We start from the raw sequence: 111,956 nt of genomic DNA, 5'->3' as shown, positions 1-111,956 counted from the left end.
TGCCGGTGTCCGGGCCCTACCCCGAGCACCGCGATCCGGGCTAGGGGTGAAGGGCCGGGACACGGGAAACCTCGGTGCCGTCCTCCCCTCTCCATAACCCTCGCCCGGAAACGGCAGAGGGGATGCCCACTCCAGCCAAGAACTGCCGGATGATCCTATGGAATCTTCACGGCCAGGCGCGCCAGCGGGCTGCCCCTGCGCGCGTCCGTGCTTTAAGCTTGCCGCTTTCCGTTGCCGCCCGTAGCCGTCATGCGTCTTTCCCGTTTCTTCGTCGACTCGTCCCTGTCCCTCGGCCAGCATGAACTGCCGGAAGCCCAGGCCCACTACATCGGCCGGGTACTGCGCCTCGCCGCCGGTGCCGCCGTGCAGCTGTTCGACGGCACCGGCCAGGAATTCCGCGGCGAGCTGCTCGAGGTGGGCAAGAAGAGCGTGCGCGTCGAGCTGCGCGAGCAGTTCGCCGGCCTCGCCGAATCACCGCTGCGCATCCACCTCGGCCAGGGCCTGTCGCGCGGCGAGCGCATGGACTGGGCGATCCAGAAGGCCACCGAACTGGGCGTGGCCGAGATCACCCCGATCGTCAGCGAGCGCTGCGAGGTCCGCCTGAAGGACGAGCGCGCCGACAAGCGCCTGGCCCACTGGCGCCAGGTGGCAGTCAGCGCCTGCGAGCAGTGCGGCCGCTCGGTGCTGCCGCTGATCCACCCACCACTGCTGCTCGAGGACTGGCTGGAGAGGGTCGAGGCCGAGCTGAAGCTGGTCCTGCACCCGGTGGCCGAACCACTGGAACGCCATGCCCGGCCGGCGAGCCTGGCCTTCCTGATCGGCCCCGAGGGCGGCCTTGCCGACGCCGAGGTAGAACAGGCCAAAGGCCGAGGCTTCCAGGCTGCGCGCCTCGGCCCGCGAGTGCTGCGTACCGAGACCGCGCCGGTGGTGGCGCTCAGCGTGGCGCAGCAGCTCTGGGGCGATTTCTGAGCGGTGCGCACCGCCCGGCGGTCAGATCAGCCCGGCGTCGGCGAGCTTCTGTTCCAGACCGACCAGGTCGGGGATCTTCGCCAGAGTGTCGCCGAGGCGCACCGCCGCCAGCTCCAGGGGCGCCAACGGCGCCTCGGCGCGCGGCAACTGCTCGTCCACCTTCAGCGAGCGCGGAATGCTCTGCACCAGCAGGGCGAGGAACTTCACCTGCGGGCGGCCGCCCAGGGCGTTGAGCACCGCCACCCGGGCGCCGGAGCACACCTGCGGTGCGCCGTCCGAGGCCGCCTCGAAGGACAGCAGCGGCAGGCTCAGGTCGCGCCAGGCGATCTGCCCGAGAAACCAGGCCGGCATCCCCGGAGTCACCTGCGGCGCACGGTAGGCGATCATCTCGGCCACCACCACGTTGGGCAGCAGCAGGGTGCGGTCGGCCAGTTGCAGAAGCAGCCCGGTGAGGCTGGTGACGCTGTTCGGGGTGGCGACGGCTTGGCTCATGGAAACTCCGCTTGCGATGATCTTCAGGTGTACTGCTCGGCCAGCTGGCGGACCAGCGCCTCGGCGAGCGCCCGCGGGTCACCGCTGAAGGCGCTGTAGCCGCCCTCGCGCAGGCTGTCCGGCATGCTCGGGCAGGCGCAGCTGTCGGCGCTCTGGGTCCAGATCGGCGCGCCCTGGCGACGCACGTAGGCCGCCGCCGCGCTGCCGTCGCTGCCCATGCCACTGAACACGATGACCCCGCACTGGGCGCCGAACTGCTGGGCCAGGTTGAGCATCATCTGGTCGATGGACGGGCTGTAGGGCTCCGGCCAGCCGCGCTCGGCGAGGCGCATGCTGCCGTCGGCGGCGAACGTCAGCTCGCGCTGAATGGGCACCACCACTACCTCGCCGCAGCGCACCGGGTCTCCCGGGCGCACCAGATTGACGTGCCACTGGCTGTGCCGGCCGACCGCCTGGGGCAGCGCGGCCTCGAAACTGGCATCGATGTGCTGGGCGTAGAGGAAGCCGATCGGCAGGCCGCCGGGCAGGGCGTCGAGGAACGCCTTGACCGCCGCCGGGCCGCCCAGGGAAGCGGCCAGCAGCCAGACCTGGCGCGCCGGCTCGCCAGCCTGCAGCGGCGTCGCGGCCAGCGCCTGGGGCAGCTCCAGACGCGACGGGCGCTGGCCCTCCACCAGCAGCGCCTCGAGGCTCGGCCCGACCGCCTGCGAGGGGTCGCCGACCAGGCGCTTGAGCTTGGCCACCAGGCTGCGCTCCCAGCGCGGGTAGTGCTCGGAATGCCGCTCCGGGGCATGTCCCTCGCCGAACAGCACCGGGGTGTCGACCCGCTCCAGGAGCCGCTCGACCAGCGGCGAGTCCTCCGACTGCGCCAGGTCCACCAGCCAGAGATCGGCCGCGCAGGCGTCCAGCGCCGCGTCGTCGAGGCGCGCCGGGTCGCTGTTGAGGACCACCTCGTAGCCGTTGCCGAGCAGTGCCTGCTGCAGCACGTGGCGCTGCAGCGAGGTGTCGGCGAGGACCGCGATGCGTCCGGTCTTGGCAGTCATGACCGGCTATCCGCAGCACGCCCGGCCAGCCGGGCGATGGTTTCCAGCAGCACCGACTCCTGGTACGGCTTGCCCAGGTACTGGTTGACGCCGATGTTCATGGCCCGCTCGCGGTGTTTCTCGCCGGTACGCGAGGTGATCATGATGATCGGCAGGTCCTTGAGCCGCTCGTCGTGGCGTACCAGAGTGGCCACCTCGAAGCCGTCCATGCGCGGCATCTCGATGTCCAGCAGCATGACATCGGGCTTCTGCTCCTGCAGCTGGGCGATGGCATCCACGCCGTCCTTGGCGGTCAGCACGTTCATGCCGTTGCGCTCCAGCAGACGGCTGGTGACCTTGCGCACGGTCACCGAGTCGTCGACCACCATGACCAGCGGCGGGCGTTCCAGCTCCTGGCCCTCCGCAGACTGCTCCAGCAAGTGGGTGCGGCGCGGCTGGGCGAGGATCTGCTGGGCATGGCGGGCGCGGATGGTAGCCAGCAGATCGAGAATCACCACCACGCGGCCGTCGCCGAGGATGGTCGCGCCGGAAATCCCCTGCACCCCGGCGAACTGCGGGCCGAGGCTCTTCACCACGATCTCGCGAGAGCCGGCCAGGGCATCCACCTGCACCGCCACCGCGTGCTCGCTGGAACGCACCAGGATCACCGGCAGCGGCAGGCTCTGGCCGACCAGCTTGGGCTGCTGGCCGTTGTTCAGGAGATCGCCCAGGTAGCGCAGCTCGTAGCTCTGTCCGGCGTACTCGAAGCGCGGCGCGCCCGGCTGGTAGTAGGCTTCCAGCTCGTAGGGCGAGACCCGCACGATGCCCTCGATGGTGTTCAGCGGGATGGCATAGAGGTCCTCGCCGGAGAGCACCATGAGCGCGCGGTTGACCGACACGGTGAACGGCAGGCGGATGGTGAAGCGGGTGCCGACGCCAGGCTGCGAGTCGATGCTCATCGAGCCGCCGAGCTGCTTGACCTCGGAGTGCACCACGTCCATGCCGACGCCGCGCCCGGAGATCTGGGTGACCTTCTCGGCGGTGGAGAAGCCGGCCTCGAGGATGAACTGCAGCACCTCATGGTCACTGAGCTCGCTGTCGGCGCTCATCAGACCACGCTCGACGGCCTTGCGACGCACCGCCTCGAGGTTGACGCCGGCGCCGTCGTCGCTCAGGGTCAGGACGATGTCGCCCCCCTCGCGGCCCAGATCGAGACGGATGGTACCCTGCTCCGGCTTGCCGCTGGCGCGGCGTACCTCGGCCGGCTCGATGCCGTGGTCCACGGCGTTGCGCAGCATGTGCTCGAGGGGCGCGACGATGCGCTCCAGCACGGTGCGGTCCATCTCGCCGTCGGCGTTGCCGACCTGGAACTCCACCTGCTTGCCGAGCTCACCGGCCACCTGGCGGACGATGCGGCGCAGGCGCGGCACCAGACGGTCGAAGGGCACCATGCGGGTGCGCATCAGGCCTTCCTGCAGCTCGGTGTTGACCCGCGCCTGCTGCAGCAACAGGGTCTCGGCGTCGCGGTTGCGCGCCGCCAGGGTTTCCTTGAGGTCGAGCAGGTCGGAGGCCGACTCGAAGAGCGCGCGGGACAGCTGCTGCAGCTGCGAGTAGCGGTCCATCTCCAGCGGGTCGAAGTCCTCGTAGCCGGCGCGTTCCGCTTCGGACTGGTAGCGGCTGAGGATCTGCGCCTGGGTCTCGGTGTCGAGGCGGCGCAGCTGATCGCGCACGCGGTCGATGGTGGCTTCCATCTCGCTGAGGGTGAAAGCGAAGTCGCTCACCTGCTGTTCGACGCGACCGCGGAAGATCGAGGTCTCGCCGGCCAGGTTGACCAGCCCCTCGAGCAGGTCCGCCGGCACCTTGACCATCTCCTGCGGGGCGCGCCGGCCGGCGGCCTCCTGGGCAGCCTCCTGGGCACGACGCACGAAGGGCAGCACCCGGGGCTCGGCGACCGCCTGCGGCGCGCTGCTGGGCGCGGCGACTATGGGCGTCTGCAGGCTGGGCAGCGCCTGCGGCTCGACCGGAGCTTCCGGCAGCGGGGCGGCCGGCGTGTCTTCGCCGAGGTTGTCCTGCAGGCGCTGGCGCAGCTCGGCGAGGCTCTTGTGCAGCCCCTCGAAGCCGGACTGCACGTCGAGCAGCAGGCTTTCCGGCCAGGGCGCGCCCTGCTGGTGGGCCTCGCTCAGGTGCTGCTCGAGGTCGTGGGTCAGGTCGCCTAGGCGTCTCTGGCCGGCCAGCCGTGCCCCGCCCTTCAGGGTGTGCAGGATGCGCAGCATGTCTTCGACGGGCTCGGCGCTGTCAGGCTGCTGTTCCCAGCGGGCGATAGCGCTCTCCATCTCCTCCAACAGGTCGTCGGCCTCCTCGAGGAAGATGTCGAGGATGTCGGCGTCGGCCTCCTCGGCCACCGGCTCGGCAGCCTTGAGGCTCACGCTGGCAGGCACGCTGAGCTGCTCGTCCGGGTTGGCGCGGAAGCGGCGGATGGCGGCGATCAGGGGGTCGCCGTCCGGCAGTGCGCGCTGGTCGCGCAGGGCCTCGAGCATCTCCGCCAGGCGGTCGTGGCAGGCCTGCAGCAGGTCGAAGAGCCCCGGGCTGGCGCGCAGGCGGCCGTTGCCGAGGTCTTCGTAGAGGAATTCCAGTTCGTGGGCGAGGTCGCCGATCTCACGGATCTCGGCCATACGCGCGCCGCCCTTGAGGGTGTGCAGGTCGCGCTGCAGGGCCTCGACCTCCAGGGTGTTGTCGCTGTCGGCCATCCAGCGCTGCAGGGCGACGCCGGCGCTGTCGAGGATGTCGAAGCCTTCCTCAAGGAAGATGGCGACCAGCTCGGGATCGCGGTCGTCCGCCGCCTCGGCAGCGCCGCCCGGTACCTCGACCGGGGCTTCCTCAAGAGCCGCGATCGCGGCCGGCGCCTCGACCAGCGGTTCCGCGTCAGGCAGTGCTTCGACCGCTACCACCTCGCTTTCAGCCTCCACCCCAGGCTCAGACTCAACGGCAGACTGTTCCGTCGCGTCCGGCTCGGCAAGTTCCTCGGCCACTGGCGCCTCGTCCGGCCGTTCGGCAGCCTCCACCCCCTCGGCTTCGGCTTCGGCTTCGGCTTCGGCTTCGGCTTCGGCTTCGGCTTCGGCTTCGGCTTCGGCTTCAGGATGCGCGGGGGTGTCCGCGGCCGGCAACTCCAGCGAACCGTTCTGGCGGAAGGCGCGGATGGTCGCCAGCAGGTCCTCCGCTGCCGTCAGCGCCCTGCCGTTCTGCAGCTGCTCGAGGAACAGCGCCAGGCGGTCATGGCACTGCTGGAGCAGGCCGACCAGCGCCGGAGAATGGCTGTAGCGGCGGTCCAGCAGGCCTTCGTAGAGGGATTCCAGCTCGTGGGCGAGGTCGCCGATGGCGCCGATCCGGGCCATGCGCGCACCGCCCTTGAGGGTGTGCAGATCACGCTGCAGGGCGGACAGCGCCGAGTGGTTGTCCGGCTCGTTCAGCCAACGCTCCAGGGCCTGGCCGGCGCTTTCCAGGATGTCCACCGCCTCCTCGAGGAAGATCTCGACCATTTCCTGGTCCAGACCATCGTCCAGGCGCGCATCGGTCGAGTCGTCCGCCGCGGGCAGCGCTTCGTGGTCGACCTCGCCCTGCGGCTGCCGAGCTTCGGCGAGTGCGGCGTCCAGCTCACGGACCTCCAGGCCGCCGTCGGCGGCCTGGCTGAGCAGCGCCAGGGCGTTCGAGTCGAGAGCCTCGTCGAGCAGCGCGCGCAGGGCGGCGACCCGCGCCGGCTGGGCGTCGACCTGCAGGCCGGCGGCCACCTGGTCCATCATTCCGATCAGCGCCTCGTGGGCCTGCTCGGCCTCGGCGAAGAAGCGCTCGCTGACCGGCAGGCGGCCCTCCTCGACCGCCCCGTAGAGGTCCAGCAGGGCCTCGCAGAGCTCGTCGATCTGCGGCAGCTCGGCCATGGCCGCGCCACGCCCGAGGGTGGTCAGCTCCTCAAGCAGGTCGCTCAGCTCCTGGCGCTCGCTCGGATGCTCGCGCCAGCGACGCAACAGGTCCTCGGCCTCCAGCAGAATGTCCATGCCCTCGGCGAGGAAGATGCCGATCAGTTGCGGGTCGCGACCGCCATGCTGGGCTTCCTGGTTCCGCTCCCCGGCCAGTTCCAGGCGCTCCTGGTGCAGGCGCTGGATGCGTTCGAGCAGCTCCACGGCACCGGCAATCGGCGCTAGCGGCTGGCTTTCCAATTGCCCCAGGCCGCAGCGGAACTGGCGTTCGGCCTCGCCGAGCAACTCTGCCTCGGCAAGATCGACCTGCAGCAGATTGGCCTTGAATTCTTTTACCATCCGTTCCAGCGGCGCGGCGATCTCGGCGATCGGCAGGATGCCGGCCATGTAGGCGCTGCCCTTGAGGGTATGCAGGGCACGCTGCAGCTCGTCGCTGACCGGCTGCGGCAGCTCCTTCGCACACTCGGCGAGGAACGCGCCCAGGGTGTTCAGATGGGTTTCCGCCTCGTTGCGGAAGATCTCCAGCAGTTGCGGGTCGAGCTCCTCGTCCTGACGGTCGTCGTCCGCGGCGACCGGCGCTTCTGTCGGGGCACTGGTCACCGACTCGGCGGCCAGGGTTTCCGGTCTGGGGCGCGCCTCGCCCCTAGCCAGGGCATAGGCGCTGACGGCCAGTTGGTCGACGTCGTCGCGCTGGCGCTGCACCCCGGCGGCGAACTCGTCGCGCAGCTTGGGCATCAGGGAGACCACTTCACCGACCAGCTCGACCACCGCGTCGCTGCCGGGGATGCTGTTGTCCAGCACGCGGTTGAGCAGGTTCTCCACCGCCCAGGCCAGCTCGCCGATGATCAGCGCACGGACCATGCGCCCGCTGCCCTTCAGGGTATGAAAGGCTCGGCGCACCTCGGTGAGCGCCTCGCGGTCGTCGCGCTGGGCCTGCCAGCGCGGCAGGTATTCACCTAGGGTGTCGAGCACCTCACCGACCTCCTCGATGAACACCTCCACCAACTCCTCGTCCACCGGCTCCTCGTCGGCCGGTGGCGGCAGCAGGCTGAGCGGCACGTCCTGGGCCGGCGGGTTGATCGCCTGCACCGGCTTGGCCATCACCTCGGCTATGGTCAGCGGCTTGGCCTCTTCCGCCGCGGGTTCCGGCTCGGGCTCGGCTGGCGCGCTGGGCAGCTCCACTTCAGGCAGCTCCAGGGACTCGACGTCCACCGCGGCCCAGTCCATCGCGGCGTCGGCGTTCATCGCCTCGAGGCCGACGTCGAGCGGCTCCAGGTCGTCGAAGGTCGCCGCCTCGCCGGCCGATGGCGCGGCTGTATCGCCCAGCTCCCAGTCCAGGTCGAACGCTGACTCGTCCCGCGCGGGTTCGGCCGACAGCACCTCCGGCTGCAGCTCTTCGAGGGGCTCGAGGCTCTCGAAGGCGGTCGGGCTCGGCTCGTCCGACGGCTCGGCGGGCAGCTCCCAGGGGGCGTCCCCGGCCTGCTCGCCGCTGTTCAGACCCTCCAGGCTATCGCCGGCCACCGGCTGCCAGCCGTCCTCCAGGGCTTCCACCTGGGGTAGGAGGTCATCCGCCGGCAGGGACTCACCCTCCAGCGCCGGCAGTTCGTCCAGCGTCAGGCCGGATTCGATGCTGGCGAAGTCGCCCGCCAGCGGCTCTTCGGCCGGCAGCTCGAAGGTCCCCAGGGAGTCCTCCTCGGGCGCTTCGGGCGGCGACTCGAGAGTGGCGGCGTCCAGAGCCGGCTCGACTTCGAGCGCCTCGCCGGCGTCCTGCGGCCTGTTCTCGGTCTGCGTCGCCGCGGCTTCCGGCTCTGCCGGGCGATCGAGGATCGAGGGCGGCTCCTGCAGCGGATAGCCGAGACTGGCCAAGCTCTCCTCGGCCACGTCGAGGATCAGGTCGCCCTGGCTGGCCGGGTCCTCGGCGAGGCGCTCGAGGTAGTACTCGACGCTGGTGATGGCATCGGCCAGGGTGTCCAGGCTCTGCCAGTTGGGAATGGCCTTGCGGGCCAGCAGCTGTTCCTGGATGTAGCGGTTGCAGGCATTGAGCAGCGCCGCGGCGCGCTCCAGGGGAATCATGGCCAGACCGCCCCGCACCTGGGTGAGCAGCTCCGGCACGCGTGCCAGGTGCTCGTGATTCCACTGCGAGGCGATGAACTCGATGATGGCGTCCTTGGCCTGTTCCAGGCCGGTGCGCGCCTCCTTGATGACCAACTGGTGGATCTGCGCCACGTCGGTGGTCGGCAGGCGGCTTTCCTCTCTGCCACTGTCTTCGCCAGGGCCGACCATGCCGGCCAGGGTCGCCTCGACGTAGAGCAATGCGCCGGCGATGTCCATCAGGGCGGCGTCGCTCGGGTCGCGCTGACCGAGGGACAGGCCGTGCACCGCGTCGATCTGGTCGAGGATCACCTTGCGCGGCTGGCCGAAGCCGAGCACCGCCAGGGTGTCGGCGATCTGCTTGAGCGGCGCCAGCAGGCCGTCCAGCTCGGCGACGTGGCGGCGGTCGCTGCGCACGAAGAGGTCGAGGCTGTCCTTGATTCGCACCAGTTCCTCGCACAGCGCGGTGACCACCGAGCGCATTGCGTCGCGGTCCGGGCCGGCCAGGCGGGCGCGCTCCTCGTCCACCACCTCGCTGGAGGGCAGCGCCTCGTCGAGGCGATACTGCTCCTTGAGGGCGCGGATGCGCGGCGACTGTGCCGAGGCCTTGGCGATGTAGAACAGCAGGTTCTTGATCAGTTCGTCCGGGGCCGGCTGGTTGATGCCCTCGGCCCCCTGCTCGACCAGACGCTTGAGCTCCTTATCGATCTGCCGCAGCAAGGTGCGCACCGAGGTGCCGTTGACCACGCTGCCGTTGGCCAGGCCTTCGACGATGCCCGAGGCGATACGCCACAGCGGCCCCAGCGGGGCCTCCTGGCAGAGCAGCTCGAGGCGGGCGAAGACCCGTGCCATGTACCCCAGGTTGGTGGCCAGGTCCTGGTTGCGGATCACCCCGACCAGGGCCATCTGCAGCATCTGCCGCAGCTTGCGCAGCAGTACCGGCAGCTCGGCGGTGCGCAGGCGGTTCAGGGCGTCGAGGGACAGCTGCGCTGGTGGCGGCGCGGACATGTCCGGGGTGAACAGGCTGGTTTCCGAGAGCAGCTTGTCGCCGCGCGCGGCACGCAGGTCGTTGAGCAGCGGCAGCACCACCAGCGGCAGGTCGCGGCGCGCGCTCTGCACCCGCTCCAGGTAGGCGGGCATCTGCAGGATGGCCTGCATCAGCACTTCCAGGGCCTCGCTCTGGTTGCTGACCTTGCCGTCCAGAAGGGCCTGGGCCAGGCGTTCCATTTCCTCGGCGAGCAGGGCCGCGCCGTAGAACTCCACCATCTGCAGAGTACCGTGGACCTGGTGCACGTAGGTCAGGCAGAAGCGCATGCGCGTCGAATCTTGAGGGTTCTCGACGAACGCCTCGAGAGCCTGCCGCGCCTGCTTCAGCGTTTCCGCGATCTCGCCTTTGACCCACTCGAGGGCGACATAATCGTGCCGATCACCCATAGCCACTCCGCTCATAACCTTGTGTTACCCCTTCCGGGTAAAAGCCAGGACCTGCTCGTCGGCCACCGGTTCCAGCTCCGGATGCTGCCAACCGACCACTTCCCCCACGCCGATCACCAGCAGGCCGCCCGGCGCCAGGCGCTCGGCCAGGCGGTTGAGGATCTCGCGGCGGCGCCAGCGGCGGAAGTAGATCAGCAGGTTCTGGCAAAAGATGACGTCCATGCCGGACAGCGGCGCCCTGGCCAGATCCAGCACGTTGAGGCGGGCGTAACAGAGCCGCGCCGCCAGGCCCGGCACCACCCTGTAGTGCTCGTCAGCCTGTACCTCGAAATAGCGCCGACGCAGCTCCGGCGCCACGTTCTTCAGGCGCCGCGCCGGGTAGACGCCGGCGCGCGCCTTGTTCAGCGCGCTCTGGCTGATGTCGGTGGCGGTCACCCCGAAGGGTACCTGGCCGTCCGTCGCGCGCAGCGCCTCGGCCGCGCAGATCGCCAAGGAGTAGGCCTCTTCGCCGCTGGAGCAGCCGACGCTCCACAGCGCCAGCGGCCGCTCGCCGAGCTGCGCCAGGCGCTCGGGCAGGTAGCGGGCCAGCAGCTCGAAGGAGGGCCGGTGACGGAAGAAACAGGTTTCCTGCACGGTCAGCCGGTCCAGTAGGGTCGACCACTCCACCGCACCACGCGGCCCGTCGGTGACCTGCCGGTAGTAGCTGGCGTAGTCCGCCACGCCCAGCTCGCGCATCCGCGCGCTCAGGTTGGCCTGCAGGAAGGACCTGCGCTGTTCGCCGATCACCATGCCGATACGGTCCTCGAGCAGCACGCGCCAGTCGTGGAACTCCGTATCCGACATGTCGGCCAATGGCTTCAAGGCCCAGACTGCCTGCATGCCCTGCCCCTCGCCTCCGCTCATGGCTGCCCCGCGGCGCCCCAGCGGGCCGCCGCACTCCTATGCTCAGGCCTGTTCCGTGCTGGGCAGGGTGAAGCCGGACACCGAGCGACGCATTTCGCTGGCCAACTTGGCCAGGTTGCCGATGCTCTTCGCGGTGGCGGTGGTACCGGCGGAAGTCTGCGAGGTGATCTCCTGAATCACGTTCATGGTGTTGGAGATGTGGCCGGCCGAGGAAGCCTGCTGCCGCGCGGCGTTGGAGATGTTCTGGATCAGCGCCGCGAGGGTCTTGGATACCTTCTCGATCTCCTCCAGGGCCACACCGGCGTCCTGGGCCAGGCGGGCACCGCGCACCACCTCGGCGGTGGTCTGCTCCATGGAGATCACCGCCTCGTTGGTGTCGGTCTGAATGGTCTTCACCAGGGCCTCGATCTGCTTGGTCGCCGCCGAGGAACGTTCGGCGAGACGCTGCACCTCGTCGGCCACCACCGCGAAGCCGCGGCCCGCGTCGCCGGCCATGGACGCCTGGATCGCCGCGTTGAGCGCGAGGATGTTGGTCTGGTCGGCGATGTCGTTGATCAGGCTCACGATGTCGCCGATCTCCTGCGAGGACTCACCGAGACGCTTGATGCGCTTCGCGGTGTCCTGGATCTGCTCGCGGATGTTGTCCATGCCGGTGATGGTGTTGTGCACCACCTCGTTGCCCTTGTTGGCGATGGCCACCGAGCGCTCCGCCACTGCGGAGGATTCCGCGGCGTTGGCCGACACCTGGTCGATGGACACGGCCATCTCGTTGATCGCCGCCGAAGCCCCGGCGATTTCCTGGGCCTGGTGCTCGGACGCCTCGGCCAGGTGCATCGCCGTGGCCTGGGTTTCCTGGGCCGCCGCGGCCACCTGCACGGCGGTCTGGTTGATGGTCGCCACCAGTTCGCGCAACTGGTCGATGGAGTAGTTGATGGAGTCGGCGATGGCGCCGGTGAAGTCCTCGGTCACGGTGGCGGTCACGGTGAGGTCACCGTCGGCGAGGTCGGCGATCTCGTCGAGCAGCCGCAGAATCGCGGCCTGGTTGCGCTCGTTCTTCTCGGCGGTCTCGGCCAGACGACGACGGGTGGCCTGCACCATGACCAGGGCGATGAGGATGATCGCGCCCAGGGCCAGGGCGCCGAACAGGTAGCCGGCCAGGGTATTCAGGTGGCGGCTGCCGGCCAGGCTCTCGAAGCTGGCAGCCAGTGCCGAGGTCTTCTCCAGCTCGCTCTGCGACACGTTGAAGATGGCGTTGGCCGATTCACGCACCTGGAAGAGTTCCGGCGAGGTCTCGAGGATCTCGTCCACCGAACCGGAAACGAACTCGAACAGCTCGGAGATCTCGCCGAGGCGCTCGAGGGCTTCGGCATCGGTCACCTTGGTGATGTTCATCGCCGCGTTGCCCTCGATCATCGCCTTGAGCACGCGACCGAACAGGTTGGCGTCACGGCCGAACATGTCGGCGGCCTGCACCGAGTCCTCGTCACCGGCAAGCACCTTGTTCACCGAGCCGAGAATACGCTCAGCGAGCAGCGACTGGCGCTGGGCCACGGACACCTGGCCGGCCGGCGCACCGCTCTGCAGCAGGATGTCGACCACTTCCTCGTACTCCACCTGCAGCTGCGGGATGGTTTCGGCGAGGGTCGCAGCCACCTGGTGCAGGGACAGCACGGTCTGCTCGCTGGCCAGGATGGCGTCGGCGTTCTTGCGCAGGGCATCCCAGTCCTGCTGCACCGCGTCCATTTCCGCGCGCAGCGCCTCCGGTGCGGCCGGCAGGCCGCTCGAGGCATCGCCGTTGACCAGAATGTTCCAGCGCGTCTCGAAGTCGTTGCGCACGTCCTTGAGTAGGGGGAAGGCCTCGGCCTTACCGGCCGCCGCCTCGGTAGCGTTCTTGGCGATACGCTGGGAGAGCACGCGCAGCTCGCCGGCGTGGCCCAGGTATTCCTTGTCGTAGTTCGACTGGGTGTTGAGGTAGGCGAAGTTGGCGAACAACAGCACGATGGAGACGATCAGGACGACGAACAGTACCCCGATCAGCGTGCTGCTGCGCACACCTGCCAATAGATTGCCTGCATTGAGTTTCTTCATTCTCTGGCCCCCGCCTGGACCTACAGCATTCAGTCCCATCTAATGCCAAAAGGCCGGTAACGTGCCGGCCCCACCAAAAAATCCGCGGCTAAACCGCCACGTCCAGAAAGCCCGGGTACTTCGCCAGCGCATGCGGACTGAACGCCAGCCAGGGCTTCTCGCGCTGGAAGACGCCGTAGATGAACGGCGCGATCGCGGCCTCCAAGGGCGGCAACTGCTCGGAGAAGCTGTCCACCAGGAAGTGCTGCATGCCGAACACCTCGTCCACCGTCAGCCCGGCGAATACGTCCTGGTGCTCGACCACCAGCACCCGCCGCTGCTTGCGCAGGGGAGACAGCTCGTGGCCGAAGAAGCCGCACAGGTCCATCACCGGCAACAGCCGGCCGCGCACGTTGGCGACCCCCTTGACCCAGCTCTTCACACCGGGCAGCTGGGTGTAGCGTGGCTCGTGCAGCACTTCGCCGACTTCCCCCATGGGCGCCACGAACAGGCGCTCCCCCATCCGGAAACCGATGCCGCTCCAGGTCTGCACCACCTCCTGCTGCGAGGGCAAACCGGCCGCCAGCTGGCGACAGCGCTGCTCGATCTCGACGAGGAGCTGAAAGGGGCTCTGTACATCCGTCATGCCGGATCCCGCTACTGCCTAGAGGAGGAGTGTGGCGTTGCGACCGGCATTCAGCCGGCCAGCACCGCGTTCAGGGTCTTCAGTAGCGTGGCCTCGTCCACCGGCTTGGTCAGGTAGTCGCGCGCCCCCTGGCGCTTGCCCCAGACCTTGTCGGTTTCCTGGTCCTTGGTGGTGACGATGATCACCGGGATGTGGCCGGTCTCGGTGTCCTTGGTCAGCTGCCGGGTGGCCTGGAAGCCGTTCAGCCCGGGCATGACGATGTCCATCAGCACCACGTCGGGCTTCTCCTGCCTCGCCAGGGCCACGCCGTCGGCGCCGTTCTCGGCCTTGAGTACCTGATGACCGTGCTTCTCGAGCATCTCGGTCAGCTTGTACATCTCGGTCGGCGAATCATCAACGATCAGAATTCGAGCCATGGTCATCCCCATACGACAAAAAAGTATCGGCGGCCGGGCACGGCCGACCGCCCATCAGGAAGCGTGCTCAACCGGGGCGAAATCCGGCACGTGGGCCTTGATCGCTCCGAGCAGTTCTTCCTTGCTGAAAGGCTTGGTGAGGTATTGGTCCGAGCCGACGATGCGCCCCTTGGCCTTGTCGAACAGGCCGTCCTTGGAGGACAGCATGATCACCGGCGTGGACTTGAAGGCGCTGTTGTTCTTGATCAGCGCGCAGGTCTGATAGCCGTCGAGTCGCGGCATCATGATGTCGACGAAGATGATGCTGGGATGGGTGTCGGCGATCTTGGCCAGGGCATCGAAGCCGTCAACCGCCGTGATGACGTCACAGCCCACTTTCTTGAGAAGCGTTTCCGCGGTGCGACGAATCGTCTTGGAGTCGTCGATCACCATCACCCTCAAACCATCGGAATGCTGTTCCATGTCTGCCCTACCATCGCCTCGGTGAATCTTGATTTTCGAGTTATACCAGTGCGCTTCAGGCCCTGTCACCGACGAGCTGCAACCCAATCGTCGGGCCTTTTTAACACAGTCTCCAGACGCAATCTATAAGCCACCGGAGCCCTCATTGTCCTTGACCCAGAGCAGAGTCGGCGCCACTCTGGCGCCCTTTCCTGCCCGCCCGGCCGACCTGCGCCGCCGTCTATTTCCGTAGTGGAGGATTCACCCCATGAGCGTTCGCCTTGGCATAGTCATGGACCCCATCGCGCGCATCTCCTACAAGAAGGACAGTTCCCTGGCCATGCTGCTCGCCGCCCAGTCGCGCAACTGGCCGCTGTTCTACATGGAACAGCAAGACCTGTACCAGGCGCCCGGTGGCGAAGCCCGCGCGCGAGTCCGCCCGCTCGAGGTGTTCGCCGACCCGCAGCGCTGGTTCGAGCTGGGCGAGGAACGCGACATCGCCCTGACCGAGCTAGACGTGATCCTGATGCGCAAGGATCCGCCGTTCGACCTGGAATTCATCTATTCCACCTACCTGCTGGAACAGGCCGAACAGGCCGGCGTGCTGGTGGTCAACCGCCCGCAGAGCCTGCGCGACTGCAACGAGAAGCTGTTCGCCACCCGCTTTCCGCACTGCATGCCGCCAACCCTGGTCAGCCGCAGGCCCGACATTCTGCGCGAGTTTGCCAAACAGCAGCGTGACATCATTCTCAAACCCCTGGACGGCATGGGCGGCTCGTCGATCTTCCGGCACCGCGAGAACGATCCCAACCTGTCGGTGATCCTCGAAACCCTGACCGCCCACGGCACTCAGCAGATCATGGCCCAGGCCTACCTGCCGGCGATCAAGGACGGCGACAAGCGCATCCTGATGATCGACGGCGAGCCGGTGCCCTACTGCCTGGCGCGCATCCCCGCGGAGGGCGAGAGCCGCGGCAACCTGGCCGCCGGCGGCCGTGGCGAGGCGCGGCCGCTCAGCGAGCGCGACCGCTGGATCGCTGCCCAGGTCGGCCCGACTCTGCGCGAGAAGGGCCTGCTGTTCGTCGGCCTGGACGTGATCGGCGACTACCTCACCGAGATCAACGTGACCAGCCCGACCTGCATCCGCGAAATCGACGCCGCCTACGACACCCGCATCGGCGAACGGCTGATGGAAGTGATCGCCCGCAAGCTGCAGGAGTCCGGGCGCATCGCGCAAGTTTGACGCAGGTTGCAGCTTGGCGCTTCCGGCTTGCAGCCTGCCGCATTGCATCGCAGACTGCGCGGCTATCCGAAGCGAGCCAGCCATCCCGAGATGAATGCAGCCGTCGACATGCCCAGCCTTTCCGCCGTGCCCGTGCGCCCGGCGGACCGGCTGGGCTTTGCCCTGTTCGTCGCCACGCTGCTGCACCTGGCGTTGATCCTCGGCGTCAGCTTCTCGCTGCCGGAGATGCCGGAGATCAGCAGAAGCCTGGAGATCACCCTGGCCACCTTCGCCAGCCAGGAGCAGCCCAAGGACGCCGACTTCCTCGCCCAGGCCAACCAGCAGGGCAGCGGCACCCTGGAACACAAGGCGGCACCCAAGACCACCGAGCAGGCGCCGTTTCAGGACAGCGAGATCCGCAAGGTGACCCCGCCGGCCACCCCCAGGCAGAGCGCCCCCCGGGAGACCCCGCAGGCCGCCGTGGCGACCCGCCAGCCGCAGCCGCAGAAGACCTCGGTCAAGCGCGAGCAGATGACCCCGGAGCCGCGCCCGCAGGCCACCCCGCACTTCGACAGCGCCGAGCTCTCCGCGCAGATCTCCAGCCTCGAGGCGGAGCTGGCCCAGGAGCGCCAGGCCTATGCCAAGCGGCCGCGCATCCACCGCCTGAACGCCGCCTCGACCATGCGCGACAAGGGCGCCTGGTACAAGGACGAGTGGCGCAAGAAGGTGGAGCGCATCGGCAACCTCAACTACCCGGACGAGGCGCGCCGCCAGCGCATCTACGGCAGCCTGCGCATGCTGGTGTCGATCAACCGCGACGGCAGCCTCTACGAAGTGCAGGTGCTGGAGTCCTCCGGCCAGCCGGTGCTCGACGAGGCGGCGCGGCGCATCGTCCACCTCGCAGCGCCCTTCGCCCCCTTCACCGGCGACCTGTCGGACATCGACCGCCTGGAGATCATCCGCACCTGGCGCTTCGAGCGCGGCGACCGGCTATCCAGCAACTAGCACCGGCCGGACGCGCCCTTACCCGGAGCTTGTCGCCGGCCCCCCGTGCCCCCAAACTAGCGCCATGAAGAACGCAGCCCCCAGCTACCTCAAGCACCATTTCCTGATCGCCATGCCGCACATGGCCGATCCGAACTTCGCACAGACCGTCACCTACATCATCGAGCACAACGAACAGGGTGCCATGGGGCTGGTGATCAATCGCCCGAACGGCCTGACCCTGGCCGACGTGCTCGAGCAGCTGCGCCCCGACGACGAACCGCCGGCGGCCTGCCGCGCCCTGCCGATCTTCGCCGGCGGCCCGGTGCAGACCGATCGTGGCTTCGTCCTGCACAGCCCCGGCCTGCAGTACCAGGCCACCCTGGACCTCGGCGAGCTGGCCCTGTCCACCTCCCAGGACGTGCTCTTCGCCATCGCCGACGGCCGCGGTCCGGAGCACCTCCTGATCGCCCTCGGCTACGCCGGCTGGGAAGCCGGGCAGTTGGAGGCCGAGCTGGTAGACAACGCCTGGCTGACCTGCCCGGCGGATCCGCGGATCCTCTTCGAGGTTCCTGTGGAGCAGCGCCTGACTGCCGCCGCCGCACGCCTCGGCATCAACCTCGGCCTGCTCACCTCGCAGGCCGGACACGCCTGATGGGCGAGCGTCCGCTACGCCTGCTGCTGGGCTTCGACTACGGCAGCAAGCAGATCGGCGTCGCGGTCGGCCAGGTGGTCACCGGCCAGGCCCGCGAACTATGCGTGCTCAAGGCGCAGAACGGGGTGCCTGACTGGCAGCGGGTCGAGGCGCTGATCCGCGAGTGGCAGCCAGATGCTCTGGTGGTCGGCCTGCCGCTGAACATGGACGGCACGCCCAGCGAGATGAGCGCCCGCGCGGAGAAGTTCGCCCGGCGCCTGCATGGCCGCTTCAACCTGCCGGTACACACCCACGACGAGCGCCTGACCACCTTCGAGGCCAAGGGTCAGCGACTCGCCCAGGGGCAGCGCGGCGGCTACCGCGAACGCCCGGTCGATGCCCTGGCCGCCGCCCTGTTGCTGCAGGGCTGGCTGGAACGCCACCTGCAATCCTGACCCATGACCATGGCCAGCCTCGCCCCAGATCCGAGCCCTGTGCCCAAGGAGTGTCCATGAACCTGCCCAATCCTGCCGACCTGCTGCCGCGGATGGCTGCCGACCTGCAAGCCCATCTCGCCCGCCACCACATCGACCAGCCGCGCTTCATCGGCATCCACACCGGCGGCGTGTGGGTCGCCCGGGCGCTGCTCGAGGCCCTCGGCCGCGACGACGAGCTGGGCCTGCTCGACGTGTCCTTCTACCGTGACGACTTCACTCGCACCGGCCTGCACCCGCAGGTCCGCCCCTCCGCCCTGCCCTTCGAGGTGGAGGACCAGCACCTGGTGCTGATCGACGACGTGCTGATGAGCGGACGCACCGTACGCGCCGCCCTCAACGAGCTGTTCGACTACGGCCGGCCGGCCAGCGTGACCCTGGTCTGCCTGCTCGATCTGGATGCCCGCGAGCTGCCGATCCGCCCCGACGTGGTCGGCGCCACCCTGTCACTGGCCCCCGACGAGCGGGTAAAATTGCTCGGCCCCGCGCCACTGCGCCTTGAGCGCCAGACCCTCGCCTCCGCCGCCAATTGAGAATCCCCGCGATGACGCCGAACGCCGCCAAGCGCCCGCTGCAACTCAACGAACAGGGCCAGCTTTGCCATTTCCTCAGTCTCGACGGCCTGCCCCGCGAACTGCTCACCGAGCTGCTCGACACCGCCGACTCCTTCCTCGAGGTCGGCGCCCGGGCCGTGAAGAAGGTCCCGCTGCTGCGCGGCAAGACCGTCTGCAACGTGTTCTTCGAGAACTCCACGCGCACCCGCACCACCTTCGAACTGGCCGCCAAGCGGCTGTCCGCCGACGTGATCACCCTCAACGTCTCCACCTCCTCGACCAGCAAGGGCGAGACCCTCACCGACACCCTGCGCAACCTCGAGGCGATGGCCGCCGACATGTTCGTGGTGCGCCACGCCGACTCCGGCGCCGCGCATTTCATCGCCGAACACGTGTGCCCCAACGTGGCGGTGATCAACGGCGGTGACGGGCGCCACGCGCACCCCACCCAAGGCATGCTGGACATGCTCACCATCCGCCGCCACAAGGGCGGCTTCGAGCAACTCTCGGTGGCCATCGTCGGCGACATCCTGCACTCCCGGGTGGCCCGCTCCGACATGCTGGCGCTGCGCACCCTGGGCTGCCGGGACATCCGCGTGATCGCGCCCAAGACCCTGCTGCCAGTGGGCGTCGAGCAGTACGGCGTGCGGGTCTTCACCGACATCAATGAAGGCCTCCGGGATGTCGACGTGGTGATCATGCTGCGCTTGCAGCGCGAGCGCATGCAGGGTGGTCTGCTGCCCAGCGAGGGCGAGTTCTTCCGCCTCTACGGCCTCACCGAGCAGCGCCTCCAGCTGGCCAAGCCGGATGCCCTGGTGATGCACCCGGGGCCGATCAACCGCGGCGTGGAAATCGAGTCGGCGGTGGCCGACGGCCCGCAGTCGGTGATCCTCAACCAGGTCACCTACGGCATCGCCGTGCGCATGGCGGTGCTGTCCATGGCGATGAGCGGCCAGGCCGCCCGCCGTCAACCGAATCAGGAATCCGAGGAGCTGAACTGATGCGTACCCACATCCTCGGCGCCCGGGTCATCGACCCGGCCAGCGGTCTCGACCAGGTCACCGACCTCTACCTGCAGGATGCCAAGATCGCCGCCATCGGCACGCCCCCCGCCGGCTTCGTCGCCGAGCGGCAGATCGATGCCCAGGGCCTGGTCGCCGCCCCCGGCCTGGTGGACCTCTCGGTGGCCCTGCGCGAGCCGGGCTACAGCCGCAAGGGCAACATCGCCAGCGAGACCCTGGCAGCGGTCGCCGGCGGCGTCACCAGCCTGTGCTGCCCGCCGCAGACCCGCCCAGTGCTGGACACCCCGGCGGTGGCCGAGCTGATCCTCGACCGTGCCCGCGAGGCCGGCCACGCCAAGGTGTTCCCCATCGGCGCGCTGAGCAAGGGCCTGGCCGGCGAGCAACTGGCCGAGCTGGTGGCCCTGCGCGACGCCGGCTGCGTGGCCTTCGGCAACGGCCTGGGCGGCTTCCACAACAACCGGGTGCTGCGCCGCGCCCTGGAATACGCGGCCACCTTCGACCTCACCGTGGTGTTCCATCCCCAGGACCGCGACCTGGCCGAAGGCGGCCTGGCCCACGAGGGCCCTACCGCCAGCCTGCTCGGCCTGGCCGGGATTCCGGAAAGCGCCGAGACCGTGGCCCTGGCCCGCGACCTGCTGCTGGTGGAGCAGACCGGGGTGCGCGCCCACTTCAGCCAGCTGACCAGCGCCCGCGGTGCGGAGATGATCGCCGCAGCCCAGGCCCGCGGCCTTCCGGTGACCGCCGACGTGGCCATGTACCAGTTGATCCTCACCGACGAGGCCCTGGAGGGCTTCTCCAGCCTCTACCACGTGCAGCCGCCGCTGCGCAGCGCCGCCGACCGCGAGGGCCTGCGCCAGGCAGTCAAGGCCGGGGTGATCGGCGCCATCGCCAGCCACCACCAGCCCCACGAGGCGGATGCCAAGGACGCCCCGTTCGGCGCCACCGAGCCGGGCATCAGCGGCGTCGAGCTGCTCCTGCCGCTGGCCATGACCCTGGTTCAGGACGGTCTGCTCGACCTGCCGACCCTGCTCGCCCGCCTCACCCAAGGTCCGGCCGAAGCCCTGCGCCTGCCCGCTGGCCGCCTGACCCCTGGAGTCCCGGCCGACCTGCTGCTGTTCGACCCGCAGGCCACCACCCTGGCCGGCGAAACCTGGTTCTCCAAGGGCGCCAACAGCCCCTTCATCGGTCACTGCCTGCCCGGCGCGGTGCGCTACACCCTGGTGGACGGGCACATCGTCTACCAAGCCGCCTGACGCCACGGCAGCCGGCGGGCGGGGACTGCCTCGCCCGCCACGCCGCCGGGCTTCAGATCCATGCCAGTGCCTGAGCCAGGTCGCCACGCAGGGCCTCCACCGCTTCAATCCCCGCCGACAGACACACCAGGCCGGCGCCGGGTGCTCGATCAGGCTCTCCACCCCGCCCAGGCTCTCGGCCAGGGCGAACCGCTCCACCGCCTCCAGGAAGCGCCGGGCGCCGGCCAGCGGGTCAGCTCCAGGGCGTTCTCGCAGTGCCGCTCTGCATGCGCACAGGGTCTTCACCCCGCGCAGGGTGAGGAAGGCGTCGAAGGGCCCGGTATCGAAGCGGGTGACCCGCACCGGCGGGGTGTTGCCGATCGGTTCGAGGACGGCAGGGCGAACGTCAGTGGGCATGGGGCCACCTCCCGGCGGGAGGTCCACAGGCACGGGGCTGCGAACGGAACCACTGCCCCTAGGCTAGGTCCACCGCTCGCCACCCCGCCCGTCTGGCCGGACGCTCAGCCCTGCCGGGCCCTGGCGTTGAGCGCCGAGACCTGCTCGTTGAGGGTCCAGAAGTCGTAGAGCACGCCGAGGAAGAAGAAGCCGCCGGTGAGCAGGTAAAGGATCCCGGAGAGCCACTTGCCCTGGTACATGCGGTGCACGCCGAAGACGCCGAGGAAGGTCAGCAGGATCCAGGCGACGTTGTAGTCGGTGGGCCCGGCGGTGAAGCGCAGATCCGCCTCGCGGTCCATGGCCGGGATCAGGAACAGGTCGACGATCCAGCCGATGAACAGCAGGCCGAGGGTGAAGAACCAGAGGGTGCCGGTCACCGGCTTGCCGTAGTAGAAGCGATGCGAACCGAGGAACCCGAATATCCACAGCAGATAGCCGATGGTCTTGCTGTGGGTGTCCTGACGCATGTCCATGCGCGCCTCCTTGGCAAGGGGATGAAGGATTGCCGGGGGCGGTGCAGACACCACCGACCGGGGCATGATGCGCGTCGTCAGCCCGCCCGGCAAGGGCGCGACGGAGCCGGATCAACCCGGCCGAGCACCTGCTGCCTTGCGGCGGGAAAGTCACAAGGACGGCCAAGAAACCGACAGATGGTCAAAAAACAACCAGAGAAATTGTTATAAAGTTGCACGCTTTCTGACCGACGAGCCCTGCCGAGATGCGACTCATCTGCCTGACATGGCTGGCCATCTGCCTTTCGCTGCCCCTCGCCGCGCAGGCGAGCAACCGCTACCAGCCGCTGCCGGCCGGCGCCACCGGCTTCACCGCCAAGTCCGCGGCGTCCAGCCGCGCCCCGGGGCTGCGCGCACCTTCCGCGGTGTACAGCAGCCAGGTGCTCAGCCGTGCGGTGAACGTGCTCGGCACTCCCTACCGCTGGGGTGGCACCACACCGCGCGGCTTCGACTGCAGCGGCCTGGTGCGCTACGCCTTCCGCGATCTCGACATGGTCGAGCTGCCGCGCACCTCCAGCGCCATGGCCCGCGCCGGCGGCAAGCGCATCCGCCGCAGTGAGCTGCAGCCAGGCGACCTGCTGTTCTTCAACATCCACAGCCGGCGCATCAACCACGTCGCCATCTACCTGGGCAACGACCGCTTCATCCATGCGCCACGCCGCGGCAAGCGGGTGACCATCGACAGCCTGGAGAAGCCCTACTGGAAGCGCCATTACGCGCTGGCCAAGCGAGTGCTGCCGGAGCACCTGGCGCGGCGCTGAGGCTACGCCGCCTGCGAACGAAAACGGCGCCCCCGGGCGCCGTTTCCTTCAGCGGAAGCGGCGACCGGGATCGTCGTCGCTGACCTCCAGGCTGAGGCCTTCGGCCATGCTCTTCAGGTGATCGCCGTCGGTCTCCGAGCCCAGCTTGATCATCAGGCGCAGGTCGTTGGCCGAGTCGGCGTAGAGCAGCGCGTCCTCGTAAGTGATCTCGCCCTGGATGTAGAGGTTGTACAGGGCCTGGTCGAAGGTCTGCATGCCATGCTCGGTGGAGCGCTTCATCAGGCCCTTCAGCTCGTGCACCTCACCCTTGCGGATCAGGTCGGCGGCCAGCGGGGTGTTGATCAGCACCTCGACCACTGCGCGACGGCCCTTGCCGTCCGGCGTCGGCACCAGCTGCTGGGCGACGATGGCCTTGAGGTTCAGCGACAGGTCCATCCACACCTGGTTGTGCCGGTCCGGCGGGAAGAAGTTGATGATGCGATCCAGCGCCTGGTTGGCGTTGTTGGCGTGCAGGGTGGCCAGACACAGGTGGCCGGTCTCGGCGAAGGCCACCGCGTAGTCCATGGTCTCGCGGGTACGGATCTCGCCGATGAGGATCACGTCCGGCGCCTGGCGCAGGGTGTTCTTCAGCGCCACCTCGAAGGACTCGGTGTCCAGGCCCACCTCGCGCTGGGTGACGATGCAGTTCTAGTGCTGGTGGATGTACTCGATCGGGTCCTCGATGGAGATGATGTGGCCACTGCTGTGCTTGTTGCGGTAGCCGATCATCGCCGCCAGCGAGGTGGATTTGCCGGTACCAGTCGCGCCGACGAACAGCACCAGGCCACGCTTGGTCATCGCCAGCTTCTTGATGATCTCCGGCAGCTTGAGCTCTTCGATGGTCGGGATGTTGGTCTCGATGCGGCGCAGCACCATGCCCACCAGGTTACGCTGGTAGAAGGCGCTGACGCGGAAGCGGCCGATGCCACGGGCGCTGATCGCGAAGTTGCACTCGTGGTACTTGGCGAAGTCCTGGCGCTGCTGCTCGTTCATCACCCCGAACACCGTCTCGCGGGTCTGCTCCGGCGACATCGGGGTCTTGGTGATCGGCATGATCTTGCCGTTGATCTTCATCGACGGCGGCACGCCGGCGGTGATGAACAGGTCGGAACCGCCTTTCTCCACCATCAGGCGGAGGAGCTTCTCGAAGTCCATGCTGTCGTCTCTCGATTGTCCAGGCGGGTGCCCTTAGAAGGATTCCGGGTTCTTGGCCTTCTCGCGGGCCACGTCGCGGGCCACCAGACCCTTGGCCACCAGGTTCTTCAGACACATGTCGAGGGTCTGCATGCCCAGCGAGCCGCCGGTCTGGATCGCCGAATACATCTGCGCCACCTTGTCCTCGCGGATCAGGTTACGGATCGCCGGCGTGCCGATCATGATCTCGTGGGCCGCCACCCGACCGCCGCCGATCTTCTTCAGCAGGGTCTGGGAAATCACCGCCTGCAGCGACTCGGAGAGCATGGAGCGGACCATGGACTTTTCCTCGGCGGGGAACACGTCCACCACGCGGTCGATGGTCTTGGCCGCGCTGGTGGTGTGCAGGGTGCCGAACACCAGGTGACCGGTTTCCGCGGCGGTGAGCGCCAGGCGGATGGTCTCCAGGTCGCGCATCTCGCCGACCAGGATGATGTCCGGGTCCTCACGCAGCGCCGAGCGCAGGGCCTCGGAGAAGCCGTGGGTGTCGCGGTGCACCTCACGCTGGTTGACCAGGCACTTCTTCGACTCGTGGACGAACTCGATGGGGTCCTCGATGGTGAGGATGTGGTGGTACTTGGTGTTGTTCAGGTAGTCGAGCATGGCCGCCAGGGTGGTCGACTTGCCCGAACCGGTGGGGCCGGTGACCAGCACCAGGCCGCGCGGCACGTCGGCGATCTTGCGGAACACCTCGCCCATGCCCAGCTCCTCCATGGTCAGCACCTTGGAGGGAATGGTACGGAACACCGCGCCGGCGCCGCGGTTCTGGTTGAAGGCGTTGACACGGAAGCGCGCCACGCCCGGCACCTCGAAGGAGAAGTCGGTTTCGAGGAATTCCTCGTAATCCTTGCGCTGCTTGTCGTTCATGATGTCGTAGATCAGCGCGTGCACCTGCTTGTGGTCCAGCGGCGGCAGGTTGATGCGCCGCACGTCGCCGTCGATGCGGATCATCGGCGGCAGACCGGCCGAGAGGTGCAAGTCGGAAGCGCCTTGCTTGGCACTGAAGGCAAGCAGCTCAGTGATGTCCATGGAACTCCCCAAATACGAGCAAGCAGGTAGAATGCCGCTGTCTCCGAGCGGCTGGCGCAGCTAATGTCCACGATAGTAGAGAATATTGCAAAGGTCCGTGATCGTATCCGTGAGGCGGCGCAAGCCGCGCAACGCCCGGTTTCGACCGTCGGTCTGCTGGCGGTGAGCAAGACCAAGCCGGCGTCGGCCATCCGCGAGGCCTACGCCGCCGGGGTGTGCGACTTCGGCGAGAACTACCTGCAGGAGGCCCTGGCCAAGCAGGCGGAACTCGCCGACCTGCCGCTGGTGTGGCATTTCATCGGGCCCATCCAGTCCAACAAGTGCAAGGCGATCGCCGAGCACTTCGCCTGGGTCCATTCGGTGGACCGCCTGAAGGTCGCCCGGCGCCTCTCCGAACTGCGCCCGGAACGGCTGCCGCCATTGAACGTCTGCCTGCAGGTCAACATCAGCGGCGAGGCCAGCAAGTCCGGCTGCGCCCCGGAGGAGGCCGGCGAACTGGCCGCGGCCGTCGCTGCCCTGCCGCGCCTCAAGCTGCGCGGCCTGATGGCCATTCCCGAACCCTGCGACGATCCAGAGCAACAGCGCGCGACCTTCGCCCGCCTGCGCAGCCTGGCCGAAGCACTGAACGCCAGCCGACAGCTCGCCCTCGACACCCTCTCCATGGGCATGAGCCACGACCTGGAGGCCGCCATCGCCGAAGGCGCCACCTGGGTGCGGATCGGCACCGCCCTGTTCGGCGCCCGCGACTACCCGGCGGCGCCCACTGCATAAGGAAAGTCACATGACACAACCGCGAATCGCCTTCATCGGCGCCGGCAACATGGCCTCCAGCCTGATCGGCGGCCTGCGCGCCCAGGGCCTACCGGCCGACGCCATCCGCGCCAGCGATCCTGGCGCCGAGCAGCGCGCCAGGGTGGCCGCCGAGCACGGCATCCAGGTCTTCGAGAACAATGCCGAGGCCGTGCAGGGCGCCGAGGTGGTGGTTCTGGCAGTCAAGCCGCAGGTCATGAAGGGAGTCTGCCAGGCCCTGGCGCCGAGCCTGTCCGATGGCCAGCTGATCGTCTCCATCGCCGCCGGCATCACCTGCGCCAGCCTGGAAAACTGGCTGGGCCCGCGCCCGCTGGTGCGCTGCATGCCCAACACCCCGGCGCTGCTGCGCGAAGGGGTCAGCGGCCTGTACGCCAACGCCCGGGTGAGCGCCGCGCAGAAGGCCCAGGCCGAGCAGTTGCTGTCCGCCGTGGGCCTGGCCCTGTGGCTGGAAGAGGAAAGGCTGATCGACGCGGTCACCGCCGTCTCCGGCAGCGGCCCGGCGTACTTCTTTCTGCTCATCGAGGCGATGACCGCTGCCGGCGAGAGGCTCGGCCTGCCCCGCGACACCGCCGCCCGCCTGACCCTGCAGACCGCCCTCGGCGCCGCGCGCATGGCGGTGTCCAGCGACGTCGACGCCGCCGAGCTGCGCCGCCGGGTGACCTCCCCGGCCGGCACCACCGAGGCGGCCATCAAGACCTTCCAGGCCGGTGGTTTCGAGGCGCTGGTCGAACAGGCCCTGGACGCCGCCGCCAAGCGCTCGGCGGAGCTGGCCGAGCAGCTGGGTCAATAAAGGAAAGGAGTTCCCATGTCCGGATTCGCCGAGGCCCTCAACTACATCATCCAGGCGCTGGGCAGCTTCTACCTGCTCATCGTCCTGCTGCGCTTCATCCTGCAACTGGTGCGGGCCGACTTCTACAACCCGCTCAGCCAGTTCGTGGTGCGCGCCACCCAGCCGCTGCTCAAGCCGCTGCGCCGGCTGATCCCTGGCTTCGCCGGGCTGGATTTCGCCTCCCTGGTGCTGGCCGTGCTGGTGCAGCTGTTGCTGATGGTGGCCACCCTGCTGCTGGCCGGCTTCAACCCGGTGGGCTACCTGCTGCAACTCTTGGTCTGGTCGGTGATCGGCGTCACCTCGCTGTTCCTCAAGGTGTTCTTCTTCGCCCTGATCATCAGCGTGATCCTCTCCTGGGTGGCCCCGGGCAGCTACAACCCGGCCGCGCAGCTGGTCAACCAGATCTGCGAGCCGCTCCTGGCGCCCTTTCGCCGCCTGCTGCCGAACCTCGGCGGCCTGGACATTTCGCCGATCTTCGCATTCATCGCCATCAACCTGGTGGACCGCTTCGTGATCGGCAACCTGGCTGCGGCCACCGGGCTGCCGCCGATGCTGCTGCCTTTCCTGTAAGGCGATGAGCTTCTACCGCTGGGACGGCGAGGATCTGCTCCTCGACTGCCACCTGCAGCCCAAGGCGAGCCGCGACGAGTTCGCCGGGCTGCACGGCGAGCGCCTGAAGATCCGCCTCACCGCCCCGCCGGTGGAGGGCAAGGCCAATGCCCACCTGCTGAAGTTCCTCGCCGAGGCCTTCGGCGTGGCGAAGAGCCAGGTGCGCCTGGAAAGCGGCGAACTGAACCGCCAGAAGCGGGTGCGCATCCAGGCGCCGAAGCACCTGCCGGCGGAACTGGGCATCGCCTCGCCCCGCTGATCCGGCCGTACGGGCCTCCGGGCGACGCGGCCATTTGACGCTCCGCGCCGCTGTCCCATAATGCGCCGATACGTCGCCCGTACCCGCATGCGCGCAGGATGCGCTGTCGCACAGAAGGAGAGAGCCCGGATGAGCATGGAGCGTCTCAGTCAGCAGGTCGAAGCCTACGTGGCCTGGAAGCGCGAGCTGATGCGCCAGATCACCCGCTACCGCAGCTGGCTGGTGCAGAACCGGCTGACCGGCGAATCCATCGAGGCGCGCCTGGACGCCGCCCTGCGCCTGCTGCGCAGCGACCACATCACCCTGGCCTTCGTCGGCGAGTTTTCCCGCGGCAAGACCGAGCTGATCAACAGCCTGTTCTTCTCGTCCTACGGCCAGCGCATGCTGCCCTCGCACGCAGGGCGCACCACCATGTGCCCCACCGAGCTGTTCTTCGACCCGCGCTCGGAACGCCCCTACATCCGCCTGCTGCCCATCGAGACGCGCCTCGCCGAGGCGAGCATCGCCCAGTTCAAGCGCGTCCCCGGGCGCTGGGTGAACATCCCCCTGGACCCGGACGACCCGGCCAACATGATCGAGGCCTTCACCCAAGTGGCGAAGACCAAGCCGATGCCGGTGGAGCAGGCGATCCAGCTCGGCTTCCACCCGGACATGCTGGAGTCCGCCGGCAAGCCCGGCCTGGTGCAGGTGCCAGCCTGGCGCCACGCGCTGATCCACTTCGACCACCCGCTGCTGCGCCAGGGCCTGCGCATCCTCGACACCCCCGGCCTAAACGCCCTGGGCAGCGAGCCGGAGCTGACCCTGTCGATGCTGCCCAGCAGTCAGGCGATCATCTTCCTGCTCGCCGCGGACGCCGGGGTCACCGCCAGCGACATGCACATCTGGCAGAACCACATCCGCCAGCTCGCCGAGGACCGCCAGACCAGCCTGTTCGCCGTGCTCAACAAGATCGACGTGCTCTGGGACGACCTGGCCGGCGAGAGCTTCGTGCAGAACGCCATCGCCCAGGTGCGCGACGCCACCGCCCGCCAGTTGGGCATCGCCAGTGCCGACGTGCTGCCGCTGTCGGCCAAGCAGGCGCTGCTCGCCAAGGTGCGCAACGACCGCCCGCTGCTCCAGCGCAGCCAGCTGGAGGCCCTGGAGGAGTTGCTCTGCGAGCGCATCGTGGCGCAGAAGGAGCGCCTCCTCGAGCGCCAGGTGGTCAACCAGGTGCTGGCCCTGCTGCAGAACAGCCAGCACGTGCTCAACCTGCGCCTGGAGAAGGTCCGCGAACAGCAGGGCCAACTGGCCAACCAGCAACAGGACAACGGCCAGCTGCTCTTCGAGCTGACCGCCAAGACCAAGCACGACCACAGCGAACACCACAAGCGCCTGCTCAACCTGAAGACCAACCAGCGCCTCCTACAGCGCCAGGGCGAGCTGCTCTGCTCGGCGGTGCGCAGCCAGCGCCTGGAGGAGCACCTGGAACGCCTGCGCAGCAACCTCAGCGGCAGCTGGACCACCTTCGGCATCCACCAGGCGATCCTCAGCTTCTTCAGCGCGGTAGAGCAGGACATGCACCACCTCGGCCTGGAGGCCGAGACCGCCAACCGGATGGTCGCCGCCATCTACCAGCGCCACAACGAGGAGAACCCGCTGCACGGCATAGACGCACCGCTGTTCAACCTCGCTCCCTACCAGCGCGAGCTGCGCCAGCTGCGCGAGAAGGGGGACCAGTTCCGCCTGCACCTGAAGACCCTGCTCACCGAGCAGCGCGTGCTGACCCGACGCTTCTTCGCCACCCTGGTCCAGGAGGTGGTGGCCCTGCACCAGCGCCTGCGCCAGGAGGCCGCGCAGTGGGCGCACGATGCACTGATGCCGCTGATGCAGCACACCCTGGAACACAAGCAGCTCCTGGAAAGCCACATGCTGCGCCTCAAGGCCCTGGCGCAGGACACCCAGCAGGCGCGCCTGCGCGGCGAGCGCCTGCAGCGCTACGCCCAGGAGCTGGAGCAGCAGCTGCAGCAGGCCGGCGAGATCCTCCGCGCGCTGCGCCGCCCGGCGCCGATCCACCGCCAGGGCAAGGTGGTCACCCTGCCCACCGCCAACCGCCAGCAGGGCGCGGAGTGATTCCCCCCGCTCTGCCGCGCCCGCCTTCCCCCTGCCCTCGCCCGGTCCGGCTCGCTTGCCGCCCGGGGTGACGCTCTTTAGACTGGCGTCCTTTCCCCGATTCCCCATCCGAGAGCAGGGTGATGCCCGCCGTCTTTCCCGAAGATTCCGTTGGCCTGGTCACACCCCAGGTCGCTCATTTCAGTGAACCCCTGGCGCTGGCCTGCGGCCGCAGCCTGGGCGACTACCAGCTGGTCTACGAAACCTATGGCGAGCTGAACGCCGCGCGCAGCAACGCGGTGCTGATCTGCCACGCACTGTCCGGCCACCACCACGCCGCCGGCTACCACAGCCCCGAGGACCGCAAGCCCGGCTGGTGGGACAGCTGCATCGGTCCCGGCAAGCCGATCGACACCCGCAAGTTCTTCGTGGTCAGCCTCAACAACCTGGGCGGCTGCAACGGTTCCACCGGGCCGTCGAGCCTCAACCCGGCCACCGGGGTACCCTACGGTTCCGACTTCCCGGTAATGACCGTGGAGGACTGGGTGCACAGCCAGGCGCGCCTCGCCGACCTGCTCGGCATCCGCCAGTGGGCGGCGGTGGTCGGCGGCAGCCTGGGCGGCATGCAGGCCCTGCAGTGGAGCATTTCCTACCCGGAACGCCTGCGCCACTGCCTGGCGATCGCCTCGGCGCCCAAGCTGTCGGCGCAGAACATCGCCTTCAACGAGGTGGCCCGCCAGGCGATCCTCACCGACTCGGACTTCCACGGCGGGCACTTCCACGAGCACGGGGTGATTCCCAAGCGCGGCCTGATGCTGGCGCGCATGGTCGGCCACATCACCTACCTGTCGGACGACGCCATGGGCCAGAAATTCGGCCGCGAGCTGAAGACCGACAAGCTCAACTACGACTTCCACAGCGTGGAATTCCAGGTGGAGAGCTACCTGCGCTACCAGGGCGAGGAGTTCTCCGGACGCTTCGACGCCAACACCTACCTGCTGATGACCAAGGCGCTCGACTACTTCGACCCGGCGGCGGCCCACGGCGGCGACCTGGCCAAGACCCTGGCGGTGGCCCAGGCCGACTTCTGCGTGATGTCCTTCACCACCGACTGGCGCTTCTCCCCGGCGCGCTCGCGGGAGATCGTCGACGCGCTGATCGCCGCGCGGAAGAACGTCAGCTACCTGGAAATCGACGCGCCGCAGGGCCACGACGCCTTCCTGATGCCGATCCCGCGCTACCTGCAGGCGTTTCGCAGCTACATGAACCGGATCGAGGTGTAACCACATGCGAGCGGATCTGGAGATCATCCAGGAATGGATTCCCGACGGCAGCCGGGTGCTCGACCTGGGCTGCGGCAACGGCGAGTTCCTCGCCTGGCTGCGCGACCACAAGCGGGTCAGCGGCTACGGCCTGGAGATCGACCCCGAGAAGATCGCCCAGTGCGTGGAGCGCGGCGTCAACGTCATCGAGCAGAACCTCGACGAGGGGCTCGGCAACTTCGCCAGCAACAGCTTCGACGTGGTGGTCATGACCCAGTCGCTGCAGGCCCTGCACTACCCGCACCTGGTGCTCGACGAGATGCTCCGGGTCGGTCGCACCTGCATCATCACCTTCCCCAACTTCGGCCACTGGCGCTGCCGCTGGTACCTGGCCACCAAGGGGCGCATGCCGGTGTCGGAGTTCCTGCCCTACACTTGGTACAACACCCCGAACATCCACTTCTGCACCTTCAAGGACTTCGAGGCGCTGTGCCGCGAGCGTCAGGTCCGGGTGCTCGACCGCCTGGCCGTCGACCAGCAGCACCGCGACGGTCTGGCCAGCCGCCTTTGGCCTAATCTGTTGGGAGAGATCGGGATCTACCGCGTCAGCGGACCTGGCGTCCAGGATCACCGCATCGCCGTCTGACCTGCCAAGGAGATACACCATGCGCCGCCTTCTGACGTTCCTCTGCGCCCTGTGCCTGGCCCTGCCGGCGCTGGCCGAGCGCAAGATCAGCTTCGGCGAGCTGGACGTGCACTACAGCGCCTTCAACTCCAGTTTCCTGCAACCGGAAATCGCCAACGCCGTGGGCCTGCCCCGCAGCAAGACCCGGGGCATCCTCAACGTCGCCGTGCTCAAGGCCGGCCAGGCGAGCCATGCCAAGGTCAGCGGACAGGTCACCGACCTGATCGGCAAGAGCCGCCCCCTGGATTTCCGCGAGGTCAACGAAGGGGGCGCCATCTACTACCTGGCGCAGTTCCCCATTGACCAGCAGGAGGTGCTGCGCTTCGCCATCCAGGTGCAGGCAGGCGAAGGCAGCGTGAACAGTTTCGAATTCACCCAGGAAGTCTTCCCCGACCCATGATGCCCTTTCCCGAACTCGTCCTCGCCAGCCACAACCCCGGAAAGCTCAAGGAACTCCAGGCCATGCTCGGCGACGCCGTGCGCGTCCGCTCGGTGGCCGAGTTCAGCAGCCACGAGCCGGAGGAGACCGGACTGAGCTTCATCGAGAACGCCATCCTCAAGGCCCGCCATGCCGCGCGGGTCTCCGGCCTGCCGGCGCTGGCCGACGACTCCGGCCTGGCGGTGGACGCCCTGGGCGGCGCCCCGGGCATCTATTCGGCGCGCTACGCCGATGGCCGGGGCGACGCCGCCAACAACGCCAAGCTGCTGGAGGCGCTCAAGGACGTCCCGGACGCCGAGCGCGGCGCCCAGTTCGTCTGCGCCCTGGCCCTGCTGCGACACGCCGAGGACCCTCTGCCGATCCTCTGCGAGGGCCTCTGGCACGGTCGCATCCTGCATGCCCCGCGGGGCGAGCACGGCTTCGGCTACGACCCGCTGTTCTGGGTGCCGGAGGCCAACTGCTCCAGCGCCGAACTACCGCCGGCCGAGAAAAACCGCCTGAGCCACCGCGCCCGCGCCATGGCGCAGCTGCGCCAGCGCTTGGGACTGGCGTGAGCCGCAGGCCCTCAGCCCCGCCCCCTCTCCCAGGGGGTGGGGGGCACGCGGCGAGCGCCTCGCCCGCCGGGCGAGGGGTTGGGGAGAGGGAAACGGCCTTCCAACTGCCCCCCCTGGCCCTCTACGTCCACATCCCCTGGTGCGTGCGCAAGTGCCCGTACTGCGACTTCAACTCCCACGCCGCCGGCGCCGAGCTGCCGGAAGAGGCCTACGTGGACGCCCTGCTCGCCGACTTGGAAGCGGATCTCGCGCAGGTCCACGGTCGTGAGCTGATCTCCATCTTCTTCGGCGGCGGCACCCCCAGCCTGTTCTCCGCCCGCGCCCTAGGCCGCCTGCTGGAGGGCGTGGAAAGGCGCGTACCCTTCGCCGCGGACATCGAGATCACCCTGGAGGCCAACCCCGGGACCTTCGAGCAGGCCAAGTTCCGCGACTATCGACAGCTCGGCATCAACCGCTTGTCGATCGGCATCCAGAGCTTCCAGGAGGCCCAGCTCAAGGCCCTCGGGCGCATCCACGACGGCGCCGAGGCAATCCGCGCGGCGGACATGGCGCGGGCCGCCGGCTTCGACAACTTCAATCTCGACCTCATGCACGGCCTGCCCGGGCAAAGCGTGGAAGACGCCCTGGCCGACCTGCGCACCGCCATCGCCCAGACCCCGACCCATCTTTCCTGGTACCAGCTGACCCTGGAGCCGAACACGGTGTTCTGGAACCAGCCGCCGGCCCTGCCCGAGGACGACGTGCTCTGGGACATCCAGGAGGCCGGCCAGGCGCTGCTCGCCGAGCAGGGCTACGCCCAGTACGAGATCTCCGCCTACGCCCGCGCCGGCCGGCGCGCCCGGCACAACCTCAACTACTGGACCTTCGGCGACTTCCTCGGCATCGGCGCCGGCGCCCATGCCAAGCTGAGCGCTCCGGACGGACGCATCCGGCGCACCTGGAAGACCCGCCTGCCGAAGGACTACCTGGCCCCCGGCAAGCGTTTCCAGGCCGGCGAGCGGCTGCTCGAGGCGGACGAGCTGCCCTTCGAGTTCCTGATGAACGCCCTGCGCCTCACCGAGGGGGTACCCGCCACGCTGTTCCCCGAGCGCACCGGCCTGCCACTCGGCCAGCTCGCCGCCGCACGCCACGAAGCCGAGCGCCGCGGCCTGCTGGACAGCGACCCGGAGCGTCTGGTGGCCACCCCGCGCGGTCAGCTGTTCCTCAACGATCTGCTGCAGCTGTTCCTCGCCTGAGGCCGGGCGTTTCGTCGAGCCGACCACATTCGCGCCACCCGGCGACTCGGCAGGGGCGTCCCGAGGCCTTAAACTCGCCCCTTTCGACTAGCGCCAAGGAACCGCATGGACCTGATACTCGACCTGATCGCCACCCTGTCCCGCTGGACGCGCGGCCATCTCCACGACATCTCCCTGGCCATCATGGCCACCCTGCTGGTGCTGTTCGGGCCGGGCATCAACGCCTGGGTGCAGCAGCGCATCGGCGGGCTGAACTTCGTGTTCCGCACCCTGCTGTTCGTGATCCTCTGCGCGGTGGGCTACGGGCTGGCGATCATCTTCCTCACCCCCTGGCTGGCCAAGGGCCTCAACTACTTCAACAACTACGCGCTGGCCCCGGTGCTGCTGCTGGTGTTCTTCCTGATCGGAGTGATCGCCGATCGCAACTAGCGCGCGCCGCTGCCCGATCCGGCCGCGGCGGCGCCTCGCCAGGACCAGCTCCGCGCCCAGGACTGCACCATGATTCGTCCCTACCTGCCCACGGACGGCGACGCCGTACTGGACATATGGCTGAAGGCCTCCATCCAGGCCCACGACTTCGTGCCGGCGAGCTTCTGGCGCGAACGATTGCCCGCCATGCGCGAACACTATCTGCCCCAGGCCGAGACCCTGGTGCTGGAGGAAAACGGGCGCGTGGTCGGTTTCGCGTCGCTGCATGGGCAGCGCCTGGCCGCGCTGTTCGTCAGCCCGAAGGCGCAGGCTCGCGGCCTGGGCCGCCTGCTGCTGGATGCGGCCAAGCGCCGCCGCGCCAGCCTCGAACTGAGCGTCTACCGCGCCAATGCCCGGGCGCTGGCCTTCTACCGGGCCGGCGGCTTCGTGACGGTCAACGAGACATGCGACCCGCACACCGGCCAGCCCGAACTGACGATGCGCTGGTCGCGCGGCTGAGGCCGGCTCAGTTGCCCTCGCGGCGCAGCGCCTGCGGGGTGAAGTCGCGCGGGCTGAGGGCCACCTGGAAGTCGTACATCGGCTCGTTGTTGTCCAGGCCATCGACGAAGTAGCGACCGCCGACGAAGTCGTAGATGGTCTCCAGGGTGCTACCGAACATGGGCACCTCGTAGTAGCTGATCGGATGGCTCTCCTGCAGACCGACCAGCTCGCCGCGCCTGTCGTAGAGGTCGACGAGGAGGATCTGCCAGCTGTCCTCGTCGAGGTAGAAGCGGCGCTTCGCGTAGGGGTGGCTGAAGCCGGTGCGCAGCTGCGCCTCCACCACCCAGACGCGGTGCAGCTCGTAGCGCAGCAGTTCGGGATTGACGTGCCTGGGCTGGAGGATCTCCGCATAGGGCAGGCCCTGGCGGTGCACCGCGTAGCTGTTGTAGGGCACCAGCATCTCGCGCTTGCCGAGCAACTGCCACTGGTAGCGGTCCGGGGCGCCGTTGTAGGTGTCCACCTGGTCGGCGAAGGCCATGCCGTTGGTGTCCGGCTGCGGGCTGTCGTAGGCGAGCATCGGCAGGCGGCGCACCCGCCGTTCGCCACGGTTGAAGCGCCAGGCCTTGCGGATCGCCAGCACCTGGTCGAGGGTCTCCTGCACCACCAGCGCCGAGCCGGCCACCCTGGCCGGCGCCACCACCCGGTACTTGTAGTAGAACAGGGTGTTGTCCAGACCCTGCGGGGTCATGCCCTCGCGACCGTAGACGAAGTAGATGTGGCGGTCCAGCTTGAGCAGGTTGTAGCTGCCGTTGGCGAGCACCGCGGCCTGGTTGGTGAGCATGTGGATCTGCTCGCCGCGGTAGCGCATCACGTGGTTCCAGATTGCCTCCTGGCCGTCCTGCGGCAGCGGGAAGGGAATCCCCGCCGCGGCGCCCTGCACGCCGTTGCCACCGGCGATCAACTCGGCATGCTCCGCGTTGTAGCGGGTCGCCGCGTAGATGCGCTGCGGCGCCGCCGCACTGCGGCGGGTCGGCAGCACCCGCAGGCGGTAGTCCGGCTGGCGCTCGAGCAGGCGCTGCAGGCCGGGGGCCAGCAGCTCGCGGTAGCGTTCCAGGTTGTCGCGATCGACCGTGTAGAGCACGGGGTCGGAGGCGTAGGGGTCGGGATGGTGCATGCCCGGCCGGTAGCCGGGGATCGGCCTGTCCAGGCCGCCCTCCCAGGCCGGGATGCTGCCGGCGGCGTTACCGGCGCGCTCGGCGCCCAGCGGGGTGAGATCGCGGCCGAGCCGCTCGGCCTGTTCAGGGCCGACCTTGGCATGCGCCGGCAGCATGGCCAGCGCCAGCAGCAGAAGGGTGAGCGATTTCAAGACGGATACTCCTTCGCAGCGACGCCCTGGCGTCGCTCCAGCCTCGTTGGTCATTGTGATTGTGTTGGCGTGCGCATCCGGCGCGCGGGCATGTTAGGTCCGCGTGCCGGCGCTGTCTCGCCTGCGAGGAGGGATTGCGAAGGATTCCGGACGACCGGTTGGTCAGTCGATGCGTTGGAACTTGAGGTCCCAGACGCCATGCCCGAGGCGCTCGCCGCGGCGCTCGAACTTGGTCACCGGGCGCTCCGCCGGGCGCGGCACGTAGCGGCCGTCGGCGGCCAGGTTGCGGTAGCCGGGGGCGGCACTCAGCACCTCGAGCATGTGCTCGGCGTAGGGCTCCCAGTCGGTGGCCATGTGCAGCACGCCGCCAACGCGGAGCTTCTGGCGCACCAGTTCGGCGAACGCCGGCTGAACGATGCGCCGCTTGTGGTGACGGGCCTTGTGCCAGGGATCGGGGAAGAACAGCAGGACGCGCTCCAGGCTGGCGTCGGGGACGCACTGGCGCAGAACGTCGATGGCGTCGCAGCTGTAGATGCGCACGTTGGTGAGACCCTGCTTGAGCAGGCCGTTGATCAGCGCGCCGACGCCCGGCTTGTGCACCTCGACGCCGATGAAATCCTGCTCGGGCGCCGCCGCGGCCATCTCCAGCAGCGACTGGCCCATGCCGAAGCCGATTTCCAGGGTGCGCGGCGCCTGGCGGCCGAACACCCTGTCGAAGTCCTGCAGGCCGGCATCCAGCTCCAGCCCGAAGCGCGGCCAGCCCTCGTCGAGGGCGCGCTGCTGGGCCTCGGTGATGCGCCCGGCGCGCATCACGTAGCTCTTGATGGTGCGCAGGCGGGGTTGCTGCTGTTCGGGAGTGATCTGGGTCTCGGTCATGGGACAACTCGGGCGGAAGGTGCGCGGGGGCGACGCACGCCACCCCCGCCTGGGAATGTGGAACTCAGCGGATCAGGCCTTCCAGCGGCGACGAGGCGCTGGCGTAGAGCTTCTTCGGCATGCGCCCGGCCAGGTAGGCGAGGCGCCCGGCCTCGATGGCGTGCTTCATGGCCCGGGCCATCAGCACCGGATCCTGGGCGTGGGCGATGGCGCTGTTCATCAGCACCGCGTCGCAGCCCAGCTCCATGGCGATGGTGGCGTCGGAGGCGGTGCCCACCCCGGCATCCACCAGCACCGGCACCGTGGCCTCCTCGAGGATGATGCGCAGGTTGTAGGGGTTGCAGATACCCAGGCCGGTGCCGATCAGGCCGGCCAGCGGCATTACCGCGACGCAGCCGATCTCCGCCAGGCGGCGGGCGATCACCGGGTCGTCGCTGGTGTAGACCATCACGTCGAAGCCTTCCTTGACCAGCACTTCGGCGGCCTTAAGGGTCTCGACCACGTTGGGGAACAGGGTCTTCTGGTCGGCCAGCACCTCCAGCTTGACCAGCTTGTGGCCGTCGAGCAGCTCGCGGGCCAGGCGGCAGGTGCGCACCGCGTCCTCGGCGGTGTAGCAGCCGGCGGTATTGGGCAGGATGGTGTATCGGTCCGGGGAGATCACGTCCAGCAGGTTCGGCTCGCCGGAGGTCTGGCCGATGTTGGTGCGGCGCACCGCGACGGTGACGATCTCCGCCCCCGAGGCCTCGATGGCCGCGCGGGTCTCGTCGAGATCCTTGTACTTGCCGGTGCCGACCAGCAGGCGCGACTGGTAGGTGCGGCCGGCCAGGGTGAAGGGCTTGTCGGTGCGAACTTGGCTCATCGGGAATCCTCTTGCTAGGCAGGTAGAGCGGATGGAGGTGGTGCGGAGCGGGCAGGCACCCCGCCCATCAGCCGCCGCCGATGGCGTGGACGATCTCGATCCGATCGCCCTCGCGCAGAAGGGTGCGGGCATGTTCGCTGCGCGGCACGATGTCCAGGTTCAGCTCCACCGCCACGCGCTTGCCGGTCAGGTCCAGGCGCGCGAGCAGGTCGGCCAGGCTGTCGCCTTCGGGCAGCTCGTAGGGTTCACCGTTCAGTTGAATACGCATGGCTGGCGATCACCGGAGGGAAGGGCCGGCATTCTAGCGCCATAGACGCCGGCGGACCAAGGCACGGGGCGCGGCAGCTGACGCACGGGTCAGCTTATCGCAGCAGATTCCAACCGGCGATCCCCAGGCTCAGCCAGCCGCCCAGGAAGGACACGCCGCCGAACGGGGTGATGGCGCCAAGCGCCCGGGTGCCGGTCAGCGCCAGCAGGTAGAGGCTACCGGAGAACAGCAGGATGCCCAGCACGAACAGCCCGCCGGCCGCCAGCAGCGCCCTGCCGGGCGCGTGCAGGCCGAGCAGCACCACGGCGAGCAGCGCCAGGGCGTGGACCATCTGGTAGTGCACCCCGGTCTGGAACACCGTCAGCAGCTCGGCGCTCAGTTGGCCCTTCAGGCCATGGGCGGCGAAGGCGCCGAGGGCCACCGCGGTGAAGCCGAAGAAGGCGGCCAGCAACATCAGGATACGCAGCATGCTCGATTCTCCTCGGGGAAGATGCCGGTCGGACGAAAAGCGCCCGCTATAATGGCCGCCTCCCGCTTCCAGGCCAAGGCGTCACATGCGCGCACTCCTGTTCCGCTTCTTCAAGCTCCTGCTCTGGGCGATGGCCGCCAGTGCCGCGCTGGTTCTGGTGCTGCGCTGGGTGCCGCCGCCGGGCAGCGCGCTGATGGTGGAGCGCAAGATCGCCTCCTGGATCGATGGCCGGCCGATCGACCTGCAGCGCCGCTGGCGGCCCTGGGCCGAGCTGCCGGACAGCCTGAAGATGGCGGTGATCGCCGGCGAGGACCAGAAGTTCGCCAGCCACTGGGGCTTCGACGTCGACGCCATCCGCCAGGCCATCGCCCACAACGAGCGCGGCGGCTCGCTGCGCGGCGCCAGCACCCTCAGCCAGCAGGTGGCCAAGAACCTCTTCCTGTGGTCCGGGCGCAGCTGGGCGCGCAAGGGCCTGGAGGCCTGGTTCACCCTGCTGATCGAGCTGTTCTGGCCGAAGCAACGGATCCTCGAGGTGTACCTGAACAGCGTCGAGTGGGGCGCCGGGGTGTTCGGCGCCGAGGCCGCCGCCCGCCACCACTTCGGCATCGGCGCGCCCTACCTGTCCAGCGTGCAGGCCAGCCAGCTCGCCGCGGTGCTGCCCAACCCGCACCGCTGGAGCGCCAGCCGCCCGGATTCCTACGTGCTGCGCCGCTCCGCGTGGATCCGCCAGCAGGTCCGCCAGCTCGGCGGCAGCGGCTACTTGGCGCGCCTCGACCCGAACAGGCCGGCCTGGCTGCGGGCCGCGCTACCCTAGGGCCGGAGCGGCGCCACCTGGAGCAGGTCGAGACGGCCGTCGGTGTAGAACAGGGTCAGCCCGGCCTGCGGGTAGAACCAGGCCTCGCCGCCTTCCGGCAGGCGGAAGCGCACCCGCGGCGCGCCCAGGCTGGCGCTCAGGCGCTCGGCGCGGACCTCCTGCTCGGGCTTGAGCAGCAGCCCGGCTAGGCGGTGTCCGCCCAGCTGGTCGAGCAACGCGTCGCTGAGTTCCTGCGGTTCGTCCTCGGCGCGGGCCCCCAAGGCATCGAGCAGGCTGGCGCGCTCGCGGTCGCTAAGCGCCAGCTCGGCTTCCAACCTCCAGCGCGCGGCTCCGTCCCGCCAGTCGGCGCGGTACAACAGGCGCGGCCCCGCCTCACCCCGCGGCGCCAGCCACAGGCGACCGGCCACCCGCTCGCGCAGGCGCCGCACCTCGAGCTCGCCGCCGGCCAAGGGGACGAACAGCGCCTGCTGCCAGTCGTCCAACCAAGGCAACGGCTCGGCCTGCCGCTGCGGCCACTGCCGCCACAGGCTCCAGACGCAGACGGCAAGCACGACGGCATAGATCAGCAGTCGGACGGGGCGCAGGGCGGACGACGGCATGGGGGTTCTCCACATAGCAAAAAGCCGCACCAAGGTGCGGCTTTTCCGGAGTGTCGGGCCACTTAGGCGACGATGCAGCCCTTGAGCTTGTTCATCGCGTTCTTCTCCAGCTGGCGAATGCGCTCGGCGGAGACGTTGTACTTGGCGGCCAGCTCGTGCAGGGTGGCCTTCTCCTCGGCCAGCCAGCGCTGGTAGAGGATGTCGCGGCTACGCTCGTCGAGCCCCTCCAGGGCTTCGTGCAGGCTGGCGCTGGAGCTGTCGCTCCAGTCGGAATCCTCCAGCTGGCGGGCCGGGTCGTAGCGATGGTCTTCCAGGTAGTAGGCCGGGGACTGGTAGGCGCTCTCGTCGTCGGCGTCGGCCGCCGGGTCGAAGGCCATGTCCTGACCGCTCAGGCGGCTTTCCATCTCGCGCACTTCATGGGGCTCGACGCCCAGGCTCTCGGCCACGGCGTTGACTTCGTCGTTGTTCAGCCAGGCCAGGCGCTTCTTCTGGCTGCGCAGGTTGAAGAACAGCTTGCGCTGCGCCTTGGTGGTGGCCACCTTGACGATGCGCCAGTTGCGCAGGATGAACTCGTGGATCTCGGCGCGGATCCAGTGAACCGCGAAGGACACCAGGCGCACGCCCATTTCCGGGTTGAAGCGCTTCACGGCCTTCATCAGGCCGACGTTACCTTCCTGTATCAGGTCGGCCTGGGCCAGGCCGTAGCCGGAGTAGCTCTTGGCGATGTGCACCACGAAGCGAAGGTGGGCGAGAACCAGTTTGCGGGCCGCTTCCAGATCCTGCCGGTAGTAGAGGTCTTCCGCCAGCTCGCGCTCCTCTTCGGCGCTCAGCAGCGGAATGCTGTTCACCGTATGCACGTAGGCTTCGAGGTTGGCCCCCGGCGCCAAGGCATAGACAGGTTGCAGAGAAGTGGTCATGCGAATCCTCCGATTCTTGAACTCTCGAGTTCAGTATGTCGACTAAGACCCGAAATCTGACTCAGAGTTCAAAAACAGCCAAAACGGGGCGGAGCAAGAACTTACTACTTCGGCGCCAGCTCGCTCAAGTGCCGCGCCACCGCCAGCCAGGCACCTATGTAACCAAGCAATACGGCGCCCAGCACCAGCGACAGGCCATCCGCCGTCGGCACCCCGGCCAGGGCGAAGTCGCTGCCGTACAGACCGGCCAGGCGCACCACCGCGCCGTTCAGCCAGTCCAGGCTGTAGGCCAGCACCGCCCAGGCCAGCAGGCCGGCGCCCAGGCCGTAGAGCGCGCCCATGTAGAGGAAGGGCCGGCGCACATAGCCGTCGGTGCCGCCGACCAGCTTGATCACCTCGATCTCGCTGCGGCGGTTCTCGATGTGCAGGCGGATGGTGTTGCCGATCACCAGCAGCAGGGCCAGCACCAGCAGCAGGGCCAGACCGAACACGAAACGGTCGCCGAGCTTGAGGATGGCGCCGAGGCGCTCGACCCACAGCAGGTCGAGCTGCACCTGGTCGACCTTGGGCAGCTCGGCCAGGCGCTGGCGAATCATCTCCAGGGCGACCTTGTCGATTTCCCTGGGGGTAACCAGCACGCTGCCGGGCAGCGGGTTCTCCGGCAGGTCCTTGAGCGCCTGGCCGAGACCGGACTGCGCCTGGAACTGCGCCAGAGCCTGCTCGCGGCTGATCCACTCGGCAGCGGCCACGTCCGGCATGCCGGCGATCTCCTCGCGCAGCCGCTCGCCGTCGGCGTCGCTGGCGTCCAGCTTGAGGTACACGGAGATCTGCGCGGCGCTCTGCCAGGAGCCACCGAGGCGCTCCAGGTTGTTGAGCAGCAGCGCCAGGCCCATGGGCAGGGCCAGGGCGATGGCGATCACCAGACAGGTGAAGAAGCTGCCGACCGGCTGACGGGCCAGCCGGCGCAGGCTGTCCACCAGGCTGGCGCGGTGGCTTTCCAGCCAGGCGTGGAACAGCTCCTGGAAGCTCGGCTCGTCGGACCGGCGCTGCGGCGCGGCCCGCTTCGGCGCTGCGCCGAGGCGTTCGGCGGTCTTCTGTGCCTGTTGCGGATTCTGCGTTGCGCCCATCAGGCTGCCTCCCCGTCGCCGATCAGGCGACCGCGTTGCAAGGTCAGCATGCGGTGCCGCATGCGGGCGATCAGCGCCAGGTCGTGGCTGGCGATCAACACGGTGGTACCGAGCCGGTTGATGTCCTCGAACACTCCCATGATCTCCGCGGCCAGGCGCGGGTCGAGGTTGCCGGTCGGCTCGTCGGCGAGCAGCAAGGCCGGGCGGTGCACCACGGCGCGGGCGATGCCGACGCGCTGCTGCTGGCCGGTGGACAGGTCGGCGGGATACTGCTCGGCCTTGTCGGCCAGGGACACCCGCTCCAGGGCGGCGCCGACCCGCTTGGCGATCTCCGCCTTGGGGAGGCCGAGGATCTGCAGCGGCAGGGCGACGTTGTCGAACACGCTGCGGTCGAACAGCAGCTGGTGGTTCTGGAACACCACGCCGATCTGCCGGCGCAGGAAGGGGATCTGCGCGGTGGTGATCTGCGCCAGGTCCTGGCCGGCGAGCAGCAGCTTGCCGGAGGTAGGCCGCTCCATCGCCAGCAGCAGGCGCAGCAGGGTGCTCTTGCCGGCACCGGAATGCCCGGTGACGAACAGGAACTCGCCGCGCCGCACGCGGAAACTCAGTTCATGCAGGCCCACATGGCCATTGGGGTAACGCTTGCCGACCTGCTCGAATCGAATCATGCACGCTCCCGCTCTGCGAAAAGGGCTTGAACGAAGGCTTCGGCCTCGAAGGTGCGCAGGTCGTCGATGCCCTCGCCGACCCCGATGTAGCGGATCGGCAGGCCGAACTGCTTGGCCAGGGCGAAGATCACCCCGCCCTTGGCGGTGCCGTCCAGCTTGGTCAGCGCCAGGCCGGTGAGGTTCACCGTCTGGTCGAACTGCCTGGCCTGGTTGATCGCGTTCTGTCCGGTGCCGGCGTCGAGCACCAGCAGCACCTCGTGGGGCGCCGTCTCGTCCAGCTTGCCGATCACCCGGCGGACCTTCTTCAGCTCCTCCATGAGGTTGTCCTTGGTGTGCAGACGCCCGGCGGTGTCGGCGATCAGCACGTCGATGCCGCGGGCCTTGGCGGCCTGCAGCGCGTCGAAGATCACCGAGGCGGAGTCGGCGCCGGTATGCTGGGCGATCACCGGAATGCCATTGCGCTCGCCCCACACCTGCAGCTGCTCCACGGCGGCGGCGCGGAAGGTGTCGCCGGCGGCGAGCATCACCTTCCTGCCTTCCTGCTGCAGCTTCTTGGCCAGCTTGCCGATGGTGGTGGTCTTGCCGGCGCCGTTCACGCCGACCACCAGGATCACGTAGGGCTGGTGCCCGGGATCGATCCGCAGCGGCTGCTCGACCGGCTTGAGCAGCGCGGTCAGCTCGTCCTGCAGGGCGCGGTAGAGGGCGCCGCTGTCGGCCAGTTCCTTGCGCGCCACGCGCTTGGTGAGGTTGCCGATGATCGCCGTGGTGGCCTCGACGCCGACGTCGGCGGTCAGCAGGCGGGTCTCCAGCTCGTCGAGCAGGTCGTCATCGATGGCCTTCTTGCCGAGGAACAGGCTGGCCATGCCCTCGCCGAGGTTGGCGCTGGTCTTCGCCAGGCCCTGCTTGAGGCGGGCGAAGAAACCCAGCTTGGGCTCGGACTTGGATGCTGAGGGAGCTTCCGGCTGGGGCGCGGCGGGCTCCGCCGCGGCCACGGGCACCGGAGCCTCGGGCTGCGCCGCTGGGGGCTCGAGCGGCTGCGGGGCAGCGGCCTCCCGGACGGGCTCGGCCGCTACGGGTTCTGCGGAGGCCTCGGGCTGCACCACGGGCGCTTCCGGCGCCGGGGCGCTCTCGGCCGGGGCGGCCGGCTGCGACTTGCGGCGCATCCAGCCGAACAGGCCTTTCTTCTCTCCGGGCGCTGCCGGGTTCTTCTTGTCGTCGTTGGAACCAAACATGTGGACGGCTATCTCAAGGGAGCGGCCGACCGGGGAGCCTGTGCGCAGTTTCGCGACAGTTCCGGGCATGGCCGCCGGGAAAACGAACCAGTATCCTAGCACCTCCTCGCCTGCCGGCGCTAAGCCCGCCGGGGCTCGTCTGACAAGGTCGTCCCATCCATGAAAATGACTGCCCGTCGCACGGCCGGACTGCTGTTCGCCTTGCTTTGTCTGCCCCTCGTCCTGCTCGCCGCCGAGCCCCAGGCCACCCACGAGTTCAGCCTGGACAACGGCCTCAAGGTCATCGTCCGCGAGGATCACCGTGCCCCGGTGGTGGTCTCCCAGGTCTGGTACAAGGTCGGCTCCAGCTACGAGACGCCCGGGCAGACCGGCCTGTCCCACGTGCTCGAGCACATGATGTTCAAGGGCAGCGCCAAGCTCGGCCCCGGCGAGGCCTCGCGCATCCTCCGCGAGCTGGGCGCCGAGGAGAACGCCTTCACCAGCGACGACTACACCGCCTATTACCAGGTGCTGGCCCGCGACCGCCTGGCCGTGGCCCTGGAGATGGAGGCCGACCGCATGGCCAGCCTGCGCCTGCCGCCCGAGGAGTTCGCCCGGGAAATCGAGGTGATCAAGGAGGAGCGCCGCCTGCGCGTCGACGACAAGCCCAACTCCCTGGCCTACGAGCGCTTCAAGGCGATCGCCTACCCGGCCAGCGGCTACGGCATCCCGACCATCGGCTGGATGGCCGACCTGGAGCGGCTGAGCGTCGAGGATCTGCGCCGCTGGTACGAGAACTGGTACGCCCCGAACAACGCCACCCTGGTGGTGGTCGGCGACGTCACCGCCGAGGAGGTGAAGGCCCTCGCCGAACGCTGGTTCGGCGCCATTCCGCGGCGCGCCCTGCCGCCGGCCAAGCTGCCCCTGGAACTCGCCGAGCCCGGCGAGCGGCGCCTGACCCTGCACCTGCGCACCCAACTGCCGAGCCTACTGATGGGCTTCAACGTGCCGGGCCTGGCCACCGCCAAGGAGGCCCGCGAGGCGCACGCCCTGCGGCTGATCGCCGCCCTGCTCGATGGCGGCTACAGCGCGCGCCTGCCCACCCGCCTGGAGCGCGGCGAAGAGCTGGTTTCCGGCGCCTCGGCTAGCTACGACGCCTTCAAGCGCGGCGACAGCCTGTTCATCCTGAGCGCCACCCCCAACGTGCAGACCGGCAAGACCCTGGAGCAGGTGGAAGCCGGCCTCTGGGCCCAGCTCGAGGAGCTCCAGCAGACTCCGCCGAGCCGCGAGGAGCTGGAACGGGTACGCGCCCAGGTGATCGCCGGGCTGGTCTACGAGCGCGACTCGATCAGCCAGCAGGCCAGCACCATCGGCCAGTTGGAGACCGTCGGCCTGTCCTGGCGGCTGATGGATGAGGAGCTGGCCGCCATCGAGGCGGTGACCCCCGCCGACATCCAGCAGGCCGCACGCCGCTATTTCAAGCGCGAGCGCCTGACCGTCGCCCACATCCTGCCCGAGGAGTCCCGTCATGAGTGAGCGTAAAGGCCTGCGCCAGGGGCTGGTCCTGTTGATCAGCCTGCTGCTGCTCGCCGCCCTGACCCTGCTGGCCAGCCGTCAGGCGGCGCAGCCCGGCAGCCCGGTCGCGGCGCATGACCAGGACAGCACCAAGGCCCGCCTGGAAAGCCTCGCCGGGCTCAACGGCCAGGCGCCCAACCGCCGCGCCCTGCAGATCCACAGTTGGACCACCGCCGAGGGCGCCCGGGTGCTGTTCGTCGAGGCCCGCCAGCTGCCGATGTTCGACCTGCGCCTGACCTTCGCCGCCGGCAGCAGCCGCGACGGCGACCAGCCCGGGCTGGCCATGCTGACCAACGCCATGCTCAACGAGGGGGTGCCCGGCAAGGACGTCACCGCCATCGCCGCCGGCTTCGAGAACCTCGGCGCCGAGTTCGGCAACGGCGCCTACCGCGACATGGCGGTGGTCAGCCTGCGCAGCCTGAGCGACCCGGCCAAGCGCGAGCCCGCCCTGGAGCTGTTCGCCCAGGTGGTCGGCCAGCCCAGCTTCCCCGAGGACGCCCTGGCGCGCATCAAGAACCAGACCCTCGCCGGCTTCGAATACCAGAAGCAGAATCCCGGCAAGCAGGCCAGCCTGGCGCTCTTCAAGCGCCTCTACGGCAGCCATCCCTATGCCCATCCCAGTGAGGGCGACGAGGCCTCCATCCCGCCGATCAGCACGGCCCAGCTGCGCGACTTCCACGCCCGCGCCTACGCCGCCGGCAACGCGGTGATCGCCCTGGTCGGCGACCTCTCGCGCAGCGAGGCCGAGGCCATCGCCGCCCAGGTTTCCGCGGCCCTGCCCAAGGGCCCGGCGCTGCCGCCGCTGCCACAGCCGGAAGCCCCGCAGCCGGGCCTGCAGCACATCGAATTCCCCTCCAAGCAGACCCACCTGCTGCTCGCCCAGTTGGGCATCGACCGCCGCGACCCCGACTACGCGGCGCTCAGCCTCGGCAACAGCATCCTCGGCGGCGGCGGCTTCGGCAGCCGGCTGATGGAGGAAGTCCGCGAGAAGCGCGGGCTGACCTACGGCATCTACTCCGGGTTCAGCCCCATGGCGGCGCGCGGGCCCTTCATGATCAACGTGCAGACCCGCGCCGAGCTGAGCGCCGGCACCCTGGAGCTGATCAAGCAGCTGCTCGCCGACTACCTGCGGGAAGGCCCGACCCAGCAGGAGCTGGACGACGCCAAGCGGGAGATGGCCGGCAGCTTCCCGCTGACCACCGCGAGCAACGCGGACATCGTCGGCCAACTGGCGGCCATCGGCTTCTACGACCTGCCGCTGACCTACCTGGAAGACTTCATGGCGGAGGTCCAGGCCCTCAGCGTCGAACAGGTCAAGGCAGCCATGGCCAGGCATCTGGACCCCGAGTCCTTGGTGATCGTCAGCGTCGGCCCCACGGTCGAACAGCAGCCGCTGCCGCCGCCCAGCGATGCCCCCGCGGAAGCGCCCCTCGGCGTACCGGAGCACTGATGGCCAGACGTCCCGCGAAACCGTCGCGCAGCCACGGTGGCCAGGGCCAGGTACGGATCATCGCCGGGCAGTGGCGCAGTCGACGCTTCCCGGTGCCTGAGGGCCCCGGCCTGCGCCCCACCCCGGACCGTGTCCGCGAAACCCTGTTCAACTGGCTGGCCCCCTACGTGGAAGGCGCCCGGGTGCTGGACCTCTTCGCCGGCAGCGGCGCCCTCTACCTGGAAGCGCTGTCCCGCGGCGCCGCCGAGGCCCTGGCCCTGGACAGCAACCCGGCGGCCATCGCCGCCCTGCGCCAGACCCTCCAGCTGCTCGGCTGCCGCCACGGCCAGCTGCACCAGGGCGACGCCCTAGGCTACCTGGCGAGCCAGCCGGCGCGGCCCTTCGATCTGGCGTTCCTCGACCCGCCGTTCCACCAGAACCTGCTGCTGCCAGCCTGCCAGCTGCTGGAACAACGTGGCTGGCTGGCGCCACGGGCGTGGATCTACTGCGAGAGCGAAAGCGCGCCCTCGAGCCTCGGCCTGCCGGGCAACTGGCGCCTGCACCGCGAAAAGCAGGCCGGCCAGGTGCACTACTCGCTGTGGCAGCGCGGCAGCGCGGCGGACGCCGCCGACCAGTAACGGCAGCGCCGGCGCGGCCTACACTGCTGGCTGTTACCGCTTGCCAAGCCGAACCATGAACAGCACTGCCGCCTTCCGTCCCGCCTGGTGGCTGCCCGGGCCGCACCTGCAGACCCTCTGGGCGCCCTTCTTCCGCCGCCCGCCGCAGCTGGAGCGGCGGCGCGAGCGCCTGTGGCTGGAAGACGGCGACTTCCTCGACCTCGACGGGTACGGCCCGCACGAGGCCGCGGCGCCCCTGGCGCTGATCCTCCACGGCCTGACCGGCTCCTCGCAGTCGCACTACGTGCTCGGCCTGCAACAGCGCCTGGCCGAACGCGGCTGGGCCAGCGTGGCGCTGAACTGGCGCGGCTGCTCGGGGGAGCCCAACCTGCTGCCGCGCGGCTACCATTCCGGGGTCAGCGAAGACCTGGCCGCGGTGATCGCCCACCTGCGCGCCTGCCGGCCGCTGGCGCCGCTCTACGCGGTGGGCTATTCCCTGGGTGGCAACGTGCTGCTCAAGTATCTCGGGGAAAGCGGCGCGGACTGCGGCCTGCGCGGCGCCGTGGCGGTCTCGGTGCCGTTCCGCCTGGACCAGTGCGCCGACCGCATCGGCATTGGCTTCTCGCGGGTCTACCAGCGCCACTTCATGGCCGAGATGGTCGCCTACGTGCGGCGCAAGCAGCAGCACTTCCGCCGGCTGCGCGCCGAAGAGCACCTGGCCGCCCTGGAGCGCCTCGGCCCGCTGCACGGGCTGCGCACCTTCTGGGACTTCGACGGGCGGATCACCGCCCCGCTGCACGGCTTCGCCGACGCCGCGGACTACTACCGGCGTGCCTCGAGCCGCTACTACCTGGGCGGCATCCGGGTGCCGACCCTGATCATCCAGGCCGCCGACGATCCCTTCGTGTTCCGCCACAGTCTGCCGGAGCCCGGGGAGCTGGCCGCGACCGTGCACTTCGAGCTGCACCCGCGCGGCGGCCACGTGGGCTTCATCGAGGGCTCGCCGCACCGCCCGGGGTTCTACCTGGAGCGGCGCATCCCCGCCTGGCTGGCGGCCTGCGTTCAGGCCGCCGGCGATTCCTCCGCCAGCACCCGTTCCAGCGGCACGTGCAGCCGGCGGTACAGCGCATCCACCGCGACACGCGCCGACGGCGCCAGATAGCCGCCCTCCAGGGCCAGCACCTGGTAGATGCCGCGGCGCATCAGGTCCTCGCTGAGGGCGCCGGGGTCGGCGCGGGTGGTGCTCAGGAAGCGCACCCAGGAGGTCATGATGATCCAGCTGTTGAGCACCAGGGCCTCGAGCTGCTCCTCGCTCATCAGCAGGATGCCGGCCGCCACGAAGCCCCGGTAGATGGCCGTGGCACCATGCATGCAGCGCCGCGCGAACAACCGGTAGCGCGCCGCCAGGGCCGGGTCGGCGTCCAGCAGGTGCTCCAGGTCGCGGTGCAGGAAGCGGTAGGCCCACATCTCGGCGAGCAGCGCCTCCAGGTAGAAGGTTTTGTCCTCGATGGCCATGGCGCGGCCCTCGGGCACCTGGAGGATGGCGTCGACCCGCGCCTCGTAGGCGGCGAACAGCTCGGCGATGATCGCTTGCTTGTTGCGGAAGTGGTAGTAGAGGTTGCCCGGCGAGATGCCCAGATGAGCGGCGATGTGGTTGGTGGTGACGTTGCGCTCCCCCTGGCGGTTGAACAGCTCCAGGCTGGCCTGGAGGATGCGCTCGCGGGTCTTGATGGCGGCCATGTCTCGGTTCACTGTGAAAGGCTGGCGGGCAAAGGTACAGGCAAACGGCTGCGGCATGTTACCCCGGGCCGCCCGACGCCCGGCGCCGGCCGTTACCCCGCGGGGCCTCCGGTACAGGCGCTCCAGCATTTCGTTGGGCTGCCTCCGGAGCGCCTGGGAGTGCATGCTGTTTGACACTTTAGAGTAATTGCTCCAAAAATCCGCGTACCACAACAATCAGACGGTCCGTCGAGGAGCCGCACCATGGTCGCCGAAATCTCCCACCTGCAGCAGACCCAGCAGCAGATCAGCGAGCTGGAGAGCCTGTTCCAGCAACAACGCGCGGCCTTCCGCGCCAACCCCATGCCCTCCGCCGAGCAGCGCATCCAGTGGCTGAAGTCGCTGCGCCAGCTGCTGCGCGACGAGCAGCAGACGCTGATCGAGGCGATCAACCGGGACTTCAGCAACCGCTCGGCCGACGAGACCCTGCTCGCCGAGCTGATGCCCTGCCTGCAGGGCATCCACTACGCCAGCAAGCGCATCAAGCGCTGGATGAAGCCCTCGCGCCGCGCGGTGGGTCTGGCCTTCCAGCCGGCCACGGCCAAGGTGGTCTACCAGCCCCTCGGCGTGGTGGGGGTGATAGTGCCCTGGAACTACCCGCTGTTCCTCTCCGTGGGCCCGCTGACCGGCGCCCTGGCGGCCGGCAACCGGGTGATGATCAAGATGAGCGAGTCGACCCCGACCACTTCCCAGCTGATCAAGGAGCTGCTGGCGCGGATCTTCCCCGAGGACCTGGTGTGCGTGGTGCTCGGCGAGGCGGACGTCGGCGTGGCCTTCTCCCGGCTGCCCTTCGACCACCTACTGTTCACCGGCGCCACCAGCATCGGCCGCCACGTGATGCGTGCCGCCGCCGAGAACCTCACCCCGGTGACCCTGGAGCTGGGCGGCAAGTCGCCGGCCATCGTCAGCGCCGACGTGCCCCTGGCCGACGCCGCCGAGCGCATCGCCTTCGGCAAGTGCCTGAACGCCGGACAGACCTGCGTGGCCCCGGACTACGTGCTGGTGCCGCGGCCACGCCTGGATGCCTTCGTCGAGGCCTACCGCCAGGCGGTGCTGCGCTTCTACCCACGCCTGGAGAACAACCCGGACTACACGGCGATCATCAACGAGCGCCAGCTGCAGCGCCTGCAGGGCTACCTGAGCGACGCCGAGAGCAAGGGCGCCACCCTGATCCCGCTCTACCCCCAGGGCCAGGGCCGGCGCCTGCCCCACACCCTGGTGCTCAACGCCCGCGACGACATGAAACTGATGCAGGAGGAGATCTTCGGCCCGCTGCTGCCGATCATCCCCTACGACCGCCTGGAGGACGCCTTCGCCTACGTCAACGAGCGCCCGCGGCCCCTGGCGCTCTACTACTTCGGCTACGACAAGGCCGAGCAGCAGCGCGTGCTGCACGAGACCCACTCCGGCGGCGTGTGCCTCAACGACACCCTGCTGCACGTCGCCCAAGACGACCTGCCGTTCGGCGGCATCGGCCCCTCGGGCATGGGCCACTACCACGGCCACGAGGGCTTCCTGACCTTCAGCAAGGCCAAGGGCGTGTACGTCAAGCAGCGCTTCAACGCCGCCCGGCCGATCTACCCGCCGTACGGCAAGCTGCTGCAGAAGCTGGTCTACAAGCTGTTCATCCGCTGAAGCGGCCCGCAACCTCAGGTGACCACAAGAATGACAGACACCACTCTCGACGACGCCGGCCTGTCCCGGCGCAGCCTGCTCAAGATCGGCCTGCTGGGCACGGCCTTCCTGGCCACCGCCGGGGTCGCCGCCAGTCTCAGCGGCTGCTCCTCCGACGGCCCAGCCGGCGGCATGCGCGTCCTGCGCCAATCCGACCTGCCGTTCCTGCGCGCCGTGCTGCCGGTGATGCTGGCCGGGGCGGTGGCCGCCGAGCGCATGCCCCAGGCAGTGGAGAGCTGCCTGGCGCGCCTCGACTACACCCTCGACCACCTGTCCCCGGAAATGCTCAAGCTGACCCGCCAGCTGTTCGACGTGCTGGCCCTGCCGGTCACCCGCGGGCCGCTCACCGGAGTCTGGGGCAGTTGGGAGAAGGCCAGCCGGGAGGACATCCTGGCCTTCCTGGCACGCTGGGAGAACAGCGTCCTGAACCTGCTGAAGATGGGCCACGCCTCGCTGCAGCAGTTGGTGATGATGGCCTGGTACGGCAGCCCGGAATCCTGGCAGCACTGCGGCTACCCCGGACCGCCGAGCATCTGAGCCGGCCAAGCCCATAACGACAACAAGAGAATCGAACCGAGATGCCTGTACCCGATCTGTTCGCCGAGGGCCTGGCCCGCGGCTGGAAGACCTACGACGGCTCGCGCCTGGAAGACGACCTGACCCTGGAAGCCGACGTCGCCATCGTCGGCACCGGCGCCGGCGGCGGCACTACCGCGGAGATTCTCAGCGCCGCCGGCCTCAAGGTGCTGCTGATCGAGGAAGGCCCGCTGAAGACCAGCCGCGACTTCAAGCTTCAGGAGCCCGAGGCCTACGCCAGCCTCTACCAGGAAGGCATCGGGCGGATGAGCAAGGACGGCGCCATCACCATCCTCCAAGGCCGCGCAGTGGGCGGCACCACCCTGGTGAACTGGACCTCCAGCTTCCGCACCCCGGCGCAGACCCTCGAGCACTGGGCCCGCGAGCACGCCGTGCAGGGCCATGGTGAAGCCGAGATGGCGCCCTGGTTCGCGAAAATGGAGGAACGCCTCGGCGTGGCCCCTTGGGCGCTACCGCCGAACCCCAACAACGGCGTGCTGCGCGCCGGCTGCGAGAAGCTCGGCCTGCACTGGAAGGTCATCCCGCGCAACGTGCGCGGCTGCTGGAACCTCGGCTACTGCGGGATGGGCTGCCCGACCAACGCCAAGCAGTCGATGCTGGTCACCACCATCCCGGCGACCCTCGAACGGGGCGGCGAGCTGCTCTACCTGGCGCGCGCCGAGCGCCTGCTGCTGGACGGCGAGCAGGTCAGCGGCCTCGAGTGCCTGGCCATGGACGCCCGCTGCGTGGCCCCCACCGGGCGACGCATCCGGGTCCGCGCACGGCACTACGTGCTGGCCGGCGGAGGCATCAACACCCCGGCGCTGCTGCTGCGCTCCGCCGCCCCGGACCCCCACGATCGGGTCGGCAAGCGCACCTTCCTGCACCCGGTGAACTTCTCCGCGGCGCAATTCGACACACCGATCAACCCCTTCTACGGCGCGCCGCAGTCGATCTACTCCGACCACTTCCAGTGGGACGACGGCGTCGCCGGACGGATGTCCTACAAACTCGAGGTGCCGCCGCTGCACCCAGCCCTGGCGGCCACCCTGCTCGGCCGCTTCGGCGAGGAGAACGCCCTGCGCATGGCCGAGCTACCGCGTACCAACGTGATGCTCGCCCTGCTGCGCGACGGTTTCCACCCGGACAGCCCGGGCGGCAGCGTGGAACTGCGCAGCGACGGCACGCCGGTGCTCGACTACCCGATGACCCCCTACGCCTGGGACGGCATCCGCCGGGCCTTCCACAGCATGGCGGAGATCCAGTTCGCCGCCGGCGCCAAGGCGGTGCTGCCGGTACACGCCGACGCCGGCTACGTGCGCAGCCTGGCCGAGGCCAGGGCGCTGATCGACAGCCTGTCCCTGGAGCTGTACCGCACCCGCCTGGGCAGCGCCCACGTGATGGGCGGCTGCGCCATGGGCGAGGATCCGCGTCAGGCGGTGGTGGACAGCCTCGGCCGCCATCACCAGCTGGAGAACCTGTCGATCCACGATGGCTCGCTGTTCCCCACCAGCATCGGCGCCAACCCGCAGCTCTCGGTGTACGCCTTCAGCGCCAAGCTGGCCAGCGCCCTGGCCGAGCGCCTCAAGGCCTGAATCCCCGCCCCATGCCGGCCGGGAGTGCGCTTGGCCGCCGCACCCCGGCTGCGCTACCATCCGACTCCCCCACGGACTCCGCCAGGACGTCACGATGAATCGAGTGCTTTACCCTGGAACCTTCGACCCGATCACCAGGGGTCATGGCGACCTGATCGAACGCGCCTCGCGGCTGTTCGACTCGGTGATCATTGCGGTGGCCGCCAGCCCGAGGAAGAACCCGCTGTTCCCGCTCGAGCAGCGCGTCGAGCTGGCCCGCGAGGTGACCAAGCACCTGCCCAACGTCGAGGTGGTCGGCTTCTCCACCCTGCTCGCGCACTTCGTCAAGGAGCAGAAGGCCAACGTGCTGCTGCGCGGCCTGCGCGCGGTCTCCGACTTCGAGTACGAGTTCCAGCTGGCCAACATGAATCGCCAGCTGGCCCCAGACGTGGAAAGCATGTTCCTCACCCCGTCCGAGAAGTATTCCTTCATCTCCTCCACCCTGGTGCGCGAGATCGCCTCCCTGGGCGGCGACATCTCCCAGTTCGTCCACCCGGTGGTGGCCGAGGCGCTGACCCGCCGCTTCCAGGGCTGACCCCGGGAACCAACCGGAGCGGCGCCGGGGTGCAAGGCGGGCGCCGATCCGGCACAATTCGCTCCCTGAGTGTCCCGATGCCACGCCCGGCCGGCCTGGCAGGAGTTATTCGATGTCCCTGAAAATCACCGACGACTGCATCAACTGCGACGTCTGCGAGCCCGAGTGCCCGAACGGCGCGATCTCCCAAGGCGAGGAGATCTACGTAATCGACCCCAACCTGTGCACCGAGTGCGTCGGCCACTACGACGAGCCGCAGTGCCAGCAGGTCTGCCCGGTGGACTGCATCCCCCTGGATGAGAACCACGTGGAGACCAAGGAACAGCTGATGGAGAAGTACCTGCGGATCTCCGGTCAGCTCTGAGCCCTCCGCCGCTGCGGGTCGCCCCGGGTCCCGCGGCCCCCTCTCCGCACCCGGCTCGCCCGGCGGGCCGCGCCGGTATCGGCCATACTGCAACGACTTCCCCGTTCCGGATCGACGATGAAACGCCTGTCGCTGCTGTTCCTCCTGCTGACCTTCAGCCTGGCCGGCTGGGCCGCCAACGGTCCCGGCAAGGCCGCGGTGGCCAGCGCTCATCCGGCGGCCAGCGTGGCCGGGCTGGAGGCGCTGAGCAGCGGCGGCAACGCCTTCGACGCCGCGGTGGCGATCAGCGCCGCCCTGGCGGTGGCCGAGCCCTATGGCTCAGGCCTCGGCGGCGGCGGTTTCTTCCTCCTCCGCCTGGCCGGCGAACCGGCCGAATACCGCTTCGTCGACGCCCGCGAGCGCGCCCCGCTGGCCGCCCATGCCGAACTCTACCGCCGCGCCGGCAAGGTCGACCCCAAGCTGTCCCTGGACGGCGCCCTGGCGGCAGCGATTCCCGGTCTGCCCGCAGCCCTAGAGCATCTCACCACGAACTACGGGCGGCTGAGCCTGGCCGACAACCTGGCCCCAGCGGTACGCCTGGCCCGCGACGGCATTTCGGTGGACCGCGTCTACCGCGAGCGCGCCCTGGCCCGCTTGGAGGCCCTGCGCGCCGACCCGGAAAGCGCCCGGCTGTTTCTCGACGCCGGCCAGGTGCCCGAGCAGTGGAGCCTGATCCGCCAGCCGCAGCTGGCGCGCACCCTGGAGCGCCTCGGCCGCTACGGGCGCAGCGGCTTCTACGCTGGGGAGACCGCCGAGCGGCTGGTCGCCGGGGTGCGTGCCGCCGGCGGCATCTGGAGCCTGCGTGACCTCGCCGAATACCGGGTGGTGGAGCGCCCGCCGCTGCGCGTCGCCCTCGCCGACGGCGGCGAACTGATCGGCGCGCCGCCGCCCTCCGCCGGCGGGGTGGCCCTGGCGCAGAGCCTGGGAATCCTCCAGCATCTGCCCTGGCAGCCGGCCGACCGGGTGCAGCGCAGCCACTACGTGATCGAGACCCTGCGCCGCGTGTACCGCGACCGCGGCCTGCTCGGCGACCCGGACTTCGTCGCCAACCCGCTCCGCCAGTTGCTCGATCCGGCCTACCTGAAGCGCCTGGCGGCAGGCATCGACCCGCAGCGCGCCACCCCGAGCAGTGCCCTGCCGCCGGCTCCGGCCTGGCACGAGGGCCAGCACACCACCCACTTCACGGTGATCGATGCGGAGGGCAATGCGGTGGCCGCCACCCTGTCGATCAACCTGCCGTTCGGTGCCGCCTTCACGGTGCCTGGCACCGGGGTGCTGCTCAACGACGAGATGGACGACTTCGCCGCCGACCCGGCCGGCACCAACGCCTACCGGCTGGCCGGCAGCCAGGCCAATGCCGTGGCCGCCGGCAAGCGCCCGCTGTCCAGCATGGCGCCGACCTTCATCGACAGCCCCGCGGGACTGGCCAGCTTCGGCACCCCGGGCGGCAGCCGCATCCCCAGCATGGTGCTGCTGGCCATCCTCGACCACCTGGACGGCCGCCCGGTGGCCCAGTGGCCGGCAACCCCGCGCTACCACCACCAGTACCTGCCCGACCGGGTGGAATACGAGCCGGGCGCCTTCAGCGCCGCCGAGCTGCAGGCCCTGGAACGCCGCGGCCAGCGCCTGGAGCGCCTGGAGCGGCGCTATGGCAACCTGCAGGTGCTGTTTTGGGACAAGGCGGCCGGGCGTCTGGAAGCGGCCAGCGACCCGCGCGGCATCGGCGAGGCCATGCTGCTGGAGGCCTGGCCACCCGCGGCGGCGCAACCGGCCGAGCGGCCGGCAGCCGCCGCCCGCTAGCGCGGGCTCAGTCGACGACGATCGGCGACTCGTCCTCGCTGACCGGGATGCGCCGCAGGCTGCGCAGGGTCTCGTGGCCTTCGCTGAGCAGCAGCACGTTGCGCAGGCTCTGGAAGATGCGGCTGGCGTAGCCCAGGTCGTTCATCAGCGAGCTGGTCTGCAGGCCGTCCAGCTCCTGACTGCGCACCATGGCGAACAGCCGCGCGCGGAAGGCCGCGTCGAAGTCTGCGGCGCGGTCGTCGATGGCCTGCAGGCGAGCCCGCCAGGCCTCGTCGTCGAGGTCGGCACGGGCCAGCTCGTAAAGGGCATGGAGCAGGGCCAGCAGGTGGCGACGCAGCTCCACGTAGGCGCTACGCGCCGGCGAAGGCGGCTGGTTCAGGTAGTGGCCGAGGTTCTTCTGCAGGTGCTTGGCGTCCTTGACCGCCTCCACCAGCTGCAGGGCGCCCACCTGGCAGGTCAGCCAGAACTGCTGGTGGGCCTCGTCGAGGTTCACCTCGAGACGCCCCATGAAGCTCAGCAGGTCGCCGTACACCCCCTTGATGTGCCGCTGGTAGAGGGTTTCGGCATCCAGGCCGCGAGACGCCGGGCACGCCTGCAGCAGGGCCTCGTCGCCCTGGGCGCGGGCCAGCTGATCGACCGGCAGGTAGAGGGCGTGGCAGATCACCTCCAGGCTCAGCCGGCCCAGGTGGCGCAGCTCCAGGGCCACCGCCCCGGCGGCGGCGTCGGCGCTGTCCAGGGCCCGCTCGCTGAGGTAGCGGGCGCGGGTGCGCTCCGGCTCCCGGTGGTCCACCGCCAGCTCGGTGATCAGCACCTGCGGCTCCGGACGCTCCGGCAGCCAGCGCACCAGCGCCCTGGCCAGACGCCCCTGCAGCGGCCAGAACAGCAGCACGCCCATGGTGTTGAACAGGGTGTGGAACAGCGCCAGCTGAATCAGGCTGTTGTCGCCCAGGCCGAAGGCCGAGGTGAGGGCCAGCACCAGCCAGGTCAGCGGGCCGAGCAGGAGGAAGGCCAGCACCCCGGTGACCAGGTTGAACAGCACATGGGCCAGGGCCAGGCGCTGGCCGCTGCGGTTACCGCCCAGGGAGCCGACGAAGCCAGTGGTGACGCTGCTGCCGACGTTGGAGCCGATGGCGATGGCCAGACTCTGGCCCAGCTCCAGCTGGCCGCCGGCCAGGGCCGCGAGGGTCAGCATCAGGGTCGCGTGGCTGGACTGCAGGACCACGGTGACCGCCATGCCGATGGCGGTGAACAGCAGGGCGCCACGCAGGCCGTCGGCCTGGTAGCCGGTCAGGTCCAGGCCCTCGCCGAAGCTGGCGAAACCGTCCTTGATCTGGTCGATGCCGAGGAAGATGAAGGCGATGCCCAGCACGATGCGCCCGCCGGCCTTGCTGGCCGGGCCGTTGAAGCCGGCCAGCACGCCGAATACCAGCAGCGGCAGGGCCAGAGGGCTGAGGCTGAGGTTCTGCCCGGCCATGGCCAGCAGCCAGATGCCGCTGGTGGCCCCCAGATTGGCGCCGAGCAGAATGGCGATGCCGCCGGCCAGCTGGATCAGCCCGGTGCTGATGAAGGCGATGGTCAGCAGCGACACCAAGGTGGTGGACTGCAGCAGCATGGTGCCGCCGATGCCGAACAGCATGCCCTTCAGCGGTGTCGCCGTGCTCCTGCCGAGCCACTGCTCGAGACGGCTGCCGGCCAGCTGGCGCAGGCCCTCCTCCAGGCACTGCATGCCGAACAGGAACAGCGCCAGGCCGGCGCACAGCTGCAGCCAACCGGCGCTGGCCCAGAACGACCAGCCCAGGGCGAGGCCGATCAGGAACAGCACGCCGATGTGCAAGTAACGTTTCACGTCCCCTGCTTCTCCACTACCGAAAAGACCCGCGATTAGAGCACAGCACGGCGGTGGCTGGGACGGGTGGATGGCCACGAAAAAGCCCCCGGCGCTCGCGCGTCGGGGGCTGGCCGGCAGGCCGGGCGAAAATCAGTCGTGCTTGTAGCCGCTGCTGGTGCAGCCCAGGCAGCGCACGAAGGCCTCCTTGCCAGGCTCGATCACCAGGGCCTGGCCGGCTTCCTTGACGTTACCCCCCAGGGCGCTGAACGGCAGGGACACCAGAAACACCCCGGTGCCGATGATGGTGCCGGCGATCAGCAGCGGCCGGGCGATCAGCAGGTCGCCGGCCATGGCGTAGCCGGACGGGGCCTCGACGGTGTACAGGGGATCGCCGCTGGCATTCTCGGAAACCGCCGCCCCGGCATTCGCCGGCAAGGTCAGCAGACCGGTGGTCAGGGCCATTACAGCAGCTGTTGCGCGAAACAGATTCATGGGGCGGTCCTTCGGTGTCTGTTTTTGTAGGGTGGCAGTTCGCTAACTATAACAGCGCTGCGCGAGGTGTCAGCGTGACGGCCTTCAATCGCCGTGAAAGGCGTAGTGCGGCTTCTTCGGCACGAAATCCCGGTAGAAATCCAGGATCCGCCGCATGTCGCCGGCCTCGTCGCCGGTGGGCTGGAAGGCCGGGCCGATCACGATGCGCCGCCCCGGGTAGTCGAGAGCGGCGAGCACTACCGGCACCCCGGCGCCGCGGGCGATGTGGTAGAAGCCGGTCTTCCAGCGCTCCACCTTCTTGCGGGTGCCCTCCGGGGAGAGCACCAGCATGAACTGGCGCTGCTGGCGGAATGCCTGGACGGCCTGATCGACCACGTTGGACTGCCGGTCGCGGCGGATCGGCACGCCGCCCCAGCGCTTCAGCAGACCGCCGAACGGCCAGCGGAAGATGCTGTGCTTGCCGAACCAGCGAGCGTTGAGGCGCAGCATGAACTTGGCGGCGAGGAAGATCACGAAGTCCCAGTTGGAAGTGTGGTGGGCGCCGATCACCACGAACTTGTCGAGCGCCGGCAACTCGCCCTCGATGCGCCAGCCCATGATCCGGAACACGGTACGGCCGACCCACTCGGCGAAGGGATTGGGAGGGAGGTAGTTGGTGTTGTCCACGGTCTTGTTCTTGGAATGGTTACGACGGGCTGCCGGGCGCCGACTCAGCGCTGGCAGCGCGGGCAGTATACGCTGGCACGCTGGCCGAGTCTGGTCTCCCGCAGGGTGCTGCCGCAGCTCTTGCAGAACTCCCCGGCGCGCCCGTAGACGAACAGTTCTTGCTGGAAGTAGCCGGGCTTGCCGTCGCCGCCGACGAAGTCGCGCAGGGTGGTGCCACCGCACTCGATGGCCTGAGCGAGGATCCGCTTGATCGCCTCGCCCAGGCGCAGGTAGCGGGCCCGAGCGATGGAGCCGGCGGGACGCCGCGGATCGATGCCGGCGGCGAACAGCGCCTCGGTCGCGTAGATGTTGCCGACCCCGACCACCACCGCGTTGTCCATGATGAAGGGCTTCACCGCCAGTTGCTTGCCACGCGACAGCTGGTACAGGCGCTCGCCGTCGAACTCCTCGCCGAGGGGCTCGGGACCGAGCCGGGCGAGCAGCTCGTGGTGCAGCGGGTCCTGGCTCCAGAGCAGCGCACCGAAGCGTCGCGGGTCGGTGTAGCGCAGCGCCAGGCCGGACTCCAGCTCGATATCCACGTGCTCGTGGCGGCCCGCCGGCAGACCGCACTCCACCAGACGCAGGCTGCCGGACATGCCCAGGTGACCGATCAGGGTGCCGCTCTCGGCGCGGATCAGCAGGTACTTGGCGCGCCGCTCCACGGCCTGAATGCGCTGTCCGGAGAGGCGCACGTCGAGGTCCTCGGGGATCGGCCAGCGCAGGCGCCGCTCACGGACCAGCACGCGGCTGACGCGCTGGCCCTTGAGGTACGGCTCGATGCCTCGGCGGGTGGTTTCGACTTCGGGCAGTTCGGGCATGGACTCGGGACTCAGTAGCGGCTCAGTTCGCGGATGCTTTCCTTGAGGTTCTCGAAGTCGTACTCGGTGAGGCCGACGTAGTCGAGCACCAGTTCGCGGATCGCCTCCCATTCCAGGTCGACGTCCTGATCGGCGAGCACCCGGTAGGACTCGCAGATGTGCTCGGCCATCTTGAGGATCGCCAGGAGGTTCTTCAACTGCACGTCGCGACCGCTGTCCTCGGCGAACAGGGCGCGGCAGTTGTGGTGGTAGGCGATGGCCTCGCAGAGGTGCTGCGGCAGGTTCCAGGAGCGCGCCGTGTAGTAGCCGACCACCGCGTGGTTGGTATTGAGCAGGCGGTTCTCGGTGTCGACGATGCGACGCTCGGCACTAGCGCTGGCATAGGACTCCTCGAGCACCGTCATGTACTGCGGGAAGCGCTTGAGCATCAGCGGGATGCCGCAGTTGTGGAACAGGCCCAGGGAGTAGGCTTCGTCCACCGCCTCGCAGCCGATGCGCTTGGCCAGGGTCAGGCAGGTCATGGCCACGTCCTGGGCGTTGTCCCAGAAGCGGTTGAGGGTGACGATGGTCTCGTCGCTCATCTCGCTCTTGATCGACAGCGCGTTGATCATGTTGATCACCGAGCGGCTGCCCAAGAGGTTGACCGCGTGCTGGATCGAGCCGACGCGGTTGGCCAGGCCGAAGTAGGGCGAGTTGACGATCTTCAGCAGGGCCCCGGAGAGTCCCGGGTCCTGGCCGATCAGACGGGCGATGGTCTTCAGGTCGGGGTTGGGCATGACCTGCTCCATCTGCAGGTCGACCATGATCTGCGGCTGCGGCGGCACGCTGATGCCCTGCAGCACCTGTTGAATCAGTTCGGGGGAAAGTTCCTGGCTCATCGTGACTGCTCGATGTGAAGCGCGCAGTCTAGCAACTGTGCGCCATTTCACCCACGGGCAATGCGCCCGGCGCGGGCACGTCCCTCCCCTATCGGCCTGCCGGCGCGGAAGTTGAGGGATCGAAGCGCGGCGCTTTCCGGCGGATGGGGCGTCGGTCGGCCGGGCTTGCTCTATAATCGCGCTCTTTTCCCCGGAGTCCTGTCCATGTCGCTGCCCAGCCTGCGCCTCAAAGCCAATGCCGACCGCCGCCTGCGCGCCGGCCACCTGTGGGTCTTCAGCAACGAGGTCGATGTCGCCGCCACGCCTCTGACGGCCTTCCAGCCCGGCGACCTGGCCCAGCTGGAGGCGGCCAACGGCAAGCCGCTGGGGGTGGTCGGGGTCAGCCCGAACAACCTGATCTGCGCGCGCCTGCTGTCCCGCGACGGCAAGCACGGCTTCGACAAGTCGCTGCTGGTACACCGCCTGAACGTCGCCCTGTCGCTGCGCGAGCGGCTCTTCGAGGTGCCCTGCTACCGCCTGGTGTACGGCGACTCCGACCTGCTTCCCGGCCTGGTGGTGGACCGTTTCTTCGACATCCTCGTGGTGCAGCTGGCCAGCGCCACCATGGAGCGCCACCGCGACGCGGTGATCGCCGCCCTGGTGCAGGTCCTCAAGCCCAGCGGCATCCTCTTCAAGAACGACTCCGCGGCGCGCGACGCCGAGGGGCTGGAGCGCTACGTGACGACCGTCCACGGCCAGGTGCCGGACTGGGTGGCCCTGGAGGAGAACGGTGTGAAGTTCCAGGCCCCGGTGCTGGCCGGGCAGAAGACCGGCTGGTTCTATGACCACCGTCTGAACCGCGCACGCCTGGCTTCCTACGTGAAGGGCAAGCGGGTCCTCGACCTGTTCAGCTACATCGGCGGCTGGGGCGTGCAGGCCGCGGTCTTCGGCGCCAGCGAGGTGATGTGCGTGGACGGCTCCGGCCTGGCCCTGGACGGCGTGGAGCGCAACGCCAGCCTGAACGGCGTGGCGGAGAAGATGACCTGCGTGGAAGGCGACGTGTTCGAGGCCCTCAGGGAGCTGAAGGCCGCCGAGGAGCGCTTCGACGTGGTGATCGCCGACCCGCCCGCCTTCATCAAGCGCAAGAAGGACCTGAAGAACGGCGAGGCCGCCTATCGGCGCCTCAACGAGCAGGCCATGCGCCTGCTCAGCAAGGACGGCATCCTGGTCAGCGCCTCCTGCTCCATGCACCTGCCGGAGGAGGACCTGCAGAACATCCTGCTGCAGAGCGCCCGCCACCTGGACCGCAACATCCAGCTGCTCGAGCGCGGCGGCCAGGGTCCGGACCATCCGGTGCACCCGGCGATCCCCGAGACCCGCTACATCAAGAGCCTGACCTGCCGGCTGCTGCCCAACGGCTAGGCCCCGCGGCTGCCGGTCGCACGGCCGGCAGCCCGTCCTGTCGCCTGCGCTGCTCCCCCGGCGCTTGCGCCGTCGGGCGCGGCGCTCATCTGCCGTCTATCCTGTAGTCACCTGCCACGCTCATCGCATCCCTGCAGTACCTGCCGGGACGCCAGCCGTGTCGCGGTAAGCCGGCCATGCGCGTCCCCGTCAGGCGATGACGACCCAGTGCAGACGAGGGCCGGCCCCGGGCGGGCAGGCCAGGGCTTCATCCAGGCGGACCTGCGCCAGCGCGGTCCGGGCCAGATCATCGGGGAGAGATATGGCTGGGGATAAGGCGTTCCTGCAGTTCATCCAGGTCAAGAAGACCTACGACCACAGGACCCTGGTGGTCAAGGACTTCAACCTCGAGGTGGCCAAGGGCGAGTTCATCACCCTGCTCGGCCCCTCCGGCTCCGGCAAGACCACCTGCCTGATGATGCTCGCCGGCTTCGAGGACGTGACCAGCGGCGAGATCCTCATCAACGGCCGCCAGGTCACCAGCATCCCCCCCTACGAACGCAACATCGGCATGGTCTTCCAGCAGTACGCGCTGTTCCCGCACATGACCATCCGCGAGAACCTCGCCTACCCGCTGAAGATCCGCAAGCAGCCCCGCCAGGCGATCAACGCCAAGGTCAACGAGTACCTGGCGCTGGTCGAGCTGCAGGACTTCGCCAACCGCTACCCCGGGCAGCTCTCCGGCGGCCAGCGGCAGCGCGTGGCGCTGGCCCGCGCGCTGATCTTCGCCCCGGACATCGTGCTCATGGACGAACCCCTGGGCGCCCTGGACAAGAAGCTGCGCGAGCAGATGCAGTTCGAGATCAAACGCCTCCACGAGCAGCTCGGCTTCACGGTGATCTACGTCACCCACGACCAGACCGAGGCGCTGACCATGAGCGACCGCATCGCCGTGTTCAACCAGGGCATCGTCCAGCAGTGCGCGCCGCCCCACGTGCTCTACGAGCGCCCGGCCAACCTGTTCGTCGCCGATTTCATCGGCGAGAGCAACAAGCTCAGCGGGCGCATCGAGGCAGTGGACGATCAGGAGGTCAGCGTGCGCCTCAGCGACGGCGCCCTGGTGCGTGCGCGCAAGGCCAACTGCACCCAGGTGGGCCAGCCGACCACGGTGTCGGTGCGCCCGGAGAAGCTGACCTTCACCGACCGCCTGGGCAATGCCGGCAACCAGGTCCGCGCGCGCTTCCTGACCAGTCACTACGTCGGCGAATACATCCGCTACCACTTCGCAACCGCCGACGGCACCGAGCTGGTGGTGAAGAACATGAACGACAGCTCGGCCCCGCGCCTGGAGCCCCAGCAGGAGATCTCCCTGGCCTGGCTGCCCCAGGACAGCCAGGCGCTGGATCGCCCGGAGGCGCCGACCCCAAGCTGACCAGGATCACCCCCGCAATGGCAATGGAGCACAACAACAATGGCTAGATCATTGACCACCAGCGTTTCCGCGTTCGCCCTCACGGCCGCCCTGGCAATGGCCTCCTTCGGCGCCGCCGCGCAGGATTCCCTGACCGTGGTGTCCTGGGGCGGCGCCTATGGCGCGGCGCAGAAGAAGCACGTCGTCGACCCCTTCCAGAAGGACACCGGGGTCAAGGTGCTGTTCGAGGACTACACCGGCGGCGTCGCCGAGATCAAGGCGCAGGTGGAGTCCGGCAACATCCAGTGGGACGTGGTCGACTTCGAGGTGATCGACCTCGAACGGGCCTGCTCCGAAGGGCTGCTCGAGGAGCTCCCGCGCGACTTCCTGCCGGCCGGCGTGGACGGCACCCCGGCCGAGCAGGACTTCATCCCCGAGGCCCTGGCCAGCGAGTGCGCGATCGGCAACATCGTCTGGTCGGTGGTGTTCGCCTACAACGAGCGGACCATCGGCAGCGTCAAGCCGGAGACCATCAAGGACTTCTTCGACACCGCGAAGATCCCCGGCAAGCGCGCCATGCGCAAGCGTCCGCAGGTCAATCTGGAATGGGCACTGATGGCCGACGGCGTGCCGCCGGCGGAGGTCTACGAGGTACTCGCCACCCCGGAAGGCCAGCAGCGCGCCTTCGACAAGCTCGCCAGCATCAAGAAGGACTTGGTCTGGTTCGACTCCTGGTCGCAGGCCCCGCAGCTGCTCAACGATGGTGGCGCGGTGCTGGTGCAGTCGGCCAACGGGCGCTTCTACGACTCCATCCGCCAGGAGAAGAAACCCTTCGTGATCGTCTGGGACGGCCACGTCTACGACCTGGATGCCTGGGCCATCGTCAAGGGCACCCCGAAGAAGGACCTGGCCATGCAGTTCATCGCCTACGCCACCGGCTCCAAGCCGCTGGCCGGCATGCCGGACGTGGCCTACGGTCCGACCCGCAAGTCGTCCATGCCGCTGGCCGATCAGACCGCCGCGCCGCACCTGCCCACCGCCCATCTGGACAAGGGCATCAAGGCCGGCTCGGAGTTCTGGGCCGACCACGGCGAGGCGCTCGGCGAGAAGTTCAACGAGTGGCTCCTGAACTGAACCGGCAGCCGTCCCATCCTCGCGGCGGGGCGGCCTGAGGAGAAGCCATGCCTGCCCGCGGCGCCCTTCTGCATTCCCTGACCGCCCAGGAAGCCGGCCAGGCCGCCCGTGCCCGGCGGCGCAAGCGGCTCACCGCCCTGCTGTTCGTGCTGCCGCTGCTGCTGTTCATCCTCCTGGCCTTCGTCGCGCCCATCGCCAGCATGCTCTGGCGCAGCGTCCACCACCCCACGGTCAGCGAACTGATCCCGCGCACCATTGCCGAACTGCAACGCTGGGACGAGCACGGCCTGCCCGACGAGGCCAGCCTCGCGGTATTCGCCGAGGAGCTGCACGCCCTGGCCAGGAAGCGGCAGTCCGGGCGCCTGGCCGAGGAGCTGAACCGCGCCTTCTCCGGGATGTCCAGCGTGGTCAAGAGCAGCGCCCGGCAGCTCGGCCGTCTCCAGCCGGAACAGCTCGCCACGGACGGCGTGCCGACCCTGCTCAAGGCTCACCGCAACTGGTCGCGCAGCGAGGTGTGGTACGCCATCAAGCGCGCCGGCATGACCTACACCTACGACTACTACCTGACCGCCCTGGACCTGGAGCGGCACCCGGACGAAGGCATCCGCCCCCGCGATACCCAGATCTACCTCAAGCTGTACAGCAAGACCCTGACCCTGGCGCTGATCATCACCCTGCTCTGCGCCCTGCTCGGCTACCCGCTGTCCTACTACCTGGCCAGCCTGCCGGAGAACCGCGCCAACCTGCTCCTGGTGCTGGTCCTGCTGCCGTTCTGGACCTCCCTGCTGGTGCGCACCACGGCGTGGATCGCCCTGCTGCAGACCAACGGGGTGATCAACTCCACGCTGCTCGCCAGCGGCCTTCTCGACGAGCCCCTGGAGATGCTCTACACCTCCTTCGCCACCGTGGTGGCCATGACCCACATCCTCCTGCCGTTCATGGTCCTGCCGCTGTACAGCGTGATGCGCGGCATCGACCCCAGCTACCTGCGCGCCGCCCTGAGCCTTGGCGACCGGCCGCTGCCGGCCTTCGCGCGCATCTACTTCCCGATGACCCTGCCGGGGCTGAGCGCCGGGGCGCTGCTGGTGTTCATCATCTCCGTGGGCTACTACATCACCCCGGCGCTGGTCGGCGGCACCGACGGGCAGATGATCAGCAACCTGATCGCCTTCCACATGCAGTCGTCGAACAACTGGGAGCTGGCCGCCGCCCTAGGCTCGCTGCTGCTGGCGCTGATCCTGCTCCTCTACTGGGTGTACGACCGCTTCGTCGGCGCCAGCAACATCAAGTTGGGCTGAAGGATGAACAGCACTCCCGCCTACTATGGTTTCTGGCAGCGCCTGGGCCGCCTGCTGCTCAAGCTCGGCTCCTGGCTGGTGCTGCTGTTCCTGATTCTGCCGATCCTGGTGATAGTGCCGCTGTCCTTCAACAGCGAGCCTTTCTTCAGCTTCACCGAGGGCATGCTCACCCTGCAGCCAGAGGCCTATTCGCTGCGCTGGTACCAGGAGGTGTTCACCGACCCGCGCTGGATCCTGGCGATCAAGAACAGCTTCATCATCGGCATCTTCGCCACCCTGCTGTCCACCGTGCTGGGCACCTGCGCGGCGGTGGGCCTGGCCCGCGAGGAGATGCCCCTGCGGCGCTTCATCACCGCCCTGCTGCTGTCACCGATGATCGTTCCGCTGATCATCACCGCCGCCGGGATGTTCTTCTTCTATTCGGACTTCGGCCTGGCCGGCACCTACCCCGGGGTGATCATCGCCCACGCGGCCCTGGGCACCCCCTTCGTGATCATCACCGTGACCGCCACCCTGGTGGGCTTCGACTACTCCCTGGTGCGCGCCGCGCTGAACCTGGGCGCCACCCCGCTGCGGGCGTTCTTCGACGTGATCATGCCGCTGATCCGTCCGGGGGTGATCTCCGGCGCGCTGTTCGCCTTCATCACCTCCTTCGACGAGGTGGTGGTCATCCTGTTCATGGCCGGACCGCAGCAGCGCACCATCCCCCGGCAGATGTTCTCGGGGCTGCGCGAGCAGATCAACCCGAGCATCCTGGCGGTGGCGACCCTGCTGATCCTCACCTCCATCGCCCTGCTGGTGACCCTCGAGCTGCTGCGCCGGCGTGCCGAACGGCTGCGCCTGGCGCCGGCCGAGTAGACCGGCGATCCCCCCGCCCTTCCGCGCCCCGACCGCCTGGGATTAGAATCGATGTTTCCCTGCCCCATCCCAGGCGGACTGACGAGCCCGGCCGAGCCGCCAGCGGCGATCCCGCGCAGCCTCCCGGCCCCACGCCCCGGCAACCTTCACTTGCATTTGCCAGCGGCCCGTGGCGCGCTCACCATACGCATAACCAGCGGGCCCGAATGCCCGCGTCGTGATTAGCCTCCGCAGGACCAGCCACCATGCCCGATTACCGCTCGAAAACCTCCACCCACGGCCGCAACATGGCCGGCGCCCGCGCCCTGTGGCGCGCCACCGGGATGAAGGACGAGGACTTCAAGAAGCCGATCATCGCCGTCGCCAACTCCTTCACCCAGTTCGTGCCCGGCCACGTGCACCTGAAGGACCTCGGCCAACTGGTCGCCCGCGAGATCGAACAGGCCGGCGGCGTGGCCAAGGAGTTCAACACCATCGCCGTGGACGACGGCATCGCCATGGGCCATGACGGCATGCTCTATTCGCTGCCGAGCCGCGAGATCATCGCCGACTCCGTGGAGTACATGGTCAACGCCCACTGCGCCGACGCGCTGGTGTGCATCTCCAACTGCGACAAGATCACCCCCGGCATGCTGATGGCCGCCCTGCGCCTGAACATCCCGGTGGTGTTCGTCTCCGGCGGCCCGATGGAAGCCGGCAAGACCAAGCTGGCCAGCCACGGCCTGGACCTGGTGGACGCCATGGTGATCGCCGCCGACGACTCCTGCTCCGACGAGAAGGTCGCCGAGTACGAGCGCAGCGCCTGCCCCACCTGCGGCAGCTGCTCCGGCATGTTCACCGCCAACTCCATGAACTGCCTGACCGAGGCCCTGGGTCTGTCGCTGCCGGGCAACGGCTCCACACTGGCCACCCACGCCGACCGCGAGAAGCTGTTCCGCCGCGCCGGCCGGCTGATCGTCGAGCTCTGCCAGCGCTACTACGGCGAGGGCGACACCAGCGTGCTGCCGCGCTCGATCGCCAGCTTCAAGGCCTTCGAGAACGCCATGACCCTGGACATCGCCATGGGCGGCTCGACCAACACCATCCTGCACCTGCTGGCCGCCGCCCAGGAGGCCGAGGTGCCCTTCACCCTGCGCGACATCGACCGCCTGTCGCGTCGCGTGCCGCAGCTCTGCAAGGTGGCACCGAACACCCAGAAGTACCACATGGAGGACGTGCACCGCGCCGGTGGCATCTTCGCCATCCTCGGCGAGCTGGCCCGCGGCGGCCTGCTGCACACCGACGTGCCGACCGTGCACGCCCGCAGCCTGGCCGAGGCCATTGCCCAGTGGGACATCACCCAGACCAGTGACCCCGCCGTCCACGAGTTCTTCAAGGCCGGCCCGGCCGGCATCCCGACCCAGGTGGCGTTCAGCCAGGACAGCCGCTGGCCGAGCCTCGACCTGGACCGCGCCGAGGGCTGCATCCGCTCCGTGGAGCGCGCCTACTCCAAGGAAGGCGGCCTGGCGGTGCTCTACGGCAACATCGCCGAGGACGGCTGCGTGGTGAAGACCGCCGGCGTGGACGAGTCCATCCTGGTCTTCGAAGGCAGCGCGAAGATCTACGAAAGCCAGGACGCCGCGGTGAAGGGCATCCTCGGCGACGAGGTGAAGCCTGGCGACGTGGTGATCATCCGCTACGAAGGCCCGAAAGGTGGCCCGGGCATGCAGGAAATGCTCTACCCGACCAGCTACCTGAAGTCCAAGGGCCTCGGCAAGCAGTGCGCGCTGCTCACCGACGGCCGCTTCTCCGGCGGCACCAGCGGCCTGTCCATCGGCCACGCCTCGCCGGAAGCCGCCGCTGGCGGCGCCATCGGCCTGGTCCGCGACGGCGACCGCATCCTCATCGACATCCCCAAGCGCAGCATCAACCTGCTGGTGTCCGACGAGGAACTGGCTGCACGCCGTGCCGAGCAGGACAAGAAGGGCTGGAAGCCGGCGCAGCCACGTGCCCGCCGCGTCAGCACCGCCCTCAAGGCCTACGCCCTGCTGGCCACCAGTGCCGACAAGGGCGCGGTGCGCAACAAGGCGCTGTTGGAAGGCTGAACCCGCCGCCAAGGAAAAGCCCGGCCCATGCCGGGCTTTTTCGTTCCCCCGCCCCGCCGCGATCCACCCGCCCTGCGGGCCACCGGCGGCTCGGGTAGAATCGCCGTTTTTTCGCAGTCGGTCCCCCCCATGACTTCCCTGGAACAGCCCCCCGTCACCGAACCCCGCAACGAACTCCTCTACGGCCTGGACGACCGTCCGCGCCCGCTGGCTGCGCTGCTCGCCGCCCTGCAGCACCTGCTGGCGATCATCGTGCCCATCGTCACCCCCGGCCTGCTGATCTGCCAGGCGCTGGGCGTCTCGCCGCGCGACACCAACCTGATCGTCTCCATGTCCCTGCTAGTCTCCGGCATCGCCACCTTCGTGCAGTGCCGGCGCTTCGGCCCGTTCGGCGCCGGGCTGCTGATCGTCCAGGGCACCAGCTTCAACTTCGTCGGCCCGCTGATCGCCGGCGGCACCCTGATGGTCGGCCAGGGCACTCCGGTGGAGACGGTGATGGCGGCGATCTTCGGCGTGGTGATGGCCGGCGCCTTCGTGGAGATGGGCGTGTCGCGCATCCTGCCCTTCGTCAAGCGGCTGATCAGCCCGCTGGTGACCGGCATCGTGGTGCTGCTGATCGGCCTGACCCTGATCAAGGTCGGCCTGATCAGCATGGGCGGCGGCTTCGCGGCCATGGCCGACGGCAGCTTCGCCAACGGCGAGAACCTGCTGCTGTCCGGCTGCGTGCTGGCGATCATCGTGGTGCTCAACCGCATCCCGCTGGTCTGGCTGCGCAGCTGCGCCATCGTCATCGCCCTGCTGGCCGGCTACCTGCTCGCCGCCTGGCTGGGCCGCCTGGACTTCGCCGGCCTGGAAGAGGCTCCACTGTTGCAGGTGCCCAGCCCACTGCACTTCGGCCTGGGCTTCTCCTGGGCGCTGTTCGTCCCCATGCTGGTGATCTACCTGGTCACCTCGCTGGAGGCCATCGGCGACGTCACCGCCACCAGCAAGGTGTCCCGGCAGCCGGTGGAAGGCCCGCTGTGGATGCAGCGGATCAAGGGCGGGGTGCTGGTCAACGGCGCAAACTCGCTGCTCGCCGGCCTGCTCAATAGCTTCCCCAGCTCGATCTTCGCGCAGAACAACGGGGTGATTCAGCTGACCGGCATCGCCAGCCGCCACGTCGGCCTGTGGATCGCCGCGCTGCTGGTGCTGCTCGGCCTGTTCCCGGCGGTGGCCGGGGTGCTGCAGGCGATCCCCGAGCCGGTGCTCGGCGGGGCCGCCCTGGTGATGTTCGGCGCGGTGGCCGCCTCGGGCATCAACATCCTCGCCGGCACCCGCCTGGACCGCCGCGCCCTGCTGATCATCGCGGTCAGCCTGGCCCTCGGCCTGGGCGTCTCCCAGGTGCCGGAGTTCCTCGCCCACATGCCGGCGGCGCTGCGCGCCGTGCTGGAGTCGGGGGTGGCCACCGGCGGCCTGTGCGCGCTGCTGATGAACTGGTTCCTGCCGGACCGGCCAGCCGCCGAGCGCTGAGCGGCGATTTCGATCCTTTCCCAATGGCCCGGCTTCTGCCGGGCCATTGCTATTCGTGGGCCAGCTCGGCGCTGATCTCGCCGGGACAGGCGCTCCACGTCGTTGCCGAACACCTCCCGGGGCCTTGAGGTCGGGCCCTTGGCGCCAGCAGCTGGCCCACTGCGGCGGCGTAGCCGGGGTAGGCAGCGCCGATCAGGTCGCGGGTGGCATGCTTGAAGTCCTTGCCCTGGATGCGCTCGGCTTCCCGCAGGGCGAGGTTCTTCACACCCTGCCGGGTGCGCAGCAACAGTGACACCGCACCCTGGGCCACGCAGCTGCCGACCAACCTGCAGCTGAGCTGGCATGACGTATGCACTTTATTCCCCCATGATGCGGCGAACCTGCCTGACGATCTGTATACAGCCCATGTTCGGATGGCCATTCGCGGCCATCCCCACGAGCCGCTGATCGGGGAGCGCGACGGCCTGCTGCTGGCCAATCCGGGCGGTGCCGGAGCGCGCCGATTCCGCCTGCCGATCAACGTCGCGCGGCTACATCCGGCGGTCGGCCGAGTACACGCAGAACTGCTTGAGCTGTGCACGGTGCGCCAGTCTGGTGCACCTGGCACCCCCAGGCGCCATTCGTCGCCTCACGGATTCCTGACCGAAGCGTCAGAGACCTTTTCGCCGAATTTTTCTGTTGTTTAAAGCAGTAATGCCGGAGATCGAAACCGATCGTCGCATTTAAAAATGTATACAAGATACTGGAAAAATACGCGCATGTTTGTCTACAGTGGCCGGCACAAGAACAACAGCAGCGAGAAGCCCCACCATGACTGTCTCCTCCGCAAGCCCGTCTCCGGTGCAGCGTCCGGAAGATGAAAACCTCGGAATCGGCGCCAACCTCGCCTACGGCCTGCAGCACGTGCTGACCATGTACGGCGGCATCGTGGCGGTGCCGCTGATCGTCGGCCAGGCCGCGGGGCTGTCGCCCGCCGACATAGGCCTGCTGATCGCCGCCTCGCTGTTCGCCGGCGGCCTGGCGACCCTGCTGCAGACCCTCGGCCTGCCTTTCTTCGGCTGCCAGCTGCCACTGGTGCAGGGTGTGTCCTTCGCCGGGGTGGCGACCATGATCGCGATCCTCGGCGGCAACGGCGCCGGCGGCATGCCGGTGGTGCTCGGCGCGATGATCGGCGCCTCGCTGATCGGCCTGCTGATCACCCCGGTGTTCTCGCGGATCACCAAGTTCTTCCCGCCGCTGGTCACCGGCATCGTCATCACCACCATCGGCCTAACCCTGATGCCGGTCGCCGCGCGCTGGGCGATGGGCGGCAACAGCCAGGCGGCGGACTTCGGCAGCATGGCCAACATCGGCCTGGCAGCCTTCACCCTGGGCACCGTGCTGCTGCTCAGCAAGCTGGGCAGCGCCAGCATCTCGCGGCTGTCGATCCTGCTCTCCATGGTGATCGGCACTCTGGTGGCCATGGCCTGCGGCATGACCGACTTCTCCGGGGTGCTGGAAGGCCCGCTGGTGGCCATGCCCACTCCGCTGCACTTCGGCATGCCGGAGTTCCAGGTCGCCGCCATCCTGTCGATGCTGATCGTGATCATCGTCACCCTGGTGGAAACTTCCGCAGACATCCTCGCGGTGGGCGAGATCATCGGCACCAAGGTGGATTCCCGGCGCCTCGGCAACGGCCTGCGCGCGGACATGATCTCCAGCTCCCTGGCGCCGTTCTTCGGCTCCTTCACCCAGAGCGCCTTCGCCCAGAACGTCGGCCTAGTGGCGGTCACCGGGGTGAAGAGCCGCTACGTGGTGGCCACCGCCGGGCTGATCCTGGTGACCCTCGGTCTGCTGCCGGTGATGGGCCGGCTGATCGCCGCGGTACCCACCGCGGTGCTCGGCGGCGCCGGCGTGGTGCTGTTCGGCACCGTGGCGGCCAGCGGCATCCGCACCCTGTCCAAGGTGGACTACCGCAACAACATGAACCTGATCATCGTCGCCACCTCGATCGGCTTCGGGATGATCCCGATCGCCGCGCCGAACTTCTACCACCACTTCCCGGACTGGTTCGAGACCATCTTCCACTCCGGGATCAGCTCGGCGGCGATCATGGCGATCCTCCTCAACCTGATCTTCAACCACCTGAAGGCCGGCAACTCGGACCAACAGTCGGTGTTCGTCGCCGCCAGCGAGCGCACCCTGCGCTACCAGGACATCGCCATGCTGAACGACGGCGACTACTTCCGCGACGGCAAGCTGTACGACGCCGAGGGCCACGAGGTGACCATCGTCGATGCCGACGAGCACGCCCCGGCCTCCGAGGCGCAGCCGCGGGTCAGCGGCCCCACCCCGACCGCCACCAGCCCTAGCGGCGGCTGAGCCGGGGCCGGGCGCTCCCGGGCCACGAGCCGCCGGGGCTACGGCGCCCTACTTGCGGTCCCACACCTCGAAGGCATACGCCGGCGTCCCCTCGCCGGCCGGATGCTCGATGCTCGACGCCAGGTGCCAGTCAGCCGCGTCGAAGGCCGGGAAGAAGGCATCCCCCGCCGGGCTCAACGCCACCCGGGTCAGGTACAGGCGCTGGGCCAGCGGCAGCGCCTCGGCATACAGCTGCGCCCCGCCGATCAGCATGATCTCCTCGGCCTCCTCCGCGCGGGCCCACTGCTCGGCGCGGGCGATGGCCGCCGACAGCGAGGCGAAGACTTCCGCCCCCTCCAGACGCAGCCCCGCCTGGCGGCTGACCACCAGGTTGAGGCGCCCGGGCAGCGGCCGGCCCAGGGAATCCCAGGTCTTGCGGCCCATGATGATCGGCTTGCCGAGGGTCAGCGCCTTGAAGTGCCTGAGGTCGGCGGGCAGGTGCCAGGGCAGGCGGTTGTCGATACCGATCACGCGGTTCTCGCCAAGGGCGGCGATCAGCGCCAGGGGCAGACGGGTTTCGCTCATGGGATCTCCTGAGAATCGAAGGCTAAGCGCCGGCGCAGCATACCAGCCCGGTCCGGCGATGGGCGCCAGCCTAGCGGCGCATCGGGTCGGGCTGCGCCCTGTCCTTGGATGGGCGCGCAGTGTCGGCGGCACGCCGCAACGGTTATCCTCATGTCCCGACCCGGACCCTCGGAGCCCGCGTGACCGACGCCATCACCCGTCTTTCCTCCCTCGAGCGCCTCTGGCTGTGCGAAGCCGTCCGCCTGCGCGAGGAACAGGCCGGCCCGCTCGACGACGGCGAGGCCAACCGCCGCGCCAGCGCCGCCGGCGGCGAGCTGGCCCAGCGCATCGAGCGCCGCGCCCTGCTGCTCGCCGAGCGCGACGGACTGCTCGACGGCCTGCGCCACTGGCAGCAGGGCGCCCGCCTGGCCGCGCTGGTGCTGCTGGTGCTGGCCGCCGGCGGCGGTGCCGGGCTGGCCTTCGCGGCGCTCGGCGACGGACTGCGCCCGGTCAACGTGTTCTGGGCGCTGGGCAGCCTGCTCGGCCTGCACCTGCTGAGCCTGGCCGGCTGGCTGCTCGGCCTGCGTTTCGCCGGGGGCGGTGCCCTGGGCCGGCTCTGGCTGTGGCTGAGCGGCAAGCTGGCCCGCGACGCGCGCATCGCCCAGCTGGCTCCGGCCCTGCTGCTGGTGCTGGAGCGCCGCCGGCTAGGCCGCTGGGCGCTCGGCCTGCTGGTCCACGGCCTCTGGCTGCTCGCCCTGCTGGCCGCCGCCGTGCTGCTCCTCGCCCTGCTCGCCACCCGCCGCTACGACTTCGTCTGGGAAACCAGCATTCTCGCCAGCGACACCTTCATCAGCCTCACCCAGGCTCTCGGAGCCCTGCCGGCGCTGCTCGGCTTTGCCCTGCCGGACCCCGAGATGATCCGCGCCAGCGGCGACAGCGCCCTGGCCAGCGAGGCGGCGCGCCGCGCCTGGTCGGGCTGGCTGCTCGGCGTGCTGGTGGTCTACGGCCTGCTGCCGCGCCTGGTGCTGTGCCTGCTCTGCGTCTGGCGCTGGCACCACGGCCGTGCACGCCTGCGCCTGGACCTCGAGCTGCCCGCCTACCGCCTGCTGCGCGAACGCTTGCAGCCCTCCAGCGAGCGCCTCGGGGTGCTCGACCAGGCCCCGGCGCGGCTCAGTGAGCCCCTGGGCGGCGTGCCCAGCGCAGCCGGCAGCGGCGCCCTGCTGGTGGCCGTGGAGCTGGACCCCAGCCGTCCCTGGCCACCGGTCCTGCCCGCCGGGGTGGCGAATGCCGGAATCCTCGACAGCCGCGAGCAACGCCAGCGCCTGCTCGACCAGTTGAGCCGCTTCCCGGCCGAGCGCCTGCTGATCGCCTGCGACCCGCGCCGCTCGCCGGACCGCGGCACCCTGGCGCTGCTCGGCGAGCTGGCGCATAGCGCCGCCAGCACGCGCATCTGGCTACTCCCCCCGCCGCCCGGCGAGGTGCTGGACCGCGCACGCCTCGGCGACTGGCACGCGGCGCTGGCCGGCCTCGGCCTGAGCTGGAGTGACCGCGCACCACTGAACTGGCTGGAGAGCGGACATGACTGAGAGCCACTCCGCCCCCATCCGGCTTGCCGTGGTCGGCCACACCAACGTCGGCAAGACCTCCCTGCTGCGCACCCTGACCCGCGACGTGGACTTCGGCGAAGTCTCCCACCGGCCGAGCACCACCCGCCACGTGGAAGGCGCGCGCCTCTACGTCGACGGCGAGGCGCTCCTGGAGCTCTACGACACCCCCGGCCTGGAGGACGCCATCGCCCTGCTCGACTACCTGGAACGCCTCGACCGCCCCGGCGAGCGCCTCGACGGCCCGGCGCGCCTGACACGCTTCCTCGACGGCGCCGAAGCCCGCCAGCGCTACGAGCAGGAAGCCAAGGTGCTGCGCCAACTGCTGGCCAGCGATGCCGGGCTCTACGTGATCGACGCCCGCGAGCCGGTCCTCGCCAAGTACCGCGACGAACTGGCGGTGCTGGCCATGGCCGGCCGGCCGCTGCTGCCCGTGCTCAACTTCGTGCGCGACCAGCGCCAACGCGAGCCGGAATGGCGCGAAGCGCTGGCCCGCCTGGGCCTGCACGCTCTGGTGCGCTTCGACACGGTGGCGCCGCCGCTGGACGGCGAGCGGCGCCTCTACGAGAGCCTGGCGTTGCTCCTCGAGCCGGCCCGCGCGCGCCTGGACCGGCTGATCGCCGACCACGAGGCGCAGGTGGCGGCACGCCGCGCCAGCGGCGCGCGGCTGATCGCCGAGCTGCTGGTGGACGTCGCCGCCTGCCGGCGCAGCGTGGCCGCCCAGCCGGTACTGGAGCAGGGCGCGATCCGCGAGCTGCACGCAGCGGTGCGCCAGCGCGAACAGCGCTGCGTCGAGGCCTTGCTGCGCCTCTACGCGTTCCGCCGCGAGGACGCCGATGCCGGCGACCTGCCACTGCTCGACGGGCGCTGGGGCGACGACCTGTTCAACCCGGAAACCCTCAGGCAGCTGGGCATCAAGCTGGGCAGCGGGATGGCCGCCGGAGCGGCGGCCGGCGCCGGCCTGGACCTGCTGGTCGGCGGCCTCAGCCTGGGCGCCGCAACCCTGCTCGGCGCCCTCGCCGGCGGTGGCGCGCAGACCGCCCGCCACTACGGCCAGCGTCTGCTCGGCAAGCTCAAGGGGCAGCGCGAACTGACCGTGGACGACGCCGTGCTGCGCCTGCTCGCCCTGCGCCAGCGCCAGCTGCTGCAGGCCCTGGAAGCGCGCGGTCATGCCGCACTGGAGGCGATCCGCCTGGACTGCCCGCAGGACCGCGAATGGCGCGAAGGCAGGCTGCCCGAGGCGCTGCGCAAGGCCCGCGCCCATCCGGAATGGTCGGCGCTGAACCCTGGCGCGCGCCTCGGCGACCCCGAGCGCCAGGCCCTGCTCGACGCCCTGGCCGCCGAGCACCTCTAGAACGCGAAACGCCCCGCGAAGCGGGGCGTCCAGGTCATGCCGCAGCGGCCCGGCCACTGCCGGACCGCCGGCGGTCTCATTCGGGAATGCGCAGCACCTGCCCCGGATAGATCTTGTCCGGATGGCTGAGCAGCGGCTTGTTGGCCTCGAAGATCTTCATGTACAGGTTGGCGTTGCCGTACTCGGCCTTGGCGATGGCGCTCAGGGTGTCGCCCTTCTTCACCGTGACGAAACGCGCCTGCGGTGCCGGCGCGGCCACCGTGATGCGGTCCTCCACCTCGCCCACCCCGGCGACGTTGCCAAGGGCCAGGAGAATCTTCTCCTTCTCTTCCTGACTGGCCACCTCGCCGGCGGCGATCACCTTGTCCCCCTCCACCGTCAACTGGATGTCGGGATTGCCCAGTCCCACCTTGGCCACATGCTCCTTGAGCGTTTCCGCCGCCCGGGCCTCGTTGCCGGTCAGCGTGTCCCACAACTTCTCGCCTGCTTCCTTCACGAATGCAAAGATGCTCATCTAGGTGTTCTCCCTGTGGCTAGTCCGAACGGCGGCCCCGGCGAAGGGGACACCAGCCAGCTGAGTCTAGCCAGTATCCGGCCATCGTCAGCCTCGCCGAGTGAATCGACCACGCCGGCGCCGACAAGTTCTCCCTCTCTCCCCGGACTCCCCCGAAGGGCGATGGAGCATCCGTGATCGCCGCGACTGCGCCGCCGCTGCACCACGGAGGAAATCGCGGGCCTTCCCTACATCTCCCGATCCCACTCGCCGGAGCGGGATCGGGGCTGAGGGCCGGTCCAGCGCCCACCGCAGCGGCGCGCTAGAATCCCCGGCACCTCGCTGCCGGAGCGGCCCATGGACATCAAGCAACTGAAATTCCTCGTCGCCCTCGACGAAACCCGCCACTTCGGCCAGGCAGCGGCGCGCTGCCATGTCACCCAGCCGACCCTGTCGATGCGCCTGCGCAACCTGGAGGAGGAGCTGCAGCTACCTCTGGTGCGCCGCGGACAGCGCTTCGAAGGCTTCACCGAGGCCGGCGAGCGGGTGCTGGCCTGGGCGCGCACCCTGCTGGCTGCCCACGACGGCCTGTACGCCGAGGCAGCGGCCTGCCGCGGCAGCCTCAGCGGCACCCTGCGCCTCGGCGTGGTGCCGCTCTCCAGCTTCGACCCGGTGCCCCTGCTGCAGCGCCTGCACCGCCGCCATCCGCACCTGCGCTTCGTGCTCTCCTCGCTGAGCTCCGGGCAGATCCTCGACCAGTTGGCCAGCAACCGCCTGGACGTCGGCCTCTCCTACCTGGACCGCCTGGACGCCGAGCACTTCGAGTTCCGCCCGCTGCAGGAAACCCGCATGGGCCTGCTCCACGACCGCCGCCACTTCCGCTTCGAGACCGCGCCGCTGCGCTGGGAGGCGCTGGTCGAACTGCCCCTCGGCCTGCTGAGCAGCGGCATGCACTTCCGTCAGTCCATCGACCACGCCTTCCGCAGCCGCGGCCTGCGTCCCGAGCCGGTGCTGGAAACCGACGCCGTGCACCAGCTGCTGCAGGCCGTGCAGGGCGGCCTGTGCTGCGCGGTGATGCCGCTGCCCTGCGGCCTGGAGCTGGGCGAGCACCTCTGCCTGCAACCCATCGAGGACGCCCACACCCTGGCCCCGCTGGGGCTGATCATGCGCCGCGGCGAGCCGCGCTCGGCCCTTGCCGAGGCCTGCTTCGCGGCCCTGGACGAGGCTATCTAGAGCCATCATCGAGCCCCTCTATCAAGACATCGAAACTCGCGATTAGACGCACCGGGCAGCGCGGCCTAGGCTGGTCAAAAAAGCACCATCAGTGGTTTGCCTGCCATGCCTGCCTTGCACCAGCCCCGCTCCAACGAGGCGGAGAGTCGTCTTGCCACCGAGCTGGCCGAAGCCAGCTCCACCTACCGTTACCTGGACACCTGCGGCGAAACCGCCCCGGCGGACGCCGAGCTGGCTGAGGAAGTCGCCCTGGCCATCGCCTTCAACGGCATCAGCCAGGCGGTGATGCTGGTCTCGCCCGCCGACCTGGAAGACTTCGTGGTCGGCTTCAGCCTGGGCAGCGGCATCGTCGACTCCATCGACGACATCTATGACATCCGTCTGGGCGGCACCGGTGCCGCCCGCCAGGCCGAGGTGCAGATCAGCAACCGCGCCTTCTGGCGTCTCAAGCAGCAGCGCCGCCGCCTGGCCGGCAGCAGCGGCTGCGGGCTATGCGGCGTGGAAGCCCTGGAGCAGGCGCTGCCCAACCTGCCGAGCCTGAGTCCGGCGCCCCTGCCGCCGCTCGCCTGGCTGCACGAGCTGCGCCCGCGGATCGCCGCCTGGCAACCGCTCGGCCGGCACTGCGGCGCGGTGCACGCGGCGCTGTTCATGGACGCCCAGGGCGAGCTGCGCCTGGCCCGCGAGGACATCGGCCGGCACAACGCCCTCGACAAGCTGATCGGCGCTCTGCTGCGCCAGCGTCAGCCGCTGCACGGCGGCCTGGCCATCGTCACCAGCCGCTGCAGCCTGGAGCTCATCCACAAGGTGCTGCGCGCCGGCATCCACACCCTGGTCAGCCTCAGCGCCCCCACCGGCCTGGCCGTGCAATGGGCGCGCCGCCACCAGCTCAACCTGATCCATCTGCCGCAACGCGCCCAGCCGCGCGTGTACAGCCCGGAGTCTGCCGCATGACCCACCGCATCCAGGAACGTCCGCCCCGTCGCTTCAAGCCCTACCAAGGCCCGGCCGGAGGCTGGGGCGCGCTGCGCAGCGTGACCCGCCACTGGCTGGAGAGCGACAACGCCCTGAAGAACATCCGCACCCTGCTGAAGACCAACCAGCACGGCGGCTTCGACTGCCCCGGCTGCGCCTGGGGCGAGTCGCCGGACAGCGGCCGGGTGAACTTCTGCGAGAACGGCGCCAAGGCGGTCAACTGGGAAGCCACCCAGCGCCGGGTGGACGCCGCTTTCTTCGCCCGCCACAGCGTCAGCGCCCTGCGCGAGCAGAGCGACTACTGGCTGGAGTACCAGGGCCGGCTCACCGAGCCGATGCGCTACGACGCGGCCATCGACCGCTACGTGCCGATCAGCTGGGACGACGCCTTCGCGCTGATCGCCCGTCACCTGCGCGCCCTGGAAAGCCCCGACCAGGCCGAGTTCTACACCTCCGGGCGGGCCAGCAACGAGGCCGCCTATCTCTACCAGCTGTTCGTCCGCGCCTACGGCACCAACAACTTCCCGGACTGCTCGAACATGTGCCACGAGGCCAGCGGCGTGGCCCTCGGGCAGAGCATCGGGGTCGGCAAGGGCACCGTGACCTTCGCCGACCTGCACCAGGCCGACGCCATCTTCGTGCTCGGCCAGAACCCCGGCACCAACCACCCGCGCATGCTCGAGCCACTGCGCGAGGCGGTGGCCCGCGGCGCCCGGGTGGTCTGCGTCAACCCGCTGCGCGAGCGCGGCCTGGAGCGCTTCCAGCACCCGCAGCACGCCCTGGAGATGCTCGGCAACCGCTCGCGAGCGACCCACACCCACTACTTCCGCCCGGCTCTGGGCGGCGACCTGGCGCTGCTGCGCGGCATGGCCAAGTTCCTCCTGCAATGGGAGCGCGAGGCCCCCGGCAGCGTCTTCGACCACGACTTCATCGCCCGCCACACCGAGGGCCTGGACGCCTACCTGGCGGCCGTGGAGGCCAGCGAATGGCAGGCCATCGAGGCGCAGTCCGGCCTGCGCCTGGCCGAGATCGAGGAGCTGGCGCGTCTGTATGCCGGCGCCGAGCGGGTGGTGATGTGCTGGGCCATGGGCATCACCCAGCACCGCCATTCGGTGGCCACCATCCAGGAGATCGCCAACCTGATGCTGCTGCGTGGCAACGTCGGCAAGCCGGGCGCCGGCCTCTGCCCGGTACGCGGCCACAGCAACGTGCAGGGCGACCGCACCGTGGGCATCAACGACCGCCCGCCGGCGGCCCTGCTCGACGCCCTGGAGCGGCGCTTCGGCTTCGCCCCGCCGCGGCATCCCGGACACAACACGGTGGAAGCCATCCAGGCCATGCTGGAGGGGCGCAGCAAGGTGTTCATCGGCCTCGGCGGCAACTTCGCCCAGGCCACCCCGGACAGCTCGCGCACCCACCAGGCGCTGCGCAACTGCGCGCTGACCGTGCAGATCAGTACCAAGCTCAACCGCAGCCACCTGATGCACGGCCGCGACGCGCTGATCCTGCCCTGCCTGGGACGCACCGACATCGACCTGCAGGCCGGCGGCGAGCAGGCGGTGACCGTCGAGGACTCCTTCAGCATGGTGCACGCCTCCTACGGCCAGCTGCGCCCGCTGTCCGCGCAGATGCGCTCGGAGCCGGCGATCGTCGCCGGGATCGCCAACGCCACCCTGGGCGCCTGGCCGGTGGACTGGCTGTGGCTGGTGGAGGACTACGCGCGGATCCGCGCGCTGATCGCCGAGACCATCCCCGGCTTCGCCAATTTCGAGGAACGCATCGCCGCGCCGGGTGGCTTCTACCTGGGCAACGCCGCGGCGCGCCGCGAGTGGAACACCCCGAGCGGCAAGGCGCGCTTCCAGGCCAACCAGTTGCCCGCCTCGCTGCTCCACGCCGAACTGCCCGAGGAGCCGCAGCTGATCCTCCAGACTCTGCGCTCCCACGACCAGTACAACACCACCATCTACGGCCTGGACGACCGCTACCGTGGGGTCAGGGGCGAGCGCCGGGTACTGTTCGCCAACGAGGCGGACATCCTGCGTCTGGGCTTCAAGCCGGGGCAGAAGGTGGACATCCGCTCGCTGTGGGCCGACGGCGTGGAGCGCCGGGTGCACGGCTTCACCCTGCTGGCCTACGACATCCCGGCCGGCCAGGCGGCGGCCTACTACCCGGAAACCAACCCGCTGGTGCCACTGGAAAGCTTCGGCGCCGGCAGCTTCACGCCCACCTCCAAGTTCGTCGCCATCCGCCTGGAGCCGGCCCGCCACGACGGGCGCATCCTCTGACCTCCGCCCTGCCGGGAGGCCCTGACCGACCTCCCGGCACGGCCATCAATCAGCCATCAAACTGCCATTGGAATGCTATCGAACAACCCCGCCATGCCGCGCGGGCGAGGGGGCTTTGAGCCCTCCAACACAGCGAAGTTCCCTTGAAAAACACTTGGCTACAGACTTGCAAAAAAGTCGCTACCGCTCGTCTGCCGGCACTTGAGAAGGTCCCGAGGCGAACCCAGCATCTGCTCATCACCAGTCACAAGCACAAGGTTCGCCCTCGTATGAAACGTCTCTCGATTCTCCTGATCTCTCTGGGCCTGGTCAGCGGCGCGGCGATGGCAGGCAGCGACACCCGTGCGGGTGTCGGCGGCGCCCTGGGCGGCGTGCTCGGCTCCGTGGTCGGCAACCAGGTCGGCGGCTCCACCGGCGCGGCCATCGGCGCCGGCATCGGCGGCGCGGCCGGCAGTGCGGTGGGCGCGGATCGGCACAGCCGTACCGAGGCGGCGATCGGCGGTGCCCTGGGCGCAGCCGGCGGCAATGTGGTCGGCAATCAGGTCGGCGGCACCACCGGCGGCCTGATCGGCGCGGCACTGGGTGGCGGCGCCGGCGGCGCGATCGGTAACCACTACGGCATGAAGAGCTACAACGACGACCGTCACGACCGCCGCTACGTCGGTCATCGCCACCCCCATCCGCACAAGCACCATCCGAAGCACAAGCACCGCCACCACCATCACTGAGCCACACGCGCACCGGCCTCGCGCCGGTGCGCCTGCCGTCTTCCAGCGCCCGGCCCACGTCATCCCCGGCCAGCCAAGTTCGAAGGCATCTTCCTGCCAACGGAGCCCCTCATGCCCCGGCCCCTGCGTCAGCCGCGACGAAATCCGGGCCTGAGCGATGTACGACTTCGCCAGCTCCGACTGCACCACGGTAGCGGTCATCGCGGTGTTCAGCGTCTATTTCGTCGCCGGGGTGGCCGGATACCCTCACCCGCTTCTGCGCGCCGATCATCCTCAGCGCATCGCTGCTGGGCGCCGCCGTACCGGGCTGCAGGAAGCGCCTGTGGCTGGCACCACCTGCGGGGTTCTTCGGCCTGCGTGGCCAAGTGATGAGGCTCTCGACGATCCCCGGCCCCATGACCTACGCCCTGTGTAACTGGCTAACCATGCCGATCACCGGCAGCTACTCAGTCGCCGGCCTCGACCTGTCGCGCGGGCGGCGCGCGGCACTCGCCGCGGCGCCCTGACTCAGTCCGTCAGCAAGGCCGCCAGGGCCGCACGCAGCGTCTCGGGGATGGCCACCGGGCGGTTGCTCCGGCGGTCCACGAAGACGTGGACGAAGCGCCCGGCGGCACAGGCTTCCTCCTCGCCGGCCTTGAATATCGCCAGCTCGTACTGCACCGAGCTGTTGCCCAGTTTGCCGACCCGCAGGCCGACCTCGATGCGCTCGGGGAAGGCGATGGAGGCGAAGTAGTCGCAGGCCGAGCTGACCACGAAGCCGACCACCTGGCCGGTGTGGATGTCCAGTCCGCCGCGCTCGATCAGGTAGGTATTCACCGCGCTGTCGAAGTAGCTGTAGTAAACAACGTTGTTGACGTGGCCGTAGAGGTCGTTGTCGTGCCAGCGGGTGGTGATCGGCTGGAAGTGGCGGTAGTCGCTGCGCAGGTGACGGGGCTGGCTCATGGAATTCCTTGGCATCGGTTCGGACCACCGCGCCGTGGCGGTCCGGTGCATGGATTGGCTGGCGTTCAGTAGGCCGCCTGGTAGATCGCCAGGGCGTCGGCCTCGCTGAGTTCGCGGGGATTATTCACCAGCAGGCGCTGCTGCTGCATGGCCTCGGCGGCCAACTGCGGCAGCAGCGACTCCGGCACCCCGGCCTCGCGCAGGCGAGCGGGCAGGCCGCTGCGCTCGCTGAAATCGGCCAGGGCGAGGATCAGTTGCTCGCAGACGTCCAGGGGCGTGCCGGGCTGCAGACGCGGGCCGAGTACCAGCGGCGCCAGCTCGGCGTACAGCGGCGCCGTCACTTCGGCGTTGAAGCCCAGCACGTGGGGCAGCACCAGGGCATTGGCCAGGCCGTGGGGGATGTGGCAGTGCCCGCCGAGCGGATAAGCCAGGGCATGCACCGCCGCCACCGGGGCGTTGGCGAACGCCTGGCCGGCCAGGCAGGCGCCGAGCAGCATGGCCTGGCGCGCCGCAAGGTTGCGGCCGTCGTGCACCGCAGTGTCGAAGTGGGTGGCCAGCAGGCGCAGCGCCTCGCGGGCCAGCAGGTCTGACAGCGGGTTCTTGCGCAGCCGGCTGGTGTAGGCCTCGATGGCGTGGACCATGGCGTCGATGCCGGTGGCGGCGGTCACCGCGGCAGGCAGGCCGAGGGTCAGTTCGGCGTCCAGCAGCGCCAGATCGGGCAGCAGCAGCGGCGAGACCACGCCCTGCTTACTGGCCTCGCCGGTGGTGACGATGGCGATGGGGGTGACCTCGGAGCCGGTGCCGGCGGTGGTCGGCACCAGGATCAGCGGCAGACGCCGGCCACGGGCGTTGCCCACCCCGTACAGCTCGGCGAGCGTCTGCCGGCACTCCGGGTGGGCCAGCAGGGCGACCAGTTTAGCGACGTCCATGGAGCTGCCGCCGCCGAAGCCGACGATCAGCTCGGCGCGCTGCGCCCGGGCCTGTTCCACGGCGGCCAGCACCACCGCCTCCGGCGGATCGGCACACACCTGATCGTAGAGCGTGACGCTCGATCCGGCGGCGGCGAAGCCGGCGAGCGCTGCGTCGAGCAGGCCGAGGGCGGCGATCCCCGGGTCGCTGAGGATCAGCACCGAACGCGCCTGGCGCTCCCGGCACAGGTCGGCCAGGCGGGCGGCGGCGCCGCATTCGCAGAGGATCTGCGCGGTGGTGACGAAGCTGAATGGCTGCATGGCGATATCCTCGTTGTTGTTATGCTCGCCCCTGTAGCCGCCCCGGCGCCTCTCCCAGCGGGAGAGGCTCGAGGGCTGGCGGTCAGGCCCCGACCTATGCAGTCAAGACCGCCGTGGCGCGATCCGCCAGCCTGGCTGCCGAAAGGCCGGCCGTCGACCGAGCCCTGGTCGTGTCGTCAGCCCGCCTTTTCCCGCGCCACAAACGCAGAAGCCGCCCCGAGGGGCGGCTTCTGCGGCGTGCGACTGCGGCTTACAGCTGCGGGCCGGCGTTGCGGATGGCGTCGCTCACCTCGAACTTCTTGAAGTTCTCGATGAACTTGGCGGCCAGCTCGCGGGCGGCAGCGTCGTAGGCATCCTTGTCGGCCCAGGTGTTGCGCGGGTTGAGCAGCACGGTCTCGACGCCCGGCACGGCCTTCGGCACGTCCAGGTTGATGATCGGCAGGTGCTCGGTTTCCACGCCGACCAGCGCACCGCTCTGGATGGCGGCGATCACCGCCCGGGTGGTGGGGATGCTGAAACGCTTGCCGACACCATAGCCACCGCCGGTCCAGCCGGTGTTGACCAGGTAGACCTTGGAGCCGAAGGACTTGATGCGCTTGATCAGCAGTTCGGCGTAGACCCCGGCCGGGCGCGGGAAGAAGGGCGCGCCGAAGCAGGTGGAGAAGGTCGACTTGATGCCACCGCCGGAGCCCATCTCGGTGGAGCCGACCAGGGCAGTGTAGCCGGACAGGAAGTGATAGGCGGCCTGCTCCTCGTTGAGGACCGACACCGGCGGCAGCACGCCGGTCAGGTCGCAGGTCAGGAAGATCACCGCGTTGGGCTCGCCGCCGAGGTTCTTCTCGGAACGCTTCTCGACGAACTCCAGCGGGTAGGCGGCACGGCTGTTCTGGGTCAGGCTGTCGTCGCTGTAGTCCGGGACGCGGTTGGCGTCCAGCACCACGTTCTCCAGCACGGTGCCGAAGCGGATGGCGTTCCAGATCACCGGCTCGTTCTTCTCGGACAGGTCGATGCACTTGGCATAGCAACCGCCCTCGATGTTGAACACCACGCCCTCGCCCCAGCCGTGCTCGTCGTCGCCGATCAGGTAGCGGCTCGGGTCGGCGGACAGGGTGGTCTTGCCGGTGCCGGACAGGCCGAAGAACAGGGTCACGTCGCCCTCTTCGCCGATGTTAGCGGCGCAGTGCATGGGCAGCACGTCCTTCTCGGGGAGCAGGAAGTTCTGCACCGAGAACATGGCCTTCTTCATCTCGCCGGCGTAACGCATGCCGGCGATCAGCACCTTGCGCTGGGCGAAGTTGATGATCACGCAGCCATCGGAATTGGTGCCGTCACGCTCCGGCACGCACTCGAAGTTGGCGACGTTGAGCACCTGCCACTCGGGCTTGCCGGCCGGGTTATAGGTTTCCGGGTTGATGAACAGCTGGCGGCCGAACAGGTTCTGCCAGGCGGTCTGGGTGGTCATCTTCACCGGCAGGTAGTGTTCCGCCGCGGAGCCGACGTGGACATGGGAGACGAAGTGGTCCTGGGCCTTGCAGAAGGTCTCCACGCGGTCCCACAGGGCATCGAACTTGTCAGCCGGGAACTTGCGGTTGATCGGACCCCAGGCGATGGCGTCGCTGGTGCTCGGCTCGTCGACGATGAAGCGGTCGGCCGGCGAACGGCCGGTACGGTGACCGGTACGAACCACCAGCGCCCCGTTGGCCGCCAGTTCGCCTTCGCCCCGGCGGATCGCTTCTTCGACCAGCTGGGCGGCACTGATATCGGTGTACACGGCGGTATTGGCTTGCGTCATGTGAGTCCCCATCGGCTCTAGGCCGGGCTTCCGAACGGTATGTAGTAGGAGCCTCGGCACCACTACAGCGAGAAAAAAGTGCGCGCGATTATGCCAGAAAGCCCGGCATCCGTGCAGCCTTCAATCCGTGCGCGGGGCGATCATCGCCCTTTGCCGAAGATCCGTCGGCAATGTTCGCCATCCGCGGCGATCGTCCGGTATCCCTAGTGGCGGGTTTCCGAGGCCGGCTGCACGCCGCCCCCGGCGAACAGCTGGGCGACGTCGGCGGCATCGAACAGGTAGCGCTGGTTGCAGAACTGGCAGTCGATCTCCACGCTGCCGCCGCGCTCGGCAAGGAGCTTTTCCGCTTCCTCCTGGCCCAGACTGACCAGCGCCCGCGCCGAACGCTCCCGCGAACAGCTGCAGCGGAAGCGCAGGACCCTGGGATCGAACAGGCGCACCGCCTCCTGGTGGTAGAGCCGGTGCAGCAGGGTCTCGTTGTCCAAGGCCAGCAGTTCCTCGGCATTCAGAGTATCCGCCAGGGTCACCACATGCTGCCAGATCGCGGCACGTTCCTCGGGATCCTTCTGACGATCGGCGGGCAGCTGCTGAAGCAGCAGCCCGCGGGCACGCCGGCCGTCGGCGTTCAGCCAGAAGCGCGTGGGCAGCTGCTCGGAGTTAGCGAAGTAGGCGGACAGGCTGGCCGCCAGGCTGGCGCCGTCGAGGGCCACGATGCCCTGGTAGCGCTGGCCTTCGGCCGGGTCGATGGTAATCGCCAGCACCCCCTCGGGCATCATCTCGCGCATGCCGTCACCGCTGCCGATCTGCTCAGCATGGTAGCGGGCGATGCCGCGCACCTCGCCGGCGCTCGAGCACTCCACCATCAGCAGGGGCACGCTGCCCGAGGAACGCGCCTGCAGCACCAGCAGGCCGTCGAACTTCAGGGTGCCGATCAGCAACGCCCCGGCCGCCAGCATCTCACCGAGCAGTTGCGCCACCGGCTCCGGATAGGGGTGCTTGGCCAGCACGTGCTGGTAGCTGGCGTCGAGGGCGACCAGTTCGCCGCGCACGTCGTAGTCGTCGAAGAGGAAACGCTGAGAAAAATCCGGATCGTGCATATCGCAACCATGAGAGGAGGTGGGCGGGCGGTCAGGAATACCGGCCCGGAACCGCGAAAGCGGAATGCGAGATTTTAGGAATAAAAGCCCCCGCCTCCAAGAAGCGCCAATATAACGTCAATCTGTCCGTTCGTCGGATCGATTAGTCATTTTCCCGTCACCAAAAGCTCGAAATTCGCTTCGTAACCCTCTGATGGGCAAAGAGCTATCAGCGAAATTGGCGAAATAACAGCCAATTCGGAGACCCGGATGGCTGTTTGACCCCCCGACCGGATCGCCTATACCTCCACACGAAAAGCGCTCGGCAACTGCTAATTCGAGGTTCGCCAACATGGACGTCAGTGTCTTCGGTATCGGTTATGTGGGTCTCGTCCAAGCAGCCACCCTGGCAGACGTTGGGCATCGAGTCGTCTGCGTGGACATCGACGAACGGAAGATCCAGCAGCTGCAGCGCGGGGTTCCGCCCATCCAGGAGCCGGGCCTGCCCGAACTCCTCGAGGACAACCTGCGCGACGGCCGCCTGGCCTTCAGCACCCAGGCCCGCGACGCCATCATCCACGGCCAAGTGATCTTCATCGCAGTCGGTACGCCGCCCGACGAGGACGGCTCGGCCGATCTCAGCCAGGTACTGGCGGTGACCCGCGAGATCGCCCGGCACATGGAGGAGGACCGCACCCTGGTGATCAAGTCCACGGTACCGGTGGGGACCGCCAGCCAGGTAGCGGCTACCGCCCGCGAGGAGCTCGGCCGCCAGGGCAAGGACCATCTGCGGGTACGGGTGGTGTCCAACCCGGAGTTCCTCAAGGAAGGCAACGCGGTCAACGACTGCACCCGCCCCGACCGCATCATCATCGGCACCGACGACGACGAGGCCCGGGCCCAGTTGGCCGAGATCTACGCGCCCTTCTGCCGCAACCATGACAAGCTGATCTTCATGGACAACCGCAGTGCGGAGCTGACCAAGTACGCGGCCAACGCCATGCTCGCCACCCGCATCAGCCTGATGAACGAGCTGGCCAACCTGGCCGAGCAGTTGGGGGCGGACATCGAGGCGGTGCGCAAGGGCATCGGCTCCGATCCGCGCATCGGCTACCACTTCATCTACCCCGGCTGCGGCTTCGGCGGCTCCTGCTTCCCGAAGGACCTGCGCGCCCTGCTGCACACCGCGGCCAGCAACGGCCAGCCGCTGCGTCTGCTGCAGAGCGTTCAGGAGGTCAACGAGCAGCAGCGCCAGGTGCTGTTCCGCAAGCTCAAGCAGCACTACCCTGACGGCCTGGCCGGCAAGTCCATCGCCATCTGGGGGCTGGCCTTCAAGCCGAACACCGACGACATGCGCGAGGCGCCCAGCCGCGACCTGATGGAGGCCCTGTGGCGCGAGGGAGCGACGGTGCGCGCCTTCGACCCCGAGGCCATGTCCGAGTGCCGGGGCATCTACGGCTACCGCGACGACTTGGTGCTCTGCGCCACCCGCGACGACACCCTGCAGAATGCCGACGCCCTGGTGATCTGCACCGAGTGGAAGGCCTTCCGGGTGGTGGACTTCGAGCTGCTGGCCAGCAAGCTGCGCGACCGCCTGATCATCGACGGCCGCAACCTCTACAACCCCGCCCAGGTGGCCGCCGCCGGGCTGCACTACCTGGGCATCGGTCTGCCGCACGTGCCGCCCTACCAGGTCCAGGCAGGTGCGCAATGAAGGTGCTGGTCACCGGCGCCGCCGGCTTCATCGGCGCCCATTGCGTACGTCGTCTGCTCCTCGACGGCCACGAGGTCATCGGCCTGGACAACTTCAACGCCTACTACGACCCGGCGCTGAAGGAAGCCCGCCTGCGCTGGATCCGCCGCGAGGCCGGCGACTTCCCGCTGCTGCGCCTGGACCTCGCCGACGACGACGGCATGGCCCGGCTATTCGCCGAGCAGCGTCCGGAGGTGGTGGTGCATCTGGCCGCCCAGGCCGGCGTGCGCTACTCGCTGGAACATCCGCACAGCTACGTGCAGAGCAACCTGGTGGGCTTCCTCAACGTCCTCGAGGGCTGCCGCCGGCACCCGGTACGGCACCTGGTCTACGCCTCGTCCAGCTCGGTGTACGGCGCCAACCAGCGCACCCCCTACTCGGTGCGCGACAACGTCGACCATCCGCTGTCGCTGTACGCGGCGAGCAAGAAGGCCAACGAGCTGATGGCTCACAGCTACAGCCACCTGTTCGGCATCCCCGCCACCGGACTGCGCTTCTTCACCGTCTACGGCCCCTGGGGCCGGCCGGACATGTCGCCGATCCAGTTCGCCCAGGCGATCGTCGAGGGCCGGCCGCTGCGCCTGTTCAACCACGGCCGACACCGCCGCGACTTCACCTACATCGACGACATCATCGAGAGCCTGGTGCGACTGCTGCCACAGCCCCCCCGGGGCAACCCGCACTGGGATGCCGAGAATCCCCAGGCGGACAGCAGTCGGGCGCCCTGGCGGCTGTACAACATCGGTGGCAGCCGACCGGTGGCCCTGACCGACTACGTCGATCTGCTGGAGCGGCTGCTGGGGCGCAAGGCTCGGCGCGAGCTGCTGCCCCTGCAGCCCGGCGACGTGCTCGACACCTATGCCGACACCGCCGAGCTGCAGCGGGATACCGACTTCCAGCCGCGGATCGACCTCGAGGAAGGGCTGACCCGCTTCGTCGCCTGGTTCACCGACTACTACAAGATCACCCCTGCCGAGGGGCTGACGACTGCCTACACCCACAACAAACAGACATTCGAGGGACTTAGTCATGAACGCCCCGGTCCTCAACCCCAGCGAACGGAGCCTTGAGCAGCGCGCACCAGTCCACGTCCGGGAAAAACGCAGCGACCCGGAACAGCGGCAGAAGATCGAAGAGGCCTTGTGGGTTCACAACCGCGGCTGGATCACCGGCCGACGTGGCGGCCGCCCCTGGACCCTGTCGCGGACCAAGCGCTACGCCGAGGCGGGCATCGCCCTGGTCCTGCTCGTCCTGCTGCTGCCCGTGCTGCTGGGCATCGCCGTGCTGGTCAAGCTGAGCAGCCCCGGTCCGGTGCTCTTCGTGCAGCGCCGCACCGGCTACCGCGGTCGGCACTTCAACATGTTCAAGTTCCGCACCATGGTGACCAACGCCGAGGAGCTGAAGGAGTCGTTGCGTCACCTGAACAAGCACGGCGCCGACGCCATCGACTTCAAGATCGACAACGACCCACGGGTGACCCCGATCGGCCGCTGGCTGCGCCGCACCAGCCTGGACGAGCTGCCCAACCTGTTCAACGTGGTGCGCGGCGACATGCGCCTGATCGGCCCGCGGCCCACCTCCTTCGGCGCCAGCCGCTACGACACCCGCCATCTCAGCCGTCTCAGCGTCTATCCGGGGATCACCGGCCTCTGGCAGATCTCCGGGCGCAGCGACATCGACTTCGACGAACGGGTCAAGCTCGACATGGACTACATCCGCCGCCAGGGACCGCTGCTCGACCTGCTGATCCTGCTGAAGACCCCTGCCGAGGTCCTGCGTGGACACGGCGCCAGTTGACCCCGCGCGACTCGGCTCGCAATCAGATCAGGGAGACAGCCGCATGAACATGCTCACCAAAGAAAGCACCCTGCTGCTGGGGTTCGACAAGCCGGTCCTCAACCCCAGCGAGCTCAACCTGGCGGCCACCGTGCTCGACCAGGAATGCCGGGTGCTGCTGCTCACCGCCCCGACCAGCGGCTGCGGGACCACCACCAGCGCCCAGTGTCTGGCCAGGCAGCTGGCCCAGACCGCCAAGGGCAAGGTCCTGCTGGTGGACGCCGACACCTCCGGCAACGGCCTCAGCGCACGGCTGGGGATGGGCGCCGACCCCGGGCTGTTCGAGCTGCTGCTCAGCGAGGCGCCCGAAAAGCACATCGACGAATACGTGCAGCGCATCTCCGGACAGGCCTTCGATCTGCTGCCGCTCGGCCAGCCGGACAACGCCGCCGGGCACTTCACCGCCGAGGACATGGAATGGGTGCTCAGCTGCCTGAGCGCCCAGTACCGCTTCGTGGTGATCGACAGCGAAGCGGTCTACAGCAGCAGCAACGCCCTCGGCCTGGCTGCTCTCGCCGACGGAGTGATCCTCGTGGTGCGCGCCGAGACGACCCGCTGGGAAGTGGCCCAGGCCGCCGTGGAGCGCCTGCGCCAGGCCAACGCCAAGCTGCTCGGCAGCGTCTTCAACGCGCGCCGCTTCTACATCCCGAAGTGGCTCTACAACCTTCTCTAAAGACAGGGGAAGCCGCCATGAAACATCTACCGCTCGTGCTGCTTGCCGCCCTGGCCGGCTGCAGCACCCAGGAAATCGACAGCAGCATTCCCGCCCGCATCCTCACCGCCCCCGAGGCGCAGGCGAGCAGCAGCGAACTGATCCCGGTCACCCTGCTGCTGCGTCCGCAGGACGTGCTCGACGTGATCTTCTACATCGACACGGGCTCCACCTCGGAATACCGGATCCAGAGCGGCGACCACCTGGAGGTGCTGTTCCTCACCGCCGACGGCCTTTCCGGAGTGAAGACGGTGATGCCCGACGGCACCATCAACCTGCCCTACGTGGGCAGCCTCAAGGTCGAGGGGCTGACCGTCAACCAGGTGCAGACCCTGCTCACCGAACGCTTCCGCGACACCCTGCAGAACCCGCTGATCACCGTGTCGGTGCCCAAGGGCCAGAGTCGCACCCAGCAGCTGCGCGACGCCCTGTTCAGCCCCTCCAGCGGGATGAGCCGGGAGATCACCGTGGGCGCCGACGGCACCGCCAGCTTCCCGCTGCTCGGCAACGTGCGGCTCAGCGGCATGAGCCGCGAGGAGCTGCAAAATTACCTGAACGACCGCTACCGCAAGGAGGTCGGCCCGGTGCAGGTGGACGTTCTGCTCAAGTCCACCGCGGCCAACGAGGTCTACGTGCTCGGCGAGGTGGGCCAGCCCGGCGCCTACCCGATCCGCCGTCCGGTCTCGGTGCTCGAGGCCCTGACCCTGGCCCGCGGCCACAACCCGACCACCGCGGCGCTGGATTCGGTGCTGATCCTCCATCGCCAGGGCGACCAGGTGCTGGCGCGCACCTACGACGTCAAGGCGCTGCTCAAGGACAACGCCGCCAGCATGGCCTACCTGCAGCCCGACGACCTGCTCTACGTGCCGCGCACCGGCCTGGCCAAAGCCGGCGACACCGCCAAGCAGCTGGCCGACGTGGTGCTGTTCAGCGGCTTCAACTTCGGCTTCTCGTACCGGGTCGACAACAAGGACAGCGAATAGCCATGAACGCCATAGCCCGAAGCGAGAACCCGCTGCATGAGTTCCTGCGCATCCTGTTCGCCAACCTGCCGCTGATCAGGCGGGTGTTCCTGGTGTTCGCCGCCATCGCCCTGCTGCTGCCGCTGCTGATGCAGAAGGTCTACGACATCGAGGCGGAAGTGATGGTGCAGTCGAAGAAGGTGGCGCAGACCGACCCCGCCAACGCCGCTCTGCATCAGGATACCGACAAGTTCCTGCCGCCGACCCTGGCCGACATGGAGACCGAGAGCAGCATCCTGCGCTCGCCGGAACTAGTCCGCGGCACCCTCGCCAAGCTGCGCGAACAAGGCCATTTCCAGCCCGAGAAGAGCCTGCTGAGCAGCAACCTGATCGACCCACTGCGCAACCTCTTCGGCAGCGAGGAGACGGTGGCCCGCGACAGGGCCCTCGACCTGCTCACCCTGCAGGTGCTCGAGGACCTGGAGATCTCCCCACTGCCCGGCTCCAACGTCATCTCGGTGGTCTACCGCAGCGCCGACCCGCAGCTCGGCATGCTGTTCGTCAACCAGCTGCTCGACGACTACCTGCGGCAGCGCCACGAACTGCACTCCAACGACCTGCCGGAAGACTTCTACGAACAGAAGAAGGCCCAGTACCAGGAGCGCCTGAAGGCCCTCGAGACGCGCCGCCTGAAGCTGCTCGAGGAAATCCGCGCGGCCAACCCGCAGGAGGAGATCACCTTCCGCCTCAACGCCATCAACCAGGAGGAGCAGGCGCTCAACCAGCACCGTGACCGCCAGCTGGAGAACCAACGCTGGCTCGAGCACCTCAAGCAAGCCCTGGACGCCGCGCAGAAGGCCAAGGTGACCAGCCACAGCTTCCCCTACACCTTCACCCGCATCGTCGACAACGTGGCCCTCGAGGACCGCGAGATCCGCCAGCTGAGCAGCCGTCTGATCGAGCAGATCAGCCAGTACGGCTTCGACAGCGAGATCTACCAGCAGAACAGCGTGCCGATGAAGACCGCCCTGGCGCAGATCCAGCGCACCCGCCAGCAGTTCCTCCAGCTGGCCGGCAGCCGCATCCGCGAGCGCGAGAAGGAGCTGGAGGTGCTCGCCGGAGTGATCGCCCAGAAGAAGGAGCGCATCGACGAATACAAGAAGCGCATCCGCGAGCTGCAGGACGCCCAGAGCAGCCTGCGCCAGCTGGACACCGAAACCGAGGCGCTGCACCAGGCGTTCTTCACCTACACCCAACGCTACGAGGAAAGCCGCAGCCGCTCGCTGCTCGACGGCGGCCTGTCCAACGCGCGCATCCTCAGCCGGCCGCTGGAACCCAGCGAGGCCAGCTCGCCGAAGCCCCTGCTGATCATCCCGCTGGGCCTGCTCACCGCACTACTGCTGGCCCTAGCGGTCGGCTACATCCGCGAGCTGTTCGACCACCGCTTCAAGTACCCGACGCAGATCACCCAGCAGCTCGGTCTGCCGGTGCTGATGACCATCAATGCAGAGCAGGAAGCCCTGCCGCCCCCGACCCGTGCGAGGAGTCTCCCATGGATACGGCAGCAGCCGAACGATTGAGTGCGGCGCCTAGGGAAGCCTCACCGCGCATCTACCACCTCCTCGGCAGCGGCGGTTTCTACGGCCTGGAGCGCATGCTCCTGGACCACTGCCGCTACGCTCCGGGGGAGCACCACGTGCTGCTCCTCGAAGGCCCCGAGGAGCTGGTCGAGCGCTTCCGCCAGGCCGGCGTGCGCCTGACCCGCTGCAACGGCCTGGGCGAACTGTGGCATTTCCTGGCACAGCCGGAGGCACGCCCGGCGCTGCTCAACGGCCACGGCTTCAAGGGCCTGGTGTTCGGCTGGCTGAGCGCCCTGCGCTTCGGCCTGCCGCTGATCACCACCCAGCACGGCTTCACCCCGAGCAACCGCAAGCAGCGCTTCTACACCTGGGTGAGCCTGCAGCTGTGCCGCACCCCGCTGGTGCGCAAGGTGGTCTGCGTGGCCGAGAGCATCGCCCGCCAGCACGACCAGGCCGGGGTGCACCACAACAAGCTGCAGGTCATCGCCAACGGCCTGCCGCCGGCGCCGCAGAGCGCCTGGCCGCGCCCGGCCTGCGCCCCGTGTTCCCCGCTGATCGGCTTCATCGGCCGCCTCAGCCACGAGAAAGGCCCGGACCTGTTCGTCGAGCTGGCCATCGAACTCTGCCAGCGCCACCCCCGCCTGCACGCCATGCTGTTCGGCGAAGGCCCGCAACGCCAGGCTCTGGAGGCGCGCATAGCGGCCAACGGACTCACCGAGCGCATCCTGCTGCCTGGCTACCAGACCGACATGGCGGCCTGGCTGCGCGCCCTCGACGTGCTGGTGATCAGCTCGCGCACCGAAGGCACCCCCATGGTGCTGCTCGAGGCCATGCAGGCCGGCGTGCCAGTGGCGGCCTTCGCCGTCGGCGGCATCCCCGACGTGCTCGAACACGAGGTATCCGGCCTGCTCAGCCCGCCCGGCGAGCTCGCCCAGCTGATCGACCAGGTGGAACGCCTGCTGCGCGACCACCAGCTGCGCCTGGACCTCAGCCACCAGGCCAGCCTCACCCAGCTCGGCCGCTACCACCTGCCGGCCCAGGCCGAACGCTGGCAGCGCCTGTATCGCCAAGCGCTCGGAGGCTGACGTCATGGCCCTGGTGCTGCCCCTGACCCTGCTGGTCGGCCTGGCCTGCCTGCTCCTGCTGGCCAGCCCCCACCCCTACCTGGCCCCCCTGGTGATTCCCGGCCTGGCGGGGCTGATCCTGCTCTACCGCCAGCCGGCCTGGGGCCTGCTCATCCTGTTCGCCATGGTGCCTCTCGAGGGCCTGGTCGCCGGCAGCCCGGGGATCACCGCGAGCAAGCTGCTCGGCGCGGCGATGATCGCCATCCTCGTGCTGCAACTGCTGCTCAAGCAGCTGCCGCCCGCCCGGCTGCGCAGCAACCTGTGGCCGCTGCTGCTGGGCTTCATCGTCTGCTACCTGCTCAGCTTCGCCTGCACCGACAGCCTCGAATGGTCGCTGCGCGACCTGCGCTACCTGAGCGTCGGTCTGGCGATCTTCCTGCTCACCCTGGCCTTTTCCCGCGATCTCGACCTGATGCTGCTGGCCAAGGTGGTGACCCTCTCGGTGGCCGCCTCCTGCGTGCCGACACTGCTCAGCGACGCCCGCCAGGTCGACGCCCGGGCCGTCGGCCTGCTCGCCGACCCCAACTATTTCGCCCTGCTGCTGTGCATCGCCTTCCCCCTCGGCCTGATGCTCCTGCTCCGCGCGCCGCGCTGGCCGCACCGGCTGCTCTGGTTGCTGCCGCAGGGCCTGCTGCTGGCCGGGCTGATGCGCAGCGGCTCGCGCTCCGGGCTGCTGGTGCTGCTGCTCATCCTGGCCCTTGCCGCCTGGCACTACCGCGCCGACATCCGCCGGCTGCTGCCGCGACACTTCGGCTGGCTGATCCTCGCCCTGGCGGTCGCCGTGCCGCTGGCCCCCGCGCTGCTGCCGGACAGCTTCGTGCAGCGTCTGGAGGCCCTCACCAGCCTGAAGGCCGGCGCCCGCGGCCACGTCGACCCATCCCTCAGCCGGCGCACCGCCTACCTGATGGTGGGCGCCGGGATCATCCAAGAGAACCCGCTGCTCGGCAGCGGCCCCGGAACCTTCCCGGTGCACTACGGGCGCACCGGCTACTCGCCCGCCTTTGCCGATCTGCCGGTCCCCGAGGAACTGCTACGCGCGGCGCACAACACCTACCTGGGCATGCTCAGCGAGATCGGCCTGCCCGGCGGCCTGCTGTTCATCGGCCTGGTGGTGCTCAGCCTGCGCAACTTCCAGTACGCCCGCCGGCACTGGCTGAGCCGCGGCGATCCGCAGCGCACCGCGCTAGCCACGCACCTGGGGCTGGCCTGCGTGGCCCTGGCCTGTTTCCTGGCGTTCCTCAGCATTCCCAGCCACAAATACCTCTGGGCCATGTTCGCGCTCTCCAGCTGGGTGCGCCTGCAGGCCCGGGAAGACAAGGACGACTTGCCCAGCGAGGTCAGACCATGAAGCGCATCAGCATCATAGTGCCGGCCTTCAACGAACGCGCCCACCTGCCGCGCACCCTGGAAGCGGCGCGGCGGGCCGCCGAGCACTGCGGACTGGAGTACGAGCTGATCGTCCCCGACAACGGCTCCACCGACGGCAGCCAGGAGATTGCCCGCAGTCTCGGCGCCAACGTGCTGGACTGCCCGGGGATCAGCATCGCCGCCCTGCGCAACCGTGGCGCCGCGGTGGCCAGCGGCGACTGGCTGGCGTTCCTCGACGCCGACATGGAGGTTCCCATCGACTGGCTCAGCACCTGGTGTCGGGTGCGCGCCGAGGACTGCGCCGACGTGCTCGGCCTGGTCCACCGACCGCCCGCCCAGGCGCCCTGGTATGCCCGCGCCTGGCTGCAGCGGGTGGCTGCCGAGCGCGACCGCCCGGCGCTGCTCGACTGGCTGCCGACCGCCAACCTGTGCCTGGAACGCGAATGCTTCGAGCGGGTCGGCGGCTTCGACGAGAGCCTGCACACCGGCGAGGACAAGGACCTCTGCCTGCGTCTCAGCCGCAGCGGCGCGCGGCTGCTCAGCCTGCCCAACCCCACGGTGCTGAACTGGGGCTTCGAGCACAGCTGGAAGGAGTGGCTGGGCAAGGAATTGTGGCGGCAGAGCGGCCAGGCGCGCCTGCTACGCAAGAACAACGCCAGCCTGCGCACCCTACGCTTTCCCCTGCTGGCCGCCGGGCACTGGCTGCTGGCCGCGCTGACCCTGCTGTGCCTGGCGCTCGGCCGGCCCTGGCTGGCCGTCGGGCTGTTCGCCCTCGGCTGGCTGCCGGCTCTGGCGATGGCCCTGCGCTTTCACTACAACCGGCAGCGGCCGCTGCTGGCGCTGCACCTCACGGTGCTGCACTGGCTGCGCATGCACGTGGCCGGAATCGCGCTCTTTCTGGGCCTGATGGATCTGACCGCAAGGAGGCCGTCCCGTGGCTGAGTTCGTCTTCTGGCTGTGCCTGTTCCTGCCGCTCTTCGTCTACCTGGGCTATCCCGCCCTGCTCGCCGTCTGCGCCCTGTTCCGCCGCGACGACGCGCCGACCACGCCGACCGAACTGCCGCGGGTCAGCATCATCGTCGCCGCCTACAACGAGGAGCGGAACATCGAGGCCAAGCTCTGCTCGCTGCTGGAGTCCGACTATCCGCGCGAGCGGCGGCAGATCATCGTCGCCAGCGACGGCTCCAGCGACGCCACGGTGGCGCTGGCCCGGCAGTTCGCCCGGGCCCAGGGCCAGGACGAGGATCTGCAGGTGCTCGACCTGCCGCGCGGCGGCAAGGCCAGTGCCCTGAACGCCGCGGTGGCGGTGGCCGACGGCGAGATCCTGGTGTTCAGCGATGCCGACATCCTCTGGGGACGCGACACCCTGCGCGAACTGGTGATGCCCTTCAACGACCCGCGGGTCGGCGCCGTCGGCGGCTACGTGACCGTTGCCTCCACCAGCAAGTCGCTGGCCATCGGCGACAAGCTCTACCGCCGCTACGAGGCCTGGCAGCGCCGCCTGGAGAGCCGCTGCGGCTGTCTGGCCTCGGCCGACGGCGCCCTGCAGGCACTGCGCCGCGAACTGTTCCAGCCGATACCGGCAGGCGTCACCGACGATTTTTTCCTGGCCACCTGCGCCTCGGTGGCCGGCCGGCGCATCGCCTTCGCCGAGCGGGCACGGGCCAGCGACGAGGGCGTGGAGAGCAGCGTCAGCCAATTCCAGCGCCGCCGGCGGATCACCGCCCAGGGCCTGCACAGCCTGGTGTGCCGCCGCGAGCTGCTCAACCCGCTGCGCCACGGACTGTTCGCCATCGGTCTGTTCACCCACAAGCTGCTGCGCCGCCTGGTGCCGCTGCTGCTGGTGCCGCTGCTGCTCAGCAACCTCTGGCTGTGGGACGCCGGGCCGTTCTACCGGCTCTGCCTGATCGCCCAGCTCGGCGGCTACGCCCTGGCCCTGGCCGGCCTGCTCGGGCAGCGCCGCCAGCTGCCGAAGCTCCTGCGCCTGGCCGCCTACGTGCTGATCAGCCTGAGCGGCATCACCGCCGGGATCTGGCACTTCGTCAGCGGCCAGCGCTACCACAACTGGAACCCTCAGCAGAATCGATAGGGCCCGAGCCATGCGTTTGAAGCAACTGATCAAGGCGAGTAGTGGCCGGCTTAGCCTCACTCCGCCGCTCAAGCAGGGCCTGTTCGGCAACACCGGCAGCATCCTCATGCTGCACCGGGTGGTGCCCGACGAAACTGCCGCAGCCCTGCCGCACCGCGAGCCGCTGTGCGTCGGCAAATCATCCTTCGAGAATCTGCTGCTGTGGCTCAAACAGCACTTCGACTGCGTGCCGCTGGCCGAGCTGTTCGCGCTGAACGGCACCAGCGACCGCCGTCCACGGGTGGCGCTGACCTTCGACGACGGCTGGCGCGACAACGCCGTGCATGCCTTTCCCCTGCTGCGCCAGCATCAGGTGCCGGCGAGCATCTTCCTGTCCACCGACTTCATCGGTAGCGCGCGGCGTTTCTGGTGGGAGGCCATCGGCGAGACCCTGTGGGGCAGCTTCGGCGCCGAGGCCCGCGAGCGCCTCGCCGCGACCCTGCGCCAGCTGCAGCTGGCGCCGCCCGCCGAGCTCGCTGCGGAGCAGCCCGACGAACAGCGCAGCAAGGCACTCGCCGGCTTCCTGCAACGCCTCAAGCGCCTGCCGGCCGACCAGCTTCAGGCACTCGCCGACGGCTGTCCGGAGCCAGCCGAGCCCCATGCCCTGGACTGGCAGCAGGTCGCGGAGATGGAGGCTTCCGGCCTGGTCCGCTTCGGCCCTCACGGCGCCAGCCACGCCATCCTCACCGAACTCGACGAGTCGAGCCTGGAGGCCGAGGTGCAGCGCTCGCGGGAGACCCTGGACCGGCACTGTGCGGCGCCGCTGCCGATCTACTGCTATCCCAACGGAGACCACGATGCGCACGTCCACGCGGCATTGCGACGCCAAGGCTACCGCCTGGCCCTGAGCACCCGGCCCGGCCTGGTCCGCAACCGGCCGACCGAGGACCTGGCCCTGCCACGCATCGGGGTCAGCCATCAGAGCGCACGCCAGCCGGGACTGCTGGCCTGGCGCCTGTTGCAAGGGGTACGTCAATGAAGCGGTCGCAATTCCTGCGCCACATGCTGCAGAGCGTCGGTACCAGCCTGGCGATGCTGGTCCTGCGCCTGGCCCGCAACATCCTCCTGGCGCGCATCCTCGGCCCCGCCGACCGCGGCCTGTTCGCCATGCTCAACGCCCTGCCGGAACTGATCGGCGGCATCACCAGCGGCGGGCTGAACACCGCGGTGGGCTACCAGGCCGCGCAGCAGCACGCCATGGGGGTGCTGCTGACCCAGATGCTGCTCTACGGCTGCCTGGCCTCGGGGGTCGCCACCCTGATCGGCGTCGGCCTGCTGGAGAGTTTCGGTCAACACCTGGAAGTCACCCAGCAACTCGGCCTGTTCGCCTGGCTGCTGCTGCTGGCGGTGCCGCTGTTCGTCATGAAGAACGGCCTGCTCACCCTGCACAACGCCGACGGCAGGGTGGGCGTGTACAACAGCCTGCGCCTGGTGGAATCCCTGGGGCCGCTGCTGCTGTTCCTCGGCCTGTTCTGGATGTGGGAGGAGCACGCCCTGGGCGCCGCGCTGATCAGCTGGCTCGGCGGCTTCACCCTAGTGGTGCTGGTCGGCCTGGTGCTGCTGGCGCGCTTCCACGACATCCGCCTGCGCTGGGACCGCAGCCTCCAGGGCGAGCTGCTGCGCTTCGGCGGCAAGAGCCACCTCGACGTGCTCTTCCAGCAGGTGCTGATGCGCTCCGACTACATCATCATCGGCCTGATGATCGGCAGCCAGGCGGTAGGCTTCTACGCCATGGCCAGCGCCGCCGCCGAGCTGCTGTTCATCGTTCCCGAGGCGGTGACCACGCCACTGATGAAGCGCCTGCTGCAACAGGGCGAGGGGATCGACCAGTTGACGCCGCTGGCCCTGCGCCTGACCGGCACCGTGATGCTGCTGGCCTGCCTGGTCATGGCGCTGATCGGCGAATGGCTGATCGTGCTGCTGTTCGGCAAGGCCTACGAGCCGGCCTACCCGGCGCTACTGGCCCTGCTGCCCGGCATGTTCAGCCTGTGCTACGCGACCATCCTGCACATGGACCTGCTCGGCAAGCGCCGCCCCGGCACCCTCTCGCTGTTCTCTGGCTGCGCCGCCGGGCTGAACCTGGTGCTCACCGTCGCGCTCATCCCCCTATGGGGCATCGTCGGGGCCGCCATCGCCTCGTCGATCGCCTACACCGCCATGACCCTGGCCATGCTGGTGCTCTACTGCCGGATCAGCGGGGTCGGCATCGGCCACACCCTGCTGGTGTTCCCCAGCGACCTGCGCATGCTGCACGCGCAGCTGCGTCCGGCGACATGAAGTGTCTGCGTCTGTGGGCGGGCTGCTGTCTGCTCGCCCTGCCGCTGGCCGGCGTCCAGGCCCTCGACTGGCCGGGACTGCGCGACGGCGCCCTGCACCTGCGCAGCGCCTCGGATGACCATCTGCAGGTGAGCTGGCAGCCTGCCTGGCAGGCCGACGCCAACCGCGAGCGCCTCTACCTGCAGGGCGGCGACGGGCGCCTGCTGGCCCGGCGCGAGATTCCCGCCGAGGAGGTGCGCGGCGAGCAGCGCTGGCCACTGGGGGCCGGCAACCATCGCCTGGAGATCCCCGGCTACAGCTTTCGCCTCTACCGGATCCGTCACGGCGACGACACCGCGGCGCTGTTCGAACCGGCCAAGCTGCACTTCAGCGCCGAGCTGCCGGCCGGCATGCGCCTGTACTTCCGCGTCCGCCCCGGCGAGCAGGCGGTGCTCGCCGGCAAGTACCATGGCGGCATCCGGCGCCTGGACGTGGAGCGCCTGAGCGACGGCCTGCATCTGGAGCTGCCGCTCGACCGCACCCCCGAACGGCCCTACTGGCACAGCGATCGCCTGGAGCTGCCGGTGTCCCGCGACGAGGAGATCTGGTGCCTGCGCCCGCTTGGCCGCGGCAAGGCGGCCTTCTGGCTGGACGGCAGCGCCAACCTGTTCGCCCAGCGCCCCGAGCACCTGTTCAGCCCCGAACTGCCCCCCGGCGAGGTCAACCTGGAGCTGCACGCCGAGGTCCTCGGCCCCACGCCCCGGCTCGGCGTGGGGCTACCCTACACGCCGCCGGAGGCTCCGCAGCTGCTCGCCCGTCTGGCGCCTCGCGCGGCCAACTACTACAGCTTCGTCAACGTCACCAGCCGCAACCCGCAGCACGAGCAGCGCTTCCGCCCGCTGTACCACCATCGTTTCGGCATCCATGCCGACACGACCCTGCTGGCGCAGAGCGGCCGCCGGCCGGTGCTCGCTGCCGACCCGGACACCCGCGCCGGACTGCTCGCCTGGCTACAGGGCATGCGCGAGCTGGACGGCGGAGGAACCCATTATCTGGCCTTCGCCGACGAGCCCAACCTCAACTACCCCGACTACCCCAGCTTCGCCCGCTACTTCGCCGCCATGGTCGAGGAGCTGCGGCGCTTTCCCGACGCCCGCGAGGCCGGCATCCGTATCGCCGCACCGGCCTCCTCGCGCCTGCTGGACGGCCCCACCACCGACGGCGCCAGGTCGCGCCGAGGCCTCGACTGGGCGCGGCGCCTGCTCGACACCTACGGAGAGCATATCGACGCCCTGGCCTGGCACGAGTGGATGATCCGCGACCTGCGCGACACCCGTGTGTACCGCGACAACGTGCGCCAGGCCGCCCAGCTGGTGGGCCTGGACGAGCGCGGCCGACCGCGCAAGGCCCTGCTGCTGGAGCAGACCAACCTGTCCAGCGGCGGCGCGGTCAGCCCCTACGAGCAGGAAACCCGCTTCGCCGCCCTGTGGTGGGCCTCGGTGGCGGTCAACACGGCCCAGGACGGGCTGCTGGAGATGCTCAACTGGTTCCCGGCGTTCGACGAGGAGGATCACCTCAAGGGCATGATCGGCCTGAGCGCGGATGGCCGCCATTTCCTCAAGCCGGTCGGCCAGGCCATGGTCTTCATGCAGCAGCACTGGCTGGACGAGGTGCTGCGCCTCGACAACGACGCCTTCGAGGTGGACGTGCTGGCCATGCGCACGGGCCAGCGCATCCACCTGTTCGGGGTGAACAAGACGGCTCGCGAGCAGCAGGTCCGCCTGCGCGGCCACCCGCTGAACTGCCACGGCCCCGAACCACCTCGACTGCGGCTGCTGACCGCCGCCCAGCAGCAGGTCGAAGGCCGGCTCGACTGCGGCGAACCGGCCTGGCACTTCACCCTGCCAGGCGAATCCCTGTTCGTGCTGGGCTGGACGCAACCATGAAGCGGAACCGCCTAGAGTCCGGCCAGCACCAGCACCGGCATGACTTCCTCGGTGGCGGAGGAGGCCACCAAGGTCAGGCAGCCCAGCTCCTTGCCCCGCTTCAGCCAGTCCTTCAGGCGCTTCGCGTGGGGATAGAAGCTGATCCACAGATCGGCGAGCAAGGTTCCGCTACTGAGCTTGAAGGTGCCCAGGCGCTTGCGCTCCATCCACAGACGGTTGGAGGTCTGGTCGTCCGGCGCCGAACAGGAGTCCACCCAGTGCAGCCCCTGCGCCTTCAGCTCGTGGAGCACGCGGATGGCTTCCAGCTCCAGCAGCACGCCGGGGGAGAAGCGGGCGAACTCCTCATCGTAGGCAATCTTGAAGGCGAAGGCCCCGGGCGGGGCGAGGAAGTCGCAGCGCATGGCCAGCGGCCGGCCGTCCAGGGACAGCTCGAGCATCAGCAGCTGGCCGCGGGCATGGGCGCCACGAACCACCGCCTCGAAGTAGCGACGAGTCTCCGCACGGCTGCCCAGCGCCGACTGCAGACGCCCCTTCCAGCCCTTGGCCTCCAGCGCTACAAAGGCCTCCAGCCAGGCCTCCAGATCCTCGTCGCCGGCCTGCAAGCGGCGGATGCGCAGCTCGCCCAGCTCACCCAGGCGACGACCCAGGCGGCGATACTCCTTGAGGCGGCGTGCGGAGAAATTGCGCTCGAGGTAATGCTCGGCATCGCTGCCCAACTGCAGCAGCGCCCGCTCGCTATGCAGGCCCTCGAAGAACTGCCGGCCACTTGCCGCCAGCGCCTCGCGCAACGCCTCGGCCAGCGGTCCCTCCGCCGGCAGGTCGCGCAGCAGCAGCAGCGGATAGCGCCGCCGCTGCGCCTGCAGCCAGCCCAGCAGGGCGTCGAGCACCGCCCGTTCGCGGCCGGCGCGGACCAGCGGGACCACCGAGAAGCAGTAGCGATGGCGGTACAACCTCGCGATCGGCAGCAGGGCGCAGCCGGAGACCCGCAACGGCACCAAGCCGTCCAGCACCGGCCCGGCCGTGCCGGTTTCACGCCACAGAAACAGCAGCTCGACCCGGCGGTCGCCAGCCAGATGCTCGAGGGCCGGCAGCAGGCCCCAGGGCGCGTAGAACACATTGGGTTCGCTGGCCGCCTGGCTCAGCTCCTCCCACATGGGCAGATAAGACCGGACAGCCTCCAGCCCCTGCAGGCATTCGACGCGGTAGCCAGCCTGCAACGGCACAGCCCGGTTCAATGGGTAGGACGTCTGAAGCGTCACCCTCAAGCCTCCTTTCCTGAATTTGGATGCTCGGCCCGACCGCTTCTTACCGGACCCTCCCTGCCGGTTCGGTGCACGCAACCGGCGACTCCGGAAACTATAGACGGAGCCGCGCAACATGCCGGTGAATTGCCGGCAATTCACTGGAACATTGCTAGGCTTTCTACGCCTGTTCCCGACAACCTGGGTGAAGATGGTCATGGACTACCGTTTCCAATGGTGCCTGTCCCTGTGTACAGGTGACTTCCCGGTGGCGGCCTACGCCGAGCTCTGCGCACGAATCCCGCAGAGCACGCCCTTCAACCACCTGGGCTGGCTGCGTGCCGCCGAGCGGGCCCTGGCGCCGGGACAGACGCTGCAGGTGCTGCTGGCCTGGGCCGGCACCGAGCTGCACCTCTGCCTACCGCTGATCCGCGTCCGCGAATCCCGCTTCGGCCTCGGCTGGAAGGTGCTGCGCCACCTGGGCTATCCGCTCAGCGACCGCCTGGTCCTGCTCTCCCGCCTGGATGCCGAGGGCCAGCGCCAGGCCCTTGCCGCCATCCGTCGGCGACTGCCCCACGCCCTGCTGCAGCTCCACGAGCTGGTCACCGCGCCCGGCCAGGACGCCCTGCTGGCGCAGTGGGCGGACCACAGCTGCTTCGCCGAGCAGCGCCTCAGCTGCCGGGTGCCGGTGCATGGAATCAGCGAGCAGGACCGCCTGGAGCCTTCCGGCGACGTCCGCTACAAGCTGCGCCGCGCCCGCAAGCGCACGGCGGCCTGTGGCGCCGAGGTGCGCCGCCTGGTGCCGGACGGTGCCAGCATCGGCCCGCTGCTGGCGGCCATCGCCGAAGTCGAGCAGGTCAGCTGGAAGGGCGAGCAGGGGGTCGGGATCTTCTCCGGTGCGCGGCGTCGGCAATGGATGGAGGAAGCCTTAGGCGCCCTGGCCGAGGCCGGGCTGGTGCGCGTGGTGCTGCTCGAGCACCAGGGGCGCTGCATCAGCTACCGCCTCGGTCTGCTGCAGGATGGCCGGCTGTACGACTACAACCTGGCCTTCCTGCCCGAGTACGCCGAGCTGGGCAGCGGCCGCCTGCTGCTCGACGAATGGATCCGCTGGGGCCTGGAGGAAGGCTGGCAGTACGTGGATGCCTCGCGGGTCAGCCTGAGCGGCTCCAGCCACCAGCTCCACGAACGCATGACTGGCGCCGTCGAGCAGTGGCGCTGGAGCCTCTACTCATGGCGCCCCAGCGGCATCCTCCTGGGACTCGCCTACCAGCTCTGGCTGGGCATCAAGGCCCGTCGCCAGGCACGCCAGAACACCCACGCCGCCGACGGAGAACGCCCATGCCCTGTCGAGTGATCATCAACGCCGACGACTTCGGGCTGAACGCCGAGGAAAACGCCGTCATAGTGCAGGCCTTCCGCCGCGGACTGATCAGCTCCGCCACCCTGATGGCCAACATGCCGGGCTTCGCCGAGGCCTGCGAACTGATCCACCGCGAGGGTCTGCAGGGCCGGGTCGGCCTGCACGTCAACCTCAGCTACGGGCGGCCGCTGAGCGCCGACCTGGCCGCCGAGCCGCTGTTCTGCAATGCCGCAGGGGAGCTCGACCCGCGCCTGCCGCGCCACCGCCTGTGGCTACCCCGCCGGGTGCGCGCCGCCGTGGCCGAGGAGCTACAGGCCCAGTGGCAGCGCTGCCTGAACCACGGGGTGCGGCCCAGCCACCTGGATTCCCACCAGCACATGCACAACATCTGGCCGATCGGCGAGGAGCTGGCGCGCTTCGCCGCCCGCCAGGGGGTGCCGATCCGCCTGGCGCGCAACCTGGGCGGCAACATCGGCCCGGGCAAGCGGTTGTTCAAGTGGCTGCTCAACCGCCGCCTGCGCCAGCTGGCCGGCGCCAGCGCGGACTGGGTGTGCACCCCGGCGGATCTGCGCGACCAGCCGCCGCCGGCCCGGGGCTGCCTGGAGGTGATCGCCCATCCCAGTCGGCTCGACGCCGGCTTCGGCGACGCCTACCTGGCCCCAGGCGAGTCCCTGGACGCGCTGCTCACCAGGCGCCTGGCCGGGGTGCCACGGGTCTCCTACGCCAAGCTGGGCAACGCGCCGCGGAGTGCCAGGGAGTCCCTCAAGGCGCTAGTCCTGCTCCTGCCAGGGGTGCCGGAGGCCGCCCTGATGCTGGTCGGCGAACTGGCGGATCTGTCGGCGCTGCTTCTTGGTTGGCCGGCCCTCGGTCTGTACGCCTAGGGCGCCGGCCTTGCGCAGGGCCGCAGCGCGTTCGCGGCGGGTGATGCTCTCCTCGGTCTCGCGGTACAGGGTCTGAGCCTCGGGAGCGCCGCGGCGTACCGCGGACAGCGCCTGGATCACCACGGTACGTTCGTCGAAGCCGGTGCGGATGGTCAGCTCGTCGCCGATCTTCGGCTCCTTGCTCGGCTTGCAGCGCTCGCCGCGGCAGTGCACCTTGCCACCCTCGATGGCCGCCTTGGCCAGGGCGCGGGTCTTGAAGAAGCGCGCCGCCCACAGCCACTTGTCGAGGCGCACCTTGTCGTCTTGGTCTCTGTCGCTCATGCAGGGCTCCGCAATGCATCGCCCTCCATGGCAGCACGATTCCGCGTCGCGGTAAACCTCCCCGCGGGGCAGGTGCAGGTCTGCCCGGGCACGTCTAGAATGCCGTCATCGTTCCTGCCCTGTGCGCCTGGTAAAGCCCGACCTTGAAGACCTTCGACCAGCTCACGGTGATCGGCCTGCGCGAATGGATCAACCTGCCCGAGCTGGGGATGGTCGGCCTGCGCGCCAAGATCGACACCGGCGCCAGCACCTCGGCCCTGCACGCCACCGACATCCAGCCGTTCACCCGCGACGGCGAGGACTGGGTGCGCTTCACCGCCCATCTCGGCACCCTGGTGCAGCGTCGCCACCGCTGCGAAGCCCCGCTGGTCACGGTGAAGACCATCCGCAGCTCCAACGGCCAGGCGCAGAGCCGCTACGTGATCCGCACCCTGCTGACCCTCGGCGACCGCACCTGGCCGGTGGAATTCACCCTGGCCTGCCGCAAGACCATGCGCTACCGCGTGCTGCTCGGCTCCAAGGCGCTGGTCAAGGGCGGCCTGGTGGTCAACCCGGCGCTGACCTACGTCCAGGACAAACCCGTCATCGTCACGATTCCTCCCTCCCCCACAGGTGTTGCATGAAAATCGCCGTGCTGTCGCGCAATCCGCGCCTGTATTCCACCCGTCGTCTGGTCGAGGCCGGTATGCAGCGCGGACACGAGATGGTGGTGATCGACACCCTGCGCGCCTACATGAACATCGCCAGCCACCGGCCGCAGATCCACTACCGGGGCCGCCCGCTGGAAGGCTTCGACGCGGTGATCCCGCGCATCGGCGCCTCGGTGACCTTCTACGGCTGCGCGGTGCTGCGCCAGTTCGAGATGATGGGGGTGTTCCCGCTCAACGAGTCGGTGGCCATCAGCCGCTCGCGGGACAAGCTGCGCGCCCTGCAGCTGCTGTCGCGCAAGGGCCTCGGCCTGCCGGTAACCGGCTTCGCCCACAGCCCCGACGACATCCCCGACCTGATCCAGATGGTCGGCGGCGCGCCGCTGGTCATAAAGGTGCTGGAAGGTACCCAGGGCATGGGCGTGGTGCTGGCCGAGACCAAGAAGGCCGCCGAGTCGGTGATCGAGGCGTTCATGGGCCTCAAGCAGGACATCATGGTCCAGGAGTACATCCGCGAGGCTGGCGGCGCCGACATCCGCTGCTTCGTGGTCGGCGACAAGGTGATCGCGGCCATGAAGCGCCAGGCCAAGCCTGGCGAATTCCGCTCCAACCTGCACCGCGGCGGCACCGCCAGCCTGATCAAGATCACCCCGGAGGAGCGCTCCACCGCCATCCGCGCGGCACGGGTCATGGGCCTGAACGTCGCCGGGGTGGACATCCTGCGCTCCAACCGCGGGCCCCTGGTGATGGAGGTCAACTCCTCGCCGGGCCTGGAGGGCATCGAGTCCACCACCGGCAAGGACGTCGCCGGGATGATCATCCACTACCTGGAGAAGAACGCCTGCCCCGGGCAGACCCGCACCCGCGGCAAGGGCTGAGGCCGGCCCGGCCTATTCGGGCCGCCGCCCGTAGCGCTCGGCGAGCACCGCGCAGACCATCAGCTGGATCTGATGAAAGAGCATCAGCGGCAGGATCAGCATGCCGATGGCGCCGCCGGCAAACAGCACCTGGGCCATTGGCACGCCGGTGGCGAGGCTCTTCTTCGAGCCGCAGAAGACGATGGTGATGCGGTCGGCCACGTCGAAGCCCAACAGCCTGCCGAACAGACGGGTGAGGCAGAGCACTATCCCCAGCAGCACGCAGCAGACCACCACCAGGCCGAGCAGCGCGGCGGTCGGCACCTGCTGCCAGAGGCCCTGGACCACCGCGGCGCTGAACGCGGTGTAGACCACCAGCAGGATCGAGCCCTGATCGACGTAGCGCAGCCAGTGCTTGTTGCGCTCCACCCAGCCAGCCAGCCAGCGCCGCGCCAGCTGCCCGGCGATGAAGGGTACCAGCAGCTGCAGGGTGATCTTGCCGATGGCATCCAGGGTCGAGCCGCCCTCCCCCTGCACGCCGAGCAGCAGTGCCACCAGCAGCGGGGTGAGGAAGATCCCCAGCAGGCTGGAGGCCGCCGCGCTGCAGATTGCCGCGGCGATGTTGCCGCGCGCCAGGGAGGTGAAGGCGATGGCCGACTGCACGGTGGCCGGCAGGGCACACAGGTAGAGCACACCGAGGTACAGCTCGGGGGTCACCAGCGGCGCCAGCAGCGGCTTGAGCAGCAGACCGAGGAGCGGGAAGAGCCCGAAGGTGCAGGCGAACACCAGCAGGTGCAGGCGCCAGTGGGTGGCCCCGGCGATCACCGCCTGGCGCGACAGCTTGGCGCCGTGGAGGAAGAACAGCAGGGCGATGGCCAGGTTGGTGATCCAGTCGAAGGCCACCGCGACCTGGCCCCGGCAGGGCAGCAGAGTGGCGATGAGAACCACCGCGAGCAGTGTCAGGGTGAAGTTGTCGGGAAGGAAACGGGGGCGGCGCATAACGGTATCTCGGACTTGCACGACGAACCGCCCAGACACTACCTTGGCTGGAAATTACCGACTAACGCCAAAGAGCCCGGCAATGTCGCGAAAAGGACAGTCCAAACCCTTCCGCCGCAGCATTCCCGGGCTGCCCAGCCTGCCCAGGCCGGTCTACGGGCGCGTCGAGTCGCTGCCCAACCGTACCCTCACCTATCGCCACAGCCACCCCTGGGTGCAGCTCTCCTACGCCATCGCCGGGGTACTCGAGGTGCACACCGACGCCGGGCGCTTCGTGGCCCCGCCGCAACGCGCGGTGTGGGTGCCGGCCGGGCTGCCGCACCGGGTATTCAGCGCGCCGCGCACCGAGATGCGCAGCCTGTACATCGACTGTGCCGCAGTGGCCTGGGCACCGCCGGGCTGCCGGGTGCTCAGGGTGAGTCCGCTGCTGCGCGAGCTGATCGCCGCGTTCAGCAGGCTGCCGGTGGAGTATGCCGAGGACGGCGCCGAGGGGCGCCTGGTGCAGGTGCTGCTCGACCAACTGCGCGCCGCGCCAGAGGTGGACCTGATGCTGCCGCTGCCCCAGGACGAACGCCTGCAGGCACTGTGCCGGCGCCTCCAGGAACGCCCCGAGCGCCAGGAAACCCTGGCCCACTGGAGCGCCCGCCTGGGGGTTTCGGAAAAGACCCTGAGCCGCCTGTTCCAGCGCGAGACCGGGCTGAGCTTCCGCGCCTGGCGCCAGCGCCTGCGCCTACTCGCCGCGCTGACCCCGTTGGAACGCGGCGAGCGGGTCACCGACGTGGCCCTGGCCTGCGGCTACGACTCCACCTCGGCGTTCATCTCCGCCTTCCGCCAGCAGTTCGGCTGCACGCCGGGAGAATTCTTCCGGGCCTGAAGATGGCCGGCGTCTCAGCAACGCCGCTTGAAGCCCAGCAACGGATGCCAACTCCAGCCCTGGACGGCATCGCGCTCGGCGAGCTGGACCTGTCCGAAGCGTTTGCCACAGGCGGCAAGCGGCAGGCCGAAGCGTTCGGCCAGGGCGTTCAGTTCGTCCCGGTAGTCGGCGGCCCCCCAGGCCTGCACGCGCGGCCCCATGGTCAGCGGCAGGTCGTCGAGAAGGTTGCTCACGGCGGTCCATTCGCCGTCACTCTCCTCTCGGCAGAACAGCAGGCGCTCGTCATCTTCCGCCGGCACCAGGGCATAGGTCCGCTGCTCCACGCCCTGGCGGAAACGCTGCTCCCGCTGAAGATTGCCGCTCAGCCACGCCGGGGTCTGCCACCAATGGGGAACGCCGAACCGGGTAGCCGGGAGCCCCTCGCCCAGCATCAAGGCCCGTAACCGGGCATGCTCCAGATCGACCAGACTGTTGGCAGGCTGTAGCACTTGCCGGGCTAGGATGCGCGGCGCGGCATCTATGCTCCCCCACTCCGCCTCGCACAGCAGCTCGTGCAGGTCATGGCTCGCCAGGCGCCACTCCTCGCTCTCGAAACCGGGCTTCTCGAAGGCTACGGCCTGGCCCAGCAGCCCCTTGAGATTGCGCGCCAGCAGATACAGGTTCGGCTCCGTGCAGGCGCCGGGTCGATGACGGCGGACGCGTCCAGCCAACTGGATCAGCGAGCGCATGGAGGAAGGCTCCACCACCGCCCAGTCGTAGTCATGGTCACGGCCTACCTCGGCGACCGGCGAGGCGAGCACCACGAACACCTGATCCGTCTCCGGATGCTCGGCCAGAACCCCACGCACCAGCGGATGGGCGAGCAGCCCCTGCGGGTCATGGCGCCTGAGCAGGCCGTCCAGCTGCCGCTCAATGGCCGAACGCAGGGCCAGGGGATGCCGCGAGTGGTAGACGCATAAATGCAGACGCATGCCTTCCGGCGCACCCTGGGCGAACAGCGCCTGGGCCAGCTCGATCAGCGGCTCGATGTTGGCCAGTCGCACCAGCCCGACGCTGACCCGCCGCCCGTCGGGGGCCCGCTCATGGTGCGCGCGGTGCAGCTGCAGCAGCCAGTCCGGCAGAAGCCCGGCCAGCTCCCGACAGAGCTCCGCGGGTAATCCCCCCATTTTCAGCACACGCCAGAAGTAGAGGTCAGGCCGCGAGGGCCAACTTCTGTTTGGGGGTGATGCCTCCCAAGGCCATGTTTGGCCGTTCGTGATTGTATGTCCAAACCCATCGAGTAGCGTGCTCCTGCACTTCGGCGATGGAGTCGAACAGGTAATGTCCCAGCCAGTCGTAGCGCACCGTGCGGTTGTAGCGTTCGACATAGGCGTTCTGCTGCGGCTTGCCGGGCTGGATATGCTCTAGGCGTATACCGTGCTTTTCAGCCCAGATCACCAGTTTGCTGCTGACGTACTCCGGCCCGTTGTCGCTGCGAATAACCTGCGGCTTGCCACGCCACTCGATGACTTGATCCAGCGCTCGCATCACCCGATCAGCGGGGAGTGATAGATCGACCTCCATCACCAGCGCTTCGCGGTTGAAGTCGTCGATCACGTTGAACAGGCGAAAGCTGCGCCCGTCGGACAGCTGATCATGCATGAAGTCCATCGACCAACAGTGATTGATCGTTTCCGGCACTGCCAAGGGTTCGGGCTTCTCCCGCACGATGCGTTTGCGCGGCTTGATCCGCAGGTTGAGTTCCAGCTCTCGGTAGATGCGGTATACCCGCTTGTGATTCCAGCGGTAGCCCTTCACGTTGCGCAGATACAGGAAGCACAGCCCAAAGCCTCAGTTGCGTTGGTTATGCGTTAGCCGGATCAGATGATCGGCAATTTCGGCATTCTCCGAAGAGAGCCGTGGCCGGTAGCGATAGCCGGTGACGCTGATGCCGAAAGCCAGACACGCCTGCTTGATGCTGGCCCGGCCCGAGCGAACCGCATGCTGCGCCATCTCTCGCCGCCGAGATGGCTTCACCACTTTTTTGCCATCGCCTCCTGGATGATCTCGGCCTTCAGGCGCTCCTCGGCGTACATCTTCTTCAGGCGACGGTTTTCCTCTTCCAGTTCGCGCAGCCGAGCCATCAAGGATGCGTCCATGCCACCGAACTTGGCGCGCCACTTGTAGAAGGTAGCCGAGCTGAAGCCATGCTCGCGGCAGAGCTCAGGAACCGGGCTACCAGCCTCGGCCTGCTTGAGGATGGCGATGATTTGGCTGTCCGAAAAACGCGATGTCTTCACGCAAAACTTCCTCGATCTGAGTAGGAGAAAATTCTACTTCTGACCGGTACTGATTTCCGGGGGGATTACCCATGCCATGGTTTCATTCCCTTTTTTTGGCCTAACGTAGGGAAACTCTGAAAAAGACTTCCTGATTTGGTAAAATCCGCCGACTTCACCCGCAGAGCTTTCCGATGAAGCAGATGACCTTCGCCGACGCCGAGTACGCCGGCAAGCGCAAGCAGACCCGCAAGGAACTGTTCCTGATCGAAATGGAACAGGTGGTGCCGTGGCAGGGCCTGATCGCCCTGATCGAGCCGCACTACCCGAAGGGTGAAGGCGGTCGTCCCGCCTATCCGCTGATGGCGATGCTGCGTGTGCATCTGCTG

105 protein-coding genes and 4 pseudogenes (1 of these 109 running past the window's edge) are annotated in these 111,956 nt (G+C 68.9%); 68 read left to right on the top strand and 41 right to left on the bottom strand.

The window, feature by feature from the left end; all coding sequences use genetic code 11:
- Both H165_RS0108865 and H165_RS0108860 read left to right on the top strand, forming a co-directional pair.
- Positions 1-44, top strand: partial view of an adenosylmethionine--8-amino-7-oxononanoate transaminase gene (locus H165_RS0108865; RefSeq protein WP_017938575.1) — the end only. The gene continues 1,360 nt to the left of window position 1, outside the view; the window shows 44 of its 1,404 coding nt (coding positions 1,361-1,404); its start codon lies beyond the left edge, outside the window; the stop codon is at positions 42-44.
- A gap of 205 nt (positions 45-249) precedes the next feature.
- The gene (locus H165_RS0108860; RefSeq protein ID WP_017938574.1) at positions 250-969 is read left to right on the top strand and encodes a 16S rRNA (uracil(1498)-N(3))-methyltransferase; all 720 of its coding nucleotides are present in this window, start codon (positions 250-252) and stop codon (positions 967-969) included.
- A gap of 21 nt (positions 970-990) precedes the next feature.
- Here the strand turns inward: H165_RS0108860 and H165_RS0108855 are convergent, their stop codons facing one another.
- From H165_RS0108855 to pilG, 8 genes are all read right to left on the bottom strand, one after another.
- Positions 991-1,461 carry a chemotaxis protein CheW gene (locus H165_RS0108855; protein WP_017938573.1) on the bottom strand — a complete coding sequence of 157 codons (471 nt, stop codon included), beginning with the start codon at positions 1,459-1,461 and terminating at the stop codon, positions 991-993.
- A gap of 23 nt (positions 1,462-1,484) precedes the next feature.
- Positions 1,485-2,501: a chemotaxis protein CheB gene (locus H165_RS0108850; protein ID WP_017938572.1), complete on the bottom strand. Its 1,017-nt coding sequence runs from the start codon at positions 2,499-2,501 to the stop codon at positions 1,485-1,487.
- Positions 2,498-9,976 (bottom strand): Hpt domain-containing protein, encoded by a 7,479-nt coding sequence (locus tag H165_RS19825; RefSeq protein ID WP_017938571.1) that lies wholly within the window; start codon positions 9,974-9,976, stop codon positions 2,498-2,500. Before H165_RS19825 ends, H165_RS0108850 begins: the two co-directional genes overlap by 4 nt.
- A 24-nt stretch (positions 9,977-10,000) precedes the next feature.
- On the bottom strand, positions 10,001-10,879 hold the full coding sequence (locus H165_RS0108840) for a CheR family methyltransferase (protein WP_017938570.1): 879 nt from the start codon (positions 10,877-10,879) through the stop codon (positions 10,001-10,003).
- Positions 10,880-10,921: 42 nt separating this feature from the next.
- On the bottom strand, positions 10,922-12,967 hold the full coding sequence (locus tag H165_RS0108835; RefSeq protein WP_026146487.1) for a methyl-accepting chemotaxis protein: 2,046 nt from the start codon (positions 12,965-12,967) through the stop codon (positions 10,922-10,924).
- Positions 12,968-13,055: 88 nt separating this feature from the next.
- Complete coding sequence (locus H165_RS0108830) at positions 13,056-13,592, bottom strand: chemotaxis protein CheW (RefSeq protein WP_017938568.1); 537 nt, start codon at positions 13,590-13,592, stop codon at positions 13,056-13,058.
- A gap of 50 nt (positions 13,593-13,642) precedes the next feature.
- A complete protein-coding gene (pilH, locus tag H165_RS0108825) occupies positions 13,643-14,008 on the bottom strand; it encodes a twitching motility response regulator PilH (RefSeq protein WP_026146486.1) in 366 nt (121 codons plus the stop codon).
- A gap of 54 nt (positions 14,009-14,062) precedes the next feature.
- Positions 14,063-14,470 (bottom strand): twitching motility response regulator PilG, encoded by a 408-nt coding sequence (pilG, locus tag H165_RS0108820; RefSeq protein WP_026146485.1) that lies wholly within the window; start codon positions 14,468-14,470, stop codon positions 14,063-14,065.
- 247 nt (positions 14,471-14,717) lie between these two features.
- Here pilG and gshB point away from each other — a divergent pair, with 247 nt between their 5' ends.
- The 7 genes from gshB to H165_RS0108785 all read left to right on the top strand — a co-directional run bounded on the left by gshB (position 14,718) and on the right by H165_RS0108785 (position 20,612).
- A complete protein-coding gene (gene gshB / locus H165_RS0108815; protein ID WP_026146484.1) occupies positions 14,718-15,692 on the top strand; it encodes a glutathione synthase in 975 nt (324 codons plus the stop codon).
- Positions 15,693-15,782: 90 nt separating this feature from the next.
- Positions 15,783-16,676, top strand: a complete 894-nt coding sequence (locus tag H165_RS0108810) for an energy transducer TonB (RefSeq protein ID WP_026146483.1) — start codon at positions 15,783-15,785, stop codon at positions 16,674-16,676.
- Between the two features lie 64 nt (positions 16,677-16,740).
- On the top strand, positions 16,741-17,310 hold the full coding sequence (locus tag H165_RS0108805; RefSeq protein WP_017938563.1) for a YqgE/AlgH family protein: 570 nt from the start codon (positions 16,741-16,743) through the stop codon (positions 17,308-17,310).
- Positions 17,310-17,744 (top strand): Holliday junction resolvase RuvX, encoded by a 435-nt coding sequence (gene ruvX, locus H165_RS0108800; RefSeq protein ID WP_017938562.1) that lies wholly within the window; start codon positions 17,310-17,312, stop codon positions 17,742-17,744. The genes H165_RS0108805 and ruvX overlap by 1 nt, the downstream gene beginning before the upstream one ends.
- A gap of 56 nt (positions 17,745-17,800) precedes the next feature.
- Positions 17,801-18,316 carry a bifunctional pyr operon transcriptional regulator/uracil phosphoribosyltransferase PyrR gene (pyrR, locus tag H165_RS0108795; RefSeq protein ID WP_017938561.1) on the top strand — a complete coding sequence of 172 codons (516 nt, stop codon included), beginning with the start codon at positions 17,801-17,803 and terminating at the stop codon, positions 18,314-18,316.
- A gap of 11 nt (positions 18,317-18,327) precedes the next feature.
- Positions 18,328-19,338: an aspartate carbamoyltransferase catalytic subunit gene (locus H165_RS0108790; RefSeq protein WP_017938560.1), complete on the top strand. Its 1,011-nt coding sequence runs from the start codon at positions 18,328-18,330 to the stop codon at positions 19,336-19,338.
- Entirely contained in the window at positions 19,338-20,612 is a 1,275-nt protein-coding gene (locus tag H165_RS0108785) for a dihydroorotase (protein WP_017938559.1), read from the top strand. The genes H165_RS0108790 and H165_RS0108785 overlap by 1 nt, the downstream gene beginning before the upstream one ends.
- Positions 20,613-20,664: 52 nt before the next feature.
- Here H165_RS0108785 and H165_RS19960 read toward each other — a convergent pair.
- The 3 genes and pseudogenes from H165_RS19960 to H165_RS0108780 form a co-directional block, all read right to left on the bottom strand.
- Positions 20,665-20,930, bottom strand: a pseudogene (locus H165_RS19960) (cystathionine beta-lyase); the annotation flags it as partial.
- Positions 20,904-21,008, bottom strand: a pseudogene (locus H165_RS19955) (hypothetical protein); the annotation flags it as partial. The pseudogenes H165_RS19955 and H165_RS19960, both read right to left, overlap by 27 nt.
- A 104-nt stretch (positions 21,009-21,112) precedes the next feature.
- Positions 21,113-21,520 carry an NINE protein gene (locus H165_RS0108780; RefSeq protein WP_017938558.1) on the bottom strand — a complete coding sequence of 136 codons (408 nt, stop codon included), beginning with the start codon at positions 21,518-21,520 and terminating at the stop codon, positions 21,113-21,115.
- A gap of 245 nt (positions 21,521-21,765) precedes the next feature.
- Between H165_RS0108780 and H165_RS0108775 the strand changes: the two genes are divergently transcribed.
- The gene (locus H165_RS0108775; RefSeq protein ID WP_017938557.1) at positions 21,766-22,320 is read left to right on the top strand and encodes a C40 family peptidase; all 555 of its coding nucleotides are present in this window, start codon (positions 21,766-21,768) and stop codon (positions 22,318-22,320) included.
- A 48-nt stretch (positions 22,321-22,368) separates the two neighbouring features.
- On the opposite strand, the pseudogene H165_RS18485 reads toward H165_RS0108775, so the two are convergent.
- Positions 22,369-23,514 (bottom strand): annotated as a pseudogene (locus H165_RS18485) (PilT/PilU family type 4a pilus ATPase).
- A gap of 33 nt (positions 23,515-23,547) precedes the next feature.
- Positions 23,548-24,582 (bottom strand): type IV pilus twitching motility protein PilT, encoded by a 1,035-nt coding sequence (gene pilT / locus H165_RS0108765; protein ID WP_017938554.1) that lies wholly within the window; start codon positions 24,580-24,582, stop codon positions 23,548-23,550.
- 63 nt (positions 24,583-24,645) lie between these two features.
- Between pilT and H165_RS0108760 the strand changes: the two genes are divergently transcribed.
- The 12 genes from H165_RS0108760 (at position 24,646) to H165_RS0108705 (ending at position 34,279) form a co-directional block, all read left to right on the top strand.
- The gene (locus H165_RS0108760) at positions 24,646-25,353 is read left to right on the top strand and encodes a YggS family pyridoxal phosphate-dependent enzyme (RefSeq protein ID WP_026146482.1); all 708 of its coding nucleotides are present in this window, start codon (positions 24,646-24,648) and stop codon (positions 25,351-25,353) included.
- Positions 25,354-25,363: 10 nt separating this feature from the next.
- On the top strand, positions 25,364-26,182 hold the full coding sequence (gene proC / locus H165_RS0108755) for a pyrroline-5-carboxylate reductase (protein ID WP_017938552.1): 819 nt from the start codon (positions 25,364-25,366) through the stop codon (positions 26,180-26,182).
- A gap of 15 nt (positions 26,183-26,197) precedes the next feature.
- Positions 26,198-26,791 carry a YggT family protein gene (locus H165_RS0108750; RefSeq protein WP_017938551.1) on the top strand — a complete coding sequence of 198 codons (594 nt, stop codon included), beginning with the start codon at positions 26,198-26,200 and terminating at the stop codon, positions 26,789-26,791.
- A 4-nt stretch (positions 26,792-26,795) separates the two neighbouring features.
- Complete coding sequence (locus tag H165_RS0108745; protein ID WP_017938550.1) at positions 26,796-27,089, top strand: DUF167 domain-containing protein; 294 nt, start codon at positions 26,796-26,798, stop codon at positions 27,087-27,089.
- A gap of 129 nt (positions 27,090-27,218) precedes the next feature.
- Complete coding sequence (locus H165_RS0108740) at positions 27,219-29,198, top strand: dynamin-like GTPase family protein (RefSeq protein ID WP_017938549.1); 1,980 nt, start codon at positions 27,219-27,221, stop codon at positions 29,196-29,198.
- A 122-nt stretch (positions 29,199-29,320) separates the two neighbouring features.
- On the top strand, positions 29,321-30,460 hold the full coding sequence (gene metX, locus H165_RS0108735) for a homoserine O-succinyltransferase MetX (RefSeq protein WP_017938548.1): 1,140 nt from the start codon (positions 29,321-29,323) through the stop codon (positions 30,458-30,460).
- A gap of 4 nt (positions 30,461-30,464) precedes the next feature.
- Entirely contained in the window at positions 30,465-31,085 is a 621-nt protein-coding gene (gene metW / locus H165_RS0108730; RefSeq protein WP_017938547.1) for a methionine biosynthesis protein MetW, read from the top strand.
- A gap of 19 nt (positions 31,086-31,104) precedes the next feature.
- A complete protein-coding gene (locus tag H165_RS0108725; protein WP_017938546.1) occupies positions 31,105-31,524 on the top strand; it encodes a DUF4426 domain-containing protein in 420 nt (139 codons plus the stop codon).
- Positions 31,521-32,117: an RdgB/HAM1 family non-canonical purine NTP pyrophosphatase gene (gene rdgB, locus H165_RS0108720; RefSeq protein WP_017938545.1), complete on the top strand. Its 597-nt coding sequence runs from the start codon at positions 31,521-31,523 to the stop codon at positions 32,115-32,117. The genes H165_RS0108725 and rdgB overlap by 4 nt, the downstream gene beginning before the upstream one ends.
- On the top strand, positions 32,114-33,352 hold the full coding sequence (gene hemW, locus H165_RS0108715) for a radical SAM family heme chaperone HemW (RefSeq protein ID WP_081609339.1): 1,239 nt from the start codon (positions 32,114-32,116) through the stop codon (positions 33,350-33,352). The genes rdgB and hemW overlap by 4 nt, the downstream gene beginning before the upstream one ends.
- Positions 33,353-33,457: 105 nt before the next feature.
- Positions 33,458-33,781 (top strand): DUF3392 domain-containing protein, encoded by a 324-nt coding sequence (locus tag H165_RS0108710; RefSeq protein WP_017938543.1) that lies wholly within the window; start codon positions 33,458-33,460, stop codon positions 33,779-33,781.
- 69 nt (positions 33,782-33,850) lie between these two features.
- Complete coding sequence (locus H165_RS0108705) at positions 33,851-34,279, top strand: N-acetyltransferase (protein ID WP_017938542.1); 429 nt, start codon at positions 33,851-33,853, stop codon at positions 34,277-34,279.
- Between the two features lie 7 nt (positions 34,280-34,286).
- Here H165_RS0108705 and H165_RS0108700 read toward each other — a convergent pair whose 3' ends face one another.
- The 5 genes from H165_RS0108700 to H165_RS0108680 form a co-directional block, all read right to left on the bottom strand.
- Positions 34,287-35,591 (bottom strand): DUF1329 domain-containing protein, encoded by a 1,305-nt coding sequence (locus tag H165_RS0108700; protein WP_420493619.1) that lies wholly within the window; start codon positions 35,589-35,591, stop codon positions 34,287-34,289.
- Positions 35,592-35,789: 198 nt separating this feature from the next.
- Positions 35,790-36,503: a tRNA (guanosine(46)-N7)-methyltransferase TrmB gene (trmB, locus tag H165_RS0108695; RefSeq protein ID WP_017938540.1), complete on the bottom strand. Its 714-nt coding sequence runs from the start codon at positions 36,501-36,503 to the stop codon at positions 35,790-35,792.
- A gap of 64 nt (positions 36,504-36,567) precedes the next feature.
- Complete coding sequence (locus H165_RS0108690; protein WP_017938539.1) at positions 36,568-37,362, bottom strand: thiazole synthase; 795 nt, start codon at positions 37,360-37,362, stop codon at positions 36,568-36,570.
- Between the two features lie 67 nt (positions 37,363-37,429).
- Positions 37,430-37,630, bottom strand: coding sequence for a sulfur carrier protein ThiS (gene thiS, locus H165_RS0108685; RefSeq protein WP_017938538.1), 201 nt, complete (start codon positions 37,628-37,630; stop codon positions 37,430-37,432).
- A gap of 94 nt (positions 37,631-37,724) precedes the next feature.
- Positions 37,725-38,099: a DUF423 domain-containing protein gene (locus H165_RS0108680; RefSeq protein ID WP_017938537.1), complete on the bottom strand. Its 375-nt coding sequence runs from the start codon at positions 38,097-38,099 to the stop codon at positions 37,725-37,727.
- 85 nt (positions 38,100-38,184) lie between these two features.
- Between H165_RS0108680 and mtgA the strand changes: the two genes are divergently transcribed.
- Positions 38,185-38,913 carry a monofunctional biosynthetic peptidoglycan transglycosylase gene (gene mtgA / locus H165_RS0108675; RefSeq protein WP_017938536.1) on the top strand — a complete coding sequence of 243 codons (729 nt, stop codon included), beginning with the start codon at positions 38,185-38,187 and terminating at the stop codon, positions 38,911-38,913.
- On the opposite strand, the gene H165_RS0108670 is transcribed toward mtgA, so the two are convergent.
- From H165_RS0108670 to ftsY, 5 genes are all read right to left on the bottom strand, one after another.
- Positions 38,910-39,512, bottom strand: a complete 603-nt coding sequence (locus H165_RS0108670; protein ID WP_017938535.1) for a hypothetical protein — start codon at positions 39,510-39,512, stop codon at positions 38,910-38,912. The two genes, mtgA and H165_RS0108670, sit on opposite strands and share 4 nt — an antisense overlap.
- Positions 39,513-39,574: 62 nt before the next feature.
- On the bottom strand, positions 39,575-40,429 hold the full coding sequence (rpoH, locus tag H165_RS0108665) for an RNA polymerase sigma factor RpoH (protein WP_017938534.1): 855 nt from the start codon (positions 40,427-40,429) through the stop codon (positions 39,575-39,577).
- Positions 40,430-40,533: 104 nt separating this feature from the next.
- Positions 40,534-41,556 carry a permease-like cell division protein FtsX gene (gene ftsX, locus H165_RS0108660; RefSeq protein ID WP_017938533.1) on the bottom strand — a complete coding sequence of 341 codons (1,023 nt, stop codon included), beginning with the start codon at positions 41,554-41,556 and terminating at the stop codon, positions 40,534-40,536.
- Entirely contained in the window at positions 41,556-42,224 is a 669-nt protein-coding gene (gene ftsE, locus H165_RS0108655) for a cell division ATP-binding protein FtsE (RefSeq protein WP_017938532.1), read from the bottom strand. Before ftsE ends, ftsX begins: the two co-directional genes overlap by 1 nt.
- Positions 42,221-43,456, bottom strand: a complete 1,236-nt coding sequence (gene ftsY, locus H165_RS0108650; protein ID WP_017938531.1) for a signal recognition particle-docking protein FtsY — start codon at positions 43,454-43,456, stop codon at positions 42,221-42,223. Before ftsY ends, ftsE begins: the two co-directional genes overlap by 4 nt.
- Before the next feature lie 159 nt (positions 43,457-43,615).
- On the opposite strand from ftsY, the gene H165_RS0108645 reads away from it, so the two are divergent.
- The 4 genes from H165_RS0108645 to H165_RS18480 are packed head-to-tail and all read left to right on the top strand — an operon-like array spanning position 43,616 to position 48,218.
- Positions 43,616-44,971, top strand: a complete 1,356-nt coding sequence (locus H165_RS0108645; RefSeq protein ID WP_026146480.1) for a M16 family metallopeptidase — start codon at positions 43,616-43,618, stop codon at positions 44,969-44,971.
- Positions 44,964-46,460 carry a M16 family metallopeptidase gene (locus tag H165_RS0108640; protein WP_017938529.1) on the top strand — a complete coding sequence of 499 codons (1,497 nt, stop codon included), beginning with the start codon at positions 44,964-44,966 and terminating at the stop codon, positions 46,458-46,460. Before H165_RS0108645 ends, H165_RS0108640 begins: the two co-directional genes overlap by 8 nt.
- On the top strand, positions 46,460-47,077 hold the full coding sequence (rsmD, locus tag H165_RS0108635; RefSeq protein ID WP_017938528.1) for a 16S rRNA (guanine(966)-N(2))-methyltransferase RsmD: 618 nt from the start codon (positions 46,460-46,462) through the stop codon (positions 47,075-47,077). The genes H165_RS0108640 and rsmD overlap by 1 nt, the downstream gene beginning before the upstream one ends.
- 55 nt (positions 47,078-47,132) lie before the next feature.
- Positions 47,133-48,218, top strand: a complete 1,086-nt coding sequence (locus H165_RS18480; RefSeq protein ID WP_017938527.1) for a hydrolase — start codon at positions 47,133-47,135, stop codon at positions 48,216-48,218.
- Here the strand turns inward: H165_RS18480 and H165_RS0108625 are convergent.
- Positions 48,119-48,796 carry a TetR/AcrR family transcriptional regulator gene (locus H165_RS0108625; RefSeq protein ID WP_017938526.1) on the bottom strand — a complete coding sequence of 226 codons (678 nt, stop codon included), beginning with the start codon at positions 48,794-48,796 and terminating at the stop codon, positions 48,119-48,121. The two genes, H165_RS18480 and H165_RS0108625, sit on opposite strands and share 100 nt — an antisense overlap.
- 243 nt (positions 48,797-49,039) lie before the next feature.
- Between H165_RS0108625 and H165_RS0108620 the strand changes: the two genes are divergently transcribed.
- From H165_RS0108620 to ggt, 6 genes are all read left to right on the top strand, one after another.
- Positions 49,040-50,470, top strand: a complete 1,431-nt coding sequence (locus H165_RS0108620; protein ID WP_017938525.1) for a coniferyl aldehyde dehydrogenase — start codon at positions 49,040-49,042, stop codon at positions 50,468-50,470.
- 30 nt (positions 50,471-50,500) lie between these two features.
- Positions 50,501-51,046, top strand: coding sequence for a hypothetical protein (locus H165_RS0108615; RefSeq protein ID WP_017938524.1), 546 nt, complete (start codon positions 50,501-50,503; stop codon positions 51,044-51,046).
- 41 nt (positions 51,047-51,087) lie between these two features.
- On the top strand, positions 51,088-52,680 hold the full coding sequence (locus H165_RS0108610; RefSeq protein WP_017938523.1) for a GMC family oxidoreductase: 1,593 nt from the start codon (positions 51,088-51,090) through the stop codon (positions 52,678-52,680).
- Between the two features lie 94 nt (positions 52,681-52,774).
- Positions 52,775-53,254, top strand: a complete 480-nt coding sequence (gene coaD, locus H165_RS0108605) for a pantetheine-phosphate adenylyltransferase (protein WP_017938522.1) — start codon at positions 52,775-52,777, stop codon at positions 53,252-53,254.
- A 112-nt stretch (positions 53,255-53,366) separates the two neighbouring features.
- Complete coding sequence (locus H165_RS0108600) at positions 53,367-53,618, top strand: YfhL family 4Fe-4S dicluster ferredoxin (RefSeq protein WP_017938521.1); 252 nt, start codon at positions 53,367-53,369, stop codon at positions 53,616-53,618.
- 117 nt (positions 53,619-53,735) lie between these two features.
- The gene (gene ggt, locus H165_RS0108595) at positions 53,736-55,457 is read left to right on the top strand and encodes a gamma-glutamyltransferase (RefSeq protein WP_017938520.1); all 1,722 of its coding nucleotides are present in this window, start codon (positions 53,736-53,738) and stop codon (positions 55,455-55,457) included.
- 7 nt (positions 55,458-55,464) lie between these two features.
- Here the strand turns inward: ggt and H165_RS0108590 are convergent, their stop codons facing one another.
- The 5 genes from H165_RS0108590 to H165_RS0108570 all read right to left on the bottom strand — a co-directional run bounded on the left by H165_RS0108590 (position 55,465) and on the right by H165_RS0108570 (position 60,178).
- Positions 55,465-57,303, bottom strand: a complete 1,839-nt coding sequence (locus tag H165_RS0108590) for a Na/Pi cotransporter family protein (protein ID WP_017938519.1) — start codon at positions 57,301-57,303, stop codon at positions 55,465-55,467.
- Between the two features lie 132 nt (positions 57,304-57,435).
- Positions 57,436-57,777 carry a hypothetical protein gene (locus tag H165_RS0108585; RefSeq protein ID WP_026146479.1) on the bottom strand — a complete coding sequence of 114 codons (342 nt, stop codon included), beginning with the start codon at positions 57,775-57,777 and terminating at the stop codon, positions 57,436-57,438.
- 84 nt (positions 57,778-57,861) lie between these two features.
- On the bottom strand, positions 57,862-58,443 hold the full coding sequence (locus tag H165_RS0108580; RefSeq protein WP_017938517.1) for a lysophospholipid acyltransferase family protein: 582 nt from the start codon (positions 58,441-58,443) through the stop codon (positions 57,862-57,864).
- A gap of 44 nt (positions 58,444-58,487) precedes the next feature.
- Complete coding sequence (gene mutM / locus H165_RS0108575) at positions 58,488-59,300, bottom strand: bifunctional DNA-formamidopyrimidine glycosylase/DNA-(apurinic or apyrimidinic site) lyase (protein ID WP_017938516.1); 813 nt, start codon at positions 59,298-59,300, stop codon at positions 58,488-58,490.
- 11 nt (positions 59,301-59,311) lie between these two features.
- The gene (locus H165_RS0108570; RefSeq protein WP_017938515.1) at positions 59,312-60,178 is read right to left on the bottom strand and encodes an HDOD domain-containing protein; all 867 of its coding nucleotides are present in this window, start codon (positions 60,176-60,178) and stop codon (positions 59,312-59,314) included.
- 204 nt (positions 60,179-60,382) lie between these two features.
- Here H165_RS0108570 and H165_RS0108565 point away from each other — a divergent pair, with 204 nt between their 5' ends.
- From H165_RS0108565 to H165_RS0108535, 7 genes are all read left to right on the top strand, one after another.
- Entirely contained in the window at positions 60,383-61,579 is a 1,197-nt protein-coding gene (locus H165_RS0108565) for a class I SAM-dependent rRNA methyltransferase (RefSeq protein ID WP_017938514.1), read from the top strand.
- Positions 61,580-61,880: 301 nt separating this feature from the next.
- Complete coding sequence (locus H165_RS0108560) at positions 61,881-62,990, top strand: ABC transporter ATP-binding protein (protein WP_017938513.1); 1,110 nt, start codon at positions 61,881-61,883, stop codon at positions 62,988-62,990.
- 39 nt (positions 62,991-63,029) lie between these two features.
- Complete coding sequence (locus H165_RS0108555; RefSeq protein ID WP_026146478.1) at positions 63,030-64,103, top strand: ABC transporter substrate-binding protein; 1,074 nt, start codon at positions 63,030-63,032, stop codon at positions 64,101-64,103.
- Positions 64,104-64,171: 68 nt separating this feature from the next.
- Positions 64,172-65,401: an ABC transporter permease gene (locus tag H165_RS0108550; RefSeq protein ID WP_026146477.1), complete on the top strand. Its 1,230-nt coding sequence runs from the start codon at positions 64,172-64,174 to the stop codon at positions 65,399-65,401.
- A gap of 3 nt (positions 65,402-65,404) precedes the next feature.
- Complete coding sequence (locus tag H165_RS0108545; protein ID WP_017938510.1) at positions 65,405-66,259, top strand: ABC transporter permease; 855 nt, start codon at positions 65,405-65,407, stop codon at positions 66,257-66,259.
- A gap of 245 nt (positions 66,260-66,504) precedes the next feature.
- Positions 66,505-68,343, top strand: a complete 1,839-nt coding sequence (gene ilvD / locus H165_RS0108540; protein WP_017938509.1) for a dihydroxy-acid dehydratase — start codon at positions 66,505-66,507, stop codon at positions 68,341-68,343.
- 129 nt (positions 68,344-68,472) lie between these two features.
- Entirely contained in the window at positions 68,473-69,852 is a 1,380-nt protein-coding gene (locus H165_RS0108535) for a nucleobase:cation symporter-2 family protein (RefSeq protein WP_017938508.1), read from the top strand.
- A gap of 49 nt (positions 69,853-69,901) precedes the next feature.
- Here the strand turns inward: H165_RS0108535 and H165_RS19755 are convergent, their stop codons facing one another.
- Positions 69,902-70,138, bottom strand: coding sequence for a hypothetical protein (locus tag H165_RS19755; protein ID WP_169333525.1), 237 nt, complete (start codon positions 70,136-70,138; stop codon positions 69,902-69,904).
- Between H165_RS19755 and H165_RS19130 the strand changes: the two genes are divergently transcribed.
- Together H165_RS19130 and H165_RS0108525 are read left to right on the top strand one after the other, a co-directional pair.
- Positions 70,128-70,538, top strand: coding sequence for a metallophosphoesterase family protein (locus tag H165_RS19130; protein WP_169333524.1), 411 nt, complete (start codon positions 70,128-70,130; stop codon positions 70,536-70,538). The two genes, H165_RS19755 and H165_RS19130, sit on opposite strands and share 11 nt — an antisense overlap.
- A gap of 124 nt (positions 70,539-70,662) precedes the next feature.
- Positions 70,663-72,213 carry a nucleobase:cation symporter-2 family protein gene (locus H165_RS0108525; protein ID WP_040640608.1) on the top strand — a complete coding sequence of 517 codons (1,551 nt, stop codon included), beginning with the start codon at positions 70,663-70,665 and terminating at the stop codon, positions 72,211-72,213.
- A 48-nt stretch (positions 72,214-72,261) separates the two neighbouring features.
- Here the strand turns inward: H165_RS0108525 and H165_RS0108520 are convergent, their stop codons facing one another.
- Positions 72,262-72,777: a dihydrofolate reductase gene (locus tag H165_RS0108520; protein WP_017938505.1), complete on the bottom strand. Its 516-nt coding sequence runs from the start codon at positions 72,775-72,777 to the stop codon at positions 72,262-72,264.
- Positions 72,778-72,956: 179 nt separating this feature from the next.
- On the opposite strand from H165_RS0108520, the gene H165_RS0108515 reads away from it, so the two are divergent.
- The gene (locus H165_RS0108515; RefSeq protein WP_017938504.1) at positions 72,957-74,342 is read left to right on the top strand and encodes a DUF2868 domain-containing protein; all 1,386 of its coding nucleotides are present in this window, start codon (positions 72,957-72,959) and stop codon (positions 74,340-74,342) included.
- Complete coding sequence (locus H165_RS0108510) at positions 74,335-75,714, top strand: DUF3482 domain-containing protein (protein WP_017938503.1); 1,380 nt, start codon at positions 74,335-74,337, stop codon at positions 75,712-75,714. Before H165_RS0108515 ends, H165_RS0108510 begins: the two co-directional genes overlap by 8 nt.
- Positions 75,715-75,790: 76 nt before the next feature.
- Here the strand turns inward: H165_RS0108510 and lysM are convergent, their stop codons facing one another.
- Positions 75,791-76,228 carry a peptidoglycan-binding protein LysM gene (gene lysM, locus H165_RS0108505; protein ID WP_017938502.1) on the bottom strand — a complete coding sequence of 146 codons (438 nt, stop codon included), beginning with the start codon at positions 76,226-76,228 and terminating at the stop codon, positions 75,791-75,793.
- A gap of 336 nt (positions 76,229-76,564) precedes the next feature.
- Here lysM and H165_RS0108500 point away from each other — a divergent pair, with 336 nt between their 5' ends.
- The 5 genes from H165_RS0108500 to H165_RS19125 all read left to right on the top strand — a co-directional run bounded on the left by H165_RS0108500 (position 76,565) and on the right by H165_RS19125 (position 81,931).
- Positions 76,565-77,440, top strand: coding sequence for a LysR family transcriptional regulator (locus H165_RS0108500; RefSeq protein WP_017938501.1), 876 nt, complete (start codon positions 76,565-76,567; stop codon positions 77,438-77,440).
- Between the two features lie 105 nt (positions 77,441-77,545).
- A complete protein-coding gene (gene fdhD / locus H165_RS0108495; RefSeq protein WP_017938500.1) occupies positions 77,546-78,391 on the top strand; it encodes a formate dehydrogenase accessory sulfurtransferase FdhD in 846 nt (281 codons plus the stop codon).
- Positions 78,388-80,697, top strand: coding sequence for an FdhF/YdeP family oxidoreductase (locus tag H165_RS0108490; RefSeq protein WP_017938499.1), 2,310 nt, complete (start codon positions 78,388-78,390; stop codon positions 80,695-80,697). Before fdhD ends, H165_RS0108490 begins: the two co-directional genes overlap by 4 nt.
- A 269-nt stretch (positions 80,698-80,966) precedes the next feature.
- Entirely contained in the window at positions 80,967-81,425 is a 459-nt protein-coding gene (locus tag H165_RS0108485; protein WP_017938498.1) for a glycine zipper domain-containing protein, read from the top strand.
- Between the two features lie 368 nt (positions 81,426-81,793).
- Positions 81,794-81,931: a hypothetical protein gene (locus H165_RS19125; protein ID WP_211206287.1), complete on the top strand. Its 138-nt coding sequence runs from the start codon at positions 81,794-81,796 to the stop codon at positions 81,929-81,931.
- Between the two features lies 1 nt (position 81,932).
- Here H165_RS19125 and H165_RS0108480 read toward each other — a convergent pair whose 3' ends face one another.
- The 4 genes from H165_RS0108480 to hslO all read right to left on the bottom strand — a co-directional run bounded on the left by H165_RS0108480 (position 81,933) and on the right by hslO (position 86,485).
- A complete protein-coding gene (locus H165_RS0108480; RefSeq protein WP_017938497.1) occupies positions 81,933-82,367 on the bottom strand; it encodes an acyl-CoA thioesterase in 435 nt (144 codons plus the stop codon).
- A gap of 65 nt (positions 82,368-82,432) precedes the next feature.
- Entirely contained in the window at positions 82,433-83,596 is a 1,164-nt protein-coding gene (locus tag H165_RS0108475) for an iron-containing alcohol dehydrogenase (RefSeq protein ID WP_017938496.1), read from the bottom strand.
- 250 nt (positions 83,597-83,846) lie between these two features.
- Positions 83,847-85,388, bottom strand: a complete 1,542-nt coding sequence (locus tag H165_RS0108470) for a phosphoenolpyruvate carboxykinase (protein ID WP_017938495.1) — start codon at positions 85,386-85,388, stop codon at positions 83,847-83,849.
- Positions 85,389-85,591: 203 nt separating this feature from the next.
- Positions 85,592-86,485 carry an Hsp33 family molecular chaperone HslO gene (gene hslO, locus H165_RS0108465; protein WP_017938494.1) on the bottom strand — a complete coding sequence of 298 codons (894 nt, stop codon included), beginning with the start codon at positions 86,483-86,485 and terminating at the stop codon, positions 85,592-85,594.
- A gap of 331 nt (positions 86,486-86,816) precedes the next feature.
- Here hslO and H165_RS0108460 point away from each other — a divergent pair, with 331 nt between their 5' ends.
- From H165_RS0108460 to H165_RS0108400, 13 genes are read left to right on the top strand one after another with little or no spacing between them, the layout of a single operon-like run.
- Positions 86,817-88,178 (top strand): UDP-glucose dehydrogenase family protein, encoded by a 1,362-nt coding sequence (locus tag H165_RS0108460; protein ID WP_026146476.1) that lies wholly within the window; start codon positions 86,817-86,819, stop codon positions 88,176-88,178.
- Positions 88,175-89,287 (top strand): NAD-dependent epimerase, encoded by a 1,113-nt coding sequence (locus H165_RS0108455; protein WP_017938492.1) that lies wholly within the window; start codon positions 88,175-88,177, stop codon positions 89,285-89,287. Before H165_RS0108460 ends, H165_RS0108455 begins: the two co-directional genes overlap by 4 nt.
- Complete coding sequence (locus tag H165_RS0108450) at positions 89,247-90,014, top strand: sugar transferase (protein ID WP_017938491.1); 768 nt, start codon at positions 89,247-89,249, stop codon at positions 90,012-90,014. The genes H165_RS0108455 and H165_RS0108450 overlap by 41 nt, the downstream gene beginning before the upstream one ends.
- A 43-nt stretch (positions 90,015-90,057) precedes the next feature.
- Positions 90,058-90,726 (top strand): CpsD/CapB family tyrosine-protein kinase, encoded by a 669-nt coding sequence (locus H165_RS0108445; RefSeq protein WP_017938490.1) that lies wholly within the window; start codon positions 90,058-90,060, stop codon positions 90,724-90,726.
- A gap of 17 nt (positions 90,727-90,743) precedes the next feature.
- The gene (locus H165_RS0108440) at positions 90,744-91,748 is read left to right on the top strand and encodes a polysaccharide biosynthesis/export family protein (protein ID WP_017938489.1); all 1,005 of its coding nucleotides are present in this window, start codon (positions 90,744-90,746) and stop codon (positions 91,746-91,748) included.
- Positions 91,749-91,750: 2 nt separating this feature from the next.
- Positions 91,751-93,307: a GumC family protein gene (locus H165_RS0108435; RefSeq protein ID WP_017938488.1), complete on the top strand. Its 1,557-nt coding sequence runs from the start codon at positions 91,751-91,753 to the stop codon at positions 93,305-93,307.
- Positions 93,280-94,392, top strand: a complete 1,113-nt coding sequence (locus H165_RS0108430) for a glycosyltransferase family 4 protein (protein WP_040640607.1) — start codon at positions 93,280-93,282, stop codon at positions 94,390-94,392. Before H165_RS0108435 ends, H165_RS0108430 begins: the two co-directional genes overlap by 28 nt.
- Before the next feature lie 4 nt (positions 94,393-94,396).
- Positions 94,397-95,779, top strand: a complete 1,383-nt coding sequence (locus tag H165_RS0108425; RefSeq protein WP_017938486.1) for an O-antigen ligase family protein — start codon at positions 94,397-94,399, stop codon at positions 95,777-95,779.
- Positions 95,776-96,741, top strand: a complete 966-nt coding sequence (locus H165_RS0108420; RefSeq protein ID WP_017938485.1) for a glycosyltransferase — start codon at positions 95,776-95,778, stop codon at positions 96,739-96,741. The genes H165_RS0108425 and H165_RS0108420 overlap by 4 nt, the downstream gene beginning before the upstream one ends.
- The gene (locus H165_RS0108415; protein ID WP_017938484.1) at positions 96,734-97,888 is read left to right on the top strand and encodes a glycosyltransferase family 2 protein; all 1,155 of its coding nucleotides are present in this window, start codon (positions 96,734-96,736) and stop codon (positions 97,886-97,888) included. The genes H165_RS0108420 and H165_RS0108415 overlap by 8 nt, the downstream gene beginning before the upstream one ends.
- A gap of 10 nt (positions 97,889-97,898) precedes the next feature.
- Positions 97,899-98,906, top strand: coding sequence for a polysaccharide deacetylase family protein (locus H165_RS0108410; RefSeq protein ID WP_017938483.1), 1,008 nt, complete (start codon positions 97,899-97,901; stop codon positions 98,904-98,906).
- Positions 98,903-100,204 (top strand): lipopolysaccharide biosynthesis protein, encoded by a 1,302-nt coding sequence (locus H165_RS0108405; RefSeq protein ID WP_026146474.1) that lies wholly within the window; start codon positions 98,903-98,905, stop codon positions 100,202-100,204. The genes H165_RS0108410 and H165_RS0108405 overlap by 4 nt, the downstream gene beginning before the upstream one ends.
- Entirely contained in the window at positions 100,201-102,129 is a 1,929-nt protein-coding gene (locus H165_RS0108400; RefSeq protein ID WP_017938481.1) for a hypothetical protein, read from the top strand. Before H165_RS0108405 ends, H165_RS0108400 begins: the two co-directional genes overlap by 4 nt.
- Before the next feature lie 11 nt (positions 102,130-102,140).
- On the opposite strand, the gene H165_RS18475 is transcribed toward H165_RS0108400, so the two are convergent.
- A complete protein-coding gene (locus H165_RS18475) occupies positions 102,141-103,352 on the bottom strand; it encodes a GNAT family N-acetyltransferase (protein WP_169333523.1) in 1,212 nt (403 codons plus the stop codon).
- A gap of 235 nt (positions 103,353-103,587) precedes the next feature.
- On the opposite strand from H165_RS18475, the gene H165_RS0108390 reads away from it, so the two are divergent.
- Complete coding sequence (locus H165_RS0108390) at positions 103,588-104,724, top strand: GNAT family N-acetyltransferase (RefSeq protein WP_017938479.1); 1,137 nt, start codon at positions 103,588-103,590, stop codon at positions 104,722-104,724.
- On the top strand, positions 104,709-105,611 hold the full coding sequence (locus tag H165_RS0108385) for a carbohydrate deacetylase (RefSeq protein ID WP_040640606.1): 903 nt from the start codon (positions 104,709-104,711) through the stop codon (positions 105,609-105,611). Before H165_RS0108390 ends, H165_RS0108385 begins: the two co-directional genes overlap by 16 nt.
- Here H165_RS0108385 and H165_RS0108380 read toward each other — a convergent pair.
- Entirely contained in the window at positions 105,501-105,932 is a 432-nt protein-coding gene (locus H165_RS0108380; protein ID WP_026146473.1) for an RNA-binding S4 domain-containing protein, read from the bottom strand. The two genes, H165_RS0108385 and H165_RS0108380, sit on opposite strands and share 111 nt — an antisense overlap.
- A 143-nt stretch (positions 105,933-106,075) precedes the next feature.
- On the opposite strand from H165_RS0108380, the gene rimB reads away from it, so the two are divergent.
- A complete protein-coding gene (gene rimB / locus H165_RS0108375) occupies positions 106,076-106,555 on the top strand; it encodes a retropepsin-like aspartic endopeptidase RimB (RefSeq protein WP_017938476.1) in 480 nt (159 codons plus the stop codon).
- Positions 106,552-107,457 carry a 30S ribosomal protein S6--L-glutamate ligase gene (gene rimK / locus H165_RS0108370; RefSeq protein WP_017938475.1) on the top strand — a complete coding sequence of 302 codons (906 nt, stop codon included), beginning with the start codon at positions 106,552-106,554 and terminating at the stop codon, positions 107,455-107,457. Before rimB ends, rimK begins: the two co-directional genes overlap by 4 nt.
- 12 nt (positions 107,458-107,469) lie before the next feature.
- Here rimK and H165_RS0108365 read toward each other — a convergent pair whose 3' ends face one another.
- Positions 107,470-108,435 carry a bile acid:sodium symporter family protein gene (locus H165_RS0108365; protein ID WP_017938474.1) on the bottom strand — a complete coding sequence of 322 codons (966 nt, stop codon included), beginning with the start codon at positions 108,433-108,435 and terminating at the stop codon, positions 107,470-107,472.
- An 82-nt stretch (positions 108,436-108,517) separates the two neighbouring features.
- Here H165_RS0108365 and H165_RS0108360 point away from each other — a divergent pair, with 82 nt between their 5' ends.
- A complete protein-coding gene (locus tag H165_RS0108360; protein ID WP_017938473.1) occupies positions 108,518-109,309 on the top strand; it encodes an AraC family transcriptional regulator in 792 nt (263 codons plus the stop codon).
- A 14-nt stretch (positions 109,310-109,323) separates the two neighbouring features.
- On the opposite strand, the gene H165_RS0108355 is transcribed toward H165_RS0108360, so the two are convergent.
- Together H165_RS0108355 and H165_RS18470 are read right to left on the bottom strand one after the other, a co-directional pair.
- Positions 109,324-110,475: a P-loop NTPase family protein gene (locus tag H165_RS0108355; protein ID WP_017938472.1), complete on the bottom strand. Its 1,152-nt coding sequence runs from the start codon at positions 110,473-110,475 to the stop codon at positions 109,324-109,326.
- Between the two features lie 25 nt (positions 110,476-110,500).
- A pseudogene (locus H165_RS18470) lies at positions 110,501-111,588 on the bottom strand (IS3 family transposase).
- Positions 111,589-111,761: 173 nt separating this feature from the next.
- Between H165_RS18470 and H165_RS0108340 the strand changes: the two are divergent.
- On the top strand, positions 111,762-111,956 hold a 195-nt coding region (locus H165_RS0108340), incomplete at its 3' end, for an IS5/IS1182 family transposase (RefSeq protein ID WP_017938469.1).

Source organism: Pseudomonas thermotolerans DSM 14292, assembly GCF_000364625.1.
Classification (GTDB): Bacteria; Pseudomonadota; Gammaproteobacteria; order Pseudomonadales; family Pseudomonadaceae; genus Aquipseudomonas; species Aquipseudomonas thermotolerans.
The sequence above is the reverse complement of the archived record's forward strand: the minus strand, read 5'-3'. Positions and strand labels throughout refer to the sequence as shown.

Bases quoted from the DNA above. Each gene is read 5' to 3' on its own strand.
- H165_RS0108860 (WP_017938574.1), top strand. From the start codon at position 250: ATGCGTCTTTCCCGTTTCTTCGTCGACTCGTCCCTGTCCCTCGGCCAG.
- H165_RS0108855 (WP_017938573.1), bottom strand. From the start codon at position 1,461: ATGAGCCAAGCCGTCGCCACCCCGAACAGCGTCACCAGCCTCACCGGG.
- H165_RS0108850 (WP_017938572.1), bottom strand. From the start codon at position 2,501: ATGACTGCCAAGACCGGACGCATCGCGGTCCTCGCCGACACCTCGCTG.
- H165_RS19825 (WP_017938571.1), bottom strand. From the start codon at position 9,976: ATGGGTGATCGGCACGATTATGTCGCCCTCGAGTGGGTCAAAGGCGAG.
- H165_RS0108840 (WP_017938570.1), bottom strand. From the start codon at position 10,879: ATGAGCGGAGGCGAGGGGCAGGGCATGCAGGCAGTCTGGGCCTTGAAG.
- H165_RS0108835 (WP_026146487.1), bottom strand. From the start codon at position 12,967: ATGAAGAAACTCAATGCAGGCAATCTATTGGCAGGTGTGCGCAGCAGC.
- H165_RS0108830 (WP_017938568.1), bottom strand. From the start codon at position 13,592: ATGACGGATGTACAGAGCCCCTTTCAGCTCCTCGTCGAGATCGAGCAG.
- pilH (WP_026146486.1), bottom strand. From the start codon at position 14,008: ATGGCTCGAATTCTGATCGTTGATGATTCGCCGACCGAGATGTACAAG.
- pilG (WP_026146485.1), bottom strand. From the start codon at position 14,470: ATGGAACAGCATTCCGATGGTTTGAGGGTGATGGTGATCGACGACTCC.
- gshB (WP_026146484.1), top strand. From the start codon at position 14,718: ATGAGCGTTCGCCTTGGCATAGTCATGGACCCCATCGCGCGCATCTCC.
- H165_RS0108810 (WP_026146483.1), top strand. From the start codon at position 15,783: ATGAATGCAGCCGTCGACATGCCCAGCCTTTCCGCCGTGCCCGTGCGC.
- H165_RS0108805 (WP_017938563.1), top strand. From the start codon at position 16,741: ATGAAGAACGCAGCCCCCAGCTACCTCAAGCACCATTTCCTGATCGCC.
- ruvX (WP_017938562.1), top strand. From the start codon at position 17,310: ATGGGCGAGCGTCCGCTACGCCTGCTGCTGGGCTTCGACTACGGCAGC.
- pyrR (WP_017938561.1), top strand. From the start codon at position 17,801: ATGAACCTGCCCAATCCTGCCGACCTGCTGCCGCGGATGGCTGCCGAC.
- H165_RS0108790 (WP_017938560.1), top strand. From the start codon at position 18,328: ATGACGCCGAACGCCGCCAAGCGCCCGCTGCAACTCAACGAACAGGGC.
- H165_RS0108785 (WP_017938559.1), top strand. From the start codon at position 19,338: ATGCGTACCCACATCCTCGGCGCCCGGGTCATCGACCCGGCCAGCGGT.
- H165_RS0108780 (WP_017938558.1), bottom strand. From the start codon at position 21,520: ATGGACATGCGTCAGGACACCCACAGCAAGACCATCGGCTATCTGCTG.
- H165_RS0108775 (WP_017938557.1), top strand. From the start codon at position 21,766: ATGCGACTCATCTGCCTGACATGGCTGGCCATCTGCCTTTCGCTGCCC.
- pilT (WP_017938554.1), bottom strand. From the start codon at position 24,582: ATGGACATCACTGAGCTGCTTGCCTTCAGTGCCAAGCAAGGCGCTTCC.
- H165_RS0108760 (WP_026146482.1), top strand. From the start codon at position 24,646: ATGTCCACGATAGTAGAGAATATTGCAAAGGTCCGTGATCGTATCCGT.
- proC (WP_017938552.1), top strand. From the start codon at position 25,364: ATGACACAACCGCGAATCGCCTTCATCGGCGCCGGCAACATGGCCTCC.
- H165_RS0108750 (WP_017938551.1), top strand. From the start codon at position 26,198: ATGTCCGGATTCGCCGAGGCCCTCAACTACATCATCCAGGCGCTGGGC.
- H165_RS0108745 (WP_017938550.1), top strand. From the start codon at position 26,796: ATGAGCTTCTACCGCTGGGACGGCGAGGATCTGCTCCTCGACTGCCAC.
- H165_RS0108740 (WP_017938549.1), top strand. From the start codon at position 27,219: ATGAGCATGGAGCGTCTCAGTCAGCAGGTCGAAGCCTACGTGGCCTGG.
- metX (WP_017938548.1), top strand. From the start codon at position 29,321: ATGCCCGCCGTCTTTCCCGAAGATTCCGTTGGCCTGGTCACACCCCAG.
- metW (WP_017938547.1), top strand. From the start codon at position 30,465: ATGCGAGCGGATCTGGAGATCATCCAGGAATGGATTCCCGACGGCAGC.
- H165_RS0108725 (WP_017938546.1), top strand. From the start codon at position 31,105: ATGCGCCGCCTTCTGACGTTCCTCTGCGCCCTGTGCCTGGCCCTGCCG.
- rdgB (WP_017938545.1), top strand. From the start codon at position 31,521: ATGATGCCCTTTCCCGAACTCGTCCTCGCCAGCCACAACCCCGGAAAG.
- H165_RS0108710 (WP_017938543.1), top strand. From the start codon at position 33,458: ATGGACCTGATACTCGACCTGATCGCCACCCTGTCCCGCTGGACGCGC.
- H165_RS0108705 (WP_017938542.1), top strand. From the start codon at position 33,851: ATGATTCGTCCCTACCTGCCCACGGACGGCGACGCCGTACTGGACATA.
- H165_RS0108700 (WP_420493619.1), bottom strand. From the start codon at position 35,591: ATGCTGCCGGCGCATGCCAAGGTCGGCCCTGAACAGGCCGAGCGGCTC.
- trmB (WP_017938540.1), bottom strand. From the start codon at position 36,503: ATGACCGAGACCCAGATCACTCCCGAACAGCAGCAACCCCGCCTGCGC.
- H165_RS0108690 (WP_017938539.1), bottom strand. From the start codon at position 37,362: ATGAGCCAAGTTCGCACCGACAAGCCCTTCACCCTGGCCGGCCGCACC.
- thiS (WP_017938538.1), bottom strand. From the start codon at position 37,630: ATGCGTATTCAACTGAACGGTGAACCCTACGAGCTGCCCGAAGGCGAC.
- H165_RS0108680 (WP_017938537.1), bottom strand. From the start codon at position 38,099: ATGCTGCGTATCCTGATGTTGCTGGCCGCCTTCTTCGGCTTCACCGCG.
- mtgA (WP_017938536.1), top strand. From the start codon at position 38,185: ATGCGCGCACTCCTGTTCCGCTTCTTCAAGCTCCTGCTCTGGGCGATG.
- H165_RS0108670 (WP_017938535.1), bottom strand. From the start codon at position 39,512: ATGCCGTCGTCCGCCCTGCGCCCCGTCCGACTGCTGATCTATGCCGTC.
- rpoH (WP_017938534.1), bottom strand. From the start codon at position 40,429: ATGACCACTTCTCTGCAACCTGTCTATGCCTTGGCGCCGGGGGCCAAC.
- ftsX (WP_017938533.1), bottom strand. From the start codon at position 41,556: ATGGGCGCAACGCAGAATCCGCAACAGGCACAGAAGACCGCCGAACGC.
- ftsE (WP_017938532.1), bottom strand. From the start codon at position 42,224: ATGATTCGATTCGAGCAGGTCGGCAAGCGTTACCCCAATGGCCATGTG.
- ftsY (WP_017938531.1), bottom strand. From the start codon at position 43,456: ATGTTTGGTTCCAACGACGACAAGAAGAACCCGGCAGCGCCCGGAGAG.
- H165_RS0108645 (WP_026146480.1), top strand. From the start codon at position 43,616: ATGAAAATGACTGCCCGTCGCACGGCCGGACTGCTGTTCGCCTTGCTT.
- H165_RS0108640 (WP_017938529.1), top strand. From the start codon at position 44,964: ATGAGTGAGCGTAAAGGCCTGCGCCAGGGGCTGGTCCTGTTGATCAGC.
- rsmD (WP_017938528.1), top strand. From the start codon at position 46,460: ATGGCCAGACGTCCCGCGAAACCGTCGCGCAGCCACGGTGGCCAGGGC.
- H165_RS18480 (WP_017938527.1), top strand. From the start codon at position 47,133: ATGAACAGCACTGCCGCCTTCCGTCCCGCCTGGTGGCTGCCCGGGCCG.
- H165_RS0108625 (WP_017938526.1), bottom strand. From the start codon at position 48,796: ATGGCCGCCATCAAGACCCGCGAGCGCATCCTCCAGGCCAGCCTGGAG.
- H165_RS0108620 (WP_017938525.1), top strand. From the start codon at position 49,040: ATGGTCGCCGAAATCTCCCACCTGCAGCAGACCCAGCAGCAGATCAGC.
- H165_RS0108615 (WP_017938524.1), top strand. From the start codon at position 50,501: ATGACAGACACCACTCTCGACGACGCCGGCCTGTCCCGGCGCAGCCTG.
- H165_RS0108610 (WP_017938523.1), top strand. From the start codon at position 51,088: ATGCCTGTACCCGATCTGTTCGCCGAGGGCCTGGCCCGCGGCTGGAAG.
- coaD (WP_017938522.1), top strand. From the start codon at position 52,775: ATGAATCGAGTGCTTTACCCTGGAACCTTCGACCCGATCACCAGGGGT.
- H165_RS0108600 (WP_017938521.1), top strand. From the start codon at position 53,367: ATGTCCCTGAAAATCACCGACGACTGCATCAACTGCGACGTCTGCGAG.
- ggt (WP_017938520.1), top strand. From the start codon at position 53,736: ATGAAACGCCTGTCGCTGCTGTTCCTCCTGCTGACCTTCAGCCTGGCC.
- H165_RS0108585 (WP_026146479.1), bottom strand. From the start codon at position 57,777: ATGAATCTGTTTCGCGCAACAGCTGCTGTAATGGCCCTGACCACCGGT.
- mutM (WP_017938516.1), bottom strand. From the start codon at position 59,300: ATGCCCGAACTGCCCGAAGTCGAAACCACCCGCCGAGGCATCGAGCCG.
- H165_RS0108570 (WP_017938515.1), bottom strand. From the start codon at position 60,178: ATGAGCCAGGAACTTTCCCCCGAACTGATTCAACAGGTGCTGCAGGGC.
- H165_RS0108565 (WP_017938514.1), top strand. From the start codon at position 60,383: ATGTCGCTGCCCAGCCTGCGCCTCAAAGCCAATGCCGACCGCCGCCTG.
- H165_RS0108560 (WP_017938513.1), top strand. From the start codon at position 61,881: ATGGCTGGGGATAAGGCGTTCCTGCAGTTCATCCAGGTCAAGAAGACC.
- H165_RS0108555 (WP_026146478.1), top strand. From the start codon at position 63,030: ATGGCTAGATCATTGACCACCAGCGTTTCCGCGTTCGCCCTCACGGCC.
- H165_RS0108545 (WP_017938510.1), top strand. From the start codon at position 65,405: ATGAACAGCACTCCCGCCTACTATGGTTTCTGGCAGCGCCTGGGCCGC.
- ilvD (WP_017938509.1), top strand. From the start codon at position 66,505: ATGCCCGATTACCGCTCGAAAACCTCCACCCACGGCCGCAACATGGCC.
- H165_RS0108535 (WP_017938508.1), top strand. From the start codon at position 68,473: ATGACTTCCCTGGAACAGCCCCCCGTCACCGAACCCCGCAACGAACTC.
- H165_RS0108525 (WP_040640608.1), top strand. From the start codon at position 70,663: ATGACTGTCTCCTCCGCAAGCCCGTCTCCGGTGCAGCGTCCGGAAGAT.
- H165_RS0108520 (WP_017938505.1), bottom strand. From the start codon at position 72,777: ATGAGCGAAACCCGTCTGCCCCTGGCGCTGATCGCCGCCCTTGGCGAG.
- H165_RS0108510 (WP_017938503.1), top strand. From the start codon at position 74,335: ATGACTGAGAGCCACTCCGCCCCCATCCGGCTTGCCGTGGTCGGCCAC.
- lysM (WP_017938502.1), bottom strand. From the start codon at position 76,228: ATGAGCATCTTTGCATTCGTGAAGGAAGCAGGCGAGAAGTTGTGGGAC.
- H165_RS0108500 (WP_017938501.1), top strand. From the start codon at position 76,565: ATGGACATCAAGCAACTGAAATTCCTCGTCGCCCTCGACGAAACCCGC.
- fdhD (WP_017938500.1), top strand. From the start codon at position 77,546: ATGCCTGCCTTGCACCAGCCCCGCTCCAACGAGGCGGAGAGTCGTCTT.
- H165_RS0108490 (WP_017938499.1), top strand. From the start codon at position 78,388: ATGACCCACCGCATCCAGGAACGTCCGCCCCGTCGCTTCAAGCCCTAC.
- H165_RS0108485 (WP_017938498.1), top strand. From the start codon at position 80,967: ATGAAACGTCTCTCGATTCTCCTGATCTCTCTGGGCCTGGTCAGCGGC.
- H165_RS19125 (WP_211206287.1), top strand. From the start codon at position 81,794: ATGAGGCTCTCGACGATCCCCGGCCCCATGACCTACGCCCTGTGTAAC.
- H165_RS0108480 (WP_017938497.1), bottom strand. From the start codon at position 82,367: ATGAGCCAGCCCCGTCACCTGCGCAGCGACTACCGCCACTTCCAGCCG.
- H165_RS0108475 (WP_017938496.1), bottom strand. From the start codon at position 83,596: ATGCAGCCATTCAGCTTCGTCACCACCGCGCAGATCCTCTGCGAATGC.
- H165_RS0108470 (WP_017938495.1), bottom strand. From the start codon at position 85,388: ATGACGCAAGCCAATACCGCCGTGTACACCGATATCAGTGCCGCCCAG.
- hslO (WP_017938494.1), bottom strand. From the start codon at position 86,485: ATGCACGATCCGGATTTTTCTCAGCGTTTCCTCTTCGACGACTACGAC.
- H165_RS0108460 (WP_026146476.1), top strand. From the start codon at position 86,817: ATGGACGTCAGTGTCTTCGGTATCGGTTATGTGGGTCTCGTCCAAGCA.
- H165_RS0108455 (WP_017938492.1), top strand. From the start codon at position 88,175: ATGAAGGTGCTGGTCACCGGCGCCGCCGGCTTCATCGGCGCCCATTGC.
- H165_RS0108450 (WP_017938491.1), top strand. From the start codon at position 89,247: ATGAACGCCCCGGTCCTCAACCCCAGCGAACGGAGCCTTGAGCAGCGC.
- H165_RS0108445 (WP_017938490.1), top strand. From the start codon at position 90,058: ATGAACATGCTCACCAAAGAAAGCACCCTGCTGCTGGGGTTCGACAAG.
- H165_RS0108440 (WP_017938489.1), top strand. From the start codon at position 90,744: ATGAAACATCTACCGCTCGTGCTGCTTGCCGCCCTGGCCGGCTGCAGC.
- H165_RS0108435 (WP_017938488.1), top strand. From the start codon at position 91,751: ATGAACGCCATAGCCCGAAGCGAGAACCCGCTGCATGAGTTCCTGCGC.
- H165_RS0108430 (WP_040640607.1), top strand. From the start codon at position 93,280: ATGGATACGGCAGCAGCCGAACGATTGAGTGCGGCGCCTAGGGAAGCC.
- H165_RS0108425 (WP_017938486.1), top strand. From the start codon at position 94,397: ATGGCCCTGGTGCTGCCCCTGACCCTGCTGGTCGGCCTGGCCTGCCTG.
- H165_RS0108420 (WP_017938485.1), top strand. From the start codon at position 95,776: ATGAAGCGCATCAGCATCATAGTGCCGGCCTTCAACGAACGCGCCCAC.
- H165_RS0108410 (WP_017938483.1), top strand. From the start codon at position 97,899: ATGCGTTTGAAGCAACTGATCAAGGCGAGTAGTGGCCGGCTTAGCCTC.
- H165_RS0108405 (WP_026146474.1), top strand. From the start codon at position 98,903: ATGAAGCGGTCGCAATTCCTGCGCCACATGCTGCAGAGCGTCGGTACC.
- H165_RS0108400 (WP_017938481.1), top strand. From the start codon at position 100,201: ATGAAGTGTCTGCGTCTGTGGGCGGGCTGCTGTCTGCTCGCCCTGCCG.
- H165_RS0108390 (WP_017938479.1), top strand. From the start codon at position 103,588: ATGGACTACCGTTTCCAATGGTGCCTGTCCCTGTGTACAGGTGACTTC.
- H165_RS0108385 (WP_040640606.1), top strand. From the start codon at position 104,709: ATGCCCTGTCGAGTGATCATCAACGCCGACGACTTCGGGCTGAACGCC.
- H165_RS0108380 (WP_026146473.1), bottom strand. From the start codon at position 105,932: ATGAGCGACAGAGACCAAGACGACAAGGTGCGCCTCGACAAGTGGCTG.
- rimK (WP_017938475.1), top strand. From the start codon at position 106,552: ATGAAAATCGCCGTGCTGTCGCGCAATCCGCGCCTGTATTCCACCCGT.
- H165_RS0108365 (WP_017938474.1), bottom strand. From the start codon at position 108,435: ATGCGCCGCCCCCGTTTCCTTCCCGACAACTTCACCCTGACACTGCTC.
- H165_RS0108360 (WP_017938473.1), top strand. From the start codon at position 108,518: ATGTCGCGAAAAGGACAGTCCAAACCCTTCCGCCGCAGCATTCCCGGG.
- H165_RS0108355 (WP_017938472.1), bottom strand. From the start codon at position 110,475: ATGGGGGGATTACCCGCGGAGCTCTGTCGGGAGCTGGCCGGGCTTCTG.